The sequence below is a fragment of the Amycolatopsis sp. NPDC003865 genome, from assembly GCF_053605345.1.
Genome location: NZ_JBSGJA010000022.1, coordinates 54,284 through 167,114, shown reverse-complemented (window position 1 = coordinate 167,114; position 112,831 = coordinate 54,284). Strand labels below are relative to the sequence as shown.

Sequence of the window (112,831 nt, the reverse complement as noted above, 5' to 3'; positions counted from 1 at the left end):
TCGCGCGGGAGACCCCGCTGGACGAGTTCCACCGCGCCGCGATCCCCGAGTTCCACAAGATCATCGGCGAGGCCGACTCGCGGGCGGCGAAGACGCTCGAAGAGGCGGAGCTGACCGACGAGGGCATCGATCTCGGCGAGGCCGGCGTCCGGCGGGCCAACACGACGTGGACCTACCTGGTGCACGACAACCCGTTCGACTCCGACTTCGAGCAGACCATCAAGAAGGTCCGGAGCATGATCAAGCGGAAGTAGCGATCTTCCCGCCGAAAACCCCCGCCCGGTTCGTCCGAGCGGGGGTTTTTTCGGTTGCCGGGGCCGGAAGAATCGGGGCATGCGCAAGATCCCGACGCTGTTCCGCCGCGACCCCGAAGACCTCCGGCGGGTGACCCGCGAGGTGCACCCCGGCTGCCAGTGGGTGCTCGACGGCGAAGGCGTGCCCACCCGCAAGTACGACGGCACCTGCGTCCGGCTCGACGAGTCCGGCACCTGGTGGGCGCGGCGCGAGGTCAAGGCGGGCAAGACCGCGCCGGACGGGTTCGAAGCCGTGCAGACCGACCCCGAAACCGGGAAGACGGTCGGCTGGGAGCCGGTCGAGCAGTCGCCGTTCGCGGCGTTCTTCGACGAGGCGCTCGACGGGCTTTTCGGTGCGGCGCCCGGCACCTACGAGCTGTGCGGGCCGAAGGTCAACGGCGATCCGGAGAAGTTCGGCGAGCACCGGCTGGTGCCGCACGCGAGCGCGCAGGAGTTCGCCGGCGTCCCGCGCGACTACGACGGGCTGATGGCGTGGCTGCTCGCGCACCCGGAGTTCGAGGGCGTCGTCTGGCACCACCGGGACGGGCGGATGGCGAAGCTCAAGCACCGGGACGCGGTCGCCTCGACCTAGCGTGGCGTTTCGCCCACATTCGCTCGGCCTGCCGGGTGGCAGTGAGCCAGAATGGCGGCATGCCGCAACTGCGCATCGCGCTCGCCCAGGTCAACCCCACCGTCGGCGACCTGGACGGCAACGCCGACCTGCACGTCTCCTGGACCCGCCGGGCCGCCGAGGCCGGCGCCCACGTCGTCGTCTTCCCCGAGATGTCCCTGACCGGCTACCCCGTCGAGGACCTCTCGCTGCGCAAGACCTTCGCCGCCGCTTCGCGGCAGGGCGTCGAGTCGCTGGCTCGCCGCCTCGACGAAGCCGGGTGCGGCGAGGTGCTCACCTACATCGGCTACCTCGACCTCGACGAGGCCGGCCCGCGCGACGCGGCCGCCGCGCTCTACCGCGGTGAGGTCGTCGCGCGGCAGTTCAAGCACCACCTCCCCAACTACGGCGTCTTCGACGAGCACCGCTGGTTCAAGCCCGGGACCACCCTCGACGTCGTCCGGTTCCACGGGCTCGACATCGGCATGGTCATCTGCGAGGACATCTGGCAGGACGGCGGCCCCGTCTCGGCGCTGGGCCGCGCGGGTGTCGACCTGGTCGTCGCGCCGAACGCGTCGCCCTACGAGCGGTCGAAGGACGAGCAGCGGCTGCCGCTCATCGCGCGCCGCGCCGCCGAAGCCGGGGCGCCGCTGGTCTACACCAACCAGATCGGCGGGCAGGACGACCTCGTCTTCGACGGCGACTCGCTCGTCGTCGCCGCGGACGGCACCGTGCTGGCGCGGGCGCCGCAGTTCGTCGAGCACCTGTCCGTGCTCGACATGGACCTGACCGCGGGCGGCCACGCCGGCGACGGCGAACTCGAAGGGCTGCACGTCCGGCGCCGCGTCCTGAGCGAGGACCCGCTGCCGGCGTACGAACCGACGGCCGAGCCGGTGATCAGCGAGCCGTTGTCGGACGAGGCCGAGGTGTGGCACGCGCTGGTCGTCGGGCTGCGGGACTACGTGCACAAGAACGGCTTCTCGTCGGTGACCTTCGGGTTCTCCGGGGGCATCGACTCGGCGGTCTGCGCCGCGCTGGCCGCGGACGCGCTGGGTGGCGACAACGTCTACGGCGTCTCGATGCCGTCCAAGTACTCCTCCGGCCACTCGAAGGACGACGCCGAAGACCTCGCGCGGCGGATCGGGGCGCACTACCGCGTCGAACCGGTCGAGGACATGGTCCGCGTGTACGTCGACCAGCTTTCCCTGACCGGCCTCGCCGAAGAGAACATCCAGGCGCGCACGCGCGGCATGCTCCTGATGGCACTGTCCAACCTGGACGGTCACCTGGTGCTGGCCACGGGCAACAAGACCGAGCTGGCGGTCGGCTACTCCACGATCTACGGCGACGCGGTCGGCGCGTTCGCCCCGATCAAGGACGTCTTCAAGACGCACGTCTGGCAGCTCGCGCGGTGGCGCAACGCCGAAGCGGCGAAGAACGGCGAGACCCCGCCGATCCCGGAGAACTCGATCTCGAAGCCGCCGTCGGCCGAGCTGCGGCCGGGCCAGATGGACTCCGACTCGCTACCGGACTACGCGCTGCTCGACGACATCCTCGACGACTACGTCGAGGGCGACCGCGGCTACGCCGACCTGGTTTCCGCCGGGTTCGACCCGGAGACCATCGACCGCGTGGTGCGGATGGTCGACAAGGCCGAGTACAAGCGGCGCCAGTACCCGCCGGGCACGAAGATCACGTTCAAGGCCTTCGGCCGTGACCGGCGGCTGCCGATCACCAACGCCTGGCGCGAGGGCAAGGCCTAGCTCAACGCGACCTGGCGGCCGTCGGCGGTGCGTAGCGCCGCCGTCATGGTCGCCGCTTCCGCGCGGCGGACCAGGAACTCCAGGCCGAGCGCGTCGGTCGCCTGGTGGATCGACGCGGGGTCCGGGTGGGTGGCCGTGACCATCAGCAGCGGGATCGACGGCAGGCCGCGGGTCGTCGGGTGCGGGGTCGTGCCCCAGTCGATGAGGAACGGGCGCAGCGTGCCCGGGGCGCTCGGCGGGGTCAGGCGCCAGCGCAGCGTCTCGCCGTCGGCCGTCGCGCGGGACATCTCCAGCGCGTCGCCCGGGTCGAAGCCGTGGGCACGGGCCCGCGCGATCGTCGCGTCGAGGTCGGTCGTGCGGACCGCCCACGCGACCAGCGCGGGCTCGGTCAGCTCGTCGATGCCGAACGGCCGCGGCACGGCCGGGTCCGGTTGCGCCGGGTCCGGGCCGATCACTTCCAGGTACATCCCCGCGCCGAGGTCGGCGAGGTGGTTGGCGGTGCCGAGGCCGACGTGGCTGCCGCCCGGCGCCGGGGTGACCCCGGTCAGGTCGGCGACGCAGGCGACGGCTTCGGCGAGATCGGGACCGGCGTAGACGAGGTGATCGAGCACGCAGCCATCATCCCGCGCCGACCGCGCTCGCCGCATCGACCATCCCGTGGCCGTAGTACGTCGTGCCGTCCTTCGTGGACGTGCAGGTGGTGTCCGGGCACGGCAGCGGCGTCGCGGTGGCGTAGAGGGCGCGCTTGATCCGCTCGGCACTCCACCACGGGTGCTCACTCGCGATCAGAGCGGCGACCCCGCTCGCGTGCGGCGCGGCCATCGACGTCCCGCTCGCCGAGCGGTATTCGCCGTTCGGCCACGTCGACCACACCCGCGCGCCGGGCGCCGCGACGCTGATCCGGGACGCCGAGTAGTTCGAGAAACTCGCCTTGGCCAGCTTTTCGTCCAGCGCGCCGGTGCCGACGACGCCGGGCAGCTCGTGCGGCAGCCGGGTGCACGTCGGGTCGATCCGGCGTTCCACCGGCGTGCTGTCGGCGGGGCTTTCGCGGTCGACCGAGCGCGTGTCGAGGTCGATCCCGGCGTTGCCGGCCGACGCGACCACGAGGACGTTCCGGCGCTGGGCGTAGGCGACCGCGCGGCCGACGGCCAGCTTCGCCGCGGCCTGGTCGGGCTGGTCGTCGCAGTTGTAGCGCCACGGGATCGAGCGGTAGCTGTTGTTGGTGACGGCGAAGCCGTGTTCGGCGGCCCAGACGAACCCGCAGACCATGCTCTCGGCCGTCTCGGTGTCGTCGAGCTCGGCCAGCTTCACCGCGGCGACGCGGACGCCGGGGGCGACGCCCACGACGCCGGATCCGTTGCGGGCCGCGGCGATCGTGCCCGCCACGTGCGTGCCGTGGCCGTCGAGCGTCGGCCGCCAGGCGCCGGGACTCCGGTCGGCCCAGCCGGACAGGCAGGACACGGAATCCGTGCGGTCGAAGGCACCGGCGAGGTCGGGATGGGTGTCGTCGACGCCGACGTCGAGCACGCCGACGACAGTGCGCCGGCTGCCGTCGGTGACCTCGTGCGCTTCGGGCAGGTGCAGCGCCGGGACGTCCCACGCCGTGCCCTCGGGCGGGACCTGGCCCGAGTTCGGCGAGTTCGGCCCGGTGTAGCGGACGTCCTTGCGGGGCGCGAAGAACTCCTTCGGGATCTTCGCGGTGCGCGTCGCGCCGACAGCCTCGATGCCCGGCGTCTTCCGGACCTTCGCGGCGAAATCGTCCTTCGCCGTGTACGCGACGACGACGCCGATCTGCGGGTACGCGGCGACGACCGTGCCGCCGGCCTTCTGGACGGTCAGCGCGGCCCACCAGGTGTTGTGGGCCACGACGACGTGCGGCATGACGAGCGGGTCCGCGGCCGCCACCGCGGGCGCCGCACCCAGGCCGAGCAGAACCGCCGCCACCAGGATCGCGCGTCGCACCGACAGCCTCCTCGAACTCGGCAAATCCCCCAAACCGAACCTAGCGGTCCGGCGCGTCCGGGGAACCCTTCTTCGGTCGTAGGCTGATCGCATGACAACGGGGTTCACGGTGTTCGACACGGCGATCGGGCCGTGCGGGCTGGCGTGGCGGGGCGACCTCGTCACCGGTACTTCGCTGCCCGGCGCCGGCCTGCCCGCCCGCATGGCGAAACGCTTCCCCGACGCCGCCGAGGGCCCGCCGCCGCCGTCGCTTCGGCCGGCGGTCGACGGGATCGTGGCGCTGCTGGCCGGGGCGCGCGAGGACCTCACCGCGATCCCGCTGGACCTCGAAGGCGTGCCGGAGTTCCACCGCCGCGCCTACGAGATCGCGCGCACGATCCCGCCGGGCAAGACCGTGACCTACGGCGACATCGCGCACCGCCTCGGCCTGCCGGGGTCGGCGCAGGCCGTCGGGCAGGCGATGGGGCACAACCCGTTCCCGATCGTCGTGCCCTGCCACCGCGTCCTCGCCGCGGGCGGCAAGGACGGCGGCTTCTCGGCTCACGGCGGCGTCGCGACCAAGCGCCGGATGCTGGTGATCGAAGGCGCGCTGGCCGACGAGCCGACTCTGTTCTGACCCGCTCAGGCCGGCGCGGACGCGGGCTGCCACGGCTTGATGAACGGGGACTCCGGCCAGCCCTCGGCCGCCGCCATCAGCGGCATCGCCGTACCGCCGTCGATGTGCTCGCGGATGATGTCCGCGTGGCCGGCGTGGCGGGCCGTCTCCTGGATCAGGTGCAGCAGGACCCAGCGGACCGACCAGGCGTCGACGTCCTGCGGGAACCACGGCACGCCCTTCGGCACCGGGACGGGCCGGCCCAGGTCCTCGATCCCGCCGATGACCTCCACCGTCCGCGCCGCGACCTCGTCGTAGCGGGCCAGCACGCCCGCCAGGGTCTCCTCCGGCAGCAGGCGGTGCGCCAGCTCGTACTCGGCCACGCCCTCCGCGAACGGCTTCTGCGGCACCTGGAGCACGGTGTCCATCCAGCCGTACTCGGTGCTCGCGACGTGCTTGATCAGCCCGCCCACCGACAGCGAGCTCTTCGTCGGCGCGGTTCTCGCCTGCTCGTCCGTCAATCCGTGTGCCGCGAGCTTCAGCACGTACCGCTGCTGCTCCAGGAAGCTCAGCAGCCCGTCCCGCTCGTCGGCCACGGGGCGCACGTTTCCCGCCATGTCGATCCACTCCTTCGCGTTCGTTGGGTGGATCGTGCCACCTGGCACCGACAATTCCGGCGGGAACGGCTCAGCTGCCTCGAGGAGCATGCCGCGGCGCGGGCTTGATGAAGGCGTACGCCCCGCCCAGGCCGTACAGGACGGCCCGCACCACCTGCTGGGCCCGGCTGACCACGCCTTCGGCCGTGTCCAGCTGGCGCGCGAGCACGAGGACGGCCCAGGTGAGGAGCACGACCACGAGCCCGGCGACGGCGAGCGCGCGCCAGCCCGGCGGCCACCACAGGATCAGGCTGATCACCCCGACCACGAGCACCACGGTGGCCAGGGAGGAAAGCACGTCGCTCTGCTCGGGGTAGGCGGCCTGCAGCAGCGCGACCAAGCCGAACGCGCTCACCGAGATCGAGCTGAACCGCGCCGACCACTGGACCGGCCCGAGCCGGTGCAGCGGCGGCCCGGCGAGCAGGAACGCGACCCCCGAGACGGCGAGCAGCACGCGGAACACCGGCGGGCCGGTCAGCAGCGCCTCGACCGGGTCGTGCACCGGCGAGACGCCCGTCGGCAGGAAGAACTCCAGGAGCCACCCCGAATACGCCAGCACGGCCAGTCCCATGAGGAGGGCCGAGGCGAACCGAGCCGTGCGCACGAGGCACACATTAAGCGACCCCGCCGGATCCGGCGGTACCAGCGTGATCAGATCGATCGAGTCGTTATGCCTGCGGACGGACGAAGGGGAAGAGGACCGTCTGGCGGATCGACGCCCCGGTGAGCATCATCAGCAGCCGGTCGACGCCCAGCCCGAGCCCGCCGGTCGGCGGCATCCCGTGCTCCAGGGCGAGCAGGAAGTCGTCGTCCAGCTCCATCGCCTCGACGTCGCCGCTGGCCGCGCGCAGGGACTGCGCCTCCAGCCGCCGCCGCTGTTCGACCGGGTCGGTCAGCTCGGTGTAGGCGGTGCCGACCTCGGATCCGAACGCGATGAGGTCCCAGCGCTCGGCCAGCCGCGGGTCCTCGCGGTGCTGGCGCGTGAGCGGCGAGACGTCGGTCGGGTAGTCCGTGTAGAAGGTCGGCAGCACGGTCGCGCCCTCGACGAGGTGCTCGAACGCCTTGAGCACGAGGTCGCCGTGGCTCGGGTCCTCCCCCACCGGCACGCCCGCCGCGTGGCAGAGCCGGCGCAGCTCGGCCACCGACGTCCCCGAGTCGACCTGCTCCCCGAACGCCGCCGACACGGCGTCGTGCACCGTGACCACCGGCCAGTCGCCGGAGATGTCGTGTTCGGCGAGCTTCCCGTCAGGGCCGGGCCGGCGCACGACCTGGGCGCCGTACGCCGCTTCGGCCGCGTGCTGGACCAGCTCGCGCGTGAGCGTCCGCATCGTGTCGTAGTCGGCGTAGGCCTGGTACGCCTCGAGCATCGTGAACTCGGGGTTGTGCGTCGCGTCGACGCCTTCGTTGCGGAAGTTGCGGTTGAGCTCGAAGACACGCTCGACGCCGGCCACGCACAGCCGCTTGAGGTACAGCTCGGGCGCGATCCGCAGGTACATCCGCATGTCGTAGGCGTTGATGTGCGTGACGAACGGGCGGGCGTTCGCGCCGCCGTGGACCGTCTGCAGCATCGGCGTCTCGACCTCGAGGTAGTCGGCGTGGTGCAGCCGGTCGCGCACCGCGCGGACCACCGTGGACCGCAGCCGCAGCATGTTCGTCGAGTCCGGGTTGACCGCGAGGTCGAGGTAGCGCTGCCGCACCCGGGTCTCGGGGTCGGTGAGGCCCTTCCGCTTGTCCGGCAACGGGTGCAGGCACTTCGCGGTGACCGTCCACTCGTCGACGAGCACCGAGAGCTCGCCGCGCTTCGACGTCACGACCTGGCCGCCGACGCCGACGTGGTCGCCGAGGTCGACGCCGGTCCGCCAGCCCGTGAGGTCGAGCTCGCCGGCCTCCAGCATCAGCTGGATCTCGCCGCTGAAGTCCTTGACGCGCGCGAAGCACAGCCCGCCCATGGTCCGCAGCGCCAGCACGCGCCCGGCGATCCGGACGCGGTGGCCGGTGGCGCTGTCCGGCTGCAGGTCGGAGAACTTGCCGACGACGTCGCCGATCCGGTCGTCCCGCCGGAACCCGACCGGGTACGGGTCGATCCCGGCCTCGCGCAGCTTGGCCAGCTTCGCCATCCGGACGCGGACCTGCTCCGGCCGGCGCACCTGCTTGGCCGCCGGGACCGCCGCGGACTCCTCGATCTCCCGGACGCGCGCGACGAAGTCGTCGCCGACCGTCTCCAGCCGCAGCGACCGCGACCGCCCGGTCGGGACGAACCCTTCGAGCGCGCCCGCGACGATGCCGACGCGCGGGAGCCGCCGCGCCGAGGAGTAGCAGAGGAACCGCGGCTCCCAGTCGGGCCCGTACTTGGCGTTGGACCGGTACAGCGACTCCAGCTGGAAGAACCGCGACGCGACGCTCAGGATCCCCTTCCACGCCCGCAGCACCGGGCCGGCGCCGATCCGCTCGCCCTCGGAGAAGACCGCGCGGAACATGGCGAAGTTGAGCGAGATCCGCTGCGCGCCCAGGTGCGGCCCGGCCGCGACGACCTCGGCGATCATGTACTCGTTGAGACCGTTCTCGGCGTCGCGGTCGCGGCGCATGAGGTCGAGCGAGAGCCCGCGGCGGCCCCACGGCACGAACGACAGCAGGCCGCGCAGGTCGCCGCGCGCGTCGTAGGCCTCGACCATCACGCTGCGGCCGTCGCTCGGGTCGCCGAGGCGGCCCAGCGCCATCGAGAAGCCGCGTTCGGTCTCGGCGCCGCGCCAGGCCTGGGCGCGGGCGAGCAGTTCGGCCATCTCGTCGTCGGGGATTTCGCCGTGCCGGCGGACCTTCGAGGTGTAGCCGGCGCGCTCGATGCGTTTGACGGCCTGGCGGACCGAGCGCCGCTCCGGCCCGGCGAGGCTGAACTCGCGGACGTCGAGCACCGCTTCGTCGCCGATCTCCAGGGCGCGCAGGCCCGCGTCGGTGTACGCCTTCGCGCCGCGCTCGCTCGCCCCGAGCACGCCGGGCGTCCAGCCGTAAGTGCGCGTCTCGTCGAGCCACGCGCGGACGGCGTCCGGCCACGCCTCCGGGTCGCCGATCGGGTCGGCGCTGGCGACGCTGGTACCGCCGAGCACGCGGTAGGTCACCGCCGCGCGGCCGTTCGGCGAGAAGACGACGCTCTTGTCGCGCCGGGTCGCGAAGTAGCCGAGGGAGTCGTCCTCGCCGTGCTCGGCCAGCAGCTTGCGCACGCGAAGCTCTTCTTCGTCGGTTCGCAGGCGGCGGCTGCGCACGCCGCGGAAGAGCATGTACAGCGCCGCGGTGGCGACGGCGGTCGCGCCGAGGTCGAGGAAGACGTCGAGCCAGGCCGGCCCCTCGCCGACGCCGATCCGGCGCAGCTGCAGGTTCTCGCCGGTGGCGTGGTTGACGACCCAGGCGAACCGCTCCCACGAGTCGCCGAGGTGGCCGGGAAACGCTTCCGCGAGCGCCCAGCCGACGAGGATGACCGCGGTGAACCCGCCGAAGAGCATGGTCAGGCCGTCGCGCCAGGCGCTCGGCGCGAGCCGGGCCGGGAACGCCGGGCGCAGGGCGAGCAGGAAGAAGATCAGGGCGACCGACAGGACGTCGGCGGCCGTGAGGGCCCACAGCTGGACCGGGATGTGCCGGACCTGCCGCGACCCGAGCGAGAGCAGCTCGGGCGACCACAGCAGCGTCGCCTGCAGGGCCAGGGTGAGCACCAGCCCGGCCACCTGGAACAGCACCAGCGTGTACAGCGCGGCCTTCTTGCGGCGCCGCAGCGCGCCGCCCAGGACGACCAGCAGCAGCACCATCACCAGGCTCGCGCTCGTCGGCACGCTCAGGCTGGAGAAGGCCATGTCGATGCCGTTGAGCAGCCGCCCGTGCGCGCCGTTCGTGAACAGGAGGAGCACCGAGAACACCGCGGCCAGCTGGACCACGGTCGCGACGATGCCGCCCGCCTTCGCCTTCCAGGCCGGCAGGCGCGGGCGCGTGCTCGCGAGGGTTCCCATCGTTGCGTTCGTCGCCTTTCCCGGCCGGTTCGGTGGTCGTGCGTGCTTATTGACGTAAGTGAACACAGGTTGGTTGTCCCCCGGCATCAACCTGAAGGCTGACGACCCCTGCTACCCAGGGGTGTGAAGCTGGTCGCACCGGGTTGGGGCAGGTCCGGGGGCGTGTCACGCTTTGAGGCGCCTCTGCTCCACGACCCGGGGACCTCACCGAGGCCTCGAGGGAAGGACGGTCGACGACGATGTCCGCCAGCGCCGAAGAACCCGCCCCGTACGGCACCGGACCCGCCGCTCCCGCGGCACCCGCTCCGGGCCGGAAGGTCCGCGTCCACCACCTGCGTGAGCTCAAGGAACGCGGCGAACCGTGGCCCATGCTCACCGCCTACGACATGTACACCGCCGCGCTGTTCGACGAGGCCGGGATCCCCGTGCTGCTCGTCGGCGACTCCGCGGCCAACAACGTCTTCGGCTACGACACCTCGCTGCCGGTGACGGTCGACGAGCTGCTGCCGCTCGTGCGGGCGGTCACCCGGTCGGTCAAACGCGCCCTCGTGGTCGCCGACCTGCCGTTCGGCTCCTACCAGCTGTCGCCGCAGCAGGCGCTGGAAACCTCGGTGCGGTTCATGAAAGAGGGCCGCGCGCACGCCGTCAAGCTCGAAGGCGGCCGGCGGTTCGCCGCGCACGTCGAGGCGCTGACGTCGGCGGGCGTGCCGGTGATGGGCCACATCGGGTTCACCCCGCAGAGTGAACACAACCTCGGCGGCTACCGGGTGCAGGGGCGCGGCGAAGCGGCGGAGGTGCTGCTCGCCGACGCGCTGGCGCTGCAGGAGGCCGGGGCGTTCGCGGTCGTGATGGAGATGGTGCCCGCCGAGGCCGCCAAGCGCGTCACGGCGGAGCTGAAGATCCCGACGGTCGGCATCGGCGCCGGCCCGGACTGCGACGCGCAGGTGCTCGTCTGGCAGGACATGGCGGGGCTGCGGCGCGGCAAGGCACCGCGGTTCGTCAAGCGGTACGCCGACGTCGCCACGGTCCTGCAGAACGCGGCGACGACGTTCGCGGAGGACGTCCGCCGCGGCGAGTTCCCGGCACCGGAACACGCTTTCCACGACTAACCCCGGCCCCGGAACCGCTCGGCGAGCGCCGGGTCGTTTTCCCACCACAGCCCCGTCGCGGGTGCCTCGTCCAGCTGGGCGTCGATCTGCTTCGCGCGCCGCTCGTCGTCGCGGGCCCAGCGCACGAACAGCGCGACCACGAACGGCAGGCCGGCGACGTCGCCGCCGATCCACAGCACCCCCGCGCCGATGATCTGGTCGGTGCGGGGGTCCGGGCCCACGCCCGGGTGCGCGGCCGCGTAGTGCGCCGGCGCGAGCAGCGGCCCGAGCCACAGCACCAGGCCGAGCGCGCCGTCGAAGACCACCTCGGTGAACGCGATCCACACCGACACCAGGTGCGGGTCACGCCGCGGCGTCGGGTCGAGGCCCAGGCGCGTCCAGAAGTACGTGAAGCCGGCCAGTACGAGCAGCAGCCGGACCAGGCCGTCGGCGACCGGCGAGCGCAGCACGAGGTCGTAGAGCGGGGTCAGGTAGAGGACCAGCACCGGCACGACCAGGGCGAGCGTGACGACCGGCGGGAACGTCAGCGCGCGGGCCACCTTGCCGCGGCCGTGGCGCCGCAGCCAGGGCACGCGCCGCGTGTCGAGCAGGAGCCGGATCGGCGAGCCCAGGGCCAGGAGCAGCGGGGTGATCATCAGCAGCGTGACCGTCTGGACCGCGCGGACCCAGAAGAACGTCGTGTCGTAGACGGCCAGCGGCGAGCAGGTGACCAGCAAGATCGTCGCGAGCCCGGCGAGGAACGCCGTCGTGCGGCCGCGCGGCCACCCGCGCCCGTGCGCCGCGCGGACGTAGAGCGTGCCGAGAACGAGCACGGCGAGCAGCGCCGGGACGTCGAGCACCATCACACCGCGAAGAAGATCAGGCTGCCGATTCCGGCGACCACGCAGTAAATGGCGAAGGGCGTCAGAGTGCGCGTTTCGAAGTATCCGGTGAGGAACCGGACAGAAATGTAGGAAGCGACCCCCGCGACCAGGCTGCCGACGAGCGCCGGGCCGAGCGAAGCATGGTTTTCCGGGGCGAACAGCGCCGGCATCTTGAGCACGCCCGCCGCGAGGATGACCGGGGTGGCGAGCAGGAACGCGAAGCGCGCGGCGTCCTCGTGCCCGAGCCCGCGGCGCAGGCCGGCGACCATCGTGATGCCGGAGCGGCTGATGCCCGGCAGCAGCGCGAGGATCTGCGCCGCGCCGATCAGCACCGCCTCGCCGACGCGCAGCTTCGCCAGCCGGACGTCGGTCCGCTCCTCGACGGTGACCGCCCGCATGACGAGCGTCTCCTCGGTCGAGAAGTCCACTGTGTCCGCTTCTTCGACCGGCTTCGCGCGAGAGAACTTCTCGGCGGCGTAGAGGACTCCGCCGTTGAGCGCGAGGAAGATCGCCGAGGGCACCGGCTTGCCGAGGAAGTCGCGCAGCAGCCCTTCCAGCAGCAGGCCGGCCAGCCCGACCGGGATGGTGGCGAGCACGAGCAGCCACGCGAGCCGCTGGTCGGGCGTGCGGACTTCGCGGTGGCGGACCGACGTCCACAGGCCGCGGATGATCCGCACCCAGTCCTTCCGGAAGAACAGCACGAGTGCCAGCGCGGTGGCGACGTGCATCGCCACGAGGACCGCGAGGTACGGCGAATCCTTGCCGATGCTCAGGTCCCGCTGCCACGAGCCGCCGAGCCAGGCGGGCAGGAGGATGCTGTGGCCGAGACTGGACACCGGAAACAATTCCGACACCCCCTGCAAGGCGCCGACGACAATCGCCTCGAGATAGGTCACCGCGGACATTCCGTGCCTTTCCGTGCGGCTTTTCGAAACCTCGACACCGGAACGTACCGGCCCATTCGTTAACGACGCGCAAGGGGCACTGCCGCACTCAGCGTCCCCTCAGCAAGTGTTCACGTATATGAACTTCAATCATGTCCTTGACTCATGTTCGAGGTGTGGCCTAGCGTTTAGCCCGTCGCCGCCACGACGAAGATTCGGACCCTCGACGAGGAGGACGGGAATGCTGCGTCTGCGGGTAGTCAGCGACCCTCTTTCGTCGAACCCGGCCGCTTCGGGCGGCTGACCCCTGGACGGGAGCCCGCTCAGCCCGGCGGCGGGGGCGGGCTCCCACCTTTCTTGGCCGTCGTCCCGGCTCCCGGCGGCGGGGTGTCGGGGCGACGGCCAGGACCCGTCCGGCAGAGTGTCGGGCATGGACGAGCTGTACCCGCCGATCCCCCCGCGCGCCGAAGGGTTCCTGGACGTCGGCGACGGTCACCGGATCCGGTGCCAGGAGGCGGGCAACCCGGCCGGGAAGCCGGTGGTGGTGCTCCACGGCGGACCCGGCAGCGGGATCGCGCCGATGGCACGGCGGCACTTCGACCCGGCGGCCTACCGGATCGTCCTGTTCGACCAGCGCGGTTCGGGCCAGTCGACGCCGGGAGCGGACGACCTGCGCGCGAACACGTTGTGGCACCTGGTTTCCGACATGGAACAGCTGCGCGAACGGCTCGGCATCGAGCGCTGGCAGCTGTTCGGCGGCTCGTGGGGCGCGACCCTCGCGCTCGCCTACGCCGAGACGCACCCTTCGCGCGTCAGCGAGATCATCCTGCGGGGCGTGTTCACCGTGCGCCGGAGCGAGCTCGACTGGATCTACCGCGGCGGGGCCGCGAACCTGTTCCCGCGCGAGTGGGAGGCCTTCCTGGCACCGATCCCGGTTTCCCGCCGAGACGACCCCCTCGCCGCGTACGCGGCACTGCTCGACGACCCGTCCGAGGAGGTCCGCCACCGGGCCGCGGTCGCGTGGAGCACCTGGGAAGGCGCGACGGTTTCGGTGCAGCCGCAGGAGTCGTTCGTCCGCCAGTACGCGGACCCGGCGTTCGCGTGGACATTCGCGCGCCTCGCGGTCCACTACTTCCGCCACGGCGCGTGGCTCGAGGACGGCCAGCTGATCCGCGACGCGGGCAAGCTCGCGGGCATCCCGGGCGTGCTAGTACAGGGCCGCTACGACACGGTGTGCCCACCGACCACGGCGTACGAGCTGCACCAGGCATGGCCGGGATCGAAGCTGAAGCTGCTGGAGGGAGCCGGGCACGCGGTGACGGACCCGGGAGTACTGGCGGCCCTACGCACGGCAACGGACGCGTTCCGCGCGTAGCGCGACCCACAAGAAGAGCTGGGTGGTCATCCCGTCGCCTGAGGCCCCAAAAATCACTTTGAGCCGGGCCCGCAACCCACAGACCAAGGCGAGGGAGAATGCCAGGCTTGCGGGCCCGGCTCAAAGTGATAGGCCTCAATCAGGCGACGGGATGACCACCCAGCGACCCACCCGAGAAGGTGAGGGAACAGCGGGACTAGGGGTCATCCCGGAGCCTGCCCGTCCGGCGAGGACAGTCTTTTGCTTCTAAGCCGCGGCAGAACTTCTACCGCAGCGGCGGAGGCCGGGGGAGGTCTGCTGATCTCGTGGTCGGCCTGCTCTGCCGGTTGCTGCCGTCACAGCCTTCCGCCCGACGCCGTGTCACCGGACAGCCTCTGCGCCAAATACACCGGGACCGTCGATACCACGATCAGCACCGCCGCCACGACGTTGACGATCGGCGCCTGGTTCGGTCGGAACAGGTTGTCGTAGATCCAGATCGGCAGCGTCTCCATGCCCGTGCCCAGGGTGAACGTCGTCACGATGATCTCGTCGAACGACAGCGCGAACGCCAGCAGGCCGCCCGCCAGCAGCGCCGAGCGCAGCATCGGGAACGTCACCAGGCGGAACGTCGTGAAGCCCGTCGCGCCCAGGTCCATCGACGCCTCCTCCAGGCTTCCGCCCATCCGGCGCAGCCGTGCGACGACGTTGTTGAACACCACCACGATGCAGAACGTCGCGTGCGCGATGATCGCCGTCAGCAGGCCCAGGTCGATACCCAGGATGGTCCGGAACGCGTTGTTCAGCGCGATGCCCGTCACGATGCCCGGCAACGCGATCGGCAGGATGATCAGCAGCGACACCGGGTTGCGGCCGAAGAACCGGTAGCGCTGCAATGCGAACGCCGCCATCGTGCCCAGCAGCAGCGCGATCGCCGTTGCCGCGAGGCCGGCTTGCACGCTCGTCCACAGCGCGTGCAGCGCCCCTTCGTTGGACACCGCGCGGCTCCACCACTCCAGCGTGAAGCTCGACGGCGGCCAGCCGAACGTCGTGTCCGCGTTGAACGAGTTGAGCAGCACCACGACCAGCGGGAAGTAGATGACCGCCAGGCCGAGTCCCAGCGCCGTCCACAACAGCGTCCGCATGAGCGCTCCTAGAGGTTGTCGAGCGCGCCGGTGCGGCGCACCGCGGCCAAGTACGCCAGCATGATCACGACCGGGACCGTCGCGACCGTCGCCGCGAACGGGAGGTTGTTGGCCGCGCCGATGTTGTCGTAGACGACGTTGCCGAGCATCTGGGACGTGCCGCCGACGATCTTCACCGCGATGTAGTCGCCCAGGGACAGCGAGAACGTGAAGATCGAGCCGGCCACGATCGCCGGGAACGTCAGCGGCAGGATCACCGACCGGAACGTGCGGAACGAGCGGGCCCCCAGGTCGCCGGAAGCGTCCACCAGGGAATCGGGCAGGCGGTCGAGGCCCGCGTAGATCGGCAGGATCATGTACGGCAGCCACAGGTACGACAGCGTCATGATCGTCGCCGTGACGCCGTAACCGGGCGAGATCGAGCTCAGGGCGCCGTTGCCGGACAGCATCGACCGCCACGCGTACGCCTTCACGAGGTAGCTGGCCCACAACGGGGTCATGATCACGATCACGAGGATCCGTTGCGCCCGTGGCGAAGCGAGCTTGGCCATCGCGTACGCCATCGGGAACGCGACGACCGCGTCGATCACCGTGACCAGCGCCGCGATCCCGACCGTGCGGAAGGTGATCGTGCGGTACACCGCGTCGGTGAACAGCGTCTTGAAGTTGTCCAGTGACCACTCGATGACGACCTGGCCGGTGAACGCGTCGGTGTGCCAGAACGCCGTGACGAACAGCGCGGCGAGCGCGCCCAGGTAGGCCAGGCCGAGCCAGAGCAGCGGGGCCGAGAGCAGGAAGCCCAAGCGCAGCTTGGGCTTCCTGTAGAAGAAAGCCGACAAGGCGGTCATGTCAGCCCTTGATCTCGGTCCAGGCCTTGGTCCACTCGCCGTAGTCCTTGCACTTGACGTCCGTGCGGCCGTCGAGGCACTGCTGGATCGGCGTGGTCCAGTACGCGATCTTCGCCGCGTACCCGGCGTCGTTGGCGTGGTAGGCGTCGCAGAGGGTCTTGTCGGTCATCTCCGCGCACGCCTTCGGGTTCGCCGGCGCTTCGCCGAAGTACTCGGCGACCTGGGCGTTGACCTTCGGGCTGATGATGTAGTCGAGCCACTTGTACGCGCACGTCTTGTGCGGCGACTTCGCCGCGACCATCCACGTGTCGGACCACCCAGTCGCGCCCTCGCTCGGCACGGCCGCCTCCAGCGGCGCGCCCTCGCCCTTGGTGAGGTTGACCGTGACCTGCCAGGCCGTCCCGACGACGGCGTCGGCGTTCTTCAGCGCCTGCGACTCCTTGAGGTAGTCCGACCAGTACTCGCTGACCAGCGGCCGCTGCTGCTTGAGTAGGTTCACCGCGGCGGTGAACTGCTTGTCGTCGAGGGCGTACGGGTTCTTGATGCCCAGGTCGGGCTGGTGCGCCTGCAGGTACAGCGCGGCGTCGGCGATGTAGATCGGCGAGTCGTAGGCGATCACCTTGCCCTTGTAGGGCGAGTTCGCGTCGAACATCACCGACCACGACGCCGGCGCCGGCGTCACCTTGTCGGTGCGCCAGGTCAGCAGGTTCGCGCCCCAGCCGTGCGGGATGCCGTAGGAGACGCCGCCGACGCTGTTCCAGGACTTGTCCTTGAGGAACGGCTGGACGTCGGCGTAGTTCGGGACGAGCGCGGTGTTCACCGGCTCGGCGTCGCCGGAGGCGACGAGCCGCAGCGACGCGTCGCCCGAGGCGGACACGACGTCGTACTGGCCGGTCTTCATCAGCGTCACGGCCTCGTCGGACGTGCCGAACGGCTTGACGTTCACCTTGCAGCCGGTCTGCTGCTCGAACGGCGTGACCCAGTTGACCTTCGGGTCGTTGGAGCCGTTCTCCGCGTAGCCCGGCCAGGCCAGCACGTTCAGCTGCCCTTCCGGTTGGCCGAGCGCCTTGAGCGCCTCCAGCTTCGGCGGCGTGAACCCCTGCGCGCCGGGCGGCGCGGCGGAGTTCGTGCCCGACGTGCCACATGCAGCCAACAGCAGGCTGGCGCCGAGGAGCCCGGCAAGCCGCGTCTTCCTGTTCTTCATGGCAACCCTTCTGGGAACTACTGGACCGGGAAACTGTGTTCGTTCCGCCAGCTCAGCCGGACTCTCCCGGCCGCGAAGGCACCCTCGGTGTTCTGCTGGACGACCGAGAGCTGCCCGCCGGCGTCGAGGGCGACCGAGTAGCGCACGGTCGCGCCCGCGTAGACGACGTCGGTGACCGTGCCGGTCGCGCTGGTGTCCCCCGCCGCGGCGGGTTCGGACAGCTCGCCGTCGATGCGGATCTTCTCCGGCCGGATGCTGAACAGGCCCGGCCGCCCGATCACGGACTCGGCACCGCGGCCGCCCAGCAGGTTGGACGTGCCGACGAACCCGGCGACGAACGCGCTGGCGGGGCGTTCGTAGACCTCTTCGGGCGGCCCAACCTGTTCGATCTTGCCGTCGTTGAACACCGCGATGCGGTCGCTCATGGTGAGGGCTTCGTCCTGGTCGTGGGTGACGAAGACGAACGTGATGCCGACGTCGCGCTGGATCTGCTTGAGCTCCAGCTGCATGGCCTGGCGCAGCTTGAGGTCGAGCGCGCCGAGCGGTTCGTCGAGCAGCAGCACCTTGGGCCGGTTGACCAGCGCGCGGGCGAGCGCGACGCGCTGGCGCTGGCCGCCGGACAGGTGCGCGGGCTTGCGCGAGCCGTAGTCGTCCAGCCGCACCGTCTTCAGCGCTTCGAGCGCGCGTTCCCGGCGTTGCTGCTTCGGGACGCGTTTGACGCGCAGGCCGTACTCGACGTTCTGCTGCACGGTCATGTGCGGGAACAGCGCGTAGTCCTGGAACACCGTGTTGACGTCACGCTCGAACGGCGCCAGGCGGCTCACGTCCCGCCCCTCCAGCTCGATCGTGCCCTCGGTGGGCAGCTCGAAGCCGGCGATCATGCGCAGCACGGTCGTCTTGCCCGAGCCGGACGGGCCGAGCATGGAGAAGAACTCGCCGGGCGGGATGTCGAGGTCGACGCCGTCGACCGCGCGGACGTCGCCGAAGTGCTTGCGCAGCACGGAAAGCCGGATCGCCGGGCGCGTGCTCTCCGGCGCCGCGGGCTCTTCCCGCGTCTCGGTGGGTGCCTGGTTCGGCATCACAGTGCGCTCATCACGTGCTTGACGCGGGTGTAGTCCTCGAGGCCGTACAGCGAGAGGTCCTTGCCGTAGCCGGACTTCTTGAACCCGCCGTGCGGCATCTCGGCCACCAGGGGGATGTGGGTGTTGATCCAGACGCAGCCGAAGTCGAGCTTCGCGGCCAGGCGCATCGCGCGCTGGTGGTCGCGGGTCCAGACCGAGGACGCGAGGCCGTACTGCACGGCGTTCGCCGCCTTGAGCGCCTCGGCCTCGTCGGCGAACCGCTGGACGGTGATGACCGGGCCGAAGATCTCGTGCTGGCTCAGCTCGTCGTCCTGCTTGAGCCCGGAGACGACGGTGGCCTCGTAGAAGTAGCCCTCGTCCCCGGCGCGGTGCCCTCCACAGTGGACGGTCGCGTGGCCCGGCAGCCGGTCGATGAACCCGGAGACCTTGTCCAGCTGGGCCGCGTTGTTGAGCGGGCCGTAGGCGACGTCTTCGTCGTCGGGCTTGCCGGTCTTGGTGTTCTCGGCCTGCCGGGACAGCGCCGCGACGAACGTGTCGTGGACTTCGTCGGCGACGAGCACGCGGGTGGCGGCGGTGCAGTCCTGACCGGCGTTGAAGTAGCCCGCGACGGCGATGGCCTCGGCGGCGGCTTCGAGGTCGGCGTCGGCGAAGACGATGACCGGCGCCTTGCCGCCGAGCTCGAGGTGCACGCGCTTGACGTCGTTGGCCGCGCTGCGGGCGACTTCGATGCCCGCCCGGACCGAGCCGGTGATCGACACCATCGCCGGGATGTCGTGTTCGACCAGCGCGCGGCCGGTGTCGCGGTCGCCGCAGACGACGTTGAACACGCCCGGCGGGAAGAACTCGCCGGCGATCTCGGCGAGCAGCAGCGTCGACGCGGGGGTCGTGTCCGAGGGCTTGAGCACGACCGTGTTGCCGGCGGCGAGGGCGGGCGCGATCTTCCAGATGGCCATCAGCAGCGGGTAGTTCCACGGCGTGACCTGGGCGCAGACGCCGACGGGCTCGCGGCGGACGAACGACGTGTGGCCCTCCAGGTACTCGCCCGCTGACCGGCCTTCGAGCACGCGCGCGGCCCCGGCGAAGAACCGGACCTGGTCGAGGACCATCGGGATCTCTTCGGCCATGGTCAGCGCGATCGGCTTGCCGGTGTTCGCGGACTCGACGGCCACGACCTCCTCGGCGCGGGCTTCGAGGGCGTCGGCGAGCTTGAGCAGGGCGAGCTGGCGCTGGGCGGGCGTCGTCGTGCGCCAGCTCTCGAACGCGGTCGCGGCGACCTGCAGCGCGTTGTCGACGTCCTCGGGCCCGGCGATCGGCGCCGTGCAGTAGGGGCGCCCGGTGACCGGGTCGATGATCTCCGCCGTGCGGCCCGACTTGGACTCGACGTACGCGCCGCCGACGTAGTGCTTCAGCTCTTGCACGGTGACTCCTCGGTGCGATCGAGGCTAAAACATATAAGTCCATATGTAATAGGACAAGCGGATCAGGCAAGATTGGTGCGAACGGGTTGCCGTCGGAAGCGAAGGGTCACGATGCGCAAGGGCATGTCGCACAGCGCGCGATCCGCCATGTTCGCGCCGCTCGGCCAGGTCGGCCGGGCGGAGGCGGTGGCGGCGCGGCTGGCCGACGCCATCACGCTCGGCCTGCTCGCCGACCGGGAGCAACTGCCGAGCGAAGCCGACTTGAGCGCGCAGTTCGGCGTCTCGACCGTGACCGTCCGGGAAGCGCTCGTGGCGCTGCGGCAGCAGGGGCTGGTCGAGACGCGACGGGGGCGCAGCGGCGGCAGCTTCGTCCGCGCGCCGGCCAACCCGCCGCCGGACGCGTGGCGCTCGCGGTTGCGCGAGGTGTCCTTGTCGGACCTGCGCGACGTCGGCGACCACTACCTGGCGATCGCCGGGGCCGCCGCCAAGCTGGCGGCCGAACGCAGCTCGCCCGAGGACATCGCGCGGCTGCGGCTGGCGGCCGACGACCTCCGCACCGCGCACGGCATCGACTTCACCCGGGCGGAGCGGCAGTTCCACCTGGAGGTCGCGGCGGCCGCGCAGTCGCCGCGGCTGACCCACGAGGAGCTGCAGCTGCAGACCGAGCGCGGCGGGCTGCTGTGGCTGCCGCTCGACCCGGGGTCGCCCGCCTGCGAGGAGCACGCGGCCATCACGACGGCGATCGCGGCCGCGGACGGCGAGCTGGCCCGCAAGCTCACCGAGGAGCACATCCTGGGCGCGCTCGACCGGCTCGCGGACGTGCACCTGAACTTGCTCACCCCGTAAACTCCGCTTCACTCCGCGCATCGAGGTGAGCACCGTGAACGACACCCGCACGCTGGCAGGCGACGAGGTCGTCGAGCAGGTTTCGGCGCTGGTGGAAGGGGTCTTCGAACGCCTGAAGCCCGTGCTGGCGGCGGCCGAGTCGGTGCTGGCCGAGGCCCCGTCCGCGGTGGCGTTGCACCGGATCCGCCCGCAGGTCATCGAGGCACTGGGCGGCTTGGTCGTCGGCGCGGGCTTCGTCAGCGCCCCGCGCGTGCTGGCCGATTCCGAGCTCGGCTTCGAATGGTGGACGGCCGGTTCTCCCCCGTCCCAGCTGTTCATCAGCCTGGACCCGGGCAGCGAGAACTTCCTGGACTACACGCGCCAATCGTGGTTCACGGTCCCCCGCGACACCGGGCGGCGGCACATCAACGGCCCGTACGTCGATTACCTGTGCACCGACGAGTACACGCTGACGTTCACGATCCCCGTTCTTCGCGAGGGTTCCTTCGCCGGAGTCGTGGGCGCGGACGTGTTCGTGCGCGAGTTCGAGCGCGCGGTGCGTCCCCGGTTGCGCTCGCTGGGCCGCGGGGCGGCGTTGCTGAACGCGCAGGGGCGGGTGATCGTGTCCAACAGCGTGCGCCAGCCGACGGGGTCGCTGGTGCGCGAGGCCGGCGTCCCGGCTTGGTGGTCGGCGGGCGCGGAACCGGGATCGGAGCTGCGCCGCTGCGGTGACTCGCCGATCGTGCTGGTGACCGGCGGCTGAGGCCCCGGAGTTGCTCAAGCCTGCAGCGCCACCCAGAGCTCCGCCCGCACGCCCGGCGAGTCCAGGTCCCGGCCCAGCAGTTCCGCCGCCTTCCGGATCCGGTTCCGCAGCGTGTGCCGGTGCACGCCCAGCCGCGCGGCCGCCACATCCCAGTGCCCGTGGTGCTCCAGCCAGCAGCGCAGCGAGGTCTCCAGGTCGCCGCGGCCCGTCTCGTCGTGGTCTCGCAACGGCGTGAGCAAGCCGCGCGCGAACGCTTGCGCCACCGTCGGTTCGATCAGGGACAGCAGGCCCCGGCCGGTGTGCTCGGCCGCCGACACCAGGACCTTGCCCTCCGCCTCAGCGACCCGGCACGCCAGTTCCGCCTGCTCCAGCCCAGCGGCGAAGTCCGTTGTGGACACGGGGCCGGCCACTCCCCCGTGCAGGCCGCCGATCCGCAGGGCCGCGTCCGTCACGGCGTCGGCGGAGCCGAGCGCGACCACCGACGAGCCGTGCCGCGCGGCGAACACCGGCTCGTTCTCCAGCGCGCCGAGCAGCTTGCGCCGCGCGGCGGGCGCGCCCGCGAACACCAGCACCGACCACGGCGCGGCCGGCGCCTCGGCTCCGGACGCGGCGAGCACCCGCAGGGCCAGCTCGGCCTGGCCGGCCACCAGCAACTCGAGCAGCCCGGTCCGCAACGCCTCCCGCGCCGCCGCCTGTGCGCGATCCTGTTCCAGCGCCAGGGAAAGCACCGACACCGCCGTGTTGACGATGTGCCGCCCCGCCGTGTCCAGGGCCGCCCCGACGGCGAGCACCCGGCGGGCGCTGGTGTCGAGGGTCTGCAGCACGACTTCCTGCCCGTCGAGCACGACGACCCGAGTACCCGTGCGAAGCCGCTCCAGCTCTTCGCGCAGCGACGCGCCATACCCGCGCGCACTCGCCGGAGCTGCTTCGGACACGGTTGTCCGGTCGAAGAGGAGCACCCAGCCGTCGACGAGCTTCGCCAGCTTCCGCAGCACCCCCGCCGGGCCGCCCTTGCCGACCGCCGTGCGGGTCAGCTCCTGCTGGGCCTTGCCGATCCGGACCGTCGTCGCGTACTCGTCGGCCGCCACCGCCCGCGAGACCGCGCGGGTGATCGCGATGAACGGCGTCTCGCGCGGCACCTCCAGCACCGGCAGACCCACGTCGGCCGCCGTCTCCACCAGCGAACGGGGCACCGATTCGTGGCTCAGCCCGACACCGAACCCGAGGCCCGCGACGCCCGCCTCGACCAGCCGGCGCACGTAGGCGGGCGCCGTCTCCTCGTCCAGCGCCAGGCCGGTCGTGAGCAGCAGCTCGCCGCCTTCGAGGAACGCCTGCGGGTCGGTCAGCTCCGTCGGGTGGACCCAGCCGATCGGGCGGTCCAGGAGGTCGTCGCCGGTCAGCACCCGCAGCCCGAGCGGGCGGTCGGCGGCCAGTCCGGCCAGCGTGAGTGCCATAACGGCCAATCATACGCGTGGAAATAGCCGGAACGTCCAGCTGACGACCGTCCGGTAACCGCTCATCCTGAGGACGTCCACCGACTTCCCAGGAGCACGCCGTGACCGCAAGCACCACCGCCGAGCCGCAGGCCCCGGCGCCCCGGCAGCGCAGGCTGCGCACCGAGATCCCCGGCCCCGCCTCGCGCGAGCTGCAGGAGCGCCGCGCGAACTCCGTCGCCGCCGGGGTCAGCTCCGTGCTGCCCGTCTACGTCACCTCCGCCAGCGGCGGCCTGCTCACCGACGCCGACGGCAACGTCCTGATCGACTTCGGCTCCGGCATCGCCGTGACCAACGTCGGCCACTCCGCGCCGGCCGTCGTCGACCGCGTCCGCAAGCAGGCGTGCTGGTTCACCCACACCTGTTTCATGGTCACGCCGTACGAGGGGTACGTCGAGGTCTGCGAAGCGCTCGCCGAGCTGACGCCGGGCGACCACGCGAAGAAGTCCGTCCTGTTCAACTCCGGCGCCGAAGCCGTCGAGAACGCCGTGAAGATCGCGCGCACGGCGACCGGGCGCCAGGCCGTCGTCGTCTTCGACCACGCCTACCACGGCCGCACCAACCTGACGATGGGCATGACCGCGAAGTCCGTGCCCTACAAGCACGGCTTCGGCCCGTTCGCGCCCGAGGTCTACCGCGTGCCGGGCTCCTACCCCTACCGCGACGGCCTGTCCGGCCCCGAAGCCGCCGCGCTGGCCATCGACCGGATCGAGAAGCAGATCGGCGGCGACCAGGTGGCCGCCGTCGTCCTCGAACCGATCCAGGGCGAGGGCGGGTTCATCGAGCCCGCCCGCGGCTTCCTGCCGGCGATTTCGTCCTGGTGCCGCGAAAACGGCGTCGTGTTCGTCGCCGACGAGGTCCAGACGGGCTTCTGCCGCACCGGTTCCTGGTTCGCGTCCACCGACGAGGACGTCGTCCCGGACCTCATCGCCACGGCGAAGGGCATCGCGGGCGGCCTGCCGCTGTCGGCGGTCACCGGCCGCGCGGAACTCCTCGACGCCGTCGGGCCGGGCGGGCTCGGCGGCACCTACGGCGGCAACCCGATCGCGTGCGCCGCCGCCCTCGGCTCGATCGAGACGATGAAGTCCGAGAACCTCGCCGAGTCGGCCAAGCGCATCGAAGGTGTCGTGCTGCCTCGGTTGCGCGCGCTGGCCGACGAGACCGGCGTGATCGGCGACGTCCGCGGGCGCGGCGCGATGCTGGCCGCGGAGTTCGTGAAGCCCGGCACCGGCGAACCCGACGCCGACCTGACCAAGCGCGTCGCGGCGGCCTGTCACCGGGCCGGCGTCGTCGTGCTGACCTGCGGCACCTACGGCAACGTCGTCCGGCTGCTGCCGCCCCTGTCCCTGGCCGACGACCTGCTCGACGAGGGCCTCTCGGTCCTCGAACACGCTGTCCGCACGGAGGCTCGCGCATGACTTTCCCCTTCTGGGTCGCCGGAAAGCCGGTGACCGGCGGTGCGACCGCCGACGTCCGCCACTCCTTCGACGGTTCGGCGGCCGGGTCGCACTTCGTGCCTTCGGCCGACGACGTCGAAGCCGCGGTGCGGGCGGCGCACGACGTCGCCGTCGAATTCGCGGCACTGCCCGCGCACGTCCGCGCCGGCGCGCTGGACCACGTGTCCCGGGCGTTGGGCGAACGGTCCGAAGAGATCGCGGCCCTGATCACCGCCGAGTCCGGCAAGCCGCTGAAGTGGGCGCGCGGCGAGGTCGGGCGCGCGGTGTCGACGTTCCGCTGGGCCGCCGAAGAAGCGCGCCGCTTCTCGGGCGAACTGCAGCGCCTCGACACCGACCCGGGCGGCACCGGACGGCTCGCCCTGGTCCGGCGCGTGCCGCGCGGGCCGGTGCTGGGCATCACGCCGTTCAACTTCCCGCTGAACCTGGTGGCGCACAAGGTGGCGCCCGCGATCGCGGTGGGCGCGCCGATCGTGCTGAAGCCCGCGCCCGCGACGCCGCTGACGGCGCTGCTGCTGGGCGAAATCCTCGCCGAGACGGACCTTCCGGCGGGCTCGTGGTCGATCCTGCCGGTGGACAACGAGACGTCGTCGCGGCTGGTCGAAGACCCGCGGCTGCCGGTGGTGTCGTTCACCGGCTCGGTCCCGGTCGGCTGGGCGATCCGCGACCGCGTCCCGCGCAAGCACGTGGCGCTGGAGCTGGGCGGCAACGGCGCGGTGCTCGTCTGTCCGGATTGGCCGGATCTCGACTTCGCGGCGCAGCGGATCGCGACGTTCGCGATGTACCAGGCCGGGCAGTCGTGCATTTCGGTGCAGCGGGTCTACGTGCACTCTTCCGTTTACGACGCTTTGGCTGCCAAGGTCGTCGAGCAGGTCCAGGCGCTGCGCACGGGCGACCCGCGCGCGGACGGCGTCGACGTCGGGCCGCTGATCAACGAGGCCGCGGCTTCCCGGGTTTCGTCGTGGGTGTCCGACGCGGTGTCTTCGGGAGCGCGCTTGCTGACCGGCGGCGGCCGCTCGGGGGCGACGGTGGAGCCGACGGTGCTGGCGGACGTCCCGGAGGACGCGTCGGTGATGGCCGAAGAGGTGTTCGGGCCGGTGGTTTCGCTGGTCCGGGTGTCCTCGGTGGCCGAGGGCGTCGAGCGGATCAACGCCTCCCGGTTCGGGCTGCAGGCGGGCGTCTTCACGCGCGACCTGCCGACGGCGTTCGAGGTGTCGGCGGCGCTTCGCGTGGGCGGCGTGCTCGTCGGGGACGTGCCGAGCTTCCGCGCCGATCAGATGCCGTACGGCGGGGTGAAGGACTCCGGCGTGGGTCGCGAGGGCCCGGCGTCGGCGATGGCGGACTTCACCGAGGAGCGCGTCACCGTTCTGACGGGATTGACGCTGTAAACCGCTCGCTCCGCGTCCGGCCCGAGCGTAGTTTCGGGCCGGACAAGGAGGGCGCATGACGCTGTCTCGCAAGGGTTCGCGGCTCATCACCGTCGACGGCGCCGAGTACCGGTGGACGGTCCGCCGCAAGCCGACCTATTCGCAGGGGCTCGGCGCCACCATGACCTTCGCCGTCGAACCCGCCGAGCACCCCGGTGCCACCCTTGTCGTGGACACCGGCCGGCCGCGGCCCGACAACTGGCTCCACCTCCCGGCCGAGCCCGTTCACCCGGCCGAAGTCGCCGAAGCCGTCCGCATGGCGCTCGCCCGGGGGTTCGGCTTCAGAGCCCGGCCAGCACGGCCGTGAGAGCCTCGTGCGCCTCGACGAGTGAAGGTCCGTACCAGGTGAGGTGGCGGCCCGAGACCAGGACGTACCGCGCGTCCGGGAAGTGGTCCGGGCCGTCCTCCTCGGTGAACAGGTAGGGCTCGTCCGGCAGCACCAGCAGGTCCGCGTCGGCCGCGAAGTGCGCGCGCAGCTCCTCGATCTCCGGCCGCGGATAGCGCTCCTCCGCCCCCGCGTACACGTTCGCCACGCCCACGCGGCGCAGGACGTCGCCGCCGAAGGTGTCGCGGCCCAGGACGATCCACGGCTTGCGCCACACCGGGACCACCGCGTGGAACCGCACCGGCCGGACTTCGCGCCAGGCCTCCTCCGCCGCGACCAGCCACTCCGGCTCATCCAGCTCGTAGGCCTGCGTGAGGATCCGCCGCAGCGAGCCCAGCGCGGCCGGCACCGACGCCGCCGCGGCCATCACCCACACCGGGATCCCGTTGGCGCGCAGGCGTTCCACGTCCTCCTGGCGGTTCTCCTCCGAGTTGGCCAGCACGAGGTCGGGCGCGAGGTCCAGCACCCGGTCCAGCTTCGGGTACTTCGACCCGCCCACCCGCGGGACGTCCAAAGCAGCCGGATGGGTGCAGTAGTCCGTCGCGCCGGCCAGCCGGCCGGGCGCGCTCAGCTCGACCGCTTCGGTCAGCGACGGCACGAGCGAAACCACGCGCGAAGCCGGGCCACCCAGCGGCACCGGCTCCCCGAGATCGTCGACGAGGGTCATGCGCGTTCGAACGACACCTTCCGCTTCTCGACGTCCACCGCGGTCAGCCGGACGCCGATCCGCTCCCCCGCGGTCAGCTTCTCGCCCGCGCACTTGGCCATCACCGTCGGGTCCTCGACGAGGATCTCCGCCTTGTTTTCGTCCGCGCGCAGCACCACCGCGCTGAACTCGCCGCCGATGTGCTCGGCCAGCACCCACGCCTCGACCTGGTCGATGCACGCGCGCTCGACCTTCGCGGCGAGCGTGTCCGACGCCGTCATGCGGTCCGGGACGTCCGCGAGCGCCGCCCGCACCCACTCCGGCACCTCGCGCCCGGCCGAGACGGCGAGGCAGATCTCCGTCGCGAACCGGTCGACCAGCCGCCGGATGGGCGCCGTCACGTGCGCGTACGCGCCGCCGATCCCCGCGTGCGTGGTCAACGCCGGCAGCTCGCCGTCGAACGCCGTGTAGCCCGCGCCGCGCAGCAGCCGCGTCGTGTCGGCGTAGAGCGCCATCGACGCCGGCTGGCCCGGGTCCAGCCGGGACAGGAACTCCGAGACGGTCGTCTCCGGCGCCCACGCGATGCCCAGCGCGTCGGCGGAGCGGCGCAGCCAGTCGACGGCCTCGGGTTCCGGGTCGGGCAGGGTGCGCAGGACACCGACCCGCGCGTCGATCATGATCCGCGCCGCGGCCATGCCGGTGAGCAGCGAGATCTCGGCGTTCCACGCGTCGACGACGGTGCGCGGCCGGCGCGCGAGCACCCACCCGCCGTCCGGGTCGCCGCTGATCTCCTGCTCCGGCAGCTGCAGTTCGACGGCGCCGCGCCGGACGGCCAGCTCGCGGCGCCGCCGGCCCAGCTCGGGCAGCGCGGCCACCGACGGGTGCGGGTTCCCGGCGTCGAGCGCGGCCTGGACCGTCTCGTAGTCGAACTGCTCGGTGGACCGGACCAGCGCGCGGCGCACGCGGGTGGCGGTCGGCTCGCCCGCTTCGTCGGTCTCGATGGTCCAGAGCACCGCGGGCCGGATTTCGCCCGGCAGCAGGCTCGCGGCGCCCTCGGACAGGACCGGCGGGTGCAGCGGGACGTTGCCGTCCGGCAGGTAGAGCGTCTGGCCGCGCAGGCGCGACTCGCGGTCGAGCGCGCCGCCGGGCGGGACGAACGAGGCGAGGTCGGCGATCGCGTAGTGCACGCGGAAGCCGTGCGCGGTCTTCTCGACGACCATCGCCTGGTCGAGATCCTTGGCGCCGGGCGGGTCGATGGTGACGAACGGCAGGTCCGTCGCGTCCTCGCGGCGCTCGGCCAGCGGGTCGAGGACCGCCGCCTCCGCCTCGGCCAGCACGTCGGGCCCGAACGACTCCGGCAGCGAGAACTCGGCGCGCAGCGGACCGAAGTCCCCGCCCGCCGAGTGTGTCCTGATCACCAGGGGAGGCACCCCCCAACCCTAACCCCGGAAGGGGCCGATGATCGCCCGATCGGGCGCGGGCCGGTCGGGTGTACGTTGACACTCAATAATGAAAACCGTCTTCATTCTCAGGAAGGGCTTCCCGTGAAGATCGCGTTCGTCGGCAAGGGCGGCAGCGGCAAGACCACGTTGTCGTCGCTGTTCGTCGCGTACCTCGCCGATGCCGGCCGTCCGGTGCTGGCGATCGACGCCGACATCAACCAGCACCTCGCGGTGGCGCTCGGCGCGACCGAGGAGGAAGCGCTCGCCTGGCCGACACTCGGCGACAACATGGCGCTGATCAAGGACTACCTGCGCGGCGACAACCCGCGGATCCCGGACGCGGCGTCGATGATCAAGACGACGCCGCCGGGGCGCGGGTCACGGCTGGTCCGGCCGTTCGAGGACAACCCGGTGTCCGACGCGTGCTTCCGGCAGCTGGGCGGGGTCCGGCTCGGCGTCACCGGTCAGTTCGACGAGGACGACCTGGGCGTCAAGTGCTACCACTCGAAGGTGGGCGCGGCCGAGCTGCTGCTCAACCACATGGTGGACGTCGAGGACGAGTACGTCGTGATGGACATGACCGCGGGAGCGGACGCGTTCGCTTCGGGGCTGTTCACGCGGTTCGACGTGACGTTCCTGGTGTGCGAGCCGACGGTGCGCAGCGTGGGCGTGTACCGCCAGTACGCGGACTACGCGCGCGACTTCGGGGTGCGGCTGGTGGTGGTCGGCAACAAGGTGACCGACGCCGACGACGTCGAGTTCCTGCAGGACCAGGTGGGTGCGGCGCTGCTGGGCTGGCTGTCGGCGTCCGGGCACGTGCGCGCGGCGGAGCGCGGCACGGCCCGGCCGATCACCGAGCTCGAGCCGCGCAACCTCTCGACGCTGCGGTCGATGCACGCGACGGTCGACGCGGAGCAGCGCGACTGGGCGCGCTACCAGCGTCAGGCGGTGGAGTTCCACCTGCGCAACGCCCACGCCTGGGCGGGCGCGGACCTGGCCGCGCAGGTGGATCCGGAGTTCGTGCTGAGCCCGGGGCTGGCGGTCTAGTCGTCGTTCCAGGAGGCGTCGGCGGCGTCGGCCTGCCGGGTCCGTTCCTTGGCGATGTCGAGCGCCCGCCGGGCGGTGGCCTCGTCGGGGTAGGGGCCGAGCAGGTCGACGCTGCGGCTGCGTTCGAGGTGCTCGACCTGGTGGGTGCGGGTGTTGTAGTACCACCCCTGGTCCGGGTTCGGGTCGTTGGACATGAACCCAGGTTCGCACCCTCCGGCCGGATTTTCAGCGCTTGTACCGGTAGGGGATCTCGGTGGGTTGCCCGGTGGGGCCGAAGTCCTGCGGTTCTTCGGGTTCTTTCGGTTCGGAGAACTCGTCGAACCACCCACGCGGAGTGCCCCGCGGCGGGGTCGGGGGGTCTTGGCGCTCTTGAGAGTCTTTGGAGGGCTGCGGCAGCGGGGTGTCGGGCCCGGGGAAGACGGGGCGCGCGGTGGGCGGGGTGGGGGGCATGGTGCCGGGGCCGGGGAAGACCGGACGCGCCGGAGCGGCGTGGCGGGCCGGGAACGGCTGGGGCGTGGATTCGGGACCGGGGAAGACCGGTTTGGCGGGCCGTGCGGGAGTGGTTTGCCACGGCGGAGCAGCGGGCGGTTGCTGAGGCTGCCCACCGGGCGACTGGCGCGGGCCGGCGGACTCCTGCGGCTGAGGGGCTGGCTGTTGCGGGGCAGGCGGCGGGGAGGTCGAAGGCTGCTGAGGAGCGGCGGTCTCCTGCGGCTGAGCTGCCGGTTGCTGGGGCCCAGCGGGCAGCTGAGTCCCGACGGGCTGCTGCGGCTGCACCGGCCCACCAGACCCGGTGATCTCCTGCGACTGAGGGGCTGATTGCTGCGGCTCAGTCGGCAGCTGAATGCCGAAGGGCTGCTGGGAGGCCGAAGGCTGCTGAGGAGCGGCGGTCTCCGGCGGCTGAAGGGCTGATTGCTGCGACCCGGCGGCCGGCTGGTGCTGAGCCGCAGCGGGCGGTTGCTGCGATTGCGGCCCCGGCACGAAGGGCTGCGGCTGCACCGGCGAATGCGGCTGCGCCCGCACCACCGGCTCGACCGGCTGAGCCTGCACCGCCGGGTGCGGAACCTCAGCCGGCGACTCAACGGAACGTGGGTGCCCGGCCTCAGGCTGAGCAGGAGATTGCTGCCCAGCCGCCGCCGGCTGCGATTCAGCGGAAGGCTGTGGCCGCACGTCCGACTCGTCCGGCGAGCGCTCCTGCGCCGCGGCCTGCGGCTGCACGACCGACTCATGGGCCGGAGCCGGCGAACCAACAGACGGTTCCGACCGCGCCGCCGACTCGGCAGGCGATTGCAGCTCGCCCGGCTCCGACTGGACGGCAGGCTCCGGCCGCACTTCCGTCTCGGCAAGCGATTGCTGCTGGTCCCCAGCGTCCGGCGGCACCTCAACGTGCGGCGGCGGCTGGTCCCCGGCCTGCACTCCCGACCGCGACTCGACCGGCGGATGCGGCTGGTCCACGGCCGGCGCTTCAGACTCCGGCTGAGCCGCCGGCTCGGCAAGCGGTTGCTGCTGGTCCCCAGCTTCCGCCTGCGTCTGCGACTCGTCGGGCGACTGAGCCGCAGGCTCAACGACAGGTTGCCGCTGGTCCAGGGCGGCCGCTTGCGGCTCCGCCTCGACAGCCGACTGCGGCTCAACCAGCGCCGCTGCCTCGGATGGTGGCTGCCGCACTTCCACGGCCGCCGGCTCCGGCTCAACCAGCGCCGGTGCCTCGGGTGGCGATTGCGGCTCCGACTCGACAACCTGCTCCGGCTCAGCAGACGAAGGTCGCTGGTCCGCAACCCCCGGCTGCGGCTCGATCGGCCGCTCCCCCGCCCCAACGGGCGATTGCGGCTGAGCCACAACCGCCGACTGCGGCTCCGACTCGACCACCGCCTCCCGCCGGTCCGCGGCCTCCGGCTCAGCCGGCGATTCCGGCGGGGGCGCCGCCACCGACTGCGGCTGCGCCGCGACAGGCCGCTGCACCGCCGACTCAGCGAGCGGTTGCTGCTGCGCCCAAGCCGCCGGTTGCGGCTCCGACTCGACCACCGGTTGCCGCTGATCCGCAACCTCCGGCTGCGGCTCGATCGGCCGCTCCGCCGCCCCAGCGGGCGGTTGCGGCTGAGCCACGGTCGCCGACTGCGGCTCGACCGGTTCCCACCGGCCCGCAACCCCCGGCTGCGGCTCGATCGGCCGCTCCCCCGCCCCAACGGACGATTGCGGCTGAGCCACGGTCGCCGACTGCGGCTCCGACTCGGCCACCGCTTCCCGCTGGTCCGCAACCTCCGGCAACGGCTCCGGCTCAACAGGCTGCCGCACCTCCGGCTCAGCCGGCGATCCCGGCTGAGCCGCCGCCGACTGCGCCGCGACCGACCGCTGCACCGCCGCCCCAGCGAGCGGTTGCTGCTGCGCCACAACCGCCGACGGCGGCTCCACCTCAGCACCAGCCGACGACTGCCCACCGCTGGAAGCCGGCGGCTGCCCAGCACGAACCGGCGCGACGAAAGCCGCCTCGGGCGCCGGACCCGCCGATGAAGGTCCGCCAGTCCGCTGCTGCGCGTCGACAGAAGCCTGCGGAGCACTCGGCGCCGCATGACGAGGAGCCTGCTCGCCCGGACGCCCGGACCACCCCGCAGCACCCTGCCCCGGCAACTGCTGCTCAGGCGTCCCCGGGACCGACTGTGCCGGGGGCGGGTGCGGGACCGTCCGCCACACCGGCGCCGGCCCGATGTTCATCGGTGCCGGTACCTGGCTCGGCGGGGCCCCCGTCGGCGGCGCCGGGCGGGCGGCCGGCTTGGGAATCGGGTCCAGGCACGACACCAGCACCGAGGTGTTCTCCGGGTCCTCGACCTTCCGCCCGCTCCTCTCCCGGTAGACCATCTCGCCGTCGGCGTCCATCTCCACCAGGTAGCCCGCCTCCGCGAGCTGCTCCTCGTCGAGGTCCGCCAGCCTTTCGTACCGCGAGGGCACCACCCGGTAGATCGGCCAGGCCAGCGAAGCGTGCTCCGCGTGGAACTGCGCCAGCAACGCCGCCATCTGGTGCTGCCACGGCAGCGACATGCCCTCCGCCAGCGACCGGGGCAACACGACGTACCCCGGGTCCACGCCCGGGTAGCCCTGGCCCAGCTGGTCGGCCAGGGGCGTGCTGGACACGGGCCGCGCCGACTGCCTCGGCGGCTGGGGTGCGCCGAACAGCGCCGCCGGGTCCTGGGGCGAGCCCGTGCCGGGCTTGCCTCGTTTGCCGAATTTGCGTCCCACGTGCTCATCCTCTGCCAGTACGCGGCCACCTGCTCGTGGAAGCGCCGCGACGTCGGGTGAATCGGCCGGCCCCGTTCGGGTCAAGGGCCCTCAACCCATGCTAAACGCCGGGCCGGACGGCCTGCGGTACGACTTCGGCCTCGTCGAACGAGAACGGCCGCGTGTGCACCGGCACGCCGGTCTGCTGCGCTTCGACGACCTTGCCGTCGCCCAGGTACATCATCACGTGGTGGATCGTGTCCGGGTTCGACGGATCGTTGGCCAGGAAGATGAGGTCACCGGGCTGCGCTTCACGCACCGGCAGCAACGCGCCCGCGTGGTACTGGTCGCGCGACACCCGGGGCAGGATGATCCCGGCCGACTCGTACGCGCGCAGCATCAGGCCCGAGCAGTCGTAGGAGTTCGGGCCGGTCGCGCCCCACACGTACGGCTTGCCCTGTTCGCCCAGCGCGAAGCTGATCGCCTGGCCCGCGGCCTGGCTCGGCGGCAGCAGCTGCCCCAGCCCGGTACCGCACGCGACGACGTCGACGACCTGGCCGACGTTTTCCACCAGCGTCGCCGCCATCGGCTCCCACTTGTGGTACCGGTCCGGGAAACCCGAGCGTTCGACGGCCTGCGCGGCGTCGCCGGGGCGCTTGTTCTCCCAGTCCGGCACCCCGAGCAGCACGTCGTAGAACTTGTTGACCTCGTACGTCGGGTCGGTGACCTGCGCCACCGTCCCCCAGCCCATCGACGGGCGCATCTGGAAGATGCCGAGGGAGTCCCGGTCGCCGTAGGTGAGGTTGTGCAGCCCGGACTCGGTCATCCCGGCCTGGATCGCGACCTGCCACGCGCGCGGCGCCAGCGACCGCTGCTTGCCGATCGAGATGATCAGCGCGACGGTCCCCTTCTGCTCGTCGTCCAGCTTCGACGCGTCGACCGTGCCGCGCTCGCCCTGGCCGGGCTGGGTCGGGCCGACCGAGGCGTCGCAGCTCATCAGCGAAACACCCCGGGCCTGCGCCTGCTGGTTGTCGATGACGACCTTGGCGGCGACGGCGGTGACTATCAGGGCGCCGATCGCGACGAACACGACCAGCCCCAGCCACAACCCCAGCCGCCGCACGGTCAGCTCGCCTGGTCGTAGTCGGCGACGCGCCAGCCCGCGTTGGTGTTCACGACCGTGATGGCGAGCTTCGGCCCGTCCGTCGGGATGGTCAGCTGCACCGAGCTCGTGTACGACGTCCCGACGACCGGCTCACCGGTGACCTTGGTGGCCGGGATGTTCGCCGGGTCGACCGACGCCATCACCGGCAGGTACTCCTCGGTGGTGAACGGCTTCAGTTGCGCCAGCCACTGCTCGGAGGTGATGCCGGCGGGGTGGTTGACCCAGGCCGCGGCCCACTCCTTGGCGACGCGGACGGCGTCGCCGTTCGGCGCGGCGGTGGTCGGGGTGGCCAGCGGCGCGGACAGCCGCGTCGGCAGGTTCGACGTCGGGACCGGCGCCGCGACACCCGGCGGGGTCGCCGTGACCGACGTCGTCGGCCCGGTGGTCGGCGACGCCTTGGCCTGCGGCTTGCCGACGACCTTCGGCAGCACGATGCCGAGCGCGGTGACCAGGATCGCCAAGAAGACCAGCGTCCCCATGAGGTGCCGGGGCGAGCGCAGCGGCCAGCCCCACAGGCGGCGGTAGACCGCGGCGCGGCCGCGGTTGGTGCGGATCGGCACGGGTCACCGCCCCATCACTTGGTCGGTGTCCCGCGGCTCTTCGCGGACCTCGATGCCGCGCGAAGGGCGGTACAGCACGAAAACCGGCTTGCCGGCGACGACTTCGGGGTCGACGCGCCGGGGTTGCGCGCGCACGCCCGGCGTCCGCGGCACGTCCTGCGGCGTGTAGTCGCTGAAGCCGGACTCGGGGCCGCGCAGATCGGACGGCACGACAACGGGTTCGGGCTCGTCGTTCCAGCGCCGGTCGGCGACCGGCGAGGTGTCGACGCGCCGGCTTTCCTCCCGGGCGGTGGTCGGCCGCCCGCCGGCGCCGACGACGACGTAGTCGCCGGGGTCGCCGTTTGCGGGGTTGTACTGACCGAACACCGGAGCGCCGGGGCGGCCGCCCGCGGGCAGCGCGCCCGCCGAACCGCCGCCTCCGACGGCGCCCGGCCACGCACCCGACCAGGCCGCGGCCGGGCGGGCCGCCCCCGAGGCGTTGTCGAGGCGCTGGGCGTTGGCGAAGATCGTGGCTTCGGGCCGGAACCGGCCACCGCCGGCGGTGGCACCGAGCGGGCCGCGCTGTTCGCCGTCGACGACGTCGTCGGTGTCGCGCACGGTCTGCCAGAACTCGTCCTGCGGAGTCGGGCCGTTCTTGTTGCGCCGGAACCGCGAGAAGATCCCGCCCCCGGGCGACGGCACGGCGGCGCCGACCATGCTGACCGACATCTCGACCATCTGCCACAGACGGCGCACGGGCCGCCCGACCATGAACAGCAGCACGGTGATGAGCCCGGCGAGGACCATCTGCGTGAGCATGTTGAGCGAGTTCCCGGCGTCGAAGATGGCTTGCAGCAACAGGGCGTGCACACCCGCGAGCACGGAGAGCACGACGAGGTTGAACGCGACGCCGCCGGCAACCTTGAGCACGCGGCGGAGGATTTCCGGGTGCAGCAGGGCGATGAGCCCGATCAGGGGCGCGGTGAGGGCGAAGAGGCGGATGAGGACCTGGGCGAGGAGGACGCTTGCCTTGGCCAGGAGCTGGAAGAGGGAGTAGACGAGGGCTTGGCCGAGGGACAGGAAGCCCGCGCCGGTGCGGCCGCCCGCTTCGCCGGTGAAGTAGCCGGTGGCGGGGCCGAGCTTGGTGGAGATGTCCTTGTAGGCGTTCTTCTTGCCGTCGATGACCGACTGGTTGGCGTCGTCGCCGTTGCGCAGCTGCGCCCACGTGAACGCCTGGGCGTCCAGCAGTGGACGTCCGAACTGGTCGGCCTGCGGCGCGGTCGGTGACCCGAACTCCCCGCGGATCCAGTTCTTGTAGACGATCTCGTTGTGCAGGCTCGTCGGCAGCACGTGCCGGATGACGCGGTTGTCCGCGTCGTCCACGAACCCGGCCTGGATGTTGGTCGTTGTCTGGACGATCGCTTTGTCGATCGGGTCGAAGTACCGCAGCATCGCCAGCGACGACGCCGCCAGCCACACGCCGGCCAATGCGTACAGTGCACGTTTGCTGACCGCGGCGAGGTCGCCGCGCCAGATGTTGCGGAACAGCATGATCGACATGACGAGTGCGACCAGGCCGAACAACTGGGCGTAGATGTTGTTGTAGACCTTCTCCGCGCCGGACTTCACCGCACTGTACAACGGGTTGAGCAGGCCGCCCTCGAGCACGGTGTAGTGCAGCGAGTTCGTCGCGCCGACGATGTTCTTGCCCAGGTTGAAGAGCTGGTTGCCGCCCCACGTGTCCAAAGTGGACCCGGCCGGGGTCAGGTTCAGCCCGGTGCAGTTCGTTTCGAAGGTGTTCCAGACGAACCCGGCGTAGCTGTAGTCGACGTACGCGCTGCCCGCCTCACCGTGCCCTTCGGCCGGGTCGATGGCGCCGACCATGCCCGCGCCGGGGCGTTCGGGGTTGGGGGCCTCGCCGCAGGCCGCCGCGCTCGCCGCCGGGGCCGTCGCGATCGCCTGGAGTCCCAGCACGAGCATGACGGCGAACATCGTCGCCTTGCGTCCTGGGGTGCGCCGGCCCGGGCGCGGGCCTTCCTTGATCCGCCGCTTGAGCGAGTGCCACCCCGCGGCCAACGTCAGCAGGACCGCCAGCGTCAGCACGGTGTTCATGCGGCGTCCCGGCCGGTGCCGCCCTTTCCGCCCGTGCGGGCGTGCTGCTGCCCGCCGTTGCCGTTCGGGGACACGCTGCCGTTGCCGGTCGGGGACACCCCGCCTTCCACCTCGCCCGTCTCCGACGCCAACGGGTCCGGTGCGCCCAGGAGGTTCTCGTCGGCCAGGCCGACCTCCAGTTCCGCCGCCAGCTCGAAGTCCTGCTCCAGCTCGATGTCGTCCTCCGGCGGGACCGCCACGTACGGCTTCTTCTCCTCCGGTGGCAACGCCAGCTCGTTGCCCGGACGACGCGACGGGGACGCCGCGTCCTTCGAACCCGGGGTCGTGTCCATGACCGCCCGCAGGTGGTCCAGGTGCGGGCCCGAGAAGTCGACGCGGATGCGCTCCACGCCTCCGGCACCGTCGCCGAAGATGAACTGGCGAGGCTCGACGTCCCGCTCCAGCCCGCTTCGCTGCGCGCCGGGACGCCGTCCGAGAGCCGCCACCACCTGCTCGTAGCCCACGCCGACCGGGACCTTCAACAGCCTCAGCGCGTCCGCCTGGGCGTCGTCGTCGTCGAGACGCCCCACGAACACCGAGTCCAGCAGGGCCACGAAACCCTGGATCTTCAGGAAGTCCGCCGGGATCTGCGAAGACAGCAGCACCCGGACGTTCCACTTCCGCGAGTCACGCGCGAAGCGGTTCATCAGCACCCGCCCGGTCGGGACCTCCGACAGGAAGAACGCCTCGTCGATCCAGACGCCCTTGCGCATCTCCTTCGGCTTCTCGTACACCGACCGCTGGGTCAGCCACGCCGCCAGGTTCAGCATCTCGACGCCGAGGGACTCCGCGTCCGTCCAGTACTCGCGGGGGACGCCGTCCTTGGGCAGCGTCAGCCCGGCCATCGTCAGGACCGTCAGCCGGTCGTCGCGGGTCTCCGAGTACGGGTCCGCGTCCGTCTCCGGGATCAGCAGCGCCATCCGCTCGCGCATCTCGTCGAGGAAGTCCGCGACGACACCCGCGTGCTCGTGGTGTTCCGAAGAATCCCGCCGCAGCGCATCGATCACCTGGCCCGGATCCGCGTCGAACCGGCCGCCGACGGCTCGCACCGCGCGCAGCAGCACGATCCGGGTCTGGGCCATCCGCGAGACCTCGTACGGCAGAACGCCCGTCAGGACGTCGAGCACCAGACGCCGTCGCGTCGCGCCCGCGAGGGCCTTCTCGCGGCGCCAGGACCGCTCCGGGTCGTCCTCGTCCATGAAGTGCTCGATCAGCGGCTCGGCGACCACCCGGTACGGGTTGAGGATCCCCGGCTGGGCGTTGAGCAGGTTGATCGGCCGCGCGTACGGGCGCAGCTCCGGCAGGTCGCACAGCCGCGACAGCGGGCCGGACGGGTCGAGGATCGTCCAGTTCGCGCCCGCGCGCAGCGTCTTGTAGACGATGCCGCCGCCGAGGAACGACTTACCACCACCCAGGCCCGCCACCATGGCCGTCAGGCCGGAGCCGTCGCGGATCTCCTGGGCCATCCACGGGTCCCAGGCCACCGGGCGCCGCGTGGCCGTGCACGTCTCGCCGAGCAGGATGCCGCGGCGGTCGCCGACCTCTGCCGTCGCCGTCGGGACCGCCGAGGACGCCCAGACCACCGACCCGCGGCGCATGTACGCCGCCGAGGCCAGCGGCTCGCCCGGGATGAACTCCCGGGCCATCGCGTACTGGGCTTCGGGGTGCTCGATGGCGATCTTCGGCTTGTACAGGTCCAGCAGCTGCTGGGCCAGGCGCAGCGCGTCCCGCTCGGTCGGGCCGGACACCGCCAGCCGCCACCACGAGCGGACGCGGGTGGCCAGCGCGGTGAAGCCCGACGTCATCTCGTCGTCGATCTCCAGCACCCGCCCGGCCTGCCGCGACAGCGACTGCGGCGGCTCCAGCTCGTGCTCGTCGGTGTAGTGCTTGACCTGCGAACGGACCTTGTTCATCTGTCGCTGCAGCTCCCCGGCCACTTCCTCGGGGCGCCGGACGTAGATGCGCGCGGACACCTCGACCGCGGCCGGCAGGCGGTCGGCGTGCTGGATCCATGGGTCGTCGACCTCGGGGATCTGCAGGCCGTGCATCTGCCCGACGGTCAGGATCGCCAGGTGCCGCGAAACGCCGGCGTTGGAGCCGGTGCGGCCGCGGACGGTGACCGTCGGCGCGTACGGGTCGGCGTAGTAGTCGGCGGCGTCGGTGAAGCTGGCCAGGTCCTCCGGCTCCCAGGCCGCGCCCGGCACGGCGGGCATGTTCCGCGGCGCGGGCAGCCCCAGCGAGCACGAGCGGTGCATCAGCCAGGACATCTCCTCGGCGTGCACCGGACGGCCTTCCAGCCCGGCGCTGCCGATGACCTGGTCGAGGTGCTCGACCTCGGAGTCCAGCGCGGTCAGCTCGGCGTCGACGGCCTCGGGCAGGATCTTGCGCAGCACCGGCGCGGCCCGCTCGACCGCGCGGTCGACCATGCGCCGGGTCTGCACCTGCACGCCCAGGTAGACCTCTTTTTCGGCCATCGAGCGGCCCATCAGCTGCTGCTGCTCGCCGATCAGGTAGTCGTCGAACGACAGCGCGCCCGGGACGTCGTTGGGGCGGCCGTGCGCGTTGTAGACGTGCGCCTCGGCCCACATCCGGATCGGGTAGGGCCGGTTGGTCACGCGCAGGTGCAGCCAGCGGCCCTGCAGCTCGGCGTACTGGCCGGCGATGGCCGCGACGAGGTCGCGCCGCTGCGAGTCCGACCGGAACGACCAGCGCTGCGGCGCCAGCCGGTACCAGGCGTAGACCTCGTACCCGGTGCGGACGAGGTGCCCGTCGATGCTTCGCACCGCGATCGAGGGGGTATACGCGGGGATCGCCTGCTCGCCGGTCAGGCGCCGGCCCTTGCCGCCTCCCGAACCGTTCCGCGGCGCGCGGACCTGCTCGGGCGGTTGCCATGCGCCCGAGTGCGTCTCCCGACCCCGTTTTCCTCGGCTACCGCCGCGACCGAACAACGACTACCTCCCGGCCCGAGCCGCGTTGCCGCGGCTCCGGCGCGCTCGTGGTGTTCCCTGGGTGAAGGCAGCACCCGGCGGCGCGCCGTGGTGCTGGTACTGCCGCCTCCGCTTGTGCTTCGGCAGCGGGCGCTCGGCCCGTACCCGGACGCGGCTGGCGCTGACCGCGCCCCCGGTGCCCGTGGTCACCTCTCTGGGGGTGTTGAGCTCGCGCCCGGCCATCGTGACCACGGTGCCCAGCGGGCGCTCGTGGCTGATCTTGGCCGTGAGCAGCCGGGTGATCACGATGGTGGCGACGAACGCCCACGCCGTCGAGAAGAACCCGAAGCTCCACCCGGCCCAGCGCTCGATGCCGAGCACGACGAAGAACGCCGGGATGCCGATGAGCCACGCGACGTAGCGGGCTCTCCAGGGAAAAGTCGCTTTCGGCGGGCCGAGCCACACGGCGTCGACCCGGTAAACCTCGTCGTCAGTCCTGATGCGCACGCGGCCCGCCTCAGCCGGTGAACAGGCCGGCGATCCACTGGCCCACGTTCACGCCCGCGCCGCTGACCGCGAGTCCGATGATGGCGAGCGCGATGACCACGCCGGCGAGCCGCCGCATGACACCGGCGTTGTCGCCCTTGCCGCCGCCCAGCCAGAGGAGCAGGAGGGCCACGGCCAGCAGCACCAGGGGGATGATGTTGTCGAGCAGCCACTGGCGCACGTTGCCCGTGCCCAGTTCGCCGCCGGCGGCCAGCGTGTCGAGGGTGGTCAAGGTCATCATCGCGATACTCCCGGTGCGCGGTGGGGCCCGCGCGGCTGTGGCTCAGGCGGTGCTTCGAACATAATGGGGGCTACGAGGGGTAGTGGTCAAAGCGCGCTGCGTAGATGACGGCTGGCTTGTCAACCGGTGTGGCGGGCAGGGCACACGAAAACTCCACGCCCACCATCATCGCGGCAAGGGCCCTCGGGTTAAAGCCCGGGCACCCATCATTCTCAGTGTGCTGACGAACTCACCCCATTGCCCGGGATTTGCTCACTGTGGGTACTGGTGCCATGGCCGTTGTGCGGCCTGGAACAGTGTGACATGACCCGAACGGCCCCTGCGCGCGAGTCCGTTCAGTGACCGCCCCTCGGCCGGTCGGCGGCCATGTCGATCTTGGCGTCCCGCGTTGTCCGTCACACCGCGCTCAAAACCTCACACGGCTTTCACTACATAGCGTGATCTTGGTGCTCAGGAGCGGCGTTGGGCGAAAACGCCCTTCGGGAACGCCCCGGCCGCAACCACGCGGCGGGTGAGATCCCGGCCGAGCTCCTCCAGCCGGGCCAGCTTCTCCGGCCCGAGGCGCTCCCACGGCGCCTTCGCGGCCGACTCGGTCGCGACCTCGACGCGGTCGCGGACAGCGACGCCTTCGCCGGTCAGCGCGCCTTCGCCGTCGAGCAGCCCGCGGTCGCGCAGGCCCTGCTGGGCGGCGTCCCACTGCTCGTCGCTCCAGCCGCGGGTCAGCTTGGCGGAGTCGACGGTGAACCCGGCGCCCGTGGCGACGTGCGTGACGAGCGCTTCGACACCGCTCAGTCCGTTGAGGACGAGGGCGGCGATGTGGCCGTCGCCGCGGTGCTCGCGCAGCAGCGTGATGGCGTGCCAGAGCGCGAGGTGCGGCGGCTCGGGCCAGTCCAGCCCGGCGTGGGCCGCGTAGAGGGGGCGCCCTTCGACGGTGCACCCGGCGGTGGCCTCGCGGGCGAGCTCGCCGGCCTCGACGACCTGGTCGCTCTTGAGCTCGTCTTCGCCGAGGAGCCGGGTCAGGGCCCGGTCGACGCCCTCGAGCCGGGCGGCGAGGACCTGCTCGGGCGACGCGAGGGTCCAGGCGCGCGGGATCACGCGGGCGACGACCTCGGGGTTGAAGTTGTAGAAGGTGGCGGCGACGACCTCGGGGCCGACGGCGCCCATGGCCGCGGACCGGCTCGCGAAGTACGGCATCCGGCCGGGCCGCAGCCCGATGCCGGTGAGGGCCTGGTCCACTTCGGGCGCGAAGTACGCCAGAGCGTGCAAGGAGTCGAACGCCGACTTGAACCGCTTCTCGTCACCCGCCATGCGCGCACCCTACTACCGGGTAACTGCGGGGGTACAGCGCCGAGGGGACGTTCGTCGTGGCGAACGTCCCCTCGGCGGTGGGGCGGACGAGCGGGCATGTAAGCCGGATCCTGTTCCCCGGTCGCCTCGCGGCTCGCGGGGCGGCGGCCATCCATCTCGGCCTGCCGTCGCCGGCAGGCTCCAGCGGCCTACCCGCAGGCTCGGACGGGCCGTCCTCGAACGCCTGCGCAGAAGCCCGGGGGCTTCCTCTTGGCCTTGCTCCGGGTGGGGTTTACCCAGCCGTCCCGGTCACCCGGGACGCTGGTGGTCTCTTACACCACCGTTTCACCCTTACCCCGGCCCTCGCGGGCCGTGGCGGTCTGTTTTCTGTGGCACTTTCCCGCGGGTCACCCCGGGTTGCCGTTAGCAACCACCCTGCCCTGCGGAGTCCGGACTTTCCTCGGGCCGGGTCGCCCCGGCCCGCGACCGCCCTGCCTGCTCGTCCGCGGGGCAGATGGTAGCTCAGCGCGCGGGTGGGGGTTCGGCCGCGGCTTGGCGGGCAAGGTCGGCAGACCGCGGAGCTCAGCCCGGCGCGAGTTCGGCACAGCCCGGCAGGCAGGGGCGGCAGACCGCGAGGCACGGCCCGCCGCGACTTCGGCGCGGCTTGGCGGGCAAGGTCGGCAGACCGCGGAGCTCAACCCGGCGCGAGTCCGGCACAGCCCGACAGGCAGGGGCGGCAGACCGCGAGGCACGGCCCGCCGCGACTTCGGCGCAGCCCGGCGGGGCAGGGTCCGCAGACCGCGAGGCTCATCCCGGGGCGAGTCCGGCGAGCAGGTCGGCCCACCGCGGCGCGGGCTGGCGCGGGCGGCGAAGCCTGGCGCGGGCGGCCCGGCCGGCGCAGGCGCCGAAGCTCGCGGCGAGCCCTCGCGTCAGTACCCGGCCGCCGCGCGGCTGTGGTGGCGGGGCCGCTCCGGTTCCGGGGGACGCTGCGGTGGCACCACCGCCGGCGCCGGGTGTTGCCGCGCCAGCTCCGCCGTCCAATGCAGCACCGCCGCCGGGCTGTCGAGCCCGATCAAGCCGATCAACCGCCCGTCGCGGACGAATCCCGTGATCGGTCTCGTCCCCTGCACCGGGGACTCCAGCAGCACCGTGTCCGTCCCGAGCATCGGCCGCCCCGCGACCTGGATGCGGACGCCGTGCTGCTCCGACCAGTACCTCGGCACCGGCGTGTACGCCGGCGACCCCGCCGGGCCGGCCAGCAGGTTCTCGGCCGCCGCGCGGCTCATCTCCACCGCGTTGAGCCAGTGCTCGTCCCGCCGGGGCGTCGCGTCGTAGCGGAGGTTGGGCCAGCGGGCCACGTCACCCGCCGCGACGATCGTCTCCGAGCCCAGGACGTGGCACGTCGGCCCGCACACGACGCCGTCGTCCAGCGGCAGCTTCGCCCCGCGCAGCCACGACACCGCCGGCACGCTGCCGACGGCGACCACCACGCACGCCACGTCGATCGCCCGCCCGTCGGCGAACTCCAGGGCGACCGACGTGGTTCCCGGGCGCCACCGGCGGATCGTGGTCCCCAGCTCCAGCCGGACGCCGCGGGCCGTGTGCAGCGCGGTGAGCCAGTCGCCGATGTCGGGGCCGAGGACCTCGGCCATCAGCGCCCGCGACCGGCCGAACAGGATCACGTCGCGGTTCATCTCACGCAGGCTCGAGGCGACCTCGCAGCCGATGAAACCGTCCCCGATCACCGCCACCGGGCCCGCGCTGGTCGCCAGCGCGCGCTGGAGCGCCGTCGTGTCGGACAGCGTCCGGACGACCACGACCCGCGGGTGGCCGTGCGGCGCGCCCGGCATCCGGCGCGGCTCGACGCCGGTGGCGATGATCAGGCCGTCGTAGCGGACCTCTTCGTCACGCAGGTGCACGACCTGCCGGTTCGGCGACAGCCCGGTGACCGGGCTGTCGAAGTACCACTCCGCGTCGACTTCGAGCGGGTCGGCCAGCAGCGTCTGGGCGCGGCTGACCGCGCCGGTCAGCAGGCTCTTGGACAGCGCCGGGCGGTGGTAGGCGATGTCCGGCTCGGCGCCGAGGACGACGACTTCGCCGTCGAACCCGAGTTCGCGCAACCGTTCGGCGGCACGCAGGCCGGCGAGACCGGCTCCGGCGATGACGATGCGTTCGCTCATCGGGTGGCTCCCAACACGTGGATGGCTCTCATGGGACAGGCGCGCGCGGCCGCGCGGACGTTCGGCGTTTCCCCGGCACCGGGCCGTTTCTCGTACTCGAGCAGCCCGTCGTGGCCGAGCCGGAAGACCCCGGGCGCCTCGGACTGGCAGACGCCGTAGGAGTGGCACCGGTCGTCGTCGACGTCGACGCGCAGGGCGGCGACCTCGGGGTCGGGCTCGATGAGGCCGGCCCGGACCAGCGCCGGCGAGGGCAGCACACGCAGCGCCGAAAGCAGCACCGGCGGGACGAGCAGCGTGATCCCCGCGAGCCAGACGACCGCCAGGTGCCCGCTCGAAACGGCGCCGAGCCACGCGTGCACCGCGAGCAGCCCGACGGCGAGGTAGCCGGCCTGGTGGAAGCGCAGCCAGCGGGCTTCGCGACCGCGGCGCAGGCGCGCGGTGACCGACACGGCGACGACGAGCTCGAGCCCGGCGATGCCGATGGCGTGCCGCGGCGAGCCGTCGTAGAAGGGCACCAGCAGGTCGGCGACGCCGAACGGGTCGTCCTCGAGGAAGAGGAACGTCAGCCCGTGCAGGGTGCCGGTGGCGAGGGTGAACGCGGCGAGCAGCGCGTGGCCGGTGCGCAGCGCGTCGCGGCCGCTGAACCGGCGGACCCAGCCGGTGGCGGCGAGGACGCCCCAGCACAGCGTGAGGCACATGCAGAGGTACGTGAGGCGGCCGGACAGCGCGGCGGCCTCGGCGATCCCGGTGTCGTGCGGCGAAACCGGGAGCAGCGCGGCGGACGGGGACATGGACGGGCTTACCTCCGGGTGCGCGGCGTTGTCCTGCCGGGGGTTCCGAGCAGGCGGAGCAGGCCGAACGTGGCGACGGCGGCGACGGCCACGAAGCCGGCCCCGAGTGCGACGTCCCCGGCACCGAGGGTGTCGTCGGTGCCGTCTCCGGTGGCGGGGACGAGCAGGGACGTGGTTTCGGCGAGCCCGGTGCTTTCGAGGAGCGTCAGGTGGCCGAGGGAGGTGTCGACGGCGGTCTGGGCGAACGCGCGGACGTCGTCGTCGCGGGTGCCGGCGCGGACGGCGGAGGCGAGGGAGAAGAGGGTGCCGTACTCGGCGCGGAGGCGGTTGACGTAGGCGTGGTCGAACGCGTCGCCGGAATCCGCGGCCAGCTCGCCCGCCCAGGCGCGTTCCTGGTCGGTCGGCTCCCCGGGGAGGGTGACGGCGAGCCGGTCGGCGACCGCGCGCAGGGCGACGCCGAGGCGGGCCTGGTCGTCGGCGATGCGGACGGCGACCGCGCGCACGCGCCGGTTGGTGGCGCGCTCGGCGGCCTGCCTGCTCGCCGGCGTCACCCACAGCGCGTGCTGCTTCAGGCGCGTCAGCAGGGTGCGGTCGGTCTGCTGCAGTTCTCCGGCGGAAGCGGGGAGAACGCAGCCGAGCACGAGCGCGGTCGTGGCGGCGAACAAGGCCACGAATCGGAACGGCATCCCCGTTGTCCCTTCGCGAAGTAGTCCTCACTGGGGTTACGAGGAAAAGGTGTGACACGGTTCTCACCGTCACCTTTTAGTGACTGTGACGTGCGTCACAAGACAGAAAATGAACCATCACGGTTGACGACACGGCCAATAGGGCACGGAAACTAATACATATGGCCTATTAAGTGTTTTTGCGCTACGCTCCGACAGGCCCCACGGTCCGCCAGTCAGGTGAGGTTGCGAGCTTTATGGAAGCACCGGGCAGAGAAAGTCACGGTCACGTCGGCGGCACCTCGTCCGCGATCGCGGTCGAAGCGCGCCCCGACGCGGGAGACGACCTCGTCCCACTGCTCTACAAGGACTTCCGCGCCACCCTGTTTGCGCAGGTACTGGCCCTGACCAACCACGACCGGCAGTGGACCGAGGACGTCGTGCAGGAGACCATGATCCGCGCGTGGCAGCACTCCGGAACCCTCGAGCGCGAGCCCGGAATGCTGCGCGGCTGGCTGCTCACGGTGGCGCGCCGGATCGTCATCGACGGCTGGCGAAATCGCCGGGTCCGCCCGCAGGAGGTCGCTCTGGAGATCCCGGAAAACGCCGAGCCCACCGACCGCACGGACAGTTCGTTAGCCGCACTAACGATTGGCCGGGCATTGTCGGAACTTGATGAGAAATATCAGGCCGTCATCGTCGAGACCTACCTCGCGGGAAACACGGTCCGGCAGGCTGCGACAATTTTGGGAATTCCAGAGGGAACCGTCAAATCGCGGTTGTACACGGCGATGCGGCAATTGCGGAAAGCGCTCGGGGAAGTGGCGGTCCGATGAGGGCGGAGCACCGGGCGGCGGCCGCTTACGAACTGGGTGTCCTCGACGACGCGGAAGAGTTCGAAGACCACCTGCGCGGGTGCCCCCGCTGCCGGGAGCTCCAGGCGGGGTTCCGCCCGGTGGCCGAGGCCCTTGAAGCGGCGGCCCGGCTCGGGTATCTACCCGGCGGTGGCCCGCCGGCCGACGAGGCTCCGGCCTCCGGTGCCGGTCTCCCGGCCATCGGTGGCGCCGGTGCCGGTCTCCCGGCCATCGGTGGCTCCGCCGCCGGTGGCGACCCGGCGTCCGGTGGCGCCGTCCCGCGGCTCGACGCCGGCTACCCCGCGCCGAGCGGCGGCGGGGCCCGGGGCCGGAAGCCGAGCCTGTTCTCGCGCCGGCGGGGGATGGCCGCCGGCGCGCTCTTGCTGCTCGCGCTCGGGGCGACCTCGATGGTCGCCCGCGCTGCCCGGCCGGCCACCGCGAGGGCCTGGCTCGCATCCGCTGCGTCCATCGTCTCCCCTGCTCAGATCGTGGCCGGTACCGGCCATGACCTGCGGGATCCCCCGTGTCGGGCCGGTTTCCAGTAGTCTGCCCCAACCCAACATGAAAGTCCTTACGGTGGATACCGAAGTAAATCCCGAGCACCCCGTCAGCGGGGCTTCGGTACCGAAGCGCCCCGCCCCGCGGCTCCCCGGCCGCGAGCCCGAGCTCCGCCGTCTGACCAGCCTGTTCCCCGTCGCGCTCGGCGGGACGGCCGCGAGCGCGGTGCTGGTCGGCGAGTTCGGCATGGGCAAGAGCGCCACGCTGCACGCCACCGCCGCACTGGCCGCGGACGCCGGCTTCACCGTCGCGATCGCCACCGGGTCGCGGCTGGAGAGCCACCTGCCCGGCGGGGTCGCCCGCCAGCTGGCCGACGCGCTGGACCCCGGCTCGGCGCAGATCCCCGCGGAGTGCGGGCCGGCCGGCGAGAGCGAAGCGCTGGACCGCTTCTTCCGGATCGTGCGGGACGCGACCGAGCGGGGTCCGCTGTTCCTCGGCATCGACAACGTGCACCTCGCCGACGCCTGGTCGATGCGCTGCCTCGCCTACATCCGGCACCGCGTGCTCGACCTGCCGGTGTTGATCATACTCACGTCCTTGATCGGCCACCCGCCGCACCACGAGGTGGCGCTGCTGGAGATGGCGGGCTGCACGCCGGCGACGATCACCCTCAACGGCCTCGGCGACGCGGGCGCGGCCGAAATCCTGGGCCTCGCCCAGGGCGAGCTCGCGACCGCGTGCCGCGAGGCGACCGGTGGGAACCCGTACCTGCTGCAGGCGCTGCGGCCGCGGCTGCTGCCCGGCGCGGACCCGCACGAGCTCGGGTCGTCGCTGATCGGGCAGGTGCTGCACACGCGGATGGCGGAGTTCCCGCACGGACCGGCGATCCTGCACGCCGCCGCGATCCTCGGCGAGGACGCCGGCTTCGACCTGCTGGCCCAGCTCGCCGGCGTCGACGAGTTCGAAGCGCTGCAGGCGATCGACACCATGGTCCGGCTGCACGTGCTGAACAACAGCAACTCCCCCACGCTGACCTACCCGTTCGTCCGCAACTCCGTCCTCAAGGACATGCCGAAGACCACGCGCGCGGTCAACCACGCGCGGGCGGCGAAGCTGCTGTCCGAGACCGGCGCGCCGGCCGAGCGGGTGGCCGCGCACCTGCTCGACGCGACGTCGATCCGGATCCCGTGGGGCGTGGACGTCCTGCGGCTGAGCGCACGCAACGCCGTGTTCTCCGGCCGGTCCGAGCTGGGCGCGCGGTACCTGCGGCGCGCGCTGGAGGAACGGCTGACGTCGGGGCGCCGGGTGGCCGTGCTGCTGCAGCTGGCGCACGCGGAGTTCCAGGTCGACCCGCCCGCCGCGGCGCAGCGCGTCCGGGAGGCCGTCGACACGATCGGCAACCGCGACACGGCCGGGTTCATCGCGTCGGCGATGCTGCTGTCGCTGTGCGGCGGCCAGGACGCGCGGCTGGCGATCAGCGCGGCCGGCCAGATCGCCGCGCGGCTCGACGCGGGCGGGCCGGACGCCGTCTGGCCGCTGCTGTGCATGACCTACCTGGCCGAGGCCGGCAGCCGGCTCGGCCCGCCGCCGGAGTTCCGCGACTTCGAGGAGCAGTGGGCGCCACTGACCGACCCGGCGGCGCAACGCAGCCGGTCGGCACTGCTGGCGCTCGACGCCGTCCGCAGCGGCGAGTCCGCGCCGGAGGCGGTCACGCACTTCGCCGACGCGATGGCGGGCGACGAAGGTGAACTCTTCGAGCAGCACTACTTCTTCACCCTCGCGACGTCGGTGCTCGCCGACGAGCCCGCGCACGTCGACCGGCTCTGCCGCGTCCTCGACGTCGAACGCGAGCCGTGGGACGTGCACGTGCCGCACGGCGCGCTCCCCACCCTGGCCCGCGGGATCGCGCTGCAGGCCAGCGGCGACCTGCAACGCGCGAGCGTCCACTTCGAATCGCTGCTGCGCCGCTTCGACGAGCGCGGCGGGACGACGACGTGCCCGGTCGGCGTGCTGTGCGCGGCGAAGCTCGTCGAGTGCTGGGTGGACCTCGGCCGGTTCGAGGCGGCGACGTCGCTGCTGGACCGGATGGACTTCGTGGCGAGCCAGGGCCTGTTCACCCACACCTACCTGCTGTACGCGCGCGGGCGCCTGCGCGTCGCGACCGGGTACACCCGCTTCGGGTTCGAGGACCTGCTCAGCTGCGGGCGCCGGCTCGCCCACCACGGCATGCGGTTCCCCGGGTTCGTGCCGTGGCGCGCGCACGCGGCGCGGGCGGCGCTGGCGCTGGGCCAGGCCGACGACGCGGCCCGGCTGGCCGAAGAGGACATGAACGCCGCGGCCCGTTGGGGCGCGGCGCGGCCGCTGGGCACGGCGTTGACGACGCTGGGCCTCGTCCGCGAGGACGACGAAGCCGAGCGAGCGCTGACGAAGGCGATCACGACGCTCAGCTCGTCACCCGCCCGGCTGCAGCTGGCGACGGCGCTGACCGAGCTGGGCACGCTGCAGGCGCGCCACGGCCAGTCCGAAAAGGCCATCGAGACGCTGCGGCAGGCCGTCGAGCTGAGCGAGCACTGCGGAGCGCGTCCGCTGGCCCGGCGCGCGGCGGAGGAACTGCGCTCGGCCCGGCGGGCGCTGACCCCGGCGAAGGACAACGAGCACGGCTTGACGCGGCAGGAGAACCGCATCGCCGTGATGGCCGCGCAGGGGCTGACGAACCGCGAGATCGCCACGGCGCTGCACCTCACGCGGCGGACGGTGGAGCTGCACCTGTCCGGCGCGTACCGCAAGCTCGGCATCCCCGGGCGCGCGGAACTCGGTGGCGCGCTGGCGAAGTCCCAGCGCGGCGGGGTCTGAGCCCCGTCAGCCCACCAGTCCCAGGCCGAGCCACAACGCCCCGGTCGCCGCGGCCAGGCACAGGGGTGTCGTGATCGCCCCCAGTGCGTGGAACGTCTTCGCCGACGGGTGCTCCGGCAAGGTGCGGCGCCACAGCAGTGTCGCCAGTGAGCCGAGGTAGCTCGCGTTCGGGCCGATGTTGACGCCGAGCAGGACGGCCAACAGCACGCCCGGCGCCGGGTGCGGACCGAGGACCGACAGCAGGATCAGGGTCGCCGGGAGGTTGTTGACCAGGTTGGCCAGCAGGGCCGCCACGCCGGCCGCGACGAGGAGGTCGAGCAGGCCGGCCGACGTCGGCAGGACGTCGCGCAGCAGCCCGCCGAGCAGGTGTTCCGACACCGCCTCGACGACGACAGCCAGCCCCAGCACGAACAGGCACAGCTGGGGCGAGGCCTCGGTGATCAGCTGCCACGGCTTGATCTTGCCCATCGCCAGCGCCCGGACGCCGAGGACCAGCGACGCCAGCGCCGCGATCCAGACCGGCTCGACGTGGCCCAGCTGGCCGACCCCGAAGCCGACGAGGGTCAGCGCGAGGATGACCAGCGCGAACGTCGGCGTCTCGAGGTGCTGCCGGGGTTCGGCGGTTTCGCGTGGCCGCAGGTCGGTGGCGAAGAAGCGCAGGAACACCAGCAGCTCGATGGCGATCGTGACCAGCCACGGCAACGCCATGACCGCCGTGAACCCGGCGAACGTCAGCCCCGACGCGGCGAAGGCGAGCAGGTTGGTCAGGTTGGACACCGGCAGCAGCGTCGAGGCGGAGTTGGCCAGGTGCGCGCAGGCGTACACGTGCGGGCGGGGCGGGAGCTTCAGGCTGGTGGCCGTGGCGAGGACGACCGGGGTGAGCAGGACGACGGTGGCGTCCAGGCTCAGGATCGCGGTGACGCCCGCCGCCGCGGCGAAGGTGAGGACGAGCAGCCGGCGGGGTTTGCCGTGGCACGCCTCGGCCAGGCGGTTGCCGAGCCAGGTGAAGACACCGTCCACACTGGCCAAAAAGGACAAAAGCAGGATCGCGGCCAGAAAGCCCAGTGTGGGCAGGATTTCCACGGCCCGCTGCCCGGCGGCGGCGGGCGGCACCAGCCCCAGCAGGAGCGCGAGGCCCGCGGCGGGCACGGCGGCGACGGCTTCGGGCCACCCGCGCGGCCGGACGATGGCGAAGACCAGCACGACGGCCAGGAGCGCCAGGCTTCCCGCCCCGGCCCAGAAGTTCACGCACCCACGCTAATCGACGCCCGGCGCGGGCCCGCCGGGGGCGGCCCGCAAGTGTTTCCGGCAGCCGGGCCGGAGCGACCGAGACCCGCCCCCGGCGACCGGCGCCGTGTCCGGTCTCGTCAGCCGGGCATCGTGATGGTCTGGCCCGGCTTCATCGTCGCGCCGCAGTCGTCCAGCGGGCCGCCGAACCGGTCCGCCGCCACCGCCGGGATCGTCTTCGCCGCGTACTCCTGCGCCGCCTTCAGCTTCGCCGGGTCGGTGACCGCGTCGCGGCGGACCCAGTCGCCGTTGCGCAGGCCCTCGATCGGGCTGCTGTAGATCAGCACGTAGTCCCGGTCCAGCCGCGGGTCCAGCGCGATGCCGTTGCCGGCCGCCCACGGGCCCCACGAGTGGATGAACGTCGGCTTCACCGTGTCGAACACGTAGTCGCGCAGGCCCGCCAGGTCGTTGTCGTGCACCAGGTCCGCGATCGGCTTGTTGACCAGGCCCGCCATGTCGACCAGCTCGAGCCGGCTCGTCATCGACGAGCCGCCGAGGTCCGGCAGCAGCAGCGACGCCTTCTGCAGGCCCAGGATGTCGGCGTACGTGTTGAACCCGCGGCCGAAGCGGTCGGCCACCAGGCACGCCGTGATGTTCGGGTTCTTCGCGAACTTGTCCGCCGCGGCCGCGAACCCGACCGCCGACGGCACGAACGCCCCCACCAGCACGACCACGATGCCCACCCGCAGCAGCGCGCGCCGGTGCTTGAGCAGCTCGCCCGCCGAGAGCGTCCCCGCGATGACGGCCAGCGGCCACACCGGGCTGGCGAACCGGTGCTGGTACATCCAGTCGGCGACCATCACGCCGTACGCGACGATCCCCAGCCCCAGCGGCACCAGCAGCGCGCTCAGCGACCGCCGCCACGGCGCCTTGACCAGCGCGAACCCGATCACCAGCGCCAGCAGGACCACGCCCGCCCAGCCCGCGTAGCCGGCCAGCTCGAACGGCCGCTTCAGAGCGTCGATGCCGGGCAGGCCCTGCTGCTTGGCCACCGACGGGTTGGCCAGCAGCCGACCGAACTCCGCGTGCCGCCAGACGACGTACGCGCCGAACGGGACGGCGAACGCCGCCACCGACAGCAGCGCCAGCCGGAAGCTCTTCCAGAACAGGCCGCCGCGCAGCAGGAACAGCGCCGCCAGCGGGTACGCGCCCGCGTAGATCAGGCCTTCCGGGCGGGTCAGCGCCGCGAACGCGACCATGACGCCCGCCCAGAGCGCGACCTTCGGGGTCAGCAGCACGTCGCGCTTCACCGAGACGAACAGCGTCACCGCCAGCGTGACGACGGCGAACGCGAACAGCGAGTTCTCCAGGCCGGACACGACCCAGATGACGAACGACGGGATGGTCGCCAGCGTCAGGCCGGCGATCAGCGTCGCCAGCCAGGCGAAGCGCGTGAAGACCTGCTTCGCCGCGATGTAGCACGCCGTCAGGATGCCGCCGGTGAACAGCAGGCCCAGCGCCTTCGGGAACAGCACGTAGTCGGGCAGGCCGAAGAGCGCGCCGTGGTCGAAGAGGCCGACGAGCTTGCCGAGGCCGAGCAGCACCATCCACGTCGGGTCGGAGAAGCCCTCGACCGGCGGGGCGCCCGGCTGCAGCACCGGGCCGAGGCCGTCGGCGAAGCTGCGGGCGTAGGAGAAGGTGATGGCGGCGTCGTCGACGATCCAGTGGCCGTAGCGGGTGGCGTGGGCGGCGACCGCCGCGACGCCGGCGAGCACGGCCAGCACCGGCGCCAGGCGCGCGCCCCAGCCCCGCGTGGTCGTCGCGGGTGCCGGGTCCTCGGGGACGTCGCTCGGGGAGGTCTCGGTGAGTGCGCTAGCCGTCATGTCCTCGTCACTGTTCCGCCCGCAGGCTTCTGCCGGTGGGATACGCGCGAGCTGGCGCCCCCTTAGTGGGCCGATCCAGCCGGCCCGCCACCGCGGCGACGCGGTCGAGACACTGTAGCCAATACCCCATCCGGGGTCGGCCACGCGTCGGCATTGAGCGTGATCCACCCCACATTTCCGCGGGTCAGGCCAGGTGTGAGGTGTCGTTGACCAGCCGGACCGAAGCGTTCCCGTCGGGGTAGAACTCGACGATCGACAGCGACGCCAGATCGAGGTGCAGCCGGAACAGCAGCTGCGGCCCCGCGTCGAGGCCCATCCGGAGCAGCGTCTTGATCGGCGTCACGTGGCTGACCAGCACCAACGTCTTGCCGCCGTGCTCGGCGATCAGCTCGTCGCGGGCCTTGCGGACGCGCCGGTGGACGACGTCGAAGCTCTCGCCGCCCGGCGGCGGGACCGAGCTGTCGCCGAGCCACGCGGAGTGCAGTTCGGGGTCGCGGTCGGCCGCTTCGGCGAACGTCAGGCCTTCCCAGTCGCCGAAGTCGGTCTCGATGAGCCCGGGGTGGGTCTCGACGCGGCCGCCGAGCGCGTCGGCGACGGCCTGCGCGGTCTGCTTGGTCCGGGTCAGCGGCGAGGAGATGATCGGGACGGCCTGGCCGTCGACGACGAGGCCGTCCGTCGCGGCCAGCCGCTTCGCCGCCGCGGCGGCCTGCGACCGGCCCAGCTCGGTCAGCGGGACGTCGCCGCGGCCGGAGTAGCGGCGCAGCGCCGACATCTCCGTCTGGCCGTGGCGCAGCAGGAGCAGCCGGGTCGGAGTGCCCTTCGCGCCGGTCCACGCGGTGGTCCCGCGGTCCGGCCGCCGGGTCGGCAGCTTCGGCGTGGCGACGGGCTTTCCGGCGGCGGCGTCCATGGCCTCGTTGGCGAGCCGGTCGGCGTGGGAGTTCTGCGCGCGCGGGATCCACTCGTACTTGACGCGCGAGAAGCCGGCGGCCAGCTCCTTGGCGCGTTCGGCGAGCGGCTGCATGTCCGGGTGCTTGATCTTCCAGCGCCCGGACATCTGCTCCACCACGAGCTTCGAGTCCATCCGGACGTCCACAGTGGACGCCCCGAGCTCGGCCGCGGCGGTCAGCCCGGCGATGAGCCCGTGGTACTCGGCGACGTTGTTGGTGACGACGCCGAGGCTTTCCTTGCGCTCGGCGAGGACCTCGCCGTCGCTGTCCTTCACCACGGCGCCGTAGCCCGCGGGCCCCGGGTTGCCGCGGGACCCGCCGTCGGCTTCGACGATGACATGCGACGTCACAGACCCGACTCCATGGTCCGGACCAGGATCGCGCCGCAGTTCTCGCACTGGATGACGTCGTCCTCCGGCGCGGCCTTGATCTCGGCGATCGTGCTGCGGTCCAGCTCCAGCTGGCAGGCGCCGCAGCGGCGGGCCCGCAGCAGCGCGGCGCCGATGCCCTTGTGCTCGCGGACGCGCTCGTACAGCTTGAGCAGCGGCTCCGGGAAACGCGGCAGCAGCTTCGCGCGGTCTTCGTCGCGGCGCGCGCGGGTGGTGTCCAGGTCCTTGAACGCCTCGTCACGGCGGGCGACGGCGGCGGCGACCTCGGCTTCGGCCTTGTCGACCTCGGCGCCGGTGCGCTGCGCGTCCATGCCGAGGGCCTCGCGCTGCTCCATCAGCTCCAACAGGTCGTCTTCGAGGGCGCTCTGGCGGCGCTGCAGGGTCTGCAGCTCGTGCTCGATGTCGGTCATCTGCTTCGCGTTGACCGACCCGGACGCCAGGAGCTTGCGGTCGCGGTCCTCGCGGGCGCGCACCGACTCGATCTCCTTCTCCTGCCGGGCGATCTCGCGGTCGAGGTCGGAGGCGGCGGTCTCCACGGACACGAGCGCGTCGCGGCGCTCGCGGGCGGTCTTCTCCCCCGCGTCGATCTCGGCCAGCTCGGGCAGGGTGCGGCGGCGGTGCGCGGTGCGCGAGAGCTCGGCGTCCACCTTGGCGAGCTCGAGCAACTGGCGCTGCACGGCGGGTTCGGCCTTCACGGTGCTCCTCTAAATCGATGTGCGCTCGGCGCGGACGGTCCACGGGTCGGTGCACCGCGTGGAGACGTGAATGTCGACGTTACCCGCAAAGGCCCGCGCCACGACCGCCGAGGCTTGCCCGCACCAGGGCCATTCGCTGGCCCAGTGGGTCAGCCCGACCAGCGCGGGCACGGTGCCCGGGTTCGCCAGGTGCTCGCCGGCGGGGTGATGCCGCAGGTCGGCGGTGACGAAGGCGTCGACACCGGCCGCGGTGGCCTGCTTCAGGTAGGAGTCCCCGGCGCCGCCGGAGACGGCGACGGTGCGGATCGGCCGGTCGGCGTCACCGGCGCCGAGGACGCCGGGCACCGTCGCGGGCAGGGCGTCGGCGACGCGCTGGACGAACCGCGCGAACGGCTCGGGCTCGGGCAGTTCGCCGAGCCGTCCGATGCCGGTGACGCCGTCGGCGTTGGGTTCGAGCGGGCCGGTGACGCGCAGCCCGATCGCCTGGGCGAGGGCGTCGGACACGCCGGGGTCGGCCGAGTCGGCGTTGGTGTGCGCGCAGTAGAGGGCGATGCCCTCGCGGATCATGCGGTGGACGAGCGCGCCCTTGGCGGTGTCGGCCGGGACGCCGTGCACGCCGCGCAACAGCAGCGGGTGGTGGGCGACGATCAGCTGCGCGCCGAGCGCGGCGGCCTCGTCGACGGTTTCGGCGACCGGGTCGACGCAGAAGAGCACGCGCGTGACGGGTTCGGCGGGGTCGCCGCAGACGAGGCCGACGGCGTCCCACGACTCGGCGAGCGCGGGCGGGTACGCCTGCTCCAGGACGGTGATGATTTCGGAAAGCGCGGGCACCGGGGGATCTTCGCATGTACGGTCGCGGGCCATGCGAGTACTGGCTGTGCTCTTCGCGGTGGTGTCCGGCCTGGTCCTGGCTTCGGTCCCGGCGTCGGCTTCGGCGTCGGCTTCGGCACCCGGTCTGTGGCGGCTGACGGACCTGGCGGCGCAACGCGTCGCGATCGCGGACCAGGTGGCGGCGGCGAAGTACGGGACACCGTCCCCGATCGACGACCCGGCGCGCGAGCAGCAGATCTACGACTCGGTGTCGGCGCAGGCGCCGGGGCTCGGCCTGGACCCGGCGGACGCGGTGCGGTTCTTCCGCGCCCAGATCGAGGCGAACAAGCTGGTGCAGCGCGGGCTGTACGCGCGCTGGGACGCGCACCCGGCGGAGGCGCCGACGACCCGGCCCGACCTGGGCCAGATCCGCCCGGTGATCGATCGGGTGAACGCGAGCCTGCTGACGGAGCTGGCGGCGACGCTGGGTGTGCGTGCGTCGCGCTCGTGCCCGACGCGGCAGCTGGTGGCGACGGGGCTGGCGGAGGTGGTGCACCGCTTCGACGCGCTGCACGCGCGAGCGCTGGGCGAAGCGACGTCGGCGACCTGCCTGCCGGGTTAGGGGGCGCCCCGGCGGCGGGTCCACCGCCGCCGCCGCGAGCGCCGGTTCGGCGTCAGTTGCAGTTGCCGCAGCAGCCGCAGCCCTGTCCCGTGCACTTCGAGCAGCACCCGTGCATGATCGCTCTCCTTCCGGTTCGCGTCCTCGCGTGATCGACGCTAAGTGGCCATGCCGGGCGGCGGGTACCGCCGAGCGAGCGGGTGACCGGGTGAACCGGCCGGTTACCCGCGCGGCGCGGCAGGCACCGGCGGCGAGCCCGCGGCGCAGGCACCGAGCCGCGACAAGCGCGCCCCCGCCCGCGGGAAGAGTCCCCGGCCGCGCGCCACGCCGGCGGCAGGCCCTCCGGTGAACACGAGCCCGCCGACCGCAGGCAGATCCCGGCCGGACCCCCGCCGCACAGACAGCGCGGTCGCACGCCGTCCGGGTACCGCCGAGCGAGCGGGTGACGGGGTGACCGGCCGGTTACCCTCGCGGCGTGACGCACCTCGTCTTCGTCTGCTCCGGCAACATCTGCCGCTCGCCCATGGCCGAGCTCGTCTTCCGCGCGAAACTCGACGACGCCGGTCTCGCCGATGTCCGCCTCTCCAGCGCCGGCATCGGCCCCTGGCACGCCGGGGAGCCCGCCGACAAGCGCGCCCGGGCTACGCTCGAGGCCCACGGCTACCCCACCGAGCACGTCGCCTCCGAGGTCTCCGACGACGATCTCCGAGCCGACCTCCTGCTCGCCGCCGACGAGGGGCACGCCGAGTTCCTCCGCGCCCGCGTCGACGATCCCGCCAAGGTGCGCTTGCTCCGGTCCTTCGACCCCGACGCTCCCGAAGGCGCCGAGGTCCCGGACCCCTACTACGGCGGTGACGACGGCTTCGAGGACGTCCTCGCCATGATCGAACGCGCCGTGCCCGGTTTGCTGGATTGGGTGCGTTCACGCGGGTAGACGTCACAACGGCGGAGGTCGGCGGGCGGCCGCGCCCGGGCACGGCCTACCGTGGTGGGGTGCGGTTGCGGTTCCTGCTCAAGCCCGGGTGGCTGGCTCTGACGGTGGTGGTGTTCGCCTTCGCCATCTGCTGCTTCACGCTGCTCTCGCCGTGGCAGTTCAGCCGCAACGCCGAACGCGAGCAGCAGAACTCCGCGCTCGAAGCCTCGTTCACCGCCGCGCCCCTGCCGCTGGCGCAGCTGCTGCCGCCGGGCAGCGGGCCCGACCAGCGCACCGAGTGGCACCTCGTCTCGATCAGCGGCCAGTACCTGGCGGACAAGGAAGTCGTCGCGCGGCTGCGGACGGTCCAGGGCGAAGGCGCCTTCGAGGTGCTGACGCCGCTGCGGACCACCGACGGCACGATCGTCCTGATCGACCGCGGGTACGTCCGGCTCGACAGCAAGTCCGGCGTCCTGCCGTACGCGCCGCCGCCGCCCGGGACCGTGCAGGTCACCGCGCGGGTGCGGACCGACGAAACCGACCCGAAGAACCGGGATGCCTTCGCCGACGCCTCGACCGGCGGGAAACTGCAGAGCTACGTCGTCGACTCGCGGGTGGTCGCGCGGGCGGGGAAGCTCGACATCCGGCCGGGGTACTTCCAGCTCGACGCCGGCCAGCCCGGCGTGCTGGGCGCGTTGCCGCTGCCGCAGACGGACTCCGGGCCGTTCCTGTCGTACGCGCTGCAGTGGATCGCGTTCGGCGCGATGGCGCTGCTGGGCTGGCTGTACTTCACCGTGCGCGAGCTGAAGCCGGGCGGGGCGCTGGACGCTTCCGCGGCACCCGCGCAGCGCCGGAAGTCCGTCGCGGAGATCCTGGCCGAGGACGAGCTCGCCGAAAGTGGCCATCAGAAGTAGCTCCGAAATGGCCCTTCTACCGGGCCACTTGCGGTGGTGACACTGGCCGCATGCTGATCCACCCCTGGGACGCCGCCGCGGACGCGGAGTGGCGCGAATGGCTGGCCACGCACGACTTCGGCCAGCTGATCGCCGGCGGCGCGGGCCGCGACCTCCCGGTGGTGACCCCGGCGCACTTCGCGTTCGACGGCGACGACACGATCATCACGCACCTGGCGCGCCCCAACCCGATCTGGCCGCTGCTGGAGGAGCACCCGCGGGCGCTGCTGACGGTGGTCGACGACTACACGTACATCCGCGCGGACTGGAACACGGCGGGCGACCCGGCGGTCGGGGTGCCGACGTCGTACTACGCGACGGTGCAGCTGGAGGGTGACGTCCGGCTGGTCGACGCCCCGGAGGCGAAGGCGGCCTTGCTGGACAAGCAGCTGCGCCACTTCGAGCCGGACGGCGCGCGGGCGCCGGTGAGCGCTTCGGAAGCCCCGGACCGGCGGTTGCTGCCCGGGATCCGCGGGATCGAGTTCACGATCACGGGGGTGCGGGCGAAGTTCAAGTTCGGCGGCAACAAGACGGCCGGGGACCGGGCCCGGATCGGGGACCGGCTGGCCGAACGGGACGGGCGGCTCGACCAGGAAGCGTTGGCGCAGCTGCGCCGTCGCGGCTGAGGGCCCTTCAGCCGCGACCCCGCCGCCGGCTAGCCGCCGCAGGCCGGGACCGGGAGCACGTCCAGGAAGCCGTGGATGGTCTCGCCGGTGGTGTGGTTCAGCGCGTCCGCGGTCATGTGCTGGGTGACGCCCGGCTGGTTGGCGGTCGGGTGCTGCTCCCGGATGCCGGTGGCCGTGGAGACGTCGTCGCCGGTGAAGAAGACCTTTCCGTTGTCGGCGAAGGTGATGGACCAGGTCTGGCCGGCGACGTTCGTGTGGATCTCGAACTCCTCCCCCACGACGAACGACCCGCCGGGGCCGTCGTCGTCGTGCTTGGACTTCAGCGTGAACGGCGTGCCGAGACTGCCGGTGGAGTCCTGCTCGTAGGTGGGCCCACAGCGGCGCTGGGCCTCGGCGGTGCCGGTGACGACGAAGGTGAACAGGCTCGCGGCGATCACGCCCGCCGCAATGTGCTTGTACCGCACGGAAATCCTCCCCGTATCTGCGAAGCGTTGCTACGCCTGTCGATACGCGGCGGAGTTACAAGGTCAGCGGCGCCGAAGTCCCGTGATCAGCGCGAGCACCACCGCCGTTACCCCGGCCAGCCACCCGACGACCCGGGACAGCTCCACCGCCCGCGTCACGTGCCCGGCGTCGGGATTGCGCCCGACGCCCAGCACCGGCAGCTCCGCCACCCCGTGCGGATAGACCGTCCGCCCGCCGACCCGGACCTCCAGCGCCCCCGCGAACGCCGCCTCGACGCGGCCCGCGTTGGGGCTCGGGTGGGCGATCGTGTCCCGGCGCCACGCCCGCCACGCCCCGCCCGCCGAGCCGCCGACCACCGGGGCCGCCAGCACCGTCAGGCCCGCCGCCACGCGGGTCGGGACCAGGTGGACCAGTTCGTCCAGCCGGTCGATCGCCCAATGGCCGCGGCGGCCCATGCGGGCCCGCCGCAGCAGGCTCACCGTGCGCGCGCCGAGCAGGCCGGGGACCCCCGCCACGGCACCCCAGACCAACGGCGCCACCACCGCGTCCGACGTGTTCTCCGCGACCGTCTCCACCGAAGCCCGCGACAGCCCCACCAGGTCGAGGCCGTCGGCCACGCGGGGGTCCAGCTCGGACAGCGTCGCGCGGGCCGGGGCGAAGCGGGACTCCTCGAGGTCGCGCGCCAGCTCCGTGCCCTGCACGGCCAGGCCGGCCGCGCCGAGAACCGCCCAGGTCGCCACCGCCGTCGCCGATGCCTGCACCAGCGGGCGGCCGCGGCCGGCGCGTTCGAGCAGGAGCCCGCCCGCCACCGCGACGCCCGCGACGACCATGCCCGAACGCTGCGGGAGGCGGCGGAACGCCGTCACCGGGAGCCGCCGACGGGGATCGCCGAGGGCGCCGTCGGCCGCCACGCCCAACACCAGTCCGATCGCGCGCGCCGCGCTCACCCGTGCCCCCCGGCATCAGAAAGTCCAGTACCCGAGGAGGCTACTCGACCAGCGCGGCGATCTCCTCACGCGCCTGGACGACGATGTCCCGCATCGCCCGCTCCGCCCGGTCCGCGTCCCCGGCGGCCACCGCCGCGGCCACCTCGAGGTGCAGCGCGATGGCCTCGGGCTGCGGTTCCGGCGGCATCAGCCCGTGCCCGGTCCGGCCGGTGAGCACCTCGGCGACGACCTCGGACAGCTGCGCGAACATCGGGTTCCCGGACGCGGTGAGCAGCAGGTCGTGGAAGGCGATGTCGAACTCGAGGAACGTCGTGAGGTCGCGCGCCTTCGCCGTGCGCGCCAGCCGCTCCCCCAGCGCGCCGAGCCGGCCGCGCTCTTCCGGGGTCGCGCGCAGGGCCGCATAACGCGCCGCGCAGGGCTCGATCGCCGAGCGCAGCTCGTTCAGCGTCGCGAGCGCGGCCGGCCGCGCGGGACCGTCGAGCTGCCAGCGGATCAGCCGCGGGTCGTAGTGGTTCCACTCCGCCGGCTCCCGGACGGTCACGCCGACCCGGCGTTTGCTGCTGGTCAGCCGCATCGTTTCGAGCACCCGGACGACCTCGCGCGCCACCGTCCGCGAGGCGCCGAAGCGCTCCTGAAGCTCTTCGGAGCGCAGAACGGTCCCCGGTTCCAGGGACCCGTTCGCGATCGCCGCGCCCAGCGCGTCCAGTACCTGCTCGTGCCTCACCGGACCCAACCTAGCGATCTGACTCGATTAAGTAGTACTTCATCTTGAATAAGTAGTACTTTTGAGTTTGACTCACCTGGGCACAACGAAGTGGGAGGTGCGGATGACCGTCATCGTGGTGATGGGGGTGTCAGGCTCCGGGAAGACGACGATCGGCACGGCGCTGGCCAACGCGCTGGGCGTCGAGTACGCCGAGGCGGACACGTTCCATCCGCAGGCCAACATCGACAAGATGACCGCGGGGCACCCCCTGACGGACGAGGATCGCGCCCCCTGGCTCGAGGCCATCGCCGGCTGGATCCGCGACCACCAGGCCTCCGGCGGCGTCGTGACGTCGTCCGCGCTCAAGCGCCGGTACCGCGACGTGCTGAGAACCGGCGGCGCCGTCTGGTTCGCCCACCTGCACGGCGACCGCGCGCTCCTGGCCGAGCGCATGACGACCCGCACGGGTCACTTCATGCCGGTGTCGCTGCTGGACTCGCAGCTCGCCGACCTGGAACCCCTCGAGCCGGACGAGCCCGGCGCGATCTTCGACATCAGCGGCACTCCCGGGGACATCACGGAAGCCGCACTGACCGCTTTCCGGGAGCACGTGTGAACACCCTCCTCGCGGCCGGCTGGACCGGCCACGACACCCGCCTGATCATCGCGACCGTCGTCGCGATCGCCGTCATCGTCGTGCTGATCACGAAGGTGAAGCTGCACCCGTTCCTGTCGCTGGTGCTCGGCTCGCTCGTGCTCGGCCTGACCGCCGGGATGCCGGTCGACAAGCTGTTGAAGAGCTTCACGACGGGCGTCGGCAGCACGGTCGCGTCCGTCGGCATCCTGATCGCCCTCGGCGCGATGCTGGGCAAGCTGCTGGCCGACTCCGGTGGCGCCGACCAGATCGTCGACACCGTGCTCGGCAAGGCCCGCGGCGGTGCGCTGCCCTGGGCGATGGCACTGGTCGCCGCGCTGATCGGGTTGCCGATGTTCTTCGAGATCGGGCTCGTCATGCTGATCCCGGTGGTGCTGCTCGCGGCCAAGCGCACCGGGAAACCGTTGCTGCTGCTGGGAATTCCGGCGGTTGCCGGACTTTCGGTGCTGCACGGACTCGTCCCGCCACACCCGGGCCCGCTCGCCGCGGCGGGCGCGCTGAACGCGAACGTCGGCGTGACGCTGGCGTTCGGCCTGCTCGTCGGCATCCCGACGCTCGTCGTCGCGGGTCCGCTGTTCGGCAAGGTGGCGGCCCGGCTGGTGCCGGACGCGACACCGCCGGAGCGCCTGATCCCGGAGCGCGCCGACACCGGCAAGCCGCGTCCGAGTTTCGCCGCGACGCTCACGACGGTGCTCCTGCCGGTCGTGCTCATGCTCGCGAAAGCGCTCTCGGACATCCTGCTGGCCAAGGACAACGGCGCCCGCAAGATCCTCGACTTCGTCGGCGACCCGCTGATCGCGCTGCTGGCGGCGGTGCTCGTCGGCATGGTGCTGCTCGGCCGCCCGGCGGGCCTGGACCGCGCGCGACTGTCCACTGTGCTCGCCGACTCGCTGGGCCCGATCGCGGGGATCATCCTGATCGTCGGCGCGGGCGGCGGTTTCAAGCAGACCCTGGTGGACGCGGGCGTCGGCGACGTCATCACGGGCTTGGCGAAGGACGCGCACCTGTCACCGCTGCTGCTCGGCTGGCTGGTCGCGGTGGCGATCCGCCTGGCGACGGGCTCGGCCACGGTGGCGACGGTCTCGGCGGCGGGCATCGTCGCCCCGCTGGCGGCGGGGATGGATCCGTCGCACAGCGCGTTGCTGGTGCTGGCGATCGGCGCCGGGTCGCTGTTCTTCTCGCACGTGAACGACGCCGGGTTCTGGCTGGTCAAGGAGTACTTCGGGCTGTCGGTCGGGCAGACGCTGAAAAGCTGGTCGGTGATGGAGACGCTGATTTCCGTGGTGGCGATCGCGCTGATCCTGCCGCTGTCCCTGGTCGTTTAGCCGCCGCACGAACGAAGGCCGTCACCCCACGGCGGGTGACGGCCTTCTTCATACGTTGACATGTGACCTTTTGGTCACCTATTCTCGCCGAGTGCCCGACGACGACCTGGTGTTCAAGGCGCTGGCGGATCCGACCCGCCGGTTCCTGCTCGACCTGCTCTTCGAGCGTGACGGCCGCACGCTCACCGAGCTGGAGACCCAGGTCGAGATGACCCGCTTCGGCGTCATGAAGCACCTGAAGCTCCTGGAAGAGGCCGGGCTCGTCGTCGCGCGGAAGGAAGGCCGCGAGAAGCGGCACTTCCTCAACCCCGTGCCCATCCGGCAGATCCACGACCGGTGGATCGACAAGTACACCGAACGCCAGGTCACCGCGCTGCTCGATCTCAAGAACGAACTGGAAGGCGAAGAACCATGACGACCACCGTGCAGGTCCACCGCGTCTACATCAAGGCCACCCCGGAGCGCGTCTGGGACGCCATCACCAAGCCCGAGTGGACGCAGAAGTACGGCTACACCGGCCTTGCCGACTTCGATCTCAAGGTCGGCGGCAAGCACCGCACGCGTCCGACGCAGGCGTTCGTCGACGCCGGGTGGACCGGTGACCTCGTCGACGGCGAGGTCCTGGAAGTCGACCCGCCGCGCAGGCTGGTCATCACCTGGAAACTGCTGATGGGCCCGGAAGGCATGGGCGCCGAGCCGTACACCACGCTCACCTACGACATCGAGGCGACGAAGACCGCCGGCACCAGACTGACCGTCACCCACGACCTCACCGGCGCGCCGCTGACCGCCGACATGGTCGGCGGGGTACACGAGGACATCAACGCCGGGCCGGGCGAGAACGCCGGCGGCGGCTGGGCCTGGGTGCTGTCGGACCTCAAGTCCCTGCTGGAGACCGGCGAAATCCTGGTGCCGTAAGGGGGTCTGGCGGGGCCTGTCTCGCGCCGCTTCGAGGCAGGCCCCGCCAGGGTCTTCAGACGCGCTGGGTCGCCGCCTTCAAGGCCGCCTTCGCGGCCTCGGACGCGCCCAGCTCGTCGAGTCCGAACAACGCCGCCCCCACCACGGGGTTCACGTCGACGACGCGGACCACCGCTCGCGGCGCCACCTTCAGGCACCGCTTCTCGATCTCCGCGATCACCGGCGCGCCGATGCCGGTCAGGACACCGCCGCCGAGGACGATCTCCGGCGCGTCCTCGGTCAGGTCCAGCTCGCGCAGGATCACCGCCGCGAACACGCTGACCTCCTCGACGAACCGCGTCACGATGTCCTGCGCGACCTCGTCCCCCGCCGCCGCCACCTCGAACAGCAGCGGGCAGAGCCCGTGGATCGACGCCGGGTCGATCTCCTCGAAGTGCAGGCCCTGCACCACGTCCAGCAGCGTCGGCTTCCCGAAGTAGGCCGCCACCGCCGGCATCAGCGCGGTTCGCGGGCCGCGGCCGTCCTCCGCCCGCACGGCCCACCACAGGGCCTCCTCGCCGAGCCGGTAGCCGCCGCCCCAGTCGCCGGAGATCTTGCCCAGCGCGGGAAAGCGGTGGACGCGGCCGTCCGGGCCGACGCCGGCGCCGTTGATCCCGGCGCCGCAGACGACCGCGACCCCCACCCCCGCGCTGCCCGCCCGCAGCAGCGCGAGGGTGTCGTTGCCGACCGTCAGGGTGTCGCTCCACCCGCGCGCGGACAGCGCCGCGTGCAGCGCCTCCTCCTCGCGCGGGAAGTCCAGCCCGGCCAGGTACGCCGAGGTGTGCACCGCGAACGGCTTTTCCCCGAAGTCCTGGTACGCCTCCAGTACCAAGCCCTCCAACGCCGTGACGCAGGCTGCGACGCCGATGTTCTGCGGCGACGCGCCGGGGCCCCTCGACTTGCCCAGCACCACGCCGTCTTCCGAGATCACGAGGACCTCGGTCTTGCTGTTGCCGCCGTCGATCGCGATGACAGCGGGCCTCATCCGCGCGCCCAGGGCAGGTATTCGCGGTTGATCTGCACGAGCGAGTCGGCGAGCGTGTCGGCCTTCGAGTACTGGCCGACCAGCGGGTGCGCGAGCAGCGCGTCGGCCACGCGGTCGCGGCCACCCTTGAGCGCTGCCTCCAGGGCCAGGAACTCGTAGGCCGTGGTCGCCGAGATCAGGCCCGAGAACTGCGGCTCCACCGCCGGCTGCGGGATCGGCGCCGCCCCTTTCGAGTCCACGATGGACCTGGCTTCGATGACGGCGTCGTCCGGCAGGAACGGGAAGGTCCCGTCGTTGCGGACGTTCACCACGTGCTCCTCGGCCGGGCCGCCCGCGGTCAGCGCGTGCACCAGCTGTACGGCGGCTTCCGAGTAGTACGCGCCGCCGCGCTTTTCGAGGGACTCCGGCTTGGTGTTCTGCTCGGGGTCGAGGTAGATCTTCAGCAGCTCTTCCTCGACGTCGGAGACGACGTCCGCGCGCGGCCGCTCGGTGCGCTGCTTGGTGACCTGCTCGTCGTGCGCGTAGAAGTACTTGAGGTAGTACGACGGCACGACGTTCATCCGCCGCAGCCACGTCTGGGGCACGCTGACCTCGGTGGACAGGTAGTCCAGGTGGTTCTCCAGCAGCTCCGGCAGCCGGTCGACGCCGTCGACGAGCGCGCCGCGCTCCCAGCTCAGGTGGTTCAGTCCCGTGTGGACGAGCTTGACGTCGTCCGCGCCGACGCCGAGCAGCTTGCCGAACTGGCGCTGCAGGTTGATCGCCACGTTGCACAGCCCGACCGCGCGGTGGCCCTCGTTGAGCAGGGCGCGGGTGACGATGCCGACCGGGTTGGTGAAGTTGACGATCCACGTGTCGTCGCCGGCGATCTTGCGGACGCGGTCGGCGATGTCGAGCACCACCGGGACAGTGCGCAGCGCCTTCGCCAGCCCGCCCGCGCCGGTCGTCTCCTGCCCGACGCAGCCGCACGCGTGCGGGAACGTCTCGTCCGAGCGCCGCGCCCGCTGGCCGCCGACGCGCAGCTGGATCAGCACAGCGGAAGCGCCGTCGACACCCTCTTCCAGCGACTGCGTCGTCTTGACCCGCGCGGGGTGCCCGGCGTGGTCGAGCAGGCGCTGGCTGAACCCGCCGACGGCCTCGACGCGGTAGGCGTCCGGGTCGACCAGCACGATCTCGTCGACGTCCAAAGTGGACCGGCGCCCGGCGATCCCGTCGATCAGCTCCGGCGTGTAGGTGGACCCGCCGCCGACGACTGCCAGCTTCATCCCTTGACTCCCGTGAATGTGATGCCCTTGACGAACGACTTCTGCGCGAACACGAACAGCACGATCACCGGCGCCATGATCAGCGCGGTCGCCGCCATCGTCATGTTCCACTCGACGTGGTGCATGCCGCGGAAGGACGCGATCGCCAGCGAAAGCGGCCAGTGGTCCTGGTTCTCGCCGGTGTAGAGCAGCGGCCCGAAGTAGTCGTTCCAGGTGAACAGGAAGCAGAACATCGCGGTGGCCGCGATCCCCGGCTTGGCCATCGGGATCAGCACCCGGACCATCGCCTGGAACTCGTTGCAGCCGTCGATCTTCGCCGCTTCGATGTAGTCCTTCGGAATGGTGAGGAAGAACTGGCGGAGCAGGAAGATCGAGAACGCGTCGAAGAAGAAGTACGGCACGATCAGCGGGACCAGCGTGCCGGTGAGACCCATCCGGACCCACAGGTCGTACAGCGGCACGACGGTGACCTGCGGCGGCAGCAGCATCGCGGCCACGGTCAGCATGAAGAACAGGTTCTGCCCGCGCCACCGCAGTTTCGCCAGCCCGTAGGCCGCCGGGATCGCCGAGAGCAGCGCGCCCGCCGTCGCCAGCGCCGAATACAGCAGGCTGTTGCCGAAGTATTCGAGCAGCGGTGCCTTCTGGAACACCTTGACGAAGTTTTCGAAGTGCCATTCGGTCGGCCACAGGCTCGCCGTCATCGCCTGGTCGCTCGCCATCACCGCGGTGAGGAAGACGAACAGGATGGGCAGCATGAAGATCACGCCCATCGCGATGCCCACCGAATGCAGAGCGATGAACGACAGCCGCTTGTCCCAATTGCGCTTGAACCGCACCTTCGGCGGTACGCCCGCCTCGCGCTGCGGCGCTTCGGCCACGGCGGTCATGCCCCCTCCTCCTGGTGCTGGGACTTCCGCAGCTGCCGCACGAGGATCCACGTGAAGGCCGCGGAAACGATGAACAGCAGCACGGCCATCGCCGCCGCGTAACCCATGTTGAAGTAGCGGAAACCTTGGACGTACAGCCAGATCGGGTACGTCAGCGTCGAGTTCTGCGGCGCCCCGATGAGCTTCGAGTTCCCGGCGACGTCCGCGGTACCCGCTGATGCGGACGCCGCCACGATCGCCTGGGTGAAGAACTGCAGCGCGTAGATGATCGAGTTGACCACGCCGAACAGCAGCACCGGCGAGATCGACGGCAGCGTGACGTGCCAGAACCGGCGGATCGGGCCGGCGCCGTCGAGTTCGGCGGCTTCGTACTGCTCGGTCGGGACGTCCAGCAGCGCGGCCAGGATGATGATCATCAGCTCGCCGGAACCCCACAGCGCCAGCAGCGTCAGCGCCGGCTTCGACATCGCCGGGCTGTTGAACCACAGCCCGCCGTCGATGCCGACGAGCCGCAGGAACCGGTTGACCGGGCCGAACTCCGGGTTGAACACGAAGACGAACGCCAGCGTCGCCGCCGCGGGCGGGGCCAGCGTCGGCAGGTAGCAGAGCGTGCGGACGAGGCCGACGCCCGACTTGAGCCGCGAGATCACCGAGGCGACGCCGAGCGAGAACACCACCCGGCACACCGTCAGGACGACCACCAGCCACAGCGTGTTGTACGCGGCCGTGCCGACCAGCGGCTCGGTGGTGAACATCCGGATGTAGTTGTCGAAGCCGACGAACTGCGGCGGGTTGATCAGGTCGTAGCGCGTGAAGGAGTAGTAGACCGTCGCGATCAGCGGGTAGCCGAAGAAGACGAGGAACCCGACGAACGCCGGGGCCATGAAGAGGAAGACGGTCCGGCGGCGCTTGGCCCGGCGGGCCCCCGCCCGCACCTTCGCAGGTGCGGACGGGGAAGCCTTTTCGGCGAGCGGGGGCGAGGTACTCGTTACCGCCGAGACCCCATCGGACAGAGTCATCCGCCCGCGCCCTTCTGCTTCAGTTCGTCGTCGATCTGCGCGTCGACCTTCTGCAGGCCCGCGGTCAGGTCGGGGATCGAACCGGCCTGCCACTTCTCGGCGAAGTCGTTGACCGCCTTGAGGTGCGCGTCGCCGATCGGGGTGGTCTGGTTGGCCACCAGCTTGCCGCTGTCGTAGATGTCGAGGAACGTCTTGAACTGCGGCTGCAGGTCCAGGCGCGGCGAGGTGAGCGACGCCTTGGTGCTCGGCACGTTCTTCAGGCCGTTGGCCATGTCCACCAGGGTGTCGGTGTCCAGGGTGACCTGCTTGATGAGCTCCCACGCGGCGCCGGGGTTCTTGGCGCCCTTGGGGATCGCGATGATCGTGCCGGTGGTGAAGCCGCCGCCGTAGTGGTCGGCCATGCTGTCGAGCACCGGCGCGGGCGCGGTGCCGTAGTTGACGTTCGGTGCCTGGTCCTTGAGGAACGCGGTGCGGAACTCACCGTCGTAGATCATCGCCAGCTTGCCCTTGTGGAAGCCGTGGTCGGCGGAGTACTCGTCCCCGAGGCCGGCCTTGAACTGCTCGACCTTGTCGTGGCCGCCGTAGAAGTCGATGAGCTGCTTCTGGAACTCGAACATCGCCTTCCAGCCGGGGTTGGTGGCGAGGTCGGACTTGCCGTCCGGGCCGAGGAAGGGCGCGCCGAAGTTCGGCGCCCAGTACTGGGCCTGGTTGGCGTAGAACGGCATCGAGGGCAGGAAGCCGGCGACCTTGATCGAGCCGTCCGGGTTGAACTCGGTGAGCTTCTTGGTGGCCTCGAACAGTTCCGACGTCGTCTTCGGCGGCGAGGTGATGCCCTTCGCCGCGAACATGTCCTTGTTGTAGTACAGGCCGTAGACGTCGGCGAGCATCGGCATCGCGCACCGCTTGCCCTGGTACTCGGTGTAGTTGCGGACCGCGTCCGGGATCTGGTTCAGGTCGATCTTGTCGCGCTCGATGTAGGGCTTGAGGTCCTGGAAGCTGCCCGTGGAGCACCAGGCACCGAGGTTGTCGGTGTAGAAGGAGATCGCGACGTCCGGTGGATTGCCACCGCGGATCGACTGGGTGAGCTTGTCGTCGTCCTGGTTGCCCTCGTGCTTGATCTCGATGTTCGGGAACTTCGCCTTGAGCTTGTTGAGGCCCGCGGTGACCACGCCGTACTCGCGGTCGGTGAACTTGGAGTACACGGTGATCGTGATCTTGTCGTCCTTGCCGGGCGCGGCGGCCGCGTCACCGCCGCTCGGGGCGGCGGCGCCGGAGCAGGCGCTGGTCAGCAGGACGGACGCCGCGGCGGCGGCCAGCAACAGGGCGCCTCGGCGGGTCCGGGTGGTAGGGGGCATGGCCCTCCTCCTCATCGGTTGGGCTACTCGGTCGGGGACGGGTGCTTTCGTCCTCGGGCCTGCGACCCGAGGAGCGTGGGGGTGACGACGCCGAAGACGTCCTCACGGGCGGTGGCCAGCGCGGACTGCAGCGCACCGGCGCGGACGGCGTTGCCCTGCACGGAAGCGCAGCCGACCGGCGTGCGCGGCAGGACCAGTTCGTGGAGCTTCGCCTGCACCAGCGCGGCGAACTCTTCGCCACCGGCGCGGCTGGTGTCGCCGCAGAGGAGCACGAGCTGCGGGTCGGCGACCGCGACGAGGTTGGCGACGCCGCCGGCGACCCGCTTGGCGAGGTCGTGCCGGAAGGGGTGGTCCGGTCCGGTTTTCGCCATGGCGTCCCAGGCGGTTTCGGCTTGGACGCCGTGCGCGGCCGCGAGACGGCAGATCGCGGGCGAGTCGACGAGGTTGCCGAACCGGGCGCCGGCCTCGGGCCAGACGTCACCGGTGTCCACTGTGGCCGGATCGGGCACCCGCATCCAGTCGATCTCGCCGCCACCGCCGGTGGCCCCGCGCAGCAGCCGCCGTCCGATGACGACGGCGCCGCCGACGCCTTCGGACAGCCAGACCATGACGAAGTCGTCGACGTCCTGCGCCTGCCCGACGGTCATTTCCTCGACGGCGACGAGGTTGACGTCGTTCTCGATGAGGACGTCGACGCCGAGCTCGTCGGAGAGTTTCTGCGGGACGTCGAAGCCGAGCCAGCCGGGGATGTGCGGGGCGGAGGAGAGCAGGCCGGTCCGCGGATCGAACGCCCCCTGCGCGCCGATCACGACGTGGGCCAGGTCTTCTCGCCCGACCCCGGCCTCCTCGGCGACCTGGCTCAGTGCCTCGCCGAAGGTCCCGACGACGTCGGCGCCTTCGTGGACGGGCAGCGGCGTCCGGTATTCGGCGAGCACGATCCCGGCGACATCGGCGACGACGAAGTCGGCGACGTGCGGCGTGAGATCGACGGCGGCGACGAAGGCGAGACCGCCGTTGGCGGCCCAGAGCTGGGCGCGCGGTCCCCGGCCACCGCCCCGCACGCCGGCTTTCACGACGAGGTTGTCCTGCTCGAGCCGCGTGATGAGCTGCGCGGTGGCGGGCTTGGAGAGCCCGATGGCGAGTTCGAGTTCGGCGCGGGTCAGCGGGCCTTCCCGAAGGAGGACCTCGATGGCGGCGCGATCGTTGATCTCGCGCAGCATCCGCGGGCTACCGGCTCGCACTCGTCGCTCCCGACTTAATTAGGATACTTTACAGACGGTTTCGCAGGACTGTAGTGAGCCGGGGCACAGCCGTCAACGGTCTGGTGAAACGAGCAGGTAACGCCTCGGGCCCCGCTGGGCCACCTGGCGGAAACACCGGTTGACGAGTTGCGCCGGTGCCGCCGGGCCTGGTCGACGGATTTCCGGTTGCGCATGCGGGGATGCTGGTGTTCGTGGACGTCGTGGCGCAGAAGGTGCGGACCACCTGGACCAAGAGGTCGCGGGGTGGCCCGCTCGCTGCCGTGCGCAACGCGGCGCCGGTGGCGTTCCCCGTGCCGGCGGGGGCGGCGCTGCACCTCGTGGATGTCGACGAGTCGACCGGCTTCGAGCCGCGGTTCGCGCTGCGCCCGCTCGCCGAATTGGACGGTGTCAGACTCCGCGAGGTCGACGGCGGATTGCTGGTGATGGTGGTGCCGTCGGCGTGGAGCCGGCCCAACCGGGCGTGGCGGCCCTCGCCGGTCCGCCTGCTCCCGGGTGAGTGGATCCGGTGGCAGGTCAACATGCGGTTCGGCGCGACGTGCCAGTGCGGCAGCGACTGGAGCTACCGGCTCGAAACCCTAAACCTGGCGTACCGCGCGAAGCCCGACTTCAGGGGCACGCCGACCCGCTCGGTGATCGAGCGCGCTGACCTGCGGTGATCTGCCCGAGGACGTGCTCGGCTGTCCGGTGCCGCCGCACGGCCCGCCCACGAACTGGCAAACAACGGCTACAACGCGAACCAAGGCGTTCCGCTCCCGGCCGACAGCTGGGAAGTCATGCGAGACGCCTTGGTCGCGGCAACGATCGACGATGAGCGATGAGCGATGTCGTGAAGGCACGCCATCAGCACGCCTTCACGACGGCGGGCGGTTACTCCTCCGCGTCCGCCCAGGCCTTGAGCATCACGCGGGCGATCGACGAGTTCCCCGGCAGGATGATCTCCGCCGCCCCACCGGCGATCGGCGTCGGCTTCGAACCCTCACCCCGCACCGCGCTGTTCGCGAACGCCGCACGCACCTCGGCGCGCGACACCCACAGCGCCTCTTCGATCTCCCCGTCCGCCGGCACCAGGGGCAACGACCGGTCCGCCCGCGCCGTGAAGCCCAGCATGATCGACCGCGGGAACGGCCACGGCTGGCTCCCGAGGTACCGGACGTCCGACACGGACGCCCCCACCTCTTCGCGGATCTCCCGGATCACGCACGCTTCCAGCGACTCGCCCGCCTCGACGAACCCCGCCAGCACCGAATACCGGCCCGCCGGCCAGATCGGCTGGCGCGCCAGCAGCACGTGCGAGCCGTTCGTGCCCTCCGCCGAGTGGACCAGGCAGATCACCGCCGGGTCGGTGCGCGGGTACTCCTCGCGGCCGTCGTTCGTGCACTTGCTCGCCCAGCCGAACTGGATCAGCTCCGTCGGGTGGCCGCACCGCGTGCAGAACTTCGCCTGTCGACGCCAGTTCCGCAACGCCTGCGCCGTCGTGAACAGGCCGGCCGACGTGTCGTCCAACAGGTCGCCGTAGCCGCGCAGCTCGACCCAGATCTCGCCGTCGGCGGCCGGGACCTCCTCGACGAAGCCCCAGCTGCCCGCCATCTTCACCGTGCCCGCGTCACCCGACGGGCCGCCCGGCAGGGACCAGTAGTCCGTGTCCTGCCACTCGCCGAGGAACACGGCGTCCGCCGGTGGCGAAGCACCGAAGTCGATCGCCTTGCGGAACGACAGCACGGACGAGCCCTCGACGACCGGGGTGCGCCCGGTGTCGTCCAGCAGGACGACCCGGGCGTCCGCCCAGCGCGACAGCAGTCGCGAAGGGTTGGTGCGCAAGCCTTCCTGGCGGTCCACAGTGGACCGCGACAGGGTCGGCGACGAACCCAGCGAGAACGGGACGGACATCAGGCCGGCTCGCCCACGACGACGTCGCCCAGGGACAGGAGCTTGCGTTCCAGGACACCCGCGTCGCCGACCACCACGCCCGTGAACCGCTTGGGGGCGAAGTACTTCAGCGCCGCTTCGGCCACCTCGTCGGCCGTCACCGCCGCCACCCGCGCCGGGTGCTCGTTCAGCCACTCCAGGCCCAGCCCGGTCGACGCCAGCGCCAGCACCTGCCCGGCCAGCCCGGACTGCGACGACGTCGACGTCAGCAGCGAGCCGATCGCGTACTGCCGCACCGACTCCAGCTCGTCGCCCGACGGCGGAACCTGGCCGAGGCGGCCCAGCTCGTAGCGGGTCTCCAGCAGCGCCGGGGCGGTCGCCTCGGTGGCCGTGTCCGCGTCGACGTTGACCACCGCGGTGCCGTCGGTGAACTCGAACCCGGAGTGCGCGGAGTACGTGTACCCCTTGTTCTCGCGGATGTTCTCCACCAGCCGCGACGAGAAGTACCCGCCGTAGGCCAGGTTCGCCAGCTGCAGCGCCGCGTAGCCCGGGTCGGTGCGCGGCACGGTCTGCGCCGAGAGCCGGATCTGCGACTGCACGGCCCCGGCGCGCGGCACCAGCAGCACGTTCGGCCCGGTCAGCTCCGGCAGCGGCGGCAGCCGGACGGCGGAGCGGTCGGACGCCCAGCCGCCGAGCACCTTCTCCAGGTCACCGATCACCGATGCCGGATCGAGGTCGCCGACCAGCACCAGCACCGAACCCCGCGGCAGCACCGACGCCTGGTGCAGCGCCCGGACCTGCTCCGGCGTCACGACCGCGACGTCTTCGGCGCGCGGGACCTCGCGCGTGGCCGGGTGGTCGCCGTAGCGGTGCTTCTGCAGGGCCTCCCGCGCGATCGTGCGCGGCTGGGTCCGCGAGACGGCGATCCGCTCGACGAGCCGCTCCTTCTCGCGGGCGATCTCCTCGTCGGCGTAGGTCGCCCCGGTGAGGACGTCGCCGAGGACGTCGAGGAACGTCGGCAGCTTGTCGGCGAGCGCGGATCCGGTCAGCACCAGGCGTTCCGGGTCGACGCCGGCGCCGATGTCGCCGCCGATCAGCGCCAGCTCGGCGTCGATCTCGATGCGGTCGCGGCGCGCGGTGCCGGTCAGGATCGTCTCGGCGAGCACCTCGGCCGTGGCCGGGTGCAGCGCGTCGTCGCCCGCGAACGGGATCCACAGCCGGGCCTCGACCAGCGGCACGGTCGCCTTGCGCACGGCCAGCACGCGCAGGCCGTTGGCCAGCTCGGTGTCCACATGGGACAGGTCCGCGGCGGCGCGCTGCTCGCCCAGCGGCGGCAGCGGGCGCGGCCCCCGCGTCGTGCGGCCGATCTCGTCCGCACTGCGGTGCGTTGCTGAAGTCACTGCTCGTTGGTCCCTTCCGAAGCGGGCTTGACCACCAGGACGGCGCGCGCGTCGGGGCGCAGCGCCTTCGCCGCCGCCGAAACGGCTTCCGAGGTGACGGCGGACATCCGGTCCGCGAGCTTGTACACCAGCGACGCGTCGCCGTAGAGCAGCTCGAACGAACCGAGGGCCAGCGTCCGGGACACCAGCCGGTCGTGCTCGGAGTGCAGGCTCGCCGTCCAGCGGGCGGTGACCTTGCGCAGCTCCTCCTCGCTCGGCGGGGTCTCGGCGAGCTTCTCCAGCTCGTCGTCCAGCGCGGCGAGCACGCGCTCGCGCGGCACCTCGTGCGGGTGGATCAGGGTGATGGTGAACGTGTCGGGGTCGCGCGCCTCGAACGGGCCGAACAGCCCGGCGCCGGCGCCGATGTCGACGACCAGGGGCTCGCGGTGCACCAGCCGCTGCTGCAGGCGGGAGCCGTCGCCGTCGGTGAGGACGCCGGCGAGCACGAGGTAGGCCAGGTAGCCGTCGACGTCGTTGATCGGGTCCGGCATCCGGTAGCCGATGCCGAGCGCGGGCAGCGGGGCGTGCGGGTCTTCGACCTCGCCGCGCAGCTCGGTGGTCGGCAGCGGCTCGGCGAACGACGGGCGCTGCGGCGCGGGCCGGTGCGGGACGTCGCCGAAGTGCGTCTCGATCAGCTTCTTGGCGTTGTCCACCTCGAAGTCGCCCGCCACGGTGAGCACCGCGTTCGCCGGCGCGTAGTAGGTGTCGAAGAACGCCGCGCAGTCGTCGACCGTCGCGCTCTCGAGGTCCTCGAAGCCGCCGTACCCGTTGTGCGCGTTGGGGAACGTCGAGTACAGCACCGGCGGCAGGGTGATCCACGGGAACCCGCCGTAGGGCCGGTTCAGCACGTTGAGCCGGATCTCCTCCTTGACGACGTCGATCTGGTTCGCCAGGTTCTCGGCGGTCAGCTTCGGCGCGCGCATCCGGTCGGCCTCGAGGAACAGCGCGCGCTCGAGCGCGGCGCTCGGCAGCACCTCGAAGTAGTCCGTGTAGTCCGGGTGGGTCGACCCGTTGAAGGTGCCGCCGCTGGACTGGACGTGCCGGAAGTGGGCGAGCTTCTCGAGGCTCTCCGAGCCCTGGAACATCAGGTGCTCGAAGAGGTGCGCGAAACCGGTGCGCCCCTCGGGCTCGGAGCGGAAGCCCACGTCGTAGTGGACACTGACGCCGACCACCGGCGCGGTCGCGTCGGGTGCGAGGACCACGCGCAGACCGTTGTCGAGGGTGTATCGGACGAGCTCGGGATCGGCCATGGCCCCACCCTACGACGGGTCGGCGCCCGCGTGCGTCCCGACTGGCGAGTGAGAACGGGTGTGCTGCCGCACGGCGTCGAGGCGACGGCCGCGACGGGCGCCGGCGAAGGTGCCCGCCAGCGCCGTCGCGAAGGATCCGGCCTGGTCAGGCGTGATGTCGCCGTCGTGCCAGTAGACCGGCGGAGGGTGCTCGAGGGCGGCGAACGCGGCCACCCACGGGCCCAGTTCGCCCAGAGCTGACGCGTACGGGAGGCCACGCGAGAACACCAGCTCGCGTTGGGGCTTGTCGAAGTCCTTCGCCCGGGTGGTGGCCAGTTCTTCGGCGACGCCGCGCAGCCGGCGCGCGACGTCGGCACCCGCGCGGCGGCGAGCGGGCAGCGCCGCCGAGACGGCGACGGCCGCGACCCCGGCCAGCGCGAGGATGACACCGAGCTGGGCGTACCCGGCCGTCAGGGCCAGCAGGACGGTGAGGAACACGCCGTAGAACACGACCCGGATCCCCGCGCGCCGGAGCCGCCCGGTCGCGAGCCACCCGCGGCCGGCGAGGTCCGCGGTCAGTTCCGCGCGGGGAATCTCGACGTGCCGTTGCCGCAGTTCGGCGAGGGTCACCGACTCCTCCGGCAGGACGGCTTCGAACACGGCACGCTCGAAGGTCGTGAGGTGGGCGTCGGGCGGGTTGCGGCGGGTCAGCCGGGAGCCGTCGCTCACCCAGAGGTAGTTGCGGACGGCGAGGTCGAGGACGGTCGCGGCGAGGTCGGCGGCCCCGGCGCGGCCGTGCAGGAGGATGCCGGCGTGCCCGGGCAGCACTCCTTCCGGGGACGCGAACTCGCCGTTCTTCGCGATCAGGCCGGCCTTCGGCGGGTCGCCGGTGTCCCGGCGGCGGGCGAGCAGGACCCAGGCGGCCGCGGCCAGCAGGAGCGCGCCGAAGCCCGCCCACGCCCAGGCGACCGGTGCGGTGAGGACGAACGCGCCGGCGATCGTCTTGGCGGGGACGAGGACTTCGTTCGCCGGCACGGTGCCCGGGGGCAGTTCGACGGTCGCCGTCATCCGCTCGCCCGCGGGGAGGTTCTGCTGGCTGAACCGGGTCAGCCCGGCGTGGTCGATCTGCGCGGCGGCACACGGGAAGTCACCGGCCAGGCAGTCGACGGCCGTCGGGATCTTCGGCGCCGCGAAGGAGGCCCGGACGAACTTCAGGTCGGTGCTCCAGCCGCCGGCCAGCTCCCAGGTGACGCGGTCACCGCCCACCGCACCGTCCACTGTGTACCGGAGGACCGAAGTGCCGGATGTCAGGTGGACGGTCAGCGCGTCCTGGTCCACCTGGGCGTTCCCGCTGCCTTCGAGGACGACGTCGCGGACGCCGTAGACGCGGTCGCGGTGGTGCGGGGCGGCGACGCGCAACGGGACGCGGCGGTCCATGGTGACGCCGTTCGGCACCGAGATCGCCTCGGCGACCGAGAGCGAGCCGTCGCGCTCGACCTTGAGCTGGATCTCGGCGCTTTGCGGCACCGTCGGCAAGGGCGGCTGGTCCGCCGGCGCCGCCGCCAGGACCAGCGCCAGCACCGCCCCGGCGAGCACGGTCAGCGGGCGGTGCGGCCGGCCGCGGTGAGCAGCCCGTCGAGCGCGGTCAGGAACGACGGGAAGTGCGCGCCGAAGCGGCGCAGGTCGTGGTCGGCCTCCATGCCGCCGTACCAGTAGAGGCCGGCCGAGCCGTCCGACGCCGGGTTGAGCGCGGCGAAGGCGCCGAGCCAGCGTTCGGTGTCGCCCAGCACGACCGCGTACGGCAGCGAGCGCGAGAACACCATCTCGCGGTCGGCGGGCGGGATGTCCTCGGCTTTGGCGGTGTGCAGGTAGTCGAGCAGGCCGCGGACCTGGCCGACGAGCGCCCGGCCGCGCGCGGTGCGCGAAGGCAGCAGCGCGGCCGCCGCGGCGACGGCGAGGCCAGCCAGCGCGACCGCGACGCCGAGCAGCGCTTCGCCGACCGTGAACGTGAGGACGGCGGTGGCGGCCGCGCCGAGCGCGAAGATGCCGGCGCCGAGCCAGGTCAGCCGGCCGCGGGCGGTGTCGGGACGGCGGGAGAACCAGCGCTTGGTGACGACGTCGGCGTACATCGCGTCGCTGATCTTGCGCAGGTCCAGGGTGCCGCGGGCGCGCAGCTGCGAGACGAGCACGGCGTCGGTGCCCGCCGGGAGCAGCGTCTCGTAGACGGCGCGTTCGAATTCGTGGAGGTGCTCGTCGGGCGGGTTGCGGCGGGCGAGCTGCCAGTCGGGGCCCGGCACCTCGGCCAGCCACAAGTAGTTGCGGACGGCGAGGTCGACGACGGTGGCGCTGATGTCGACGACGTCGACGGTCTCGTCGACGACCGTGCCGACCTGGCCGGGCAGCACGCCGTCCGGACTGGCGAAGAAGACGCGGTCGCCGTCGCGCAGCAGGACCTCGACCGGGCCGGTGGCGGTGGTGAGGGCGCCCGCGTCCTCCTTGCGGCGGCGGCGGACGTAGAGGCCGCCGGCGATCAGGAAGACGAGCAGGAGCGCGAAGGCGACGCCGGTCAGCGGCGTGAAGGCGAAGGCGGTGGCGAAGAGGCCGACGTCGGCGAACTTCGCGGTGGCCGGGACGGTGTTCGCGGGCAGGCCGACGAGGAGGTCGACGCGGTCGCCGGGGCGGACGTCGTTCTGTTCGAGGCGCACGACGCCGGTGTGGTCGAGCTCGGCGAGCGTGCAGCGCTGGTTCGAGCCGATGGGGCCGGCGAAGCAGTCCACAGGGGACAGTCGCGGGGACGGGGCGAGGAAGGAGGCGGTGAGCTTGGCGAGCGGGGTGTCGAAGCCGCTGGCGACCTGCCAGCGGGCTTGCTGGCGGCCGCTCTGGTCGGCGACGGCGCCGTCGACGGAGTAGGTGACCGTCGACGCGCCGCCGGTGAAGGTGAGAACGAGCTGGTCACCGGTCAGCAGGCTGGTGGCGGCGCCTTCGGTCTTGACGTTCTTGACGGCGAAGACGCGGTCCTGGTCGTCACCCGCGGAGACCTTGAGGGGAACGCGCGAGGTGAGCTGCTTGCCGCCGGGGACGGTGACGTGCTCGGTGACTTCGAGGGAGCCGTCGCGCAGGACTTTGAGGGCGACGTCGGCGGTGGCGCCTTCCGGCGGCTGGACGTCTTGGCCGCTCAGCTGCTGGGGTTTCTTGACCTGGTCGGAAGGAGCGTTCGGCAGCACTGGCCCGGCGGACGGCCCCTGCGCGGCGGCGGGCCCGGCGGCGGCCAGCACCATGACGACGGCCGCGACCGCCGCCCCCCATTTCATCGACACAGCACCACACCCTAGAGCACTCGATCTATGCTGACGCCCGGAACGGCGAGATTTCCGCAGGTACGCCGGTTCCGACGGGGAAATCGCACGGGGGGTTCCGCTTTCATGACGCACGGCCCGCAGGGTCCTGGTTTCGGTGCTGGTCCTGGTCCGCGGGATCCGCGGCGGCCGGTGCCGCCGCCGGGGGCCCGGCCGTTGCCGCCACCGGGGGTGCGGCCGCTGCCGCAGGGGCGGCCGGGGCAGGGTCCGGGTGGGCAGCCGGGGCCATGGCAGGGCGGCGCACCGGGTCAAGGCCCGCAAGGTCCCGTAGGCGCGCCCGGCCAACCGCCGTACCCCGGGCAACCGCCCCGAGGTCCGCAAGGCACCCAAGGCTTCCCCGCGAGCGGCCCCTACCCGCGTCCCGGCTTCCCGGCCCGCGCACCGCTTCCCCCACCGGCCGCCGCCGTGCCGCCCGTCTTCACCCCCGCCTACGCCGGGCCGCCCCCAGGCCATCCCTTCGGGCCGCGGTTCGCGCCCGGCTATCGGCCCTACGTCGCCAAGAAGTCGAACACCGGGGTCATCGTCGCCGTCGCGATCATCGGGATCGTCGCCGTGGTCGGGGGGCTCGTCGCGGCCGTCGCGCTCATCGGCGGCAACACCCGGCACGTCGCCGATGCCGGCTACTCGAGCACCTACCCCTCGGACACCTACGAAACCACCTCCGCGCGCGAAACCACCACCGCGAGCGAGACCACCGAAGAGACGACCACCAGCGAGACCACCGAGCGCACGACCCGCACGTCCGAACAACCGAGCGGCCCGCGTTCGGTCGCCGCGACCGGGAACAACCCGATGTTCGGCAGCCCCGACTACGGCCTGCAGAACATCCCCTGCTCGCTGAGCCGCTGGGCGACCGACCAGGGCAGCGCCACCCGGTTCTTCCAGTCCGGGATCGCCTGCCTCGACGCCATGTGGTCGCGCATGCTCGGCGCCGTGGACCTGCCGTTCCGGTCGCCGAAGCTGTCGGTGCCGCGGTCGCTGTCGGAATCGTCGACGCCGTGCGGCAGCGGCGGCACGACGACCGGCGTCACGCCGTTCTACTGCCCGTCGAACGACACGATCTACATGCCGATGGACCGCATCGAGATCGACGTGTGGGGCAACCACCCCGGCCCGTACCTGTCGATCCTCGCCCACGAGTACGGCCACCACGTGCAGAACCTGGCGGGCATTTCCGAGGCGTACGGCAACCAGCGCTACGACGCGGGCGCCGACTCGGCGATCGGCCTGGAGCTGTCGCGCCGGATGGAGCTCGAGGCGCAGTGCTTCTCGGGGATGTTCCTCGGTTCGGCGTCGGTGTCCGGCGGGTCGGTCGACAAGAACATCTACAACGAGGCGTGGAACGCCCAGGACCGCGGCGACGACTACGCCCGCAACGGCAAGCGCGACCACGGCAGCGCCAAGCACAACATCGCGTGGTGGCAACACGGCGCGACGAAGAACCGCAACCAGCAGTGCAACACGTGGCTTTCGGCTTCCGGAGACGTGTCCTAGCTCGGCGGGGCGAACGGGTTTTCGGCCGCCGGCGCCGGAGTGCCCGACGGCGGCGTGGCCGGCTCGGCCTCGGTCGCGGCGCCGGCCGACCACGGCGAAGAGCCACCCGTGGTCCCGGCCCCGGGCTGCGTATTCGCCGCGTACCCCGGTGACGGCGTGGCCGGGACGTTCCCGCGCGCCGCCTGCACCTGGGCCGCGTACGCCTGCATCGCCCGTGCGTGGTCGCGGTTGCGCCGCTCCGCCAGCACCGCCGCCAAGAACGCCCACGGCGGCACCCCCGGCGGCACCGGCGTGCCCAGCGCGTTGCCCACCTGCTGCGCCAGGCTCCAGCCCAGCGCGTGCGCCGCCTCCGGCGACAGCTGGCCGAAGCGGGCCAGGAACTGGCGGCTCGCCAGGGCGAGGTCGTCCGGGAGCCGGGTCAGGTCGAGCTGGGCCGCCCAGCCCTCGAGGCCCGGGGGCATGCCGATCGCCGGGTACCCCGCGCTCTCCGGGACGCGGTCGCGGATCACCAGCGTGCCCGCCAGGAAGTCGCCCACGCGGCGGCCGTCGGACGAGCACAGCGACACGATCACCGCCACCGCCCCGAAAACCCCGAGCGCCCAGAAGTCGATGACGAACCCCGCCAGCCCGCGGGTCAGGGCGTGCCGGAAGCGGATCGGCCCGCCGTCGACGCGCACCACCCGCAGCCCCACCGCCAGCTTGCCCAGCGACCGGCCGCGCGAGAGCGTCTCGAACAGCACCGGGTAGCCGACCAGGATCAGCACCAGGAACACCAGGATCAGCGTCAGCGCGAGCGATTCGTCCTCGCCCGGCACCGTGAGCGTCAGGACGAAGAACGTGCCGAGCAGCAGCGCGAACTGCACGAGGACGTCCAGCAGCATCGCCAGCGCCCGGCTGGCGAGCTTCGCGACGCGCAGGTCCAGGACGACGGCTTCCCCGGTGACCAGCTCCGATTCCTCGTGCACCAGCCCAGCGTAGCGACCGGTTAGGGTGGTCGGCGTGGATGTGGACGTCTTCGTCGCGACGCACTCGGCGGAGTGGAACCGGCTCGGCGAGCTGACCCACCGGGGCGGCAAGCTGACCGGCGCGGAGGCCGACGAGCTGGTGACGCTCTACCAGCGGACCGCGACGCACCTGTCGATCGTCCGCTCGGTCGCGCCCGACCCGGCGCTGGTGAGCCGGCTGTCCGGGCTGGTCGCCCGTGGCCGGAGCGCGATTTCCGGGTCGCACAACCCCGCGTGGCGCGAAGTCGCGCTGTTCTTCACGCGCCGCTTCCCCGCCGCCGTCTACCTTTCGCGCCGCTGGTGGCTTCCGGCCGCGCTGGTGTCGATCGCGGTGATGGCCGTGATCGCCGTCTGGGTCGCGGGCGACCCGCACGTCCGCGCGTCGCTCGGGAGCGCGGACGAACTGAACCAGCTGACGAAGCCCGGCGGCGACGCCGAGGCGTACTACTCGACGGGCCCGGCGACGTCGTTCGCGGCGCGCGTGTGGACGAACAACGCGTGGGTGGCGGCGACGTGCCTGTTCCTCGGCGTCGCGCTGGGCCTGCCGGTGATCGGCGCGCTGTGGATGAACTCGCTCAACGCGGGCGTGATCATCGGCGCGATGAGCGCGGCCGGCCGCGGCGACGTGATGATCGGTCTCCTGCTCCCCCACGGCCTCCTGGAGCTGACGGCGGTGTTCGTCGCGGCGGGGACCGGGCTGAAGCTCGGCTGGACGGTGGTCGACCCGGGCCGCCGCTCCCGCACGACGGCGCTGGCCGAGCAGGGCCGCTCGGTCGTGGTGATGGCGCTGGGGCTGGCGTGCGTGCTGTTCGTGTCGGGGATCATCGAGGCGTTCGTGACGCCGTCGGGCTGGCCGACGTGGGTCCGGGTGGGCATCGGGGTGCTGGTCGAGGTGCTGTTCCTGGGGTACGTCTTCACGCTCGGCCGGAAAGCGGCGAAGGAAGGCGAGGTCGGTGACCTCGATGCCCGCGACGCCGGGGACTTCCTGCCCGAGTCAGCATAGGCACGAGCCCTCGAAGGCGATCGACGAGCCGTCGTCCAGTCCCGCCGTTCCCACGAACCGCGCCTCGAACTCGCCCACCTCCGTCAGCACCAGTTTCGGGCTCGACGCCGTTCCGTCGGCGCCCGTCTTGACCGTCACCGTCTCCCCGCCGCCCTCGAAGGCCAACGCGTTCTTCGGCCGGGCCGCGCGCACGAAGAACGTCACCGGCACGTCCGCCGCCGGCTGGCCGTTCTCGCCGATCACCCGGACCACGAACGGCGCTCCCGGGTCCTTGGACGCCAGCCGCTGGCCGTTGCCCGACAGGATCGCCAGCGTGCGGCCGCCCGCCGCCCACGTGTTCGCGATTCCCGTCAGGGAACAGACTTCCTGGTACAGCCGGGCTCCCGCGACCGCGTCCTCCGCCGTCAGGCACCGGCCGGTCGCGAGGTTCGCGATCTCCACCAGGCCCGGCAGCCCGGCCACGCGCCGCCACGACTGGTGCTTGTCCGTGTCGGAACACGCGGCCACTTTCACCGCAAGGCCGTCGACCGGGCTCGCCGCGGTCAAGCACTGTCCACTTGAGACGTTCGTGAAGTGCTGCCCGGCGTACGTCCACTTGGCACCCGGGTCCGCCGCGTCCGCCAGCACCGGCCGGCCGGACACCACCGCGAGCGACAGCTTGCCGCCGCCGTCGGCCAGGTAGACGGGCGAGCCGTCGGGAACGGAAGCGATCGCCAGCGCCACGGCCATGAGCTTGAACATGCTTCGGGCTTAACAGGGCGAACGGACGTTCACCACCGCAGTCACCCGTCAGAGTCGCCCGGCCGCCTTCAGCGCGAGATAGCGGTCCGCCAGCGCCGGCGGCAGCTCCTCCGGGACCGCGTCCACGACGCTGACCCCGTGCCGGCCGAGGCGTTCGGTCACGCGCTGCCGCTCCGCCACCGTCCGCGACGCCGCCGCCGCGTCGTACACGGCTTCCGCGTCCTCGCGGCCGGACAGCATCTCCGCCACCCGCGGGTCCGCCACCGACGCCACGATCAGCTCGTGCCGCGCGGTCAGCGAACCCAGCACCGGGAACAACCCCTCCTCCAGGGGCGCCGCGTCGAGCCCGGTCAGCAGGACGACCAGCGCCCGGCGCCGCGTCCGCCGGAGCACCTCCGCGATCATGCCCCGCGCGTCCGTCTCGACCAGCGACGGCTCGATCGGCGCCATCGCGTTCACCAGCGACGTCAGCAAAGCCGCCCCCGACGACCCCTGCACCGCCGCCCGCAGCCGCCGGTCGTAGGCCAGCAGGTCGACGCGGTCGCCCGCGCGGGTGGCCAGCGCCGCCAGCAGCAACGCCGCGTCCATCGCCGCGTCCAGGCGCGGGGCGTCGCCGACCCGGCCCGCCGACACGCGGCCCGTGTCGAGCACCAGCACCACGTGCCGGTCGCGCTCGGGACGCCACGTCCGGACCATGACGTCCGCCGCCCGCGCCGTCGCGCGCCAGTCGATCGAGCGGACGTCGTCACCGATCACGTACTCGCGCAGCGAGTCGAACTCCGTGCCCTGCCCCCGGATCAGCACCGCGTTGCGGCCGTCGAGCTGCTGCAGCCGCGCCAGCCGCGACGGCAGGTGCTTGCGGCTGTGGAACGGCGGCAGCACGCGCACGGTCCACGGCACCTCGTGCGAACCCTGCCGCGCGGCCAGACCCAGGGGGCCCACCGACCGGACCGTCACCCGCGCCGCCGTCCGGTCGCCCCGGCGCGACGGCCGCAGCGACGTCACCAGCGCCCGCCGCTCCCCCGGCGGGACACGCAGGGCATGCCGGTCCGCGGCTCCGGCCGAAGGCGGCCACGCGTCCCGCAGCTGCCCGCGGACCGCACGGCCACCGGGGTTCGCGACGACCAGCGTCACCTCGCACGGCTCGCCGAGCCGCACCGAGGTATCACCTGACCTCTGAAATGTCAGTGGCCGAACACCCCCGGCCAGCACCAGGTCGACGACCACGAGCAGCGCGAGCACCCCGGCGACGGCGAGGATCCCGGTCGTCGACGGCACGGCCAGCCCGACCACCAGCGCGCCGAACAGCGCGAGCAGCCCGAGCCTTCCGGTGACGGCCATGTCAGCGCGGCACGGGCACGGACGCGAGCACGCGGTCGAGGACGCCGTCCGCGGTGACGCCTTCCAGCTCGGCCTCCGGCCGGACGTCCAGGCGGTGCCGCAGCGCGGGCCGCGCCAGCGCCTTGACGTCGTCGGGGGTCGCGTAGTCGCGGCCGGCGAGCCACGCCCAGGCCCGGGTCACCGCGAGCAACGCCGTGGCGCCACGGGGCGAAACGCCGATCCGCACCGACGGCAAGGACCTCGTCGCCCGGCACAGGTCGACGACGTACCCGATCACCTCGGGCCCGACCGTCACGCGCGCCACGGCCTCGCGCGCCGCCGCGAGTTCGGTGGCCCCGGCGACCGCCTTGAGGCCCGCCGCGGCGAGGTTGCGCGGGTCGAAGCCCTGCGCGTGCCGCCAGAGGATGCCGATCTCGTCCTCGCGCGACGGCGCCGGCATCGTCAGCTTGAGCAGGAACCGGTCCAGCTGCGCCTCCGGCAGCGGGTAAGTGCCCTCGTACTCCACCGGGTTCTGCGTGGCGATCACGATGAACGGGTCGGGCAGCGGCCGCGACTTGCCGTCGAGCGAGACCTGCCGCTCCTCCATCGCCTCCAGCAGCGACGACTGCGTCTTCGGTGGCGTCCGGTTGATCTCGTCGGCGAGCAGCAGGTTCGTGAACACCGGGCCCTCGCGGAAGGAGAACTCGCCGCTGTGCGCGTCGTAGACGATCGAGCCGGTGACGTCGCCGGGCATCAGGTCCGGCGTGAACTGCACGCGCGTGGTCTCGAGGTCCAGCGCCGCGGCCAGCGCCCGCACCAGCAGCGTCTTCGCCACCCCCGGGACGCCTTCGAGCAGCACGTGCCCCCGGCACAGCAGCGCCAGGATCAGCCCGGTGACGGCGGCGTCGTTGCCGACGACGGCCTTGCCGACCTCGGCGCGCAGCGCGATCAGCGCGTCACGGGCCCCGGTCGCGTTCTCGCTGGTCAAGTTCGCCCTGCCTCTCGTTCCACCCTGTCCAGTTCGCCCGCCAGCCGGACCAGCGCCGGGTCGTCCGGCACCGGCGGGCCGTAGAGCACTCCGCCGATTTCGGTCGCCGGCCGCCCGGTCCGCTCGCTCACCGACTGCACCAGCGCGGCCGCGTCGGCGTCGCGCGGCAGGCCGAGCACGGTCCGCAGCCGGGTCCGCGCCGCCTCCCGCAGCGTCTCGCCCGCGTGGTCCGCGGCCTTCGCCCGCCGGTACAGCCGGGCGCGCCCCTCCGCGGTCTCGGCCGCGCGGACGACGATCGGCAGCGGCTCGGTGACCACCGGGCCGAGCCGGCGCGCCCGCCACAGCGCCAGCAGCGCCACGGCGATGAACGCCTGCGCGGCACCGTAGTACCAGCCGTCCGGGATCAGCTCGAAGATCGACTTGCGGGTGTCGTCGAGCCCGGGGTCGGCCGTCGACGGCAGGTACCAGACCAGCGTCTTGTGCTGCCCCAGCAGGTGCAGGCCCAGCGCCGCGTTGCCGTCGTCGGCGAGCCGCGCGTTCGTCAACGGCGCCGACGAGCCGAGCAGCGTCGTCGTGCCGCCGGAGTCGGCGAGCTGCAGCAGCGTGCCGCCGCCGTCTTCGCCGGGGTAGCACGACCGCGCGCCCGGCGAGGAGTAGCCGATCCCGCCGAGCGTGACGTCGCCCGCCGCGACCGCCGCGGCGACCGTGCACTCCGGCTTCAGCGTCTTGACGTCGCTCTGGCCGACCGGCCGCACCAGCGGCAGGGAGTCGTGCAGCGTCGGCGCTCCCGGCGTCACGAGGACGACGTCGGCGGCGTGCTGCCGCAGCGCGTCGAGCCGTTTGGCCGGGACCAGGTCCGGCTGGGTGACCAGCAGGGTCGCGTCTTCGCGGACGGCCGCGTCCGCTTCGTCCATCGAGTGCGCGGCGCGGACGTCGACGCCTTGGTCGTCGAGCAGTTTCGCGAGTGCGTGCGCGCCACCGGGTTCGTACGAACCGGGCTCGAGCGCGCCGTGCGTCTGCTCCCCTTGGCCGAGCAGGAGCAGCGCGCCGGCGGCGAAGACCAGCGCGACCAGGGCGAGCGGGATGCGCACCCCGCGCCAGATCCGGCGCACGTCCGGGGAAACCGCTGTGCTCACGAGGCCGCCATCGCGACCGGGCGTTCACGGCGGCAGCGTTCGTCCAGTTCGGCCAGCGTGCGGTAGGCGGCTTCGGTGCCTTCACGGCCGCCGTAGTGGACGTCGTCGAACAGGTGCGCGCCGTGGCGCAGCTCCGCGGCGACGTTCGGCAGCAGCACCCCGGCCTCGGCGGCGGCTTCGTCGGCCGTGCGGCCGGAGCGGACGTCGAGCAGCGCGCGCTCTTCCAGGGCCCGCACAACAGCCCGGAAGCGATCGCGGACGGCGTCGTCGTACTGGCCGGCCGCGGCGGCTTCGGCGGCCGCGCGGCGGTAGTCGTCCGCGCTCCGCCGCTTCCCGCCGAAGACGACCCGGCCGGCCCGCGACGCGCGGGCGATCTTGCCGGTGCGCACCCGGACCACCACGACGAGCACGATCACCACCACGAGGACCAGCAGCACGCCGAAGATCCCGCCCGGGACCACGTTCGACACGCCGTTCAGCAGCTTTCCGAGCTGCTCGGCGAGCCACTGCCCGAACTCCTGCACCGCGCTCGGCCGGGCGGCCTGGTACCTCGGGTCCGACAGTTCCTCCGTCGCCGCGCGCCGGGCATCGTCCCGGTCGATGTCGACCGGGACGTCCTTCAGCAGCAGCGTCACCATGCCTGCGGCGGCTGCACCCCGGCCGCGCGGGCCAGCTCGATGTCCATGCCCTCGCGGCGCATCCGCTGGTCGAGGTAGACGATCACGGTGACCAGCGCGACGAACGGCGTGGCGATGGTGCCGGAGATGATCTGGCCCACCGACTGCAGGAGCAGGTCACCGGTGCCGGGCACGACCACCTTCGACGGGTTGAACATCCCGCTGAACAGGCCGCTGCCGACGCTGAACGGCAGCTGGACGATGCTGCTGACCAGCCACTCGATCAAGCCGGCCAGCAGCAGGATGCCGAACACCCGCCAGAACGCGCCCTTGACCAGGGTGGCCGACCGCGAGAACGCCTGGCGGAAGGTGCCGCGCTCCAGCACGAGCGCCGGGCTGGCCAGCGCCCAGAACACGTACGCGGCGATACCGGGGACGAAGCACAGCAGCGCGCCGATGGTCGTGGCGAGCGAATAGACGAGCCCGACGCCCAGCAGCGGCAGCACCCGCGGCTGCACTTCGCGCCAGGCGATGCCGAACGTGACTTCGCGGCCCAGGGCCGCCCGGCCCATCACCGCGGCCAGCAGACCGTTCGCCAGCGTCGTCAGCAACGTGGCGAGCAGGGTGGTCGGCAGCAGGGCGAGGAGCACGTCGCCGAGCGTTCCGAACACGGCGTTGCGCAGCTCCTCCTCCGTCGCGCCCGGGCCGAGCTCGGCGGTCGTGGCCAGGGTCTGCAGGTCGTCGAGGACGAACTTCTGCACGACGAACGTGATCGCGGCGGTGACCACCGCCAGCACCGCGCCGATGCCGAGGATGAGCAGCGGGTGGCGGCGGATCGTGGTGATCGCGCCGTCGAGGATGTCGCCGATGTTGAGCGGCCGCAGCGCGATCACGCCCGGCTTGCCGAGCCCGTGCGGGCTCCAGGGCCGCTGCTGCTGATACGGCGGAACCTGCTGGTACTGGGGCGCACCCCACTGCGGTTGCTGCCCGCCGTACGGGGGCTGCTGCCCGGCGGCCGGGCGCTCCCAGCCCGGCGGCGTCGCCGGTCCCGGGCTCGCCTGGGCGTCCGGCGGCTGCCACCCGCGCGGCGGCGTCGCCGGTGACGCGGAGTGGTCTTCGGCGGGCTTCGGATCACCCGTTCCGGGGGGCGTTGCCCGAGGGATGCCCTGGCTGGGTGTCGGCGTGTCGTCGCCCTTGTCGCCGGGCGCGCCACCGGTGTCTGTCATCGAAGCCCCTCGCCTGCAGTACCTGCTTGCCCACACTCTTTCAGAGCCCGTGGCACCCGGCCAGACCTGGGGTGACGTCCGTCCGCGGTGACGCGGTGCGCACGGACGGGTGCGAGAGGCCCCGTTCCCCCGATATGCTGAATGGCGGGATCGGGTACCCCCGGTCCGTACCGAGACCCTTCGGGACTGCCCAGTGACGCAACCGCCCCACGGCCGGATACCGCCTCGCGGGACCGTCCAGCCGCCGCCGGTGCCGGATGCACAACCGGATCTTCCCTGGCTGGGCCGCCCCCACACCGTCTCCGCCCCGCGACGCCGGTCCCCGGCGGCCGTGATCGGCGTGTGCCTCGGGGCCGTGGCCGTGCTGGTGCTCGGGCTGGTCGCGATCGTGGCCCTGAACCGCGGCGAAACGCCGCAGGCCAACGCGAACTTCCGTGACGCGCCGACCTCCCAGGACGTCCCCTCGCAGCTGCCCGGCGGCGCGGGTGCCCCGGCGTCGGCGTCGAGCCCGTCGGCCGAGCTGTCGACGCCCAGCCCGACCGGCCCGCAGAAGATCCTCAAGCTGGCCGACCACCCGATCCTGCAGGACCCGAACGCCGGGCTGCAGAACCGCGTCTGCAACCTCCCCGCCTGGCAGAGCACCCAGGACGGCGCGGAGGCGTTCTTCACCGCCGCGAGCAAGTGCCTCGACGCCGCGTGGGGCCCGTTCCTCGAGGCCTACCACCTGCCGTTCACGCCGCCGGCGCTGCACTTCCCGACCGGCGCGAGCTTCGAGACCGAATGCGGCACCATCCAGGTCGGCATCGCGACCGCCGCCTACTACTGCGAAAACAACCTGTACGTCCCGTTCCGCGGGCTGCAGACCGACCAGTACGGCAACAACCCCGGCGTCTACCTGGCCTTGTTCGCCCACGAGTACGGCCACCACGTGCAGGAGGTCGCCGGGCTGATGGACGCGGCCTGGCAGAAGATCTACGAGGCCGGCCAGAACAGCCCGGCCGGGCTGGAGATGTCGCGGCGCAAGGAACTGCAGGCCCAGTGCTTCTCGGGCATGTTCCTCGGCGCGCACGTCGACCAGGGCGGCACGATCAGCCGGGACATGTACAACAAGGCGTGGAACGACCAGGAGACCCGCGGCGACAACACCTCCCGCAGCCACGACCACGGGACGAACGCGCACTACGCGTCGTGGTGGCGGGCGGGGGCGACGAGCAACCGGATCGCCGACTGCAACACCTTCGCGGCGCCGTCGTCGGAGGTCAGCTAGCCGGTTTGGGCCGCAGCGGGATGCTCAGCCAGAGGTAGACGAACATCCCGCCGGAGAAGCAGGCGAACACCAGCAGGAACAGGCCGATCGGGCGCCGCGCGTCCGACGCGCCGGCCGACGTGTCCGCGGCCCGGACGGTCACCGTCCCCTGGTCCGGCAGCACTTCCGGGACGCCGACTTCGACGCGCTCGCCCTGCCCGTGCCCGCAGCCGTTCAGCGTGCCCTCGTGCGTCTTGCCCGCGACGCTGAACTTCACGGTCTCGACCGCGTCCGGCCGGTCGCACGGCGCGGGCTTGGTGACCTCGGCCGTCACCGGGGCGCCCAGGTCGTCGTTCGAGATGCCCAGCAACCCGGGCCCGGCCAGCCAGGCCAGCAGCACGACGAGCACGCCCGCCGCGGCGGGGATCGCCACCGTGGGCCACTTCAGGGCGAGGGATCGCGGGGGCACCTCGCCATGGTTCCAGATCCGCCGGGCAAAACCCAGGTGCCCCTGTCCGACCTCAGCGCTGCTCTATTTTGTCCGCCTGCGTCACCTTCTTGACGTAAAGGAGCTTGTCGCCGGGTTCGATCGCGTCGGCCTGCGGGGCGTCGACGCGGTATAGGACGCCGTCGCGGACCAGGCCGAGCACCAGGTCGGAGAGGTGCCGCGGCGAACCGCCCTCTTCGGACGGCTCGACCGGCCGCTCGGCGATCGCCAGGCCCGACTCGGGCGTGAGCAGGTCCTCCATGATGTCCACGACCAGCGGCGTCGACGTGGCCATGCCGAGCAGCCGCCCGGCCGTCTCGCTGGAGACGACGACCTGGTCGGCGCCCGACTGCTTGAGCAGGTGGACGTTCTCCGCCTCCCGCACCGACGCCACGATGTGCGCCTTGGGCGCCAGCTCGCGGGCGGTGAGCGTGACGAGCACCGCCGTGTCGTCCCGGTTCGGGGCGACGACGACCGCGCGGGCGTGCTGCACCGCGGCGACGCGCAGGACGTCGGACCGGGTGGCCGAGCCGTGCACGGCGACCAGGCCGAGCGCGCTCGCCGCGTCGAGAGCGGCCTGGTCGGTGTCGACGACGACGATCTGGCCCGGGGCGACGTTCTCGTCGCCGAGCAGCGCGTTGACGGCGGACCGGCCCTTGGTGCCGAACCCGACGACGACCGTGTGGTCGCGCACCTTCGTCCTCCACTTCTGGATCTTGAACGCCTGCCGGGAGCGCTCGGTGAGCACCTCCAGGGTGGTCCCGACCAGGACGATGAGGAAGAGCACCCGCAGCGGGGTGATCACCAGCACGTTCACCAGCCGGGCCGACGACGTGGCCGGCGCGATGTCGCCGTAGCCGGTCGTCGACAGCGAGACGGTGGCGTAGTACAGGCTGTCCAGCAGGGACAGGCCGTCGCCGTTGGCGTCGCGGTAGCCGTCGCGGTCGACGTACACGATGATCACCGTGGCCAGCAGGGCGAGCAGGGCACCGATGATCCGCTTCAGGATGGAGCGCATCGGGCTGACCGTCAGCTCGGGCATGCGCAGGACGCCGACGAGCTCGTGGTCCGGCCGATCGGTGAGACTGCCCAGCGGCAACCGCTTCAGGGCCTTCATGCACCCGCTCCCAGCGGCGGGTGTCGAGCGTCACTCACGCCCGGAGGATAGCCGAACGGAGTACTCCGCCGCCGCGTGGAACGATCAGGTCATGGCAGATTCACAACGGCCCGCGCACTTCCTGGCCGGTGTGCTGGGCACGATGGGCGTCCTGCACTTCGCGGTCCCGAAGCCGTTCGACGGCCTGATCCCGGCTTCGCTGCCGGGGTCGAGGCGGGCGTGGACGTACGGCTCGGGCGTCGCCGAGCTGGCGGTCGGGGTCGCGGTGGCCGTTCCCCGCACCCGGCGCCTGGGCGGCCTGGCGGCGGCGCTGCTGTTCCTGGGAGTGTTCCCCGGGAACGTGAAGATGGCGGTGGACGCTTCTTCCCGGAAGGCCCCGGCGCCGCGGCGCGCGATCGCGTGGGCCCGCTTGCCGCTGCAGTGGCCGCTGATCAGCTGGGCGCTGAAGGTCCGCGACCGGGCCTGATCACGCCTCCGGGATGTCCCGCAGCAGCCGCCGGAGGCCTTCGGGGTCCAGGAGGTCGGCCGGGCGGATCGTGCGGTTCGCCCGGACGTAGTGGAACGCTGCGCGGACCTGCTCCACCGGGACGTTCTTCAACGCCGCCCACGCCATCCGGTAGGCCGCCAGCTGCACCGCCAGCGCCGGCTGCCGCGACTCCGCCGGCACCGAGCCGGTCTTCCAGTCGACCACCGTCCAGCCGCCGTCCGGGTCGGCGAACACCGCGTCCATCCGGCCGCGCAGGGTGATGCCCTCGACGTCCGCCGTGAACGACACCTCCACCGCGTGCGGCACCCGCGTGGCCCACTCGCTCTTCTCGAACTCCTCCTGCAGCTCCTCGAAGTCCGCGTCGGGGGCCTCACCGAAGTCGGCCGCGCCGGGGAGGTCGTCGATCTCGATGAGCTGGTCGCCGGAAAACCGGCGCTCCAGCCAGCCGTGGAACTCCGTGCCGCGGCGGGCGAAGCTGTTGGGCTCCATCGGGAGGGGGCGGCGCAGGTCCGCCGCCAGCTTGCCCGCGTCGTCGGCCAGCGAGACCAGCTGGCTCACCGTCAGCCGCGACGGCAGCGGGACCCGGTGGACGTGGTCGTCCTTGCGCGCCCACTCTTCGAGCAGGACGTCGGTGTCGGTCAGCCAGCCGTCCGGATCGTCCTCTTCGGACTCTTCCTCGTCCACAGCGGACATCGCTTCGGACACCAGCTCCACGCCGGTCTGCACGCCGGTGCGGCGGTCGGCCAGCGGGTCGACCGGCCAGCGCCCCTTCCGCGAGTCCGACACCAGCGGGTTCTCGTCCTCCTTGTCCGGCTCCGGCGCCCACTCGGCGAGCTGACCCACGCTCGTCTCGCGAAGGACGTCGCCGATCTCCGTCAGGAACTCCGACGGCCCCTTGTACCGGCTGCTGCTCTCGTTCCACCAGTGCCCGGACACGATCAGCGCGTGTTCCGACCGCGTCAGCGCGACGTAGCAGAGCCGCCGCTCCTCCGCCTGCTCCCGCTCGACGAACCCGGCTTCGTGCAGTTCCAGTCCTTCTTGCACTTCCTTGCGGTCGTAGCCTTCGGCGATCCGCAGCTCCGGCAGGTCCTGCGAGTCACCGCGCAACGCGGCGGGCAGCGACGTCGCGGTCCGCAGCCACGACGACGAGCGCCGCCGGCCCGGGAAGACGTCCTGCACCAGGTGCGGGACGGCGACGACCTCCCATTCCAGGCCCTTCGCCGAGTGCACGGTCAGCACCTGCACCCGGTCCGGCACGACCTCGACCTCTCCCGGGGTCAGCCCGTCTTCGGCGTGCGCGGCGGTGTTCAGGTAGTCCACAAAGGACAACAACGTGGCCGTCGGCGCCGTTTCGGCGTAGTCGGTGACGACTTCGGCGAACGCGTCCAGGTGCGCGCGCCCGGCGGATCCCGGGCGCGCCAGCGATTCGACGTCGAGGAGCATCGTGCGTTCGACGTCGGCGACCAGCTCCGGCAGCGACTGGTCGAGCCGCCGCCGCAGCGCCGCGAGCTCCCAGCCGATCCGCCGGATCCGCTTGTACCCCTCTTCGGAGTACCGCTCCGGCGCACCCGGCTCGTCGATCGCGTCGATCAGCCCGGCCTGTTCGACGCGTTCCACGACCAGTTCCGGCTCGTCCGTCGCCTTCTCCGGGCTGGAGAGTTCGCCGGCCCGCCGCCACAGCGCGGCGACGTCGGCCGCCGCGAGCCGCCAGCGCGCGCCGGTGAGCAGGCGGGCCGCCGCGCTGCCGGACAACGGGTCGGCGAGCACCTTCAGCGTCGACACGAGGTCCGCGACCTCGGGCTCGTCGAGCAGCCCGCCGAGCCCGACGACCTCGACCGGCAGCCCGCGCGCCCGCAGTTCGGCGGCGATCGGCGCCATGTCGGCGCGGCGCCGCACGAGCACGGCGGCCGTCGGCGGCTTCCCGGTCTCTTCCTGTTGGGTGTGCCACCGGCGAGCCATCGCGTCGGCCACCCACTCGCGCTCGGCGCGGATGTCCGGCAGCAGCGCGGCCGCGATGTCCGCGGGACCGGCGCCTTCGCGGGCACGCAGCCGTTCGACGCCGAGACCGCGCGCCCGCAGCGGTTCGGCGATCGCGTTGGCGAGGTCGAGGATTTCCGGCGGGTTGCGGAAGCTCGTCAGCAGGCCGAATTCGTGCGCGGGAACGAGCTTGTCCCCGTCGTGGCGCGGGAAGTCCGTGGTGAAGCGGGGCAGGTTGGCCGCGCTGGCCCCGCGCCAGCCGTAGATGGCCTGCGCGGGGTCGCCGACCGCGGTGACCGGCATCGGCGGGTTCTCGACGCCGCCGAACAGCGCCCGCAGCAGGACGCGCTGGGCGTGCCCGGTGTCCTGGTACTCGTCGAGCAGGACGGCGCCGAAGCGCTCGCGTTCGCCGCGCACGACCGAGGGGTAGCCGCTCGCGAGCTGGGCGGCCAGCGACATCTGGTCGGCGAAGTCGAGCGCGCCTTCGTTGCGCTTGCGGCGGTGGTAGTCCTCGACGAGCGGCAGCAGCGCGAGCCGGAAGTGCTGCGCGGCCATGATTTCGGTGAGCTTCTGCGGCAGGGCGGCCCGCTGCCCCTTGGCGCGTGGGGCGTTCTCGATGACGCGGCACATCCACGTCGTGTACTCGGCGAGCTCCTCGACCGAGATGAGGTGCTCGCCCAGTTCGCCGGCCAGCTGCAGGAGGTCCGCGGTGACGGTGGGCGGCACGCGGTCGGTGTCGAGTTCGTTGTCCCAGGTGGACACCACGCGGTGCGCGATCTGCCACGACGACGTTTCCGACAGCAGCCGGACGCCGGGCTGGACCGGGAGGCGGAGGCCGTGTTCGGACAGCAGCCGCCCGGCGTAGGCGTGGTAGGTGAGGACGGTCGGCTCGCCGGCGACCACAGTGGACCGCAGGCCGCCGCTGGGGTCGAGCCGGTCGAGCAGCCCCGAGCCGGCCAGGCGCCGCAGCCGCGCGCGGACGCGTTCGCCGAGCTGGCGCGCGGCTTTGCGGGTGAAGGTGAGGCCGAGGACGCGGTCGGGGCTGACGATCCCGTTGGCCACGAGCCAGACCACGCGCGCGGCCATGGTCTCGGTCTTCCCGGCACCGGCGCCGGCGACGACCAGCGAGGGTTCGACGGGCGCGGCGATCACCGTGGCCTGCTCAGGGGTGGGTCGGTGCAGCCCGAGTGCGTCGGCGAGTTCGGCGGGCTCGACGGGGTTGGCGATGACGAGCGGGCTCACGGGCCTGGCACCTGCCTGCCCTCGGGCCGCAGCGGGCAGCACCCGCGGGCCGGGCAGCGGTCGCAGTCCGGGTTCTCCTGGGCCTGGTAGTCCGGCCCCGCCGCCGAAGCCGCCGCGTCGCGGACCAGCTCCAGCCACTGCTTGCCACCCACCTCGTCCAGCGGCGGCTGGGACCGCTCGGTCGCCCCCGTCCTGGTGTTCGCCTTGGCGACGTACACCAGCCGCGCGCCGCCGGGCTCGTTGCTGCCCTTGATCGCGCCCAGCAGCACCGCCAGCTGGTAGGCCGCCAGCTGCGGGTGCGCCTCGGCGTCCGCGCCCGACACCGGGACCTTGCCCGTCTTGATGTCGACGATCACCGGCCGCCCGTCGGCGTCCAGCTCCACCCGGTCGACCCGCCCGCGCAGCAGCACCCGGACCTCGTCCTCGCCGCCGGCCGGCAGCTCGACCTCGATGTCCTGCTCGACGCCCGCCGCCTTCAGCTCGGCCCGGCTGCGCTCCAGCCACGTCACGAAGTTCTGCAGCATCTGCTCGACCCGCCGCCGCTCCCGCCGGGAGAACCACGGCGCCCCGGCGTCGACGCGCACCCACGCCTCGTCCAGCGCCGCCTGCAGCTCGGCGTCCGTCCGCCCCGACGCCACCGCCTGCGCCAGCCCGTGCACCAGTGTCCCGGTGACCGCGGCGAGCTGCGCCGGGTCGGAGCCGCCGTGGCGCTCGATCATCCAGCGCAGCGGGCACTTCGTCAGGATTTCCACTGTGGACGGTGAGATCCGGACCAGGTCGCCGGGTCGGTGCACCGGCTCGTCGGTCGACGCCGGCAGCAGGCCGTACCAGGTGGACGGGTGCGCGCCGGGCACCTTCGCGTCCGCCAGCCGCGCCAGCTGCCTGGCCGCGCGCCGCCGCCGCACGGGGTCGGCCTTGTCGTCGCAGACGACCTCGCGCAGCTCCCCCACCAGCTCGGCCAGCACCAGCGACCGGCCCGGCGGCTTCATCCGCGAGTCGAGCCCGCCGTCGTCGGCGCCGTTCTCCTCGAGGTCGTCGAGGAACCGCGACGGCTGTTCGTCCTCTCCGGACACCGCCGTGACGAGCAGCGTCTGCTTCGCCCGGCTCATCGCCAGGTAGAACAGCCGCCGCTCTTCCGCCAGGATCGGCGCGGTCGCGGAGACGGCGTCGTCGTCCACACCGGACATCAGGTCCTTCAGCCGTTCCACGCCCAGCACGGATCCGCGCAGCCGCAGGTCCGGCCACGCTCCCTCCTGGACACCGGCGACGGCGACGACCGTCCACTCGCGACCCGCCGCCGCGTGCGCGGTGAGCAGCGAGACGCCGTCCGAGGGCACGGCCGCCGGCGCCAGCGTGTCGCCCGCGATCTGTTGCGCCCCCAGGTAATCCGCGAAGGACGCGACGCTCGCGCGGGGCAGCCGGTCGACGTACCGGCCGGCGGCGTCGAACAGCGCCACGACGGCGTCGAGGTCGCGGTCGGCCTGCGCGCCCAGCGATCCCCCGCGTTCGACCTGCTTCAGCAGCTTCTCCTGCAGCCGGCTTTCGGTCCACAGCCGCCACAGCACCTGCTCGACGCCGTCGCCGCGCGCCACGGCCTGGTGCGTGACGCGCAGCAGCCCGCCGACGCGCCGCACCGGCTCGGCCTCGGCGTCGGCGAGCCCGGCGAGGATATCCCCGCCGCGCAAGGCTTCGACGAGCAGTTCGTCGCTCGACCGCTGCCCGCCGCCGGCCAGTTCCAGCCGCCGCAGGCCGCGGCGCAGCCGCCGCAGCGCCAGCGGATCCGCGCCGCCGAGCGCCGACGACAGCAGCATCTCGGCGAGGTCGACATCGAGGAGTTCGGGCGCGGGCGCGAGCTTCAGCACGGCCAGCAGCGGCCGCACCGCGGGCTGGCGCGCCAGCGGCAGTTCTTCGGTCGCCGACCCGATCGGGACGCCGGCGGCGCGCAAAGCGCGTTGCAGCACCAGGAAAGTCCGGGCCGGCGACCGGACGAGCACCGCGATCTCCGACCACGGCACGCCGTCGACGAGGTGCGCGCGGCGGAGCTGGTCGGCGATCCAGCTCGCTTCGGCGGCCGGGGTGGGCATCACGCGGACCCGCACGTTCCCGCCGGTCGCTCCCCGGGGCGGGACGATCTTCCGGTGCGGCGACGCGCCCGGGAGCGTCGCGCCGATCTTCGCCACGGCCAGGCGGACCGCCGGGGCGAGCCGGTGCGACGTCGTGAGCGTGACGGTCCGGCTGCCGTCCGGGTCGGCGTCGGCGAACAGGCTCGCGTCCGCGCCGCGGAAGGAGTACACGTTCTGGTCGGGGTCGCCGGCGACGACGAACTCCGCCGCGGTGTGCCCGATCACCCGGACCAGGCTGGTCTGCAGCGGGTCGAGGTGGTGGGCGTCGTCGACGAACAGGTGCCGCACGCGGGTGCGCTCGCGCTCGCGCAGCTCGTCGTCGTCCTCGAGGGCGAGCAGCGCGGAGGTGACCAGCTCGGCGGCGTCCAGGGCGGGCGCGCTCGCCACGCCGAGCGCGTTGCCGCCCGCGCCCTGCAGCTGCGTGACCTCTTCGTACTGCGCCCAGAACTGCCCGGCGGCGACCCATTCCTCGCGGCCGCGGCGGCGGCCCAGCTCGGCGAGGTCCTCCGGGCCCAGCCCGCGCTCGGCGGCGCGCATCAGCAGGTCGCGCAGCTCCTCGGCGAACCCCGGCACCATCAGCGCCGGCCGCAGCTGCTCGGGCCAGTACCCGGCCCCCTCGTCGAGGTCGCCGGCCAGCAGCTCGCGGACGACGACGTCCTGCTCGGCGCCGGCGAGCAGCCGCGGCGGCGGGAGCTGCTCGGCCATCGCCTCCAGCCGCAGCAGCGAGTAGGCGTACGAGTGGACCGTGCGGACGAGGGGTTCGCGGACGGTCCGCGGCAGCGGCCGCGCCTGCTCGGGGTCGAAGGTGAGCCGGCGGGTGATGTCGGCGCGTAGCGCGTCCGCGGCCTTGCGGGACGTGGTGAGCACCAGCACGCTCTCCGGGTCGGCCCCCTCGGCGATGCGGCGGGTGGCGGCCGACGCGAGCAGCGCCGTCTTGCCGGTGCCGGGGCCGCCGAGCACGCGGCGGAACCCCCCGGGCGCGGAGAGCACGCGCCGGGCACCGTCGTCCCAGGTGAACGTGGGTGCGCCGGTGATCGGCGGGCGCACCAGCCGCGCGTCCGCCCGCCCCGTTCGCCTCGCGTTCACCCAGCGATGGAACCACGCCCGCTCACCCGGGTGGCGCACCGGCACGCCTTAACGACGGGGCGTTCGGTGAAGGTGCCGGAGCGTGCGGCGGGCGGCGGCGGAAAGTGTCGTACCCGTCCGGCAGAGTGTCGGTATGGACGACGTTCTGCACGAGCGCGTGCGGGAGATCATCGAGTCGGTGCCGGCCGGCACGGTGGCCACGTACGGCGACATCGCGGCGCTGGCCGGCGCGCCTTCGCCGCGGATGGTGGGCGCCATCCTGGCCGAGGACGGGCACGACCTGCCGTGGCACCGGATCCTGCGCGCGAACGGGACCCCGGCGCCGCACCTGGTGCACGACCAGCTGGAGCGGCTGCGCGCGGAGGGCGTGCTGGCCGACGGCCAGCGCGTCGACCTGCGGAAGTACCGGTGGAAGCCCGACGGTGACGAAGATCCCGGTGAGGAGGGTCTGTTCTGACCGCTGATTCTTAGGTTAGCCTCGCCTAATGACGACACAGGTGGAGCGGCCGGCTTCGACGTACCACCGGGCCCGGGTGACCGCGGTCCGGACGGTCACGCCGCAGATGGTGCGCGTGACGTTCGAAGCGGCGAGCTTCCGCGAGGTGCCGGCCGGGGCGCCGGACCAGTACGTCAAGGTCTTCTTCCCGCAGCCCGGGCAGGAGGAGCCGCGGCTGCCGGAGGGTGGCTCCGACGTCATGTCGTGGTACCGGACGTACCTGGCGATGCCGGACGACGTCCGGCCGCCGATGCGCACGTACACCGTGCGGACGCACCGGCCCGCGGCGGCGGAGATCGACGTCGACTTCGCGCTGCACGGCGACACCGGGCCGGCTTCGGCGTGGGCGTCGCGCGCGGCACCGGGCGACCGGGTGGCGTTCACCGGGCCGTACGGGCTGTACGACGTGCCCGGCGGCACGGACTGGCAGTTGCTGGTCGGCGACGAAACGGCGTTGCCGGCGATCGGCGCGATCATCGAGCGGCTCCCGGCCGGTACGCGCGCTTCGGCGTACATCGAGGTCTCGGAGCGAGGCGAGCGCCAGACGTTCGAGACGCGCGGAGCGGTCGAAGTCCACTGGCTGGTCCGCGGCGTGCGCCCGATGGGCGAGGCGCTGCTCGACGCGGTGCGGACGGCGAGTTTCCCCGGCGGCGCGCCGTACGCCTGGGTGTCGGGCGAGGCGGGCGTCGTGAAGCTGGTGCGGCGACATCTGGTGCGCGAGCGGGAAGTCGACAAGCGGCGGATCTGCTTCACCGGCTACTGGCGGCAGGGGATCAGCGAGGAGGCGGCGAGCCGGGAGGCGGTCCGCGCGGCGGAAGCGGGCGAGGCGCCGGCCGACGAGGACTGAACGCGCAACCACGGGGTTGCGTTATGGCTTCCTCTTGTGCAACCCTGGAGTTGCACGAGAGGAGTTCGTCGATGCCGATCGAGCGCGAGATCCTGATCGCCGCCGCCCCGGAGAAGGTCTGGCCGCTGGTGGCCGAGCCCGGATTCTGGGCGACCGACGACGAAACCGTCCGCGGCACGCTCGCCGAAGAAGGCCGGACCCTGGTGGTCACGCACTCGGAGCACGGCGACTTCCCGATCCGCGTCGAGAAGGCCGACCCACCGCACTACCTGGCCTACCGCTGGGTGAGCGCGTTCCCGGGAGAGGAGCTGCGCGAGGACAACTCGACGCTCGTCGAGTTCACGCTGACCCCCGAGGGCGACGGCACCCGGCTGCGGGTGGTCGAGAGCGGGTTCACCGGGCTGCCGACGTCCGCCGCCAACCGCGCCACCGTGATCGAGGACCACACCGCGGGCTGGGAGCGGTGCCTGCCCGCGCTGGCCGCGCGCGCCGGCCGATGACCGCCGAAGTCGTCGACGGCGTGCTCGCCGCACTGGCCGACCCGACCCGCCGCCGGCTGCTCGACCTGCTCGCCGCGCACGGCCGAGCCACGGCGACGACCCTGGCGGCCGGGCTGCCGGTGTCGCGCCAGGCGGTGGTCAAGCACCTCGCCGTCCTCGACGCGGCGGGACTGGTTTCGGGGGTGAAGGCCGGCCGCGAGGTCCGGTACGCGGTGCGTCCCGAAGCCCTGGACGCGACGGCCCGCTGGATGGCGGCGCTCGCGGCCGAGTGGGACCGCCGCCTGGCCAAGATCAAACGCTTCGCCGAGGAGTCCTGATGGAAATCGTCGACCGGGGAACTTTCGAAGCTTCGCTGGATCGCTTGCGCGCCAGGGAAAAGGCCCACACCCGGGAAGGTGACGCGATCGCGGCGGCCCGCAGGCGGCTGCCCGCGGTCGAAGTGGACGCGACGCTCCCGCTGCTCGGCCCGGACGGTCCGGTCACGCTGCTGGACGCGTTCGAGAGCCGCCGCCAGCTGATCGCCTACTACTTCATGTGGAACCCGGGCCGCCCGGCGGCCGAGCAGTGCGAGGGCTGCACCTTCTACGCGAACCAGGTCGCGGACCTGTCGGCGTTGCACTCGCGGGACATCACGTACGCGGTGTTCTCGCAGGGCCGGAACGTCGCGGTGGAACCGGCCGACGCGCGGACGTCGTACGAGGAAAGCCTGCGGTACCGGAGGTTCATGGACTGGCGGATGCCGTGGTACTCGGCCCAGCCGTCGCTCGAGGCACTGCTGGCCGGGCGCGAGATCGGGCTGTTCCACCTGGTCTGTTACGTGCGCGACGGTGACCGCGTGTTCGAGACGTACTGGACGAAGCGGCGTGGCGTGGAAGCGATGGACTACAGCTACGCGCTGATGGATCTGACGCTGTTCGGCCGCCAGGAGTCCTGGGAGGACTCACCGGAGGGGTGGCCCCAGGGGCGCACGAACGTCCGCACGGAAGCGGGCGCGCCCGGTTGGCCGCCGTCGACGGAGTGGCCGGGTGGCCGGCCGATCGCCCAGTGGTCACGGCTGGCCGCCGGCCGCGACGACGACCTCGGCGCTACGGCCGGGTCTCCGACGCCCCCTCGGTGCCACCAAGGGTCGTGACCAGCAGCTTCACCAGCGCGCCCAGCCGCTGACGCTCCGGCTGCACCGTCTCGACGCCCGCCTCTTCCAGCGGCGCCGCCGTCACCGGACCCACGCACGCGACCACCAGCGGGCCCCGCAAGGCCGCGAGCAAAGCGTCGTACTGCCCGTACTCCCGGGCCAAGGTCAGGAAGTTCGCCGCCGCCGGAGCGCTCGTGAAGGCCAGCGCCCCCAGCGAACCGGCCACCGCCGCGTCGATCATGGAGTGCACCGGCGTCACGTCCGGCGGCGAAAACCACCGGTATGGCTGGAGCTCCACCAGCGAAGCCCCGGCCTCGGCCAACGGCGCCGTGTGCTTCGGCAACGGCGTCCCGTGCAGCTGGACCGCGATCCGCGCCCCCGAAACACCCTCGGACAGCAGCGAACCGAACAATTCCGCATTGGACTCCGACTCGGCCGAAAAGGACTCGCGCAGCCCCGCGCCGCGGACCGCGCCGACCGCCTTCGGGCCACGCGCGTAGATCCGCGACTCACTCAACCGCTCCAGCAAGGACGAGCGGAGCCCCCAGCCCGCAGCCGCGGCGAGCCAGCCGCGGAAGCCCGCGCCCGTCGTGACCACCGTGAAGTCGACCGGCGACGCGACGACCGCCGACGTGGCCGCGCGCAGCTCCGGATCGCTGTCCAGGGGCACGATCGTGATCGTCGGCGCGTGGCGGACGTCGGCGCCGTGGCGTTCGAGGGCCACGATGAAGTCCTCCGCGCGGCGTTCGGCCGTCACCCCGATCGCGATCCCGCTCAGCTCACCCATAGAACGCGCCCATCTCCTCGATCGCTTCCGCCAGCTCCGCACGCAGGTCCGCCGGTTCGAGAACCTCCAGGTGCGGCCCGAACCGCAGCAGCTCGCCGATGGCCGGCTCGCCCGGCTCCACCGGCAGCTCCACGGTGAGCCAGCCGTCCGCGTCGGGTTCTCCGGTCGCCGCGCGCAGCGCGCGGGCGCCGACCGAACCAGCGTAGAACGGTACGAGAGCCTGCGCGCGCGGCGACAGCCGCACCACGGCGACGCGGGGGAACATCCGGCGTTCGAACTGCTCGGACCACTCCTGCCAGTACGTCGCGAGGTCGAACCCCGCGGGCCGCTCGAACTCCTCGCCCAGGTCGGTCAGCTCCAGCACGCGCGAGATGCGGTAGGTCCGGTCGGTGCCCTCGCAGCGCCCGGCGAGATACCAGTTGCCCGCTTTCAGGATCAGGCCCAGCGGCTCGACGTCCCGCTCGACCACGCGCTGCCCCCACCGCTCGTAGCGGATCCGGATCCGATGCGACGACCAGACGGCGTCGGCGATCGCCGACAGCGCCGGCAGGCTTTCGATGCCCCGGTGCCAGCCGGGGACGTCCAGGTAGAACCGTTCCGCGACGCGGCCGGCGCGGTCGCGCAGCTCCTGCGGCAACGCGGCGTACAGCTTGAGCTGCGCCGCGGCCAGGACGGTGCCGAGGCCCAGCTCGGCCGCCGCGACCGGCAGACCCGCCAGCGACAGGGACTGCGCCTCCTCTTCGGTCATCCCGGTGAGCCGGGTGCGGTAGCCGTCGACCAGGCGGTACCCGCCGGTCCGGCCGCGGTCGGCGTACACCGGGACGCCGGACGCCGAGAGCGCGTCGATGTCCCGGTACACCGTGCGCACCGAGACCTCGAGCTCCTCGGCCAGCTCTTCGGCCGTCATCCGGCCGCGGTTCTGCAGCAGCAGGAGGACGGACAGGAGCCGGCTGGCGCGCATGGAGGTCAGTTTGACAGAAAAACCTGACACAAGCTGACAGGTATGCCCGGCAGGGTGGTCCCCATGAACGAATTCATGACGAAGAACTGGGAAGAGAAGGTCGTCAGCGGCGCCGAGGGCGGCCCGCGGGTGGCCTACGCGCACGTCACGTTCACCTACGAAGGCGTCATCGAGGGTGAGTCGATCTGCGACCTTCTGCTGTACTACGCGGGCGAAGGCTATGACAGCGGGCAGACGACGTCGCCGAGCTTCGAGCGCTTCGAAGGCAAGGTCGACGGTCGCGAAGGGACGTTCATCGTGCGCCACGAGTACACGTTCGACGACAAGGGCTTCGCCTCGACGTTCAAGGTCGTCCCCGGTTCGGCCACCGGCGAGCTGGCCGGCCTGACCGGCAGCGGGACCGCCGGCGGCGCGGCCGGCGTGGACAAGGTGGGCTACACGTTCGAGTACGCGCTCTAGGAGTCGCAAGTGGACCGTCGTCAGGTACTCGCCTACCGCATCGCCGAGCACGGCCTGCACCGCACCGCGAAGGACGTCGCCGACCTCGCGGTCGTCCGGGCCGGGCTGCAGGACAGCATGCGCGACACCGCGCTGCTCGCCCTCGCCGCCCGGCTCGACGGCGACGTGTCCCTTGTGGACGACGAGCGGCTGGTGCTCGCGTGGACGCTGCGCGGGGCGCCGCACTACCACCTCCGCACGGACCTGCCGGAGGTGATCCGGGCGCTGGTCCCGCTGGACGACGCGGACGCGCTGGCACGGATGCTCTGGCAGCGCAAGGAACTGGCGGCGACCGGCCTGGACGCGTCCGAAGTGGTCTTCACGGCCGCGGCGGCCATCCGCGCGGTGGTCAAGGAGCCGATGACCAAGGGGGCGGTGTCGACGGCGGTGACGAAGAAGCTGCCCGCGGAGTTCGCCCGCTGGTGCCGCGGCTGCAACGCGACGCACATCCACGAGCAGCTGATGCGCATCGCGACCCCCCACGCCGGGGTCCGGCTGGTGGCCGGCGCGTCCCCGGCGACGCTGGCCCCGCTGGAGGGCCGGGGCCGGACGCGCCGCACGCCGGACCCGGCGGCCGCGGAGAAGGTCGTGCTGGACTACCTGCGGCTGAACGGCCCGGCCTCCCCGGGGGAGGCAGCGGAGTACGTGGGGACGGCTCGCGCGGTGGTCGACAAGACCTGGCCGGCGGACCTGTCGTCGGTGCAGGTCGAAGGCAAGACCCGCTACCTGCCTTCGGATCGCCTGAACGCGCTGGAGAACCCGCCGGAGCCGGAGGTGGTGCGGCTGCTGCCGCCGCTGGACCCGTTCATCCAAGCCCGCGACAAGGCGTTGCTGGTCCCGGACCCGGCTCGCCGCAAGGAGGTCTGGAAGATGCTGGGCAACCCGGGGGTGCTCGTCGCGGACGGCGACATCGCGGGCACGTGGCGGACGAAGGGCAGCGGCGCGAAGCTGACGTTCACGGTGACGGCGTTCGACCCGCTCCGCCCGGCCGTCCGCGAGGAGGCGGAGGCCGAGGCGGCGCGGGTCGCGGCGGTACGGGGGTTCGAGAAGCACGCCGTCACCTGGGTCGGCTGAGGGCGCCGCTCACCGGCTGCCGGCGTCGATGTCGCCGTACGCGGTGGTCGCGCGGATGGTCAGGTCCGCCGCGCCCTCGGTGTTCTTCAGGGAGTTGCGGATCCGGCCGTAGGTGGTGCCGGCGTCGAGGGACGCGGAGACCCCGGTGGCCGCGCCGACGGTGATGTCCCCGGCCTGGGTGCTCAGCACGAGGGTGCCGCTCGTGGCCTCGGCGATCCGGATGTCGCCCTTGCCGGTGCTGATCTCCGCCGGGCCGGTGAGGCGCCCGACCGACACGTCGCCGGCGTGGGCGGTGAGGCGCAGGCTCGCGGCCTCGTCGAAGACGGCCTCGCCGTGCGCGCCTTCGACGGTGACGTCCCCGAGCCGGCCGACGCCCCGCAGCTCGACGCTGGCGGCCTTGGCGCGGACGTCCGAGCCGGCGGGCAGCCGGACGGTCACGTCCAGCGAGCCGGACGGGCCGAAGTACTGGTTCTTGACCGCGCCCTCGATCCGCAGCACACCGCCGTCGAATTCGACCTCGACCTGACCGGCGGCCTTTACGTCCCGGCTCTTGGCGGGATCGGCGGGCAGGACCTCGACGGCGGCTTCGGCCGAATCGGCGGCGACGAGCCGGACGCGGCCCGCGGGGATGTCGAGAACGGCGGTGATCGGGGCGGTGGTGGTGAAGTTCTGCATCGTGTTCTCCTGGTGGCTCGTTCCGGTGTTGAAGCCACTTTCGCGAGCCCGGCTGACACGACGGGGCCACGGCACTGACACGGCCGCTGACACCGGGCGCGGTCAGAACACCACGCGTGCGGCTTTCAACGCCTCGGCCGCCGCCGGGTCGCCCGTCACGTCCGGATCCGGGCTGCCTGGTCGCCCCGAGAGGCGCCACAGCTGGTCCAGCGCCCCGGCCCGGGCCCAGGCCACCGGCTCACCGTCGCCCAGCTGCCACGAACCACCTGGGCGACGACCTGCGCGTCGTCGGCCCCGATCACGAACTCCCGGCTCGTGGCGCGGGCGATCTCCAGCCGGTGCATCCACGTGTCGCGGTTGGACAGCACATCCAGCACGTACGCCAGCTCCGGCTCGACCAGCGATTCGCCGGGGAAGGTCCGATCGGTGCGCTGCCGCCGGACGAACGACGGGGCGCGCCGCCGCATGCGGACCGCGCGTGGTCCGACCCGCGCGAGCCGCACGCGAAGCTCGTCTCCGGACAGCGAACCGAAAGTCGCCACCTGCAGCGCGTTGTGCGCGTCCAGCGCGGACATCGAAGGAAACCGCTTCCGCGCGGCACGGACCCGGCCGCCGATCGTCCACGGCCGAGCCGTCTCCGCGTGCTGGCCGACGAGGTGGGCGACCGTCTCGTGCACGGTCCAGCCGGCGGCCGTCGGCCGCCGCCACTCCTCCTCGCCGAGCGACCCGAGCAAGGCGTCCAAAGCGGTGAGCTCGGCGAAGCCGACGCGGGCAACCTCCTCCCGGTCAGGGCGCGCGATCGTCAAGGCGTGGGTGGTCCGGATCCCGGGCATGGCTGCTCCCTCGCGGGGGTGAAGTGCCGGACGAACATGGCGAAGGCCTGCGGTAGCAGCGAAGTGAACCGCCCGCCTTCGTAACCCGCACCGGGCTCGTTCGCGAGTTGCTGCGAGAGAGCTCCGGTGACGACGATGGACAACAAGGCGACACCGGCGTCGGAATCGGCCTCCGGCCCCAGCTCGCCGGCCGACACGGCGTGGCGCAAAGCTCCGCGCACCAGCTCGACCAGTTCGACGCTCGGCCGGAACGCCTCGGCCGACGGCGTGAACTCCGGCACCGGCCGCCACGCTACGAGCTGGGCGTGGACGGGATGCGCCATCGCGATCCGGCCGAGAGCCTCCACAGCGGCGGCGAGGGCCGGCAGCCCGGGAGCCCTCCCCCGCAACTCCCGGGCCACCGCCTCTCGCTGCTGTTCCGCTCCCTCCCGGAACAGCTCGTCGTAGACCGCGTTCAGCGACGCGAAGTGCTTGTACAGCGAGGGCTGCCGGATCCCGACCCGGCGCGCGACCTCGGACAGGCTGAGCCCCGCCACCCCGCGTTCGGCCATCACCTCGATCGCCGTGTCGAGGATCTCGCGCCGGGTGTCCGCGCGCCGGCGGCGTTGCGGTCCTCGCGTCTCGGTCTCGGTCAAGGTCCACTCCAAGCTATAGGCTCTAGCTTGGGCTATAGGTTATTCCCTCGGTGGGGAGCCGGCAACCGTCGACGGCCCAGGTCGCCCGTCCGGCCGAACCGCGCGCGGCTCAGGCGTCCACGGCCAGCCGGTACCCCCGCTTGACCACCGTCTGCACGACCTTCCCGCCCCCTAGTGAAGTCCGCAGCCGGCCGATCGCCGTCTCCACCGCGTGCTCCTCCCCGCCCCCGGGCAACGCCGAAATCAGCTCGCGCCGCGAAACCACCCGGCCCGGGGAAGCCGCCAGTGCCCGCAGCAGTGCCATCGGCGCCGGGGCCACCTCGCGCCACTCGCCGTCCACCACCGCCGCCTGGCCGCGCAGCTCGATCGACAGCCCGCCCGCCGAAAACCGGGGCGAGCGGGCCAGCAGTGTCTCCGACACCGTCCGGGCCAGCGCCCCGATCCGGGCCCGGTGCGGCTGGACCGTCGGCACTCCCAGCGCCGCCAGCGGGCCCGCCGTGATCGGTCCGACGCACGCCGCCACCACCGGGCCCGACAACGCCGAAACCAGCCCCGGCAGGCGCCCGGTCCGGCGGGCCAGCGCCAGCAACGACGCCACCGCGGGCGCGCTCGTGAACGGCAGCGCGTGGATCGATCCGTCCAGCACCCCGTCCAGCAGCCGGTCCACCGGGCCCGGGTCCGCCGGGCCGACCCAGCGGTACACCGACACCTCGACGACCTCCGCCCCCGCCGCGCGCAGGGCGTCGACGAAGTACGGCAACGGCTCGCCGTGCAGCTGCACCGCGATCCGCTTGCCCGACACGTCCGAAGACAGCAGGTGCTGCAACAGTTCCGCGTTGCTCTCCGACGCCGGCGAGTACGCCTCGGTCAGCCCCGCCGCCCGGATCGCACCGGTCACCTTCGGCCCGCGCGCCAGCAGCGACGCCGACGAAAGCCGCGAGAGCAGGGCGTCGCCCAGACCCCAGCCTTCGGCCGCCTCGAGCCAGCCGCGGAAGCCGATGCCCGTCGTCGCCACCACCGCGTCCACCGGTGAATCGAGCAGCCTCGACGTCGCCGTGTGCAGCTCGGTGTCGTCCGTCAGCGGCACGATCCGGATCGCCGGCCCGTAGCGGACGCTCGCCCCCTTGCGCACCAGCAGCGCGCCGAGCTCGTCCGCCCGGCGCGCCGCGGTGATGCCGACCACGAACCCGGTCAGCGGCAGGATCACGGGCTCTCCACTTCGACCACGCCCTCTCGCACGCGCACTTCGTACACGGGGACCGAGACGTCTTCGGCGTCCAGGCACCGCCCGCTGTCGAGCGCGAACCGTTCCTTGTAGACCGGCGACGCGACCACCGGGACGCCGCCCGCGTCGCCGACGATGCCGCGCGAGAGCACCGCCGCGCCACTGCACGGGTCCCAATTGGACAGTGCGTACCAGCGCTCGCCCGGCAGGTGGAAGATCGCGACCTGCACGCCGCCGTCGAGCAGGGCCGCCACCCCGGCGTACTCGGGCACCGCGCCGGTGGGGCAGACCGCCGTCCAGGTCCGTTCGATCGACGTCGTCACCGGCGCACCTCCGGAACTCCCAGCATCACGGGCACTTTCTGCTGCCGCTCTTCACGGAACGAGATGGCCGGGTCGGGCGTGCCCGGCGCGTTGACGAAGGAGGTGAACCGGGCCAGCTTCTCCGGGTCCTCCAGGACGCCCTTCCACTCGTCGGCGTAGTTGTCGACGTGCTTGGCCATCGCCGCGTCGAGGTCCTCGCAGATGCCGAGCGAATCGTCGACGATCACCGCGCGCAGGTGGTCGAGACCGCCTTCCAGCTCCTCGATCCACGGCGCCGTCCGCTGCAGCCGGTCGGCGGTGCGCACGTAGAACATCAGGAACCGGTCGATGGTCCGGATCAACGTCTCGGTGTCCACATCGGACACCAGCAGCTCGGCGTGGCGCGGGGTCGTCCCGCCGTTGCCGCCGACGTAGAGGTTCCAGCCGTTCTCCGTGGCGATGATGCCGAAGTCCTTGCTCCGCGCCTCCGCGCACTCGCGGGCGCACCCGGAGACCGCCGACTTGAGCTTGTGCGGCGACCGCAGGCCGCGGTAGCGCAGCTCCAGCTCGATCGCCAGCCCGACGCTGTCCTGCACGCCGTAGCGGCACCACGTCGAGCCGACGCACGACTTGACCGTGCGCAGCGCCTTGCCGTACGCGTGCCCGGACTCGAAGCCCGCGTCCACCAGCCGCCGCCAGATCTGCGGCAGCTGGTCCACGGTGGCCCCGAACAGGTCGATCCGCTGCCCGCCGGTGATCTTGGTGTACAGCCCGAAGTCGCGGGCCACCTCGCCGATCACGATGAGCTTGTCCGGCGTGATCTCGCCACCGGGGATCCGCGGCACGACGGAGTACGTGCCGTTGCGCTGCAGGTTGGCCAGGTACCGGTCGTTGGTGTCCTGCAGCGTCATCTGCTCGCCGCCGAGGACGTGCCCGTTGCCGAGGGTGGCCAGGATGGACGCCACCGCGGGCTTGCAGACGGCGCAGCCGCTGCCCGTGCCGTACCGGCTGATCAGCTCGCTGAACGTGCTGATCCGGGTGGCCTGGACGATCTCGAACAGCTCCGCGCGCGACTGCGCGAAGTGCTCGCACAAGGCCTTCGACTGCTCGACGCCGGCCGCGCTCAGCAGCTTGCCGAGCAGCGGGACGCACGAGCCGCACGCCGTGCCGGCGCGAGTGCACGCCTTGAGCTTCGGGACCGAGTCGCAGCCGTCCTCGTGGATCGCGCGGGTGATCGTGCCCTTGGACACCGCGTTGCACGAGCAGATCTGCGCCGCGTCGGGCAGCGCGTCGACGCCGACCGCGGCGCCGCCGCCCGCCGGGGCGAGGATCGCGCCCGGCTCGGCCGGCAGCGGCCGCCCGACCAGCGCGCGCAGGGTGTTGTACTCGGTCGCGTCGCCGACGAGCACGCCGCCCAGCAGCGTCTTGCCGTCGTCGGTGACGACGAGCTTCTTGTACGTCCCGGCCACCGCGTCGTTGACGGCGACTTCCAGGGCGCCTTCGGCCTTCGCGTGCGCGTCCCCGAAGGACGCCACGTCGACGCCCATCAGCTTCAGCTTGGTGGACGTGTCCGGCTCCGGGAACTCGCCGGATCCGCCGGTGAGCTGGGCCGCGACGATCTCGGCCATCGCGTACCCGGGGGCGACGATGCCGTAGACGCGTCCGTCGACCGCGGCGCACTCGCCGATGGCGTACACCGAGGGATCGCTGGTGCGGCAGGAGAGGTCCGTCAGGACACCGCCGCGGGGACCGACTTCGAGGCCGGACTGGCGGGCCAGGTCGTCGCGCGGCCGGACGCCGGCGGAGAACACGACGAGGTCGACGTCGAGTTCCGTGCCGTTGCCCAGCTTGGCCAGCAGCCGCGAGCCGTCGGCCTCGATCGCGTCGGTCGACGTTCCCGTGTGGACGGTCACGTCGAGGTTCGTGATGAGCCGCCGCAGCAGCGCCCCGCCGCCCTCGTCGACCTGCAGCGGCATCAGCCGCGGTGCCATCTCGACGACGTGCGGCGAGAGTCCCATGTCCCGCAACGCCTTCGCGGCCTCCAGGCCGAGCAGGCCACCGCCGATGACGACGGCCGAGCGCCGTCCCCGGCCTGGCTTCTCGGTCGCCGCTTCACGGATCGCGTCGAGGTCCTCGATGGTGCGGTAGACGAAGCAGCCGGGCAGGTCGTGGCCGGGGACCGGCGGCACGAACGGCCGCGAGCCGGTGGCCAGCACCAAAGCGTCGTAGGAGAGGACGGCGCCGGACGCCGTGGTGACCGTCTTCGCGGACCGGTCCACCGACACGGCCGGCTCGCCGAGCCGGAGGTCGACGTGCGGGTCGTCCGCGTAGTCGGAGCCGGGCAGCGCCAGCGCCGCCGGGTCCCAGGTGTCCACGTAGGACGTCAGCGCCACCCGGTCGTACGCCGGGCGCGGCTCCTCGGACAGGACGACGATGTGCCAGGTGCCGGAGGTGTCTTCGGCGCGCACCGCCTCCACGAGCCGGTGGGCGACCATGCCGTGTCCGGCGACGACCAGGGTGGGCATCTCAGACCTCCGCTCCCGCGAGCGCCAGACCGCGCTCACTCGTGGGCTGTTCGGCGGGCTTGCGCAGGTAGACCGCCCAGGTGACGGCGAAGCACAGCCCGTAGAAGACGAGGAATCCGATGAAGGCGGGGACGCCGCTCTTGGTGTCGGCGAACGACTGGCGGAAGGCGAGGTTGATGAACAACCCGCCCTCGGCGCCGATCGCGCCGGCCAGGCCGATCAGCGCACCGGACAGCCGCCGCGCCTTGAGCAGCTCGGCCGCCTCTTCGGCGCCGTTCGAGATCGCCACCTTCGCCTTGGCGCGGAAGATCGCCGGGATCATCTTGTACGTCGAGCCGTTGCCGATGCCGGTGAGCACGAACAGCACGATGAAGGCCACGGTGAACAGCGCCAGGGACTTCGACGTCGACGCGAGGATCAGCACGACCGTGGCCAGCGCCATCCCGATGAACGTGAAGAACGTGATCTTGCCGCCGCCGATGCGGTCGGCCAGCCAGCCGCCCGTGGGCCGGGACAGCGAGCCGAGCAGCGGGCCGAGGAACGTCACCGCGGCCGCCTGCAGCGGGGTGCGGCCGAACTGGTTCTGCAGCACCAGGCCGAAGGCGAAGCTGTACCCGATGAACGAACCGAACGTGCCGACGTAGAGGAACGACATCACCCAGGTGTGCGGGTCCTTGACGACCTCGCGCATCGCCTTGGTGTCACCCTTCACGGTGGCGAGGTTGTCCATGTAGAAGTACGCGCACACCGCGGCGACGACGATCAGCGGGATGTAGACGTAGAGCACGATCCGCGGCGCGGTCGCGCCCGCCGTGCCGATCACCAGGAGCCCGACCAGCTGGATCGCGGCGACGCCGAGGTTGCCGCCGCCCGCGTTGAGGCCGAGAGCCCAGCCCTTGTGCTTCTCCGGGTAGAAGGTGTTGATGTTCGTCATCGACGACGCGAAGTTGCCGCCGCCGACCCCGCCGAGGGCCGCGACCAGCAGGAACGTGCCGAGCGACGTCCCGGGGTGCAGCACGACCGCGGCCAGGATCGTCGGGATCAGCAGCAGGGCGGCGGACACGGCCGTCCAGTTGCGACCGCCGAACTTCGCCACGGCGAACGTGTAGGGCAGCCGCATCAGGCCGCCGATCAGCGTCGGCGTCGAAACGAGCAGGAACTTGTCGGCGGCCGAGAAGCCGTAGTCCTTGCCCATGAACAGGACGATGACCGACCACAGTGTCCAGATGGAGAAGCCGATGTGCTCGGCGAACACGGAGAACCAGAGGTTCCGGCGCGCGATCTTCTTGCCGGTCGCCTCCCAGAACTCCTCGTTCTCCGGCTCCCAGTGCTCGATCCAGTGCTTTCCTTGGTGTACCACGGCGTTCTCCTCAGTGCGGGTCGAGTCGGTCATTGCGCCGCGAGCCAGCCGGCGATGCCGCCGACGGTGTCGGTGCACCCGCCGCAGCCCGTCGTCGCTCGCGTGGCCCGCGCCAGTGCGGGGGTGTCGGTGGCCCCGGCCTTCCAGGCCTCGATCAGCCGGCCCTTGGTGACGTTGTTGCAGCGGCAGATGACCGCCGCCGCGGGCAGGTCGGCCGGGCTGGCCGCCGGGGCGCTGCCGGTGGGCAGCGCGCGGCCCAGCAGGACCGCCAGCCGGTCGTCCGGCAGCGGCGTGCCGCGGTCGTGGAACTGGGTGATCGACGCGGCCGCGTCGGGCAGGCCGAGCAGGATCGCCCCGGTCACGCGGTTTTCGCGGACGACGAGCTTGCCGTACCGGCCGCCGGTGGGGTCGTTGAAGGTGAGCACCTCGGCGTCCGGGGTACCGGCGTCGAGCTGCGTCTCGCCGAGCGCGGCGAGGTCGATGCCGCGGGCCTTGAGCCGGGTGACGGCCGTGGTGCCGCGGTAGCGGGCGGCCGCGTTGGTGCCGGTCAGGACGTCGGCGAGGACTTCAGCCTGCTCCCAGGCGGGCTGGATCAACCCGGCGGGGGCGCCGGGGTGGCGGGCGCAGTCGCCGAGTGCGTGGATCCGGCCGTCGCTGGTGCGCAGCGTGTCGTCGACGAGAACGCCCCGGTCGACGTCGAGCCCGGCGTCGTCGGCCAGGCGCGTCTCGGCGCGGACGCCGGCCGCGACCACGACGAGGTCGGCCGGGACGAGGCTGCCGTCGTCGAGCTTGAGCCCGTCGCCGGGCAGGTAGCGGGCGGCGGTGGCGCCGAACCGGAACGTCACGCCCATGTCGGTCAGCTGCCGGGCCAGCACGTGCCCGGCGGCCGGGTCGAGCTGGCGTTCCATGACGTGCCCGAGCGGGTGCACGACAGTCACCTGGTTGCCGCGCCCGGCCAGCCCGCGGGCGGCTTCGAGGCCGAGCAGGCCGCCGCCGAGGACGGCGACCGGCGCGCCGAAGCGGGCGGCGTCGAGGATCTTGGCGCAGTCGTCGAGGCTGCGGAAGGCGACCACGCCCGGCCCGGCTTCGAGGCCTTCGACGGGTGGGATCCACGGGTTGGCGCCGGTCGCCAGCACGAGGGCGTCATAGTCCACGCATGCTCCGTCGCCCAGCTCGACGCAGCGCTTCTCGCGGTCGATCCGGGTGACGTCCACGCCGAGCCGCAGGTCGATGTTGTGGCGGGCGGCCCATTCGTCGTCGTGCAGGCGGACGCTTTCGGCGCTCATTCCGCCGGCGACGACGGCCGAGAGGAGAACGCGGTTGTAGGCGGCGTGCTTTTCGGAGCCGAGCACGGTCAGGCGGACGCGTTCGGCGATCGGGTCGCGGCGGCGGATCTCGTCGGCCAGCCGGGCACCGGCCATGCCGTAGCCGACGATGACGACTTCACGGGGGGTCATGCGGCACCATCCACTCCATCCATGCCCCCGCCACCACCCTCAACGGAGGCGCTTCGCACCACTGAATTCAATTCGAGGGACACGGCACACACCTTGAACTCCGGCATCCGGGAGACCGGGTCGAGCGCGGTATTGGTGAACAGGTTGGCGCGCTGCTCACCGGGGAAGTGGAACGGCAGGAAGACCAGGTCGGGCCGCAGCGACTGGGCGAACCGCACCTTCGCGACGGTCTTGCCGCGCCGCGACCGGACCACCGCGCGGTCGCCTTCTTCGAGCCCGGCCCGCTTGG

At 72.3% G+C, this 112,831-nt stretch carries 103 protein-coding genes and 1 other RNA gene (2 of these 104 cut by a window edge); 35 read left to right on the top strand and 69 right to left on the bottom strand.

Annotated elements, in window-relative coordinates:
• The 3 genes from secA2 to ACWEVP_RS39565 all read left to right on the top strand — a co-directional run.
• Positions 1–254 carry the final stretch of an accessory Sec system translocase SecA2 gene (secA2, locus tag ACWEVP_RS39575; protein ID WP_452067697.1) on the top strand. 2,086 nt of this gene lie to the left of the window's left edge, so the window shows 254 of its 2,340 coding nt (coding positions 2,087–2,340); the start codon falls outside the window, past its left edge; it ends in the stop codon at positions 252–254.
• Positions 255–333: 79 nt separating this feature from the next.
• Positions 334–885, top strand: coding sequence for an RNA ligase 1 family protein (locus ACWEVP_RS39570; RefSeq protein ID WP_452067696.1), 552 nt, complete (start codon positions 334–336; stop codon positions 883–885).
• A 59-nt stretch (positions 886–944) separates the two neighbouring features.
• Positions 945–2,666 carry an NAD+ synthase gene (locus ACWEVP_RS39565; RefSeq protein ID WP_452067695.1) on the top strand — a complete coding sequence of 574 codons (1,722 nt, stop codon included), beginning with the start codon at positions 945–947 and terminating at the stop codon, positions 2,664–2,666.
• Here ACWEVP_RS39565 and ACWEVP_RS39560 read toward each other — a convergent pair.
• Positions 2,663–3,277 carry a VOC family protein gene (locus ACWEVP_RS39560; protein ID WP_452067694.1) on the bottom strand — a complete coding sequence of 205 codons (615 nt, stop codon included), beginning with the start codon at positions 3,275–3,277 and terminating at the stop codon, positions 2,663–2,665. The two genes, ACWEVP_RS39565 and ACWEVP_RS39560, sit on opposite strands and share 4 nt — an antisense overlap.
• Before the next feature lie 7 nt (positions 3,278–3,284).
• Positions 3,285–4,628: a S8 family peptidase gene (locus tag ACWEVP_RS39555; RefSeq protein ID WP_452067693.1), complete on the bottom strand. Its 1,344-nt coding sequence runs from the start codon at positions 4,626–4,628 to the stop codon at positions 3,285–3,287.
• A 91-nt stretch (positions 4,629–4,719) separates the two neighbouring features.
• Here ACWEVP_RS39555 and ACWEVP_RS39550 point away from each other — a divergent pair, with 91 nt between their 5' ends.
• Positions 4,720–5,244 (top strand): methylated-DNA--[protein]-cysteine S-methyltransferase, encoded by a 525-nt coding sequence (locus ACWEVP_RS39550; protein WP_452067692.1) that lies wholly within the window; start codon positions 4,720–4,722, stop codon positions 5,242–5,244.
• A 5-nt stretch (positions 5,245–5,249) separates the two neighbouring features.
• On the opposite strand, the gene ACWEVP_RS39545 is transcribed toward ACWEVP_RS39550, so the two are convergent.
• The 3 genes from ACWEVP_RS39545 to lysX all read right to left on the bottom strand — a co-directional run bounded on the left by ACWEVP_RS39545 (position 5,250) and on the right by lysX (position 9,871).
• Positions 5,250–5,840 carry a DinB family protein gene (locus ACWEVP_RS39545; RefSeq protein WP_452067691.1) on the bottom strand — a complete coding sequence of 197 codons (591 nt, stop codon included), beginning with the start codon at positions 5,838–5,840 and terminating at the stop codon, positions 5,250–5,252.
• Between the two features lie 70 nt (positions 5,841–5,910).
• The gene (locus ACWEVP_RS39540) at positions 5,911–6,483 is read right to left on the bottom strand and encodes a hypothetical protein (protein ID WP_452067690.1); all 573 of its coding nucleotides are present in this window, start codon (positions 6,481–6,483) and stop codon (positions 5,911–5,913) included.
• Between the two features lie 64 nt (positions 6,484–6,547).
• Complete coding sequence (gene lysX, locus ACWEVP_RS39535; RefSeq protein WP_452067689.1) at positions 6,548–9,871, bottom strand: bifunctional lysylphosphatidylglycerol synthetase/lysine--tRNA ligase LysX; 3,324 nt, start codon at positions 9,869–9,871, stop codon at positions 6,548–6,550.
• A 239-nt stretch (positions 9,872–10,110) separates the two neighbouring features.
• Here lysX and panB point away from each other — a divergent pair, with 239 nt between their 5' ends.
• Entirely contained in the window at positions 10,111–10,980 is an 870-nt protein-coding gene (gene panB, locus ACWEVP_RS39530) for a 3-methyl-2-oxobutanoate hydroxymethyltransferase (protein ID WP_452067688.1), read from the top strand.
• Here panB and ACWEVP_RS39525 read toward each other — a convergent pair.
• Both ACWEVP_RS39525 and ACWEVP_RS39520 read right to left on the bottom strand, forming a co-directional pair.
• A complete protein-coding gene (locus tag ACWEVP_RS39525) occupies positions 10,977–11,822 on the bottom strand; it encodes a cytochrome c oxidase assembly protein (protein WP_452067710.1) in 846 nt (281 codons plus the stop codon). The two genes, panB and ACWEVP_RS39525, sit on opposite strands and share 4 nt — an antisense overlap.
• A complete protein-coding gene (locus ACWEVP_RS39520; protein ID WP_452067687.1) occupies positions 11,822–12,748 on the bottom strand; it encodes an undecaprenyl-diphosphate phosphatase in 927 nt (308 codons plus the stop codon). Before ACWEVP_RS39520 ends, ACWEVP_RS39525 begins: the two co-directional genes overlap by 1 nt.
• 409 nt (positions 12,749–13,157) lie before the next feature.
• Here ACWEVP_RS39520 and pip point away from each other — a divergent pair, with 409 nt between their 5' ends.
• Positions 13,158–14,102, top strand: a complete 945-nt coding sequence (gene pip, locus ACWEVP_RS39515; RefSeq protein ID WP_452067686.1) for a prolyl aminopeptidase — start codon at positions 13,158–13,160, stop codon at positions 14,100–14,102.
• 335 nt (positions 14,103–14,437) lie between these two features.
• Here the strand turns inward: pip and ACWEVP_RS39510 are convergent, their stop codons facing one another.
• The 5 genes from ACWEVP_RS39510 to ACWEVP_RS39490 are packed head-to-tail and all read right to left on the bottom strand — an operon-like array spanning position 14,438 to position 19,778.
• A complete protein-coding gene (locus ACWEVP_RS39510) occupies positions 14,438–15,226 on the bottom strand; it encodes an ABC transporter permease (RefSeq protein ID WP_452067685.1) in 789 nt (262 codons plus the stop codon).
• Positions 15,227–15,234: 8 nt separating this feature from the next.
• Positions 15,235–16,074 carry an ABC transporter permease gene (locus ACWEVP_RS39505; protein WP_452067684.1) on the bottom strand — a complete coding sequence of 280 codons (840 nt, stop codon included), beginning with the start codon at positions 16,072–16,074 and terminating at the stop codon, positions 15,235–15,237.
• A 1-nt stretch (position 16,075) separates the two neighbouring features.
• On the bottom strand, positions 16,076–17,278 hold the full coding sequence (locus ACWEVP_RS39500; protein WP_452067683.1) for an ABC transporter substrate-binding protein: 1,203 nt from the start codon (positions 17,276–17,278) through the stop codon (positions 16,076–16,078).
• Positions 17,279–17,295: 17 nt separating this feature from the next.
• Positions 17,296–18,357 (bottom strand): ABC transporter ATP-binding protein, encoded by a 1,062-nt coding sequence (locus ACWEVP_RS39495; RefSeq protein ID WP_452067682.1) that lies wholly within the window; start codon positions 18,355–18,357, stop codon positions 17,296–17,298.
• A complete protein-coding gene (locus ACWEVP_RS39490) occupies positions 18,357–19,778 on the bottom strand; it encodes a gamma-aminobutyraldehyde dehydrogenase (protein ID WP_452067681.1) in 1,422 nt (473 codons plus the stop codon). Before ACWEVP_RS39490 ends, ACWEVP_RS39495 begins: the two co-directional genes overlap by 1 nt.
• A gap of 111 nt (positions 19,779–19,889) precedes the next feature.
• Between ACWEVP_RS39490 and ACWEVP_RS39485 the strand changes: the two genes are divergently transcribed.
• Both ACWEVP_RS39485 and ACWEVP_RS39480 read left to right on the top strand, forming a co-directional pair.
• Complete coding sequence (locus ACWEVP_RS39485) at positions 19,890–20,624, top strand: FadR/GntR family transcriptional regulator (protein WP_452067680.1); 735 nt, start codon at positions 19,890–19,892, stop codon at positions 20,622–20,624.
• A 34-nt stretch (positions 20,625–20,658) separates the two neighbouring features.
• The gene (locus tag ACWEVP_RS39480) at positions 20,659–21,366 is read left to right on the top strand and encodes a cache domain-containing protein (protein WP_452067679.1); all 708 of its coding nucleotides are present in this window, start codon (positions 20,659–20,661) and stop codon (positions 21,364–21,366) included.
• Between the two features lie 14 nt (positions 21,367–21,380).
• Here the strand turns inward: ACWEVP_RS39480 and ACWEVP_RS39475 are convergent, their stop codons facing one another.
• A complete protein-coding gene (locus ACWEVP_RS39475; RefSeq protein ID WP_452067678.1) occupies positions 21,381–22,820 on the bottom strand; it encodes a PucR family transcriptional regulator in 1,440 nt (479 codons plus the stop codon).
• A 101-nt stretch (positions 22,821–22,921) separates the two neighbouring features.
• On the opposite strand from ACWEVP_RS39475, the gene gabT reads away from it, so the two are divergent.
• The 3 genes from gabT to ACWEVP_RS39460 are packed head-to-tail and all read left to right on the top strand — an operon-like array spanning position 22,922 to position 26,047.
• Entirely contained in the window at positions 22,922–24,277 is a 1,356-nt protein-coding gene (gene gabT / locus ACWEVP_RS39470; RefSeq protein ID WP_452067677.1) for a 4-aminobutyrate--2-oxoglutarate transaminase, read from the top strand.
• On the top strand, positions 24,274–25,701 hold the full coding sequence (locus tag ACWEVP_RS39465; protein WP_452067676.1) for an aldehyde dehydrogenase family protein: 1,428 nt from the start codon (positions 24,274–24,276) through the stop codon (positions 25,699–25,701). Before gabT ends, ACWEVP_RS39465 begins: the two co-directional genes overlap by 4 nt.
• 55 nt (positions 25,702–25,756) lie before the next feature.
• Positions 25,757–26,047 carry a hypothetical protein gene (locus ACWEVP_RS39460; RefSeq protein ID WP_452067675.1) on the top strand — a complete coding sequence of 97 codons (291 nt, stop codon included), beginning with the start codon at positions 25,757–25,759 and terminating at the stop codon, positions 26,045–26,047.
• Here ACWEVP_RS39460 and ACWEVP_RS39455 read toward each other — a convergent pair.
• Both ACWEVP_RS39455 and ACWEVP_RS39450 read right to left on the bottom strand, forming a co-directional pair.
• Positions 26,022–26,792 carry a helical backbone metal receptor gene (locus tag ACWEVP_RS39455; RefSeq protein ID WP_452067674.1) on the bottom strand — a complete coding sequence of 257 codons (771 nt, stop codon included), beginning with the start codon at positions 26,790–26,792 and terminating at the stop codon, positions 26,022–26,024. The genes ACWEVP_RS39460 and ACWEVP_RS39455 overlap by 26 nt on opposite strands.
• Complete coding sequence (locus ACWEVP_RS39450) at positions 26,789–28,189, bottom strand: RNB domain-containing ribonuclease (RefSeq protein ID WP_452067673.1); 1,401 nt, start codon at positions 28,187–28,189, stop codon at positions 26,789–26,791. Before ACWEVP_RS39450 ends, ACWEVP_RS39455 begins: the two co-directional genes overlap by 4 nt.
• Positions 28,190–28,315: 126 nt before the next feature.
• Between ACWEVP_RS39450 and ACWEVP_RS39445 the strand changes: the two genes are divergently transcribed.
• Complete coding sequence (locus ACWEVP_RS39445) at positions 28,316–29,260, top strand: ATP-binding protein (RefSeq protein WP_452067672.1); 945 nt, start codon at positions 28,316–28,318, stop codon at positions 29,258–29,260.
• Here the strand turns inward: ACWEVP_RS39445 and ACWEVP_RS39440 are convergent.
• From ACWEVP_RS39440 to ACWEVP_RS39380, 13 genes are all read right to left on the bottom strand, one after another.
• A complete protein-coding gene (locus ACWEVP_RS39440) occupies positions 29,257–29,454 on the bottom strand; it encodes a hypothetical protein (protein ID WP_452067671.1) in 198 nt (65 codons plus the stop codon). The two genes, ACWEVP_RS39445 and ACWEVP_RS39440, sit on opposite strands and share 4 nt — an antisense overlap.
• Before the next feature lie 31 nt (positions 29,455–29,485).
• The gene (locus ACWEVP_RS39435) at positions 29,486–32,488 is read right to left on the bottom strand and encodes a hypothetical protein (protein ID WP_452067670.1); all 3,003 of its coding nucleotides are present in this window, start codon (positions 32,486–32,488) and stop codon (positions 29,486–29,488) included.
• Between the two features lie 100 nt (positions 32,489–32,588).
• The gene (locus ACWEVP_RS39430) at positions 32,589–33,590 is read right to left on the bottom strand and encodes a C40 family peptidase (protein ID WP_452067669.1); all 1,002 of its coding nucleotides are present in this window, start codon (positions 33,588–33,590) and stop codon (positions 32,589–32,591) included.
• 2 nt (positions 33,591–33,592) lie between these two features.
• Positions 33,593–34,192, bottom strand: coding sequence for a hypothetical protein (locus tag ACWEVP_RS39425; RefSeq protein ID WP_452067668.1), 600 nt, complete (start codon positions 34,190–34,192; stop codon positions 33,593–33,595).
• Positions 34,193–34,195: 3 nt separating this feature from the next.
• Positions 34,196–36,283: a magnesium transporter gene (locus ACWEVP_RS39420; protein ID WP_452067667.1), complete on the bottom strand. Its 2,088-nt coding sequence runs from the start codon at positions 36,281–36,283 to the stop codon at positions 34,196–34,198.
• A complete protein-coding gene (locus ACWEVP_RS39415) occupies positions 36,280–39,270 on the bottom strand; it encodes an ATP-binding protein (RefSeq protein WP_452067666.1) in 2,991 nt (996 codons plus the stop codon). The genes ACWEVP_RS39420 and ACWEVP_RS39415 overlap by 4 nt, the downstream gene beginning before the upstream one ends.
• 3 nt (positions 39,271–39,273) lie before the next feature.
• Complete coding sequence (locus ACWEVP_RS39410; protein ID WP_452067665.1) at positions 39,274–39,756, bottom strand: hypothetical protein; 483 nt, start codon at positions 39,754–39,756, stop codon at positions 39,274–39,276.
• Between the two features lie 10 nt (positions 39,757–39,766).
• Complete coding sequence (locus tag ACWEVP_RS39405; protein WP_364463711.1) at positions 39,767–40,036, bottom strand: hypothetical protein; 270 nt, start codon at positions 40,034–40,036, stop codon at positions 39,767–39,769.
• Positions 40,037–40,486: 450 nt separating this feature from the next.
• A complete protein-coding gene (locus ACWEVP_RS39400) occupies positions 40,487–41,344 on the bottom strand; it encodes an SCO6745 family protein (protein WP_452067664.1) in 858 nt (285 codons plus the stop codon).
• 83 nt (positions 41,345–41,427) lie between these two features.
• An RNA gene (gene rnpB, locus ACWEVP_RS39395) (RNase P RNA component class A) lies at positions 41,428–41,825 on the bottom strand.
• Between the two features lie 427 nt (positions 41,826–42,252).
• Entirely contained in the window at positions 42,253–43,503 is a 1,251-nt protein-coding gene (locus tag ACWEVP_RS39390) for an NAD(P)/FAD-dependent oxidoreductase (protein ID WP_452067663.1), read from the bottom strand.
• On the bottom strand, positions 43,500–44,294 hold the full coding sequence (locus ACWEVP_RS39385) for a ferredoxin (protein WP_452067662.1): 795 nt from the start codon (positions 44,292–44,294) through the stop codon (positions 43,500–43,502). Before ACWEVP_RS39385 ends, ACWEVP_RS39390 begins: the two co-directional genes overlap by 4 nt.
• An 8-nt stretch (positions 44,295–44,302) precedes the next feature.
• A complete protein-coding gene (locus ACWEVP_RS39380) occupies positions 44,303–44,980 on the bottom strand; it encodes a DUF4142 domain-containing protein (protein WP_452067661.1) in 678 nt (225 codons plus the stop codon).
• Between the two features lie 236 nt (positions 44,981–45,216).
• Between ACWEVP_RS39380 and ACWEVP_RS39375 the strand changes: the two genes are divergently transcribed.
• From ACWEVP_RS39375 to ACWEVP_RS39365, 3 genes are read left to right on the top strand one after another with little or no spacing between them, the layout of a single operon-like run.
• A complete protein-coding gene (locus ACWEVP_RS39375) occupies positions 45,217–45,795 on the top strand; it encodes a sigma-70 family RNA polymerase sigma factor (RefSeq protein WP_452067660.1) in 579 nt (192 codons plus the stop codon).
• Positions 45,792–46,358 carry a zf-HC2 domain-containing protein gene (locus tag ACWEVP_RS39370; protein ID WP_452067659.1) on the top strand — a complete coding sequence of 189 codons (567 nt, stop codon included), beginning with the start codon at positions 45,792–45,794 and terminating at the stop codon, positions 46,356–46,358. Before ACWEVP_RS39375 ends, ACWEVP_RS39370 begins: the two co-directional genes overlap by 4 nt.
• 31 nt (positions 46,359–46,389) lie before the next feature.
• Positions 46,390–49,164 carry an AAA family ATPase gene (locus ACWEVP_RS39365; RefSeq protein WP_452067658.1) on the top strand — a complete coding sequence of 925 codons (2,775 nt, stop codon included), beginning with the start codon at positions 46,390–46,392 and terminating at the stop codon, positions 49,162–49,164.
• Positions 49,165–49,170: 6 nt separating this feature from the next.
• Here the strand turns inward: ACWEVP_RS39365 and ACWEVP_RS39360 are convergent, their stop codons facing one another.
• The 5 genes from ACWEVP_RS39360 to ACWEVP_RS39340 all read right to left on the bottom strand — a co-directional run bounded on the left by ACWEVP_RS39360 (position 49,171) and on the right by ACWEVP_RS39340 (position 55,136).
• Positions 49,171–50,412, bottom strand: a complete 1,242-nt coding sequence (locus tag ACWEVP_RS39360; RefSeq protein ID WP_452067657.1) for an SLC13 family permease — start codon at positions 50,410–50,412, stop codon at positions 49,171–49,173.
• Between the two features lie 119 nt (positions 50,413–50,531).
• Positions 50,532–52,274, bottom strand: coding sequence for a hypothetical protein (locus ACWEVP_RS39355; protein WP_452067656.1), 1,743 nt, complete (start codon positions 52,272–52,274; stop codon positions 50,532–50,534).
• Positions 52,275–52,458: 184 nt separating this feature from the next.
• Entirely contained in the window at positions 52,459–53,571 is a 1,113-nt protein-coding gene (locus tag ACWEVP_RS39350) for a bifunctional RNase H/acid phosphatase (protein ID WP_452067655.1), read from the bottom strand.
• Positions 53,568–54,305, bottom strand: a complete 738-nt coding sequence (locus ACWEVP_RS39345) for a zinc ribbon domain-containing protein (RefSeq protein ID WP_452067654.1) — start codon at positions 54,303–54,305, stop codon at positions 53,568–53,570. The genes ACWEVP_RS39350 and ACWEVP_RS39345 overlap by 4 nt, the downstream gene beginning before the upstream one ends.
• A 9-nt stretch (positions 54,306–54,314) precedes the next feature.
• Positions 54,315–55,136: a Nif3-like dinuclear metal center hexameric protein gene (locus tag ACWEVP_RS39340; RefSeq protein WP_452067653.1), complete on the bottom strand. Its 822-nt coding sequence runs from the start codon at positions 55,134–55,136 to the stop codon at positions 54,315–54,317.
• Between the two features lie 31 nt (positions 55,137–55,167).
• Between ACWEVP_RS39340 and ACWEVP_RS39335 the strand changes: the two genes are divergently transcribed.
• The 4 genes from ACWEVP_RS39335 (at position 55,168) to ACWEVP_RS39320 (ending at position 58,226) form a co-directional block, all read left to right on the top strand.
• Positions 55,168–55,737 (top strand): chorismate mutase, encoded by a 570-nt coding sequence (locus ACWEVP_RS39335; protein WP_452067652.1) that lies wholly within the window; start codon positions 55,168–55,170, stop codon positions 55,735–55,737.
• 472 nt (positions 55,738–56,209) lie between these two features.
• Positions 56,210–56,668 carry a low molecular weight protein-tyrosine-phosphatase gene (locus ACWEVP_RS39330; RefSeq protein ID WP_452067651.1) on the top strand — a complete coding sequence of 153 codons (459 nt, stop codon included), beginning with the start codon at positions 56,210–56,212 and terminating at the stop codon, positions 56,666–56,668.
• A 59-nt stretch (positions 56,669–56,727) separates the two neighbouring features.
• Positions 56,728–57,561, top strand: coding sequence for an SURF1 family cytochrome oxidase biogenesis protein (locus tag ACWEVP_RS39325; protein ID WP_452067650.1), 834 nt, complete (start codon positions 56,728–56,730; stop codon positions 57,559–57,561).
• Positions 57,562–57,611: 50 nt separating this feature from the next.
• Positions 57,612–58,226 carry an FMN-binding negative transcriptional regulator gene (locus ACWEVP_RS39320; protein ID WP_452067649.1) on the top strand — a complete coding sequence of 205 codons (615 nt, stop codon included), beginning with the start codon at positions 57,612–57,614 and terminating at the stop codon, positions 58,224–58,226.
• A gap of 29 nt (positions 58,227–58,255) precedes the next feature.
• On the opposite strand, the gene ACWEVP_RS39315 is transcribed toward ACWEVP_RS39320, so the two are convergent.
• The 3 genes from ACWEVP_RS39315 to ACWEVP_RS39305 form a co-directional block, all read right to left on the bottom strand.
• Entirely contained in the window at positions 58,256–58,690 is a 435-nt protein-coding gene (locus ACWEVP_RS39315) for a hypothetical protein (protein ID WP_452067648.1), read from the bottom strand.
• A gap of 63 nt (positions 58,691–58,753) precedes the next feature.
• A complete protein-coding gene (locus ACWEVP_RS39310) occupies positions 58,754–59,638 on the bottom strand; it encodes a cobalamin biosynthesis protein CobD/CbiB (protein ID WP_452067647.1) in 885 nt (294 codons plus the stop codon).
• Between the two features lie 40 nt (positions 59,639–59,678).
• Positions 59,679–60,362, bottom strand: coding sequence for a FadR/GntR family transcriptional regulator (locus tag ACWEVP_RS39305; protein WP_452067646.1), 684 nt, complete (start codon positions 60,360–60,362; stop codon positions 59,679–59,681).
• Positions 60,363–60,465: 103 nt separating this feature from the next.
• Here ACWEVP_RS39305 and ACWEVP_RS39300 point away from each other — a divergent pair, with 103 nt between their 5' ends.
• From ACWEVP_RS39300 to ACWEVP_RS39285, 4 genes are all read left to right on the top strand, one after another.
• Complete coding sequence (locus ACWEVP_RS39300; RefSeq protein ID WP_452067645.1) at positions 60,466–60,960, top strand: gluconokinase; 495 nt, start codon at positions 60,466–60,468, stop codon at positions 60,958–60,960.
• Entirely contained in the window at positions 60,957–62,324 is a 1,368-nt protein-coding gene (locus ACWEVP_RS39295) for a GntT/GntP/DsdX family permease (RefSeq protein ID WP_452067644.1), read from the top strand. Before ACWEVP_RS39300 ends, ACWEVP_RS39295 begins: the two co-directional genes overlap by 4 nt.
• A 91-nt stretch (positions 62,325–62,415) precedes the next feature.
• A complete protein-coding gene (locus ACWEVP_RS39290) occupies positions 62,416–62,739 on the top strand; it encodes an ArsR/SmtB family transcription factor (RefSeq protein WP_093948599.1) in 324 nt (107 codons plus the stop codon).
• On the top strand, positions 62,736–63,242 hold the full coding sequence (locus ACWEVP_RS39285) for an SRPBCC domain-containing protein (protein ID WP_452067643.1): 507 nt from the start codon (positions 62,736–62,738) through the stop codon (positions 63,240–63,242). The genes ACWEVP_RS39290 and ACWEVP_RS39285 overlap by 4 nt, the downstream gene beginning before the upstream one ends.
• A gap of 55 nt (positions 63,243–63,297) precedes the next feature.
• Here the strand turns inward: ACWEVP_RS39285 and ACWEVP_RS39280 are convergent, their stop codons facing one another.
• Genes ACWEVP_RS39280 through ACWEVP_RS39255 form a run of 6 tightly spaced genes read right to left on the bottom strand, consistent with a single transcriptional unit; the run spans position 63,298 to position 70,009 of the window.
• A complete protein-coding gene (locus ACWEVP_RS39280) occupies positions 63,298–64,266 on the bottom strand; it encodes an N-acetylglucosamine kinase (protein WP_452067642.1) in 969 nt (322 codons plus the stop codon).
• Positions 64,263–65,528, bottom strand: a complete 1,266-nt coding sequence (locus ACWEVP_RS39275) for a 6-phospho-beta-glucosidase (protein WP_452067641.1) — start codon at positions 65,526–65,528, stop codon at positions 64,263–64,265. Before ACWEVP_RS39275 ends, ACWEVP_RS39280 begins: the two co-directional genes overlap by 4 nt.
• Positions 65,525–66,415, bottom strand: coding sequence for a carbohydrate ABC transporter permease (locus tag ACWEVP_RS39270; RefSeq protein ID WP_452067640.1), 891 nt, complete (start codon positions 66,413–66,415; stop codon positions 65,525–65,527). The genes ACWEVP_RS39275 and ACWEVP_RS39270 overlap by 4 nt, the downstream gene beginning before the upstream one ends.
• Entirely contained in the window at positions 66,412–67,434 is a 1,023-nt protein-coding gene (locus ACWEVP_RS39265; RefSeq protein WP_452067639.1) for a carbohydrate ABC transporter permease, read from the bottom strand. The genes ACWEVP_RS39270 and ACWEVP_RS39265 overlap by 4 nt, the downstream gene beginning before the upstream one ends.
• Positions 67,431–68,789 (bottom strand): extracellular solute-binding protein, encoded by a 1,359-nt coding sequence (locus ACWEVP_RS39260; RefSeq protein ID WP_452067638.1) that lies wholly within the window; start codon positions 68,787–68,789, stop codon positions 67,431–67,433. Before ACWEVP_RS39260 ends, ACWEVP_RS39265 begins: the two co-directional genes overlap by 4 nt.
• A gap of 23 nt (positions 68,790–68,812) precedes the next feature.
• A complete protein-coding gene (locus tag ACWEVP_RS39255) occupies positions 68,813–70,009 on the bottom strand; it encodes an ROK family transcriptional regulator (RefSeq protein WP_452067709.1) in 1,197 nt (398 codons plus the stop codon).
• A 221-nt stretch (positions 70,010–70,230) separates the two neighbouring features.
• Between ACWEVP_RS39255 and ACWEVP_RS39250 the strand changes: the two genes are divergently transcribed.
• The gene (locus ACWEVP_RS39250) at positions 70,231–70,707 is read left to right on the top strand and encodes a hypothetical protein (RefSeq protein ID WP_452067637.1); all 477 of its coding nucleotides are present in this window, start codon (positions 70,231–70,233) and stop codon (positions 70,705–70,707) included.
• Positions 70,708–70,918: 211 nt separating this feature from the next.
• Here ACWEVP_RS39250 and nudC read toward each other — a convergent pair whose 3' ends face one another.
• From nudC to ACWEVP_RS39225, 5 genes are read right to left on the bottom strand one after another with little or no spacing between them, the layout of a single operon-like run.
• The gene (gene nudC / locus ACWEVP_RS39245; RefSeq protein WP_452067636.1) at positions 70,919–71,938 is read right to left on the bottom strand and encodes an NAD(+) diphosphatase; all 1,020 of its coding nucleotides are present in this window, start codon (positions 71,936–71,938) and stop codon (positions 70,919–70,921) included.
• Entirely contained in the window at positions 71,938–73,317 is a 1,380-nt protein-coding gene (locus ACWEVP_RS39240; RefSeq protein WP_452067635.1) for a M16 family metallopeptidase, read from the bottom strand. The genes nudC and ACWEVP_RS39240 overlap by 1 nt, the downstream gene beginning before the upstream one ends.
• Positions 73,314–74,606 (bottom strand): M16 family metallopeptidase, encoded by a 1,293-nt coding sequence (locus ACWEVP_RS39235; RefSeq protein ID WP_372672186.1) that lies wholly within the window; start codon positions 74,604–74,606, stop codon positions 73,314–73,316. Before ACWEVP_RS39235 ends, ACWEVP_RS39240 begins: the two co-directional genes overlap by 4 nt.
• A 9-nt stretch (positions 74,607–74,615) precedes the next feature.
• Positions 74,616–76,166, bottom strand: a complete 1,551-nt coding sequence (locus ACWEVP_RS39230) for a DUF2207 family protein (protein ID WP_452067634.1) — start codon at positions 76,164–76,166, stop codon at positions 74,616–74,618.
• Positions 76,167–76,183: 17 nt separating this feature from the next.
• Entirely contained in the window at positions 76,184–77,896 is a 1,713-nt protein-coding gene (locus ACWEVP_RS39225; RefSeq protein ID WP_452067633.1) for a DUF2207 domain-containing protein, read from the bottom strand.
• Between the two features lie 450 nt (positions 77,897–78,346).
• On the opposite strand from ACWEVP_RS39225, the gene ACWEVP_RS39220 reads away from it, so the two are divergent.
• Entirely contained in the window at positions 78,347–79,435 is a 1,089-nt protein-coding gene (locus ACWEVP_RS39220) for a neutral zinc metallopeptidase (protein WP_452067632.1), read from the top strand.
• Here the strand turns inward: ACWEVP_RS39220 and ACWEVP_RS39215 are convergent.
• Positions 79,432–80,400, bottom strand: a complete 969-nt coding sequence (locus tag ACWEVP_RS39215) for an RDD family protein (protein ID WP_452067631.1) — start codon at positions 80,398–80,400, stop codon at positions 79,432–79,434. The two genes, ACWEVP_RS39220 and ACWEVP_RS39215, sit on opposite strands and share 4 nt — an antisense overlap.
• A gap of 34 nt (positions 80,401–80,434) precedes the next feature.
• On the opposite strand from ACWEVP_RS39215, the gene ACWEVP_RS39210 reads away from it, so the two are divergent.
• Entirely contained in the window at positions 80,435–81,442 is a 1,008-nt protein-coding gene (locus ACWEVP_RS39210; RefSeq protein WP_452067630.1) for a stage II sporulation protein M, read from the top strand.
• Here the strand turns inward: ACWEVP_RS39210 and ACWEVP_RS39205 are convergent.
• Genes ACWEVP_RS39205 through ACWEVP_RS39180 form a run of 6 tightly spaced genes read right to left on the bottom strand, consistent with a single transcriptional unit; the run spans position 81,434 to position 87,470 of the window.
• Positions 81,434–82,183 (bottom strand): hypothetical protein, encoded by a 750-nt coding sequence (locus ACWEVP_RS39205; protein ID WP_452067629.1) that lies wholly within the window; start codon positions 82,181–82,183, stop codon positions 81,434–81,436. The genes ACWEVP_RS39210 and ACWEVP_RS39205 overlap by 9 nt on opposite strands.
• 48 nt (positions 82,184–82,231) lie before the next feature.
• Positions 82,232–83,524 (bottom strand): DUF58 domain-containing protein, encoded by a 1,293-nt coding sequence (locus ACWEVP_RS39200; RefSeq protein ID WP_452067628.1) that lies wholly within the window; start codon positions 83,522–83,524, stop codon positions 82,232–82,234.
• A 1-nt stretch (position 83,525) separates the two neighbouring features.
• Entirely contained in the window at positions 83,526–84,491 is a 966-nt protein-coding gene (locus ACWEVP_RS39195) for an AAA family ATPase (RefSeq protein WP_452067627.1), read from the bottom strand.
• Positions 84,488–85,627: a DUF4350 domain-containing protein gene (locus tag ACWEVP_RS39190; protein ID WP_452067626.1), complete on the bottom strand. Its 1,140-nt coding sequence runs from the start codon at positions 85,625–85,627 to the stop codon at positions 84,488–84,490. Before ACWEVP_RS39190 ends, ACWEVP_RS39195 begins: the two co-directional genes overlap by 4 nt.
• Positions 85,624–86,265 carry a DUF4129 domain-containing protein gene (locus ACWEVP_RS39185; protein ID WP_452067625.1) on the bottom strand — a complete coding sequence of 214 codons (642 nt, stop codon included), beginning with the start codon at positions 86,263–86,265 and terminating at the stop codon, positions 85,624–85,626. Before ACWEVP_RS39185 ends, ACWEVP_RS39190 begins: the two co-directional genes overlap by 4 nt.
• Positions 86,259–87,470: a hypothetical protein gene (locus ACWEVP_RS39180; RefSeq protein WP_452067624.1), complete on the bottom strand. Its 1,212-nt coding sequence runs from the start codon at positions 87,468–87,470 to the stop codon at positions 86,259–86,261. Before ACWEVP_RS39180 ends, ACWEVP_RS39185 begins: the two co-directional genes overlap by 7 nt.
• Positions 87,471–87,720: 250 nt before the next feature.
• On the opposite strand from ACWEVP_RS39180, the gene ACWEVP_RS39175 reads away from it, so the two are divergent.
• The gene (locus tag ACWEVP_RS39175) at positions 87,721–88,737 is read left to right on the top strand and encodes a neutral zinc metallopeptidase (protein WP_452067623.1); all 1,017 of its coding nucleotides are present in this window, start codon (positions 87,721–87,723) and stop codon (positions 88,735–88,737) included.
• Here the strand turns inward: ACWEVP_RS39175 and ACWEVP_RS39170 are convergent.
• Positions 88,730–89,149 (bottom strand): hypothetical protein, encoded by a 420-nt coding sequence (locus ACWEVP_RS39170; RefSeq protein WP_452067708.1) that lies wholly within the window; start codon positions 89,147–89,149, stop codon positions 88,730–88,732. The genes ACWEVP_RS39175 and ACWEVP_RS39170 overlap by 8 nt on opposite strands.
• Before the next feature lie 88 nt (positions 89,150–89,237).
• On the bottom strand, positions 89,238–90,320 hold the full coding sequence (locus tag ACWEVP_RS39165; RefSeq protein ID WP_452067622.1) for a potassium channel family protein: 1,083 nt from the start codon (positions 90,318–90,320) through the stop codon (positions 89,238–89,240).
• Between the two features lie 91 nt (positions 90,321–90,411).
• On the opposite strand from ACWEVP_RS39165, the gene ACWEVP_RS39160 reads away from it, so the two are divergent.
• Positions 90,412–90,786, top strand: a complete 375-nt coding sequence (locus tag ACWEVP_RS39160) for a DoxX family protein (protein ID WP_452067621.1) — start codon at positions 90,412–90,414, stop codon at positions 90,784–90,786.
• Here the strand turns inward: ACWEVP_RS39160 and ACWEVP_RS39155 are convergent, their stop codons facing one another.
• Entirely contained in the window at positions 90,787–94,026 is a 3,240-nt protein-coding gene (locus ACWEVP_RS39155; RefSeq protein WP_452067620.1) for an ATP-dependent helicase, read from the bottom strand.
• Positions 94,023–97,196 carry an ATP-dependent helicase gene (locus ACWEVP_RS39150; protein WP_452067707.1) on the bottom strand — a complete coding sequence of 1,058 codons (3,174 nt, stop codon included), beginning with the start codon at positions 97,194–97,196 and terminating at the stop codon, positions 94,023–94,025. The genes ACWEVP_RS39155 and ACWEVP_RS39150 overlap by 4 nt, the downstream gene beginning before the upstream one ends.
• 172 nt (positions 97,197–97,368) lie before the next feature.
• Here ACWEVP_RS39150 and ACWEVP_RS39145 point away from each other — a divergent pair, with 172 nt between their 5' ends.
• The 5 genes from ACWEVP_RS39145 (at position 97,369) to ACWEVP_RS39125 (ending at position 100,210) form a co-directional block, all read left to right on the top strand.
• A complete protein-coding gene (locus ACWEVP_RS39145; protein WP_257923117.1) occupies positions 97,369–97,692 on the top strand; it encodes an MGMT family protein in 324 nt (107 codons plus the stop codon).
• A gap of 28 nt (positions 97,693–97,720) precedes the next feature.
• Positions 97,721–98,578 (top strand): siderophore-interacting protein, encoded by an 858-nt coding sequence (locus tag ACWEVP_RS39140; protein ID WP_452067619.1) that lies wholly within the window; start codon positions 97,721–97,723, stop codon positions 98,576–98,578.
• A 71-nt stretch (positions 98,579–98,649) separates the two neighbouring features.
• A complete protein-coding gene (locus ACWEVP_RS39135; protein WP_452067618.1) occupies positions 98,650–99,078 on the top strand; it encodes an SRPBCC domain-containing protein in 429 nt (142 codons plus the stop codon).
• Entirely contained in the window at positions 99,075–99,395 is a 321-nt protein-coding gene (locus ACWEVP_RS39130) for an ArsR/SmtB family transcription factor (RefSeq protein ID WP_452067617.1), read from the top strand. Before ACWEVP_RS39135 ends, ACWEVP_RS39130 begins: the two co-directional genes overlap by 4 nt.
• On the top strand, positions 99,395–100,210 hold the full coding sequence (locus ACWEVP_RS39125; protein ID WP_452067616.1) for a DUF899 family protein: 816 nt from the start codon (positions 99,395–99,397) through the stop codon (positions 100,208–100,210). The genes ACWEVP_RS39130 and ACWEVP_RS39125 overlap by 1 nt, the downstream gene beginning before the upstream one ends.
• Here ACWEVP_RS39125 and ACWEVP_RS39120 read toward each other — a convergent pair.
• Both ACWEVP_RS39120 and ACWEVP_RS39115 read right to left on the bottom strand, forming a co-directional pair.
• Positions 100,164–100,997: a uroporphyrinogen-III synthase gene (locus ACWEVP_RS39120; protein ID WP_452067615.1), complete on the bottom strand. Its 834-nt coding sequence runs from the start codon at positions 100,995–100,997 to the stop codon at positions 100,164–100,166. The genes ACWEVP_RS39125 and ACWEVP_RS39120 overlap by 47 nt on opposite strands.
• Entirely contained in the window at positions 100,990–101,958 is a 969-nt protein-coding gene (locus ACWEVP_RS39115; protein WP_452067614.1) for a helix-turn-helix transcriptional regulator, read from the bottom strand. Before ACWEVP_RS39115 ends, ACWEVP_RS39120 begins: the two co-directional genes overlap by 8 nt.
• 63 nt (positions 101,959–102,021) lie before the next feature.
• Here ACWEVP_RS39115 and ACWEVP_RS39110 point away from each other — a divergent pair, with 63 nt between their 5' ends.
• Positions 102,022–102,417, top strand: a complete 396-nt coding sequence (locus tag ACWEVP_RS39110) for a DUF3224 domain-containing protein (RefSeq protein ID WP_452067613.1) — start codon at positions 102,022–102,024, stop codon at positions 102,415–102,417.
• Positions 102,418–102,426: 9 nt separating this feature from the next.
• Positions 102,427–103,530 (top strand): DNA glycosylase AlkZ-like family protein, encoded by a 1,104-nt coding sequence (locus ACWEVP_RS39105; RefSeq protein WP_452067612.1) that lies wholly within the window; start codon positions 102,427–102,429, stop codon positions 103,528–103,530.
• A 9-nt stretch (positions 103,531–103,539) separates the two neighbouring features.
• Here the strand turns inward: ACWEVP_RS39105 and ACWEVP_RS39100 are convergent, their stop codons facing one another.
• From ACWEVP_RS39100 to ACWEVP_RS39060, 9 genes are all read right to left on the bottom strand, one after another.
• Positions 103,540–104,205 (bottom strand): DUF4097 family beta strand repeat-containing protein, encoded by a 666-nt coding sequence (locus ACWEVP_RS39100; RefSeq protein WP_452067611.1) that lies wholly within the window; start codon positions 104,203–104,205, stop codon positions 103,540–103,542.
• Positions 104,206–104,360: 155 nt separating this feature from the next.
• The gene (locus ACWEVP_RS39095; RefSeq protein ID WP_452067610.1) at positions 104,361–105,038 is read right to left on the bottom strand and encodes a maleylpyruvate isomerase N-terminal domain-containing protein; all 678 of its coding nucleotides are present in this window, start codon (positions 105,036–105,038) and stop codon (positions 104,361–104,363) included.
• A complete protein-coding gene (locus ACWEVP_RS39090; protein WP_452067609.1) occupies positions 105,008–105,673 on the bottom strand; it encodes a TetR/AcrR family transcriptional regulator in 666 nt (221 codons plus the stop codon). Before ACWEVP_RS39090 ends, ACWEVP_RS39095 begins: the two co-directional genes overlap by 31 nt.
• A gap of 109 nt (positions 105,674–105,782) precedes the next feature.
• The gene (locus ACWEVP_RS39085) at positions 105,783–106,880 is read right to left on the bottom strand and encodes a uroporphyrinogen-III synthase (RefSeq protein ID WP_452067608.1); all 1,098 of its coding nucleotides are present in this window, start codon (positions 106,878–106,880) and stop codon (positions 105,783–105,785) included.
• Positions 106,877–107,221: a nitrite reductase small subunit NirD gene (gene nirD / locus ACWEVP_RS39080; RefSeq protein ID WP_452067607.1), complete on the bottom strand. Its 345-nt coding sequence runs from the start codon at positions 107,219–107,221 to the stop codon at positions 106,877–106,879. The genes ACWEVP_RS39085 and nirD overlap by 4 nt, the downstream gene beginning before the upstream one ends.
• A complete protein-coding gene (gene nirB, locus ACWEVP_RS39075) occupies positions 107,218–109,725 on the bottom strand; it encodes a nitrite reductase large subunit NirB (protein WP_452067606.1) in 2,508 nt (835 codons plus the stop codon). The genes nirD and nirB overlap by 4 nt, the downstream gene beginning before the upstream one ends.
• 1 nt (position 109,726) lies before the next feature.
• Complete coding sequence (locus ACWEVP_RS39070) at positions 109,727–111,118, bottom strand: nitrate/nitrite transporter (protein WP_452067605.1); 1,392 nt, start codon at positions 111,116–111,118, stop codon at positions 109,727–109,729.
• The gene (locus tag ACWEVP_RS39065) at positions 111,115–112,542 is read right to left on the bottom strand and encodes an FAD-dependent oxidoreductase (protein WP_452067604.1); all 1,428 of its coding nucleotides are present in this window, start codon (positions 112,540–112,542) and stop codon (positions 111,115–111,117) included. Before ACWEVP_RS39065 ends, ACWEVP_RS39070 begins: the two co-directional genes overlap by 4 nt.
• Positions 112,539–112,831: the 3' portion of a molybdopterin oxidoreductase family protein gene (locus ACWEVP_RS39060; protein WP_452067603.1), read on the bottom strand. The gene runs 1,810 nt beyond the window's last position; only the last 293 of its 2,103 coding nucleotides appear in the window; its start codon lies beyond the right edge, outside the window — the gene reads right to left on this strand; it ends in the stop codon at positions 112,539–112,541. The genes ACWEVP_RS39065 and ACWEVP_RS39060 overlap by 4 nt, the downstream gene beginning before the upstream one ends.

What these genes read in the sequence shown, in the direction of transcription:
- ACWEVP_RS39550 (WP_452067692.1), top strand. Translation starts at nt 4,720, where the DNA reads ATGACAACGGGGTTCACGGTGTTCGACACGGCGATCGGGCCGTGCGGG.
- ACWEVP_RS39460 (WP_452067675.1), top strand. Translation starts at nt 25,757, where the DNA reads ATGACGCTGTCTCGCAAGGGTTCGCGGCTCATCACCGTCGACGGCGCC.
- ACWEVP_RS39385 (WP_452067662.1), bottom strand. Translation starts at nt 44,294, where the DNA reads ATGTCCCCGTCCGCCGCGCTGCTCCCGGTTTCGCCGCACGACACCGGG.
- ACWEVP_RS39135 (WP_452067618.1), top strand. Translation starts at nt 98,650, where the DNA reads ATGCCGATCGAGCGCGAGATCCTGATCGCCGCCGCCCCGGAGAAGGTC.
- ACWEVP_RS39520 (WP_452067687.1), bottom strand. Translation starts at nt 12,748, where the DNA reads ATGTCCGCGGTGACCTATCTCGAGGCGATTGTCGTCGGCGCCTTGCAG.
- ACWEVP_RS39510 (WP_452067685.1), bottom strand. Translation starts at nt 15,226, where the DNA reads ATGCGGACGCTGTTGTGGACGGCGCTGGGACTCGGCCTGGCGGTCATC.
- ACWEVP_RS39145 (WP_257923117.1), top strand. Translation starts at nt 97,369, where the DNA reads ATGGACGACGTTCTGCACGAGCGCGTGCGGGAGATCATCGAGTCGGTG.
- ACWEVP_RS39130 (WP_452067617.1), top strand. Translation starts at nt 99,075, where the DNA reads ATGACCGCCGAAGTCGTCGACGGCGTGCTCGCCGCACTGGCCGACCCG.
- ACWEVP_RS39235 (WP_372672186.1), bottom strand. Translation starts at nt 74,606, where the DNA reads ATGGCCGATCCCGAGCTCGTCCGATACACCCTCGACAACGGTCTGCGC.
- ACWEVP_RS39110 (WP_452067613.1), top strand. Translation starts at nt 102,022, where the DNA reads ATGAACGAATTCATGACGAAGAACTGGGAAGAGAAGGTCGTCAGCGGC.
- ACWEVP_RS39500 (WP_452067683.1), bottom strand. Translation starts at nt 17,278, where the DNA reads ATGAAGAACAGGAAGACGCGGCTTGCCGGGCTCCTCGGCGCCAGCCTG.
- ACWEVP_RS39565 (WP_452067695.1), top strand. Translation starts at nt 945, where the DNA reads ATGCCGCAACTGCGCATCGCGCTCGCCCAGGTCAACCCCACCGTCGGC.
- ACWEVP_RS39495 (WP_452067682.1), bottom strand. Translation starts at nt 18,357, where the DNA reads ATGCCGAACCAGGCACCCACCGAGACGCGGGAAGAGCCCGCGGCGCCG.
- ACWEVP_RS39465 (WP_452067676.1), top strand. Translation starts at nt 24,274, where the DNA reads ATGACTTTCCCCTTCTGGGTCGCCGGAAAGCCGGTGACCGGCGGTGCG.
- ACWEVP_RS39265 (WP_452067639.1), bottom strand. Translation starts at nt 67,434, where the DNA reads ATGACTCTGTCCGATGGGGTCTCGGCGGTAACGAGTACCTCGCCCCCG.
- ACWEVP_RS39300 (WP_452067645.1), top strand. Translation starts at nt 60,466, where the DNA reads ATGACCGTCATCGTGGTGATGGGGGTGTCAGGCTCCGGGAAGACGACG.
- ACWEVP_RS39270 (WP_452067640.1), bottom strand. Translation starts at nt 66,415, where the DNA reads ATGACCGCCGTGGCCGAAGCGCCGCAGCGCGAGGCGGGCGTACCGCCG.
- ACWEVP_RS39355 (WP_452067656.1), bottom strand. Translation starts at nt 52,274, where the DNA reads ATGACGGCTAGCGCACTCACCGAGACCTCCCCGAGCGACGTCCCCGAG.
- nirB (WP_452067606.1), bottom strand. Translation starts at nt 109,725, where the DNA reads ATGCCCACCCTGGTCGTCGCCGGACACGGCATGGTCGCCCACCGGCTC.
- ACWEVP_RS39180 (WP_452067624.1), bottom strand. Translation starts at nt 87,470, where the DNA reads ATGACAGACACCGGTGGCGCGCCCGGCGACAAGGGCGACGACACGCCG.
- ACWEVP_RS39165 (WP_452067622.1), bottom strand. Translation starts at nt 90,320, where the DNA reads ATGAAGGCCCTGAAGCGGTTGCCGCTGGGCAGTCTCACCGATCGGCCG.
- ACWEVP_RS39455 (WP_452067674.1), bottom strand. Translation starts at nt 26,792, where the DNA reads ATGACCCTCGTCGACGATCTCGGGGAGCCGGTGCCGCTGGGTGGCCCG.
- ACWEVP_RS39070 (WP_452067605.1), bottom strand. Translation starts at nt 111,118, where the DNA reads ATGACCGACTCGACCCGCACTGAGGAGAACGCCGTGGTACACCAAGGA.
- ACWEVP_RS39380 (WP_452067661.1), bottom strand. Translation starts at nt 44,980, where the DNA reads ATGCCGTTCCGATTCGTGGCCTTGTTCGCCGCCACGACCGCGCTCGTG.
- ACWEVP_RS39140 (WP_452067619.1), top strand. Translation starts at nt 97,721, where the DNA reads ATGACGACACAGGTGGAGCGGCCGGCTTCGACGTACCACCGGGCCCGG.
- ACWEVP_RS39525 (WP_452067710.1), bottom strand. Translation starts at nt 11,822, where the DNA reads ATGGTGCTCGACGTCCCGGCGCTGCTCGCCGTGCTCGTTCTCGGCACG.
- ACWEVP_RS39420 (WP_452067667.1), bottom strand. Translation starts at nt 36,283, where the DNA reads ATGAACACCGTGCTGACGCTGGCGGTCCTGCTGACGTTGGCCGCGGGG.
- ACWEVP_RS39475 (WP_452067678.1), bottom strand. Translation starts at nt 22,820, where the DNA reads ATGGCACTCACGCTGGCCGGACTGGCCGCCGACCGCCCGCTCGGGCTG.
- ACWEVP_RS39545 (WP_452067691.1), bottom strand. Translation starts at nt 5,840, where the DNA reads ATGGCGGGAAACGTGCGCCCCGTGGCCGACGAGCGGGACGGGCTGCTG.
- ACWEVP_RS39485 (WP_452067680.1), top strand. Translation starts at nt 19,890, where the DNA reads ATGCGCAAGGGCATGTCGCACAGCGCGCGATCCGCCATGTTCGCGCCG.
- ACWEVP_RS39065 (WP_452067604.1), bottom strand. Translation starts at nt 112,542, where the DNA reads ATGACCCCCCGTGAAGTCGTCATCGTCGGCTACGGCATGGCCGGTGCC.
- ACWEVP_RS39200 (WP_452067628.1), bottom strand. Translation starts at nt 83,524, where the DNA reads ATGGCCGTCACCGGAAGGCTCGGGCTGCTCGCGCTGTTCGGCGCGCTG.
- ACWEVP_RS39285 (WP_452067643.1), top strand. Translation starts at nt 62,736, where the DNA reads ATGACGACCACCGTGCAGGTCCACCGCGTCTACATCAAGGCCACCCCG.
- ACWEVP_RS39095 (WP_452067610.1), bottom strand. Translation starts at nt 105,038, where the DNA reads ATGCCCGGGATCCGGACCACCCACGCCTTGACGATCGCGCGCCCTGAC.
- ACWEVP_RS39250 (WP_452067637.1), top strand. Translation starts at nt 70,231, where the DNA reads ATGCTGGTGTTCGTGGACGTCGTGGCGCAGAAGGTGCGGACCACCTGG.
- ACWEVP_RS39280 (WP_452067642.1), bottom strand. Translation starts at nt 64,266, where the DNA reads ATGAGGCCCGCTGTCATCGCGATCGACGGCGGCAACAGCAAGACCGAG.
- ACWEVP_RS39400 (WP_452067664.1), bottom strand. Translation starts at nt 41,344, where the DNA reads ATGGCGGGTGACGAGAAGCGGTTCAAGTCGGCGTTCGACTCCTTGCAC.
- pip (WP_452067686.1), top strand. Translation starts at nt 13,158, where the DNA reads ATGGACGAGCTGTACCCGCCGATCCCCCCGCGCGCCGAAGGGTTCCTG.
- ACWEVP_RS39370 (WP_452067659.1), top strand. Translation starts at nt 45,792, where the DNA reads ATGAGGGCGGAGCACCGGGCGGCGGCCGCTTACGAACTGGGTGTCCTC.
- ACWEVP_RS39125 (WP_452067616.1), top strand. Translation starts at nt 99,395, where the DNA reads ATGGAAATCGTCGACCGGGGAACTTTCGAAGCTTCGCTGGATCGCTTG.
- ACWEVP_RS39570 (WP_452067696.1), top strand. Translation starts at nt 334, where the DNA reads ATGCGCAAGATCCCGACGCTGTTCCGCCGCGACCCCGAAGACCTCCGG.
- panB (WP_452067688.1), top strand. Translation starts at nt 10,111, where the DNA reads ATGTCCGCCAGCGCCGAAGAACCCGCCCCGTACGGCACCGGACCCGCC.
- ACWEVP_RS39275 (WP_452067641.1), bottom strand. Translation starts at nt 65,528, where the DNA reads ATGAAGCTGGCAGTCGTCGGCGGCGGGTCCACCTACACGCCGGAGCTG.
- ACWEVP_RS39225 (WP_452067633.1), bottom strand. Translation starts at nt 77,896, where the DNA reads ATGAAATGGGGGGCGGCGGTCGCGGCCGTCGTCATGGTGCTGGCCGCC.
- ACWEVP_RS39390 (WP_452067663.1), bottom strand. Translation starts at nt 43,503, where the DNA reads ATGAGCGAACGCATCGTCATCGCCGGAGCCGGTCTCGCCGGCCTGCGT.
- ACWEVP_RS39115 (WP_452067614.1), bottom strand. Translation starts at nt 101,958, where the DNA reads ATGCGCGCCAGCCGGCTCCTGTCCGTCCTCCTGCTGCTGCAGAACCGC.
- ACWEVP_RS39335 (WP_452067652.1), top strand. Translation starts at nt 55,168, where the DNA reads ATGCGAGTACTGGCTGTGCTCTTCGCGGTGGTGTCCGGCCTGGTCCTG.
- nudC (WP_452067636.1), bottom strand. Translation starts at nt 71,938, where the DNA reads ATGTCCGTCCCGTTCTCGCTGGGTTCGTCGCCGACCCTGTCGCGGTCC.
- ACWEVP_RS39505 (WP_452067684.1), bottom strand. Translation starts at nt 16,074, where the DNA reads ATGACCGCCTTGTCGGCTTTCTTCTACAGGAAGCCCAAGCTGCGCTTG.
- ACWEVP_RS39375 (WP_452067660.1), top strand. Translation starts at nt 45,217, where the DNA reads ATGGAAGCACCGGGCAGAGAAAGTCACGGTCACGTCGGCGGCACCTCG.
- lysX (WP_452067689.1), bottom strand. Translation starts at nt 9,871, where the DNA reads ATGGGAACCCTCGCGAGCACGCGCCCGCGCCTGCCGGCCTGGAAGGCG.
- ACWEVP_RS39205 (WP_452067629.1), bottom strand. Translation starts at nt 82,183, where the DNA reads ATGTTCAAGCTCATGGCCGTGGCGCTGGCGATCGCTTCCGTTCCCGAC.
- ACWEVP_RS39255 (WP_452067709.1), bottom strand. Translation starts at nt 70,009, where the DNA reads ATGCTGCGCGAGATCAACGATCGCGCCGCCATCGAGGTCCTCCTTCGG.
- ACWEVP_RS39100 (WP_452067611.1), bottom strand. Translation starts at nt 104,205, where the DNA reads ATGCAGAACTTCACCACCACCGCCCCGATCACCGCCGTTCTCGACATC.
- ACWEVP_RS39405 (WP_364463711.1), bottom strand. Translation starts at nt 40,036, where the DNA reads ATGATGACCTTGACCACCCTCGACACGCTGGCCGCCGGCGGCGAACTG.
- ACWEVP_RS39185 (WP_452067625.1), bottom strand. Translation starts at nt 86,265, where the DNA reads ATGGTGACGCTGCTGCTGAAGGACGTCCCGGTCGACATCGACCGGGAC.
- ACWEVP_RS39320 (WP_452067649.1), top strand. Translation starts at nt 57,612, where the DNA reads ATGCTGATCCACCCCTGGGACGCCGCCGCGGACGCGGAGTGGCGCGAA.
- ACWEVP_RS39260 (WP_452067638.1), bottom strand. Translation starts at nt 68,789, where the DNA reads ATGCCCCCTACCACCCGGACCCGCCGAGGCGCCCTGTTGCTGGCCGCC.
- ACWEVP_RS39160 (WP_452067621.1), top strand. Translation starts at nt 90,412, where the DNA reads ATGGCAGATTCACAACGGCCCGCGCACTTCCTGGCCGGTGTGCTGGGC.
- ACWEVP_RS39120 (WP_452067615.1), bottom strand. Translation starts at nt 100,997, where the DNA reads ATGGGTGAGCTGAGCGGGATCGCGATCGGGGTGACGGCCGAACGCCGC.
- ACWEVP_RS39440 (WP_452067671.1), bottom strand. Translation starts at nt 29,454, where the DNA reads ATGTCCAACGACCCGAACCCGGACCAGGGGTGGTACTACAACACCCGC.